Origin of the sequence: Luteibacter aegosomaticola, from assembly GCF_023078475.1 — a bacterium.
Taxonomy (GTDB): domain Bacteria; phylum Pseudomonadota; class Gammaproteobacteria; order Xanthomonadales; family Rhodanobacteraceae; genus Luteibacter; species Luteibacter aegosomaticola.
In genome coordinates this window covers 112,126-227,468 of sequence record NZ_CP095741.1, presented here as the reverse complement: position 1 = coordinate 227,468, position 115,343 = coordinate 112,126, and the positions used below count along the sequence as shown (strand labels likewise).

At 65.2% G+C, this 115,343-nt stretch carries 95 protein-coding genes and 3 pseudogenes (1 of these 98 running past the window's edge); 41 read left to right on the top strand and 57 right to left on the bottom strand.

Annotated features, from left to right (window positions below):
- Positions 1-37: the 5' end (the start) of a bestrophin-like domain gene (locus L2Y96_RS01000; protein ID WP_247331183.1), read on the bottom strand. The gene continues 731 nt to the left of window position 1, outside the view; the window shows 37 of its 768 coding nt (coding positions 1-37); its start codon is at positions 35-37; its stop codon lies beyond the left edge, outside the window.
- Positions 38-209: 172 nt separating this feature from the next.
- Between L2Y96_RS01000 and L2Y96_RS00995 the strand changes: the two genes are divergently transcribed.
- The 4 genes from L2Y96_RS00995 to L2Y96_RS00980 all read left to right on the top strand — a co-directional run bounded on the left by L2Y96_RS00995 (position 210) and on the right by L2Y96_RS00980 (position 5,532).
- Complete coding sequence (locus tag L2Y96_RS00995; protein ID WP_247331181.1) at positions 210-1,211, top strand: FecCD family ABC transporter permease; 1,002 nt, start codon at positions 210-212, stop codon at positions 1,209-1,211.
- Positions 1,212-1,216: 5 nt separating this feature from the next.
- Positions 1,217-1,993 (top strand): ABC transporter ATP-binding protein, encoded by a 777-nt coding sequence (locus L2Y96_RS00990; RefSeq protein ID WP_247337224.1) that lies wholly within the window; start codon positions 1,217-1,219, stop codon positions 1,991-1,993.
- Positions 1,990-2,859 (top strand): cobalamin-binding protein, encoded by an 870-nt coding sequence (locus L2Y96_RS00985; protein WP_247331180.1) that lies wholly within the window; start codon positions 1,990-1,992, stop codon positions 2,857-2,859. The genes L2Y96_RS00990 and L2Y96_RS00985 overlap by 4 nt, the downstream gene beginning before the upstream one ends.
- A gap of 69 nt (positions 2,860-2,928) precedes the next feature.
- Positions 2,929-5,532, top strand: a complete 2,604-nt coding sequence (locus L2Y96_RS00980) for a response regulator (RefSeq protein WP_247331178.1) — start codon at positions 2,929-2,931, stop codon at positions 5,530-5,532.
- Between the two features lie 3 nt (positions 5,533-5,535).
- Here the strand turns inward: L2Y96_RS00980 and L2Y96_RS00975 are convergent, their stop codons facing one another.
- Together L2Y96_RS00975 and L2Y96_RS00970 are read right to left on the bottom strand one after the other, a co-directional pair.
- A complete protein-coding gene (locus tag L2Y96_RS00975) occupies positions 5,536-6,381 on the bottom strand; it encodes a class I SAM-dependent methyltransferase (RefSeq protein ID WP_247331176.1) in 846 nt (281 codons plus the stop codon).
- Between the two features lie 10 nt (positions 6,382-6,391).
- Complete coding sequence (locus L2Y96_RS00970) at positions 6,392-8,302, bottom strand: LTA synthase family protein (RefSeq protein WP_247331175.1); 1,911 nt, start codon at positions 8,300-8,302, stop codon at positions 6,392-6,394.
- A 130-nt stretch (positions 8,303-8,432) separates the two neighbouring features.
- Here L2Y96_RS00970 and L2Y96_RS00965 point away from each other — a divergent pair, with 130 nt between their 5' ends.
- Positions 8,433-9,050, top strand: a complete 618-nt coding sequence (locus L2Y96_RS00965) for a YrbL family protein (protein WP_247331173.1) — start codon at positions 8,433-8,435, stop codon at positions 9,048-9,050.
- Positions 9,051-9,077: 27 nt separating this feature from the next.
- Here the strand turns inward: L2Y96_RS00965 and L2Y96_RS00960 are convergent, their stop codons facing one another.
- The gene (locus tag L2Y96_RS00960) at positions 9,078-10,772 is read right to left on the bottom strand and encodes an ArnT family glycosyltransferase (RefSeq protein ID WP_247331171.1); all 1,695 of its coding nucleotides are present in this window, start codon (positions 10,770-10,772) and stop codon (positions 9,078-9,080) included.
- Between the two features lie 257 nt (positions 10,773-11,029).
- Between L2Y96_RS00960 and L2Y96_RS00955 the strand changes: the two genes are divergently transcribed.
- The 3 genes from L2Y96_RS00955 to L2Y96_RS00945 are packed head-to-tail and all read left to right on the top strand — an operon-like array spanning position 11,030 to position 15,115.
- Positions 11,030-11,593 (top strand): RNA polymerase sigma factor, encoded by a 564-nt coding sequence (locus tag L2Y96_RS00955; protein ID WP_247331169.1) that lies wholly within the window; start codon positions 11,030-11,032, stop codon positions 11,591-11,593.
- Positions 11,590-12,609, top strand: a complete 1,020-nt coding sequence (locus L2Y96_RS00950) for a FecR family protein (RefSeq protein ID WP_247331167.1) — start codon at positions 11,590-11,592, stop codon at positions 12,607-12,609. Before L2Y96_RS00955 ends, L2Y96_RS00950 begins: the two co-directional genes overlap by 4 nt.
- 28 nt (positions 12,610-12,637) lie before the next feature.
- Complete coding sequence (locus tag L2Y96_RS00945; RefSeq protein WP_247331166.1) at positions 12,638-15,115, top strand: TonB-dependent siderophore receptor; 2,478 nt, start codon at positions 12,638-12,640, stop codon at positions 15,113-15,115.
- Here L2Y96_RS00945 and L2Y96_RS00940 read toward each other — a convergent pair.
- The 6 genes from L2Y96_RS00940 to cyoA all read right to left on the bottom strand — a co-directional run bounded on the left by L2Y96_RS00940 (position 15,103) and on the right by cyoA (position 20,972).
- Positions 15,103-16,026 carry a DUF535 family protein gene (locus L2Y96_RS00940; protein WP_247331165.1) on the bottom strand — a complete coding sequence of 308 codons (924 nt, stop codon included), beginning with the start codon at positions 16,024-16,026 and terminating at the stop codon, positions 15,103-15,105. The two genes, L2Y96_RS00945 and L2Y96_RS00940, sit on opposite strands and share 13 nt — an antisense overlap.
- A gap of 43 nt (positions 16,027-16,069) precedes the next feature.
- Entirely contained in the window at positions 16,070-16,843 is a 774-nt protein-coding gene (locus tag L2Y96_RS00935; protein WP_247331164.1) for an SURF1 family protein, read from the bottom strand.
- Positions 16,840-17,244, bottom strand: a complete 405-nt coding sequence (gene cyoD / locus L2Y96_RS00930) for a cytochrome o ubiquinol oxidase subunit IV (RefSeq protein WP_247331163.1) — start codon at positions 17,242-17,244, stop codon at positions 16,840-16,842. Before cyoD ends, L2Y96_RS00935 begins: the two co-directional genes overlap by 4 nt.
- Positions 17,241-17,867, bottom strand: a complete 627-nt coding sequence (cyoC, locus tag L2Y96_RS00925; protein ID WP_247337222.1) for a cytochrome o ubiquinol oxidase subunit III — start codon at positions 17,865-17,867, stop codon at positions 17,241-17,243. The genes cyoD and cyoC overlap by 4 nt, the downstream gene beginning before the upstream one ends.
- 1 nt (position 17,868) lies before the next feature.
- On the bottom strand, positions 17,869-19,842 hold the full coding sequence (gene cyoB / locus L2Y96_RS00920; protein WP_247337219.1) for a cytochrome o ubiquinol oxidase subunit I: 1,974 nt from the start codon (positions 19,840-19,842) through the stop codon (positions 17,869-17,871).
- Positions 19,843-19,907: 65 nt separating this feature from the next.
- The gene (gene cyoA, locus L2Y96_RS00915; protein ID WP_247331161.1) at positions 19,908-20,972 is read right to left on the bottom strand and encodes a ubiquinol oxidase subunit II; all 1,065 of its coding nucleotides are present in this window, start codon (positions 20,970-20,972) and stop codon (positions 19,908-19,910) included.
- 150 nt (positions 20,973-21,122) lie between these two features.
- Between cyoA and L2Y96_RS00910 the strand changes: the two genes are divergently transcribed.
- Positions 21,123-22,475, top strand: coding sequence for an MFS transporter (locus tag L2Y96_RS00910; protein ID WP_247331159.1), 1,353 nt, complete (start codon positions 21,123-21,125; stop codon positions 22,473-22,475).
- A gap of 66 nt (positions 22,476-22,541) precedes the next feature.
- Here L2Y96_RS00910 and L2Y96_RS00905 read toward each other — a convergent pair whose 3' ends face one another.
- The 19 genes and pseudogenes from L2Y96_RS00905 to hmpA all read right to left on the bottom strand — a co-directional run bounded on the left by L2Y96_RS00905 (position 22,542) and on the right by hmpA (position 43,891).
- Positions 22,542-23,528: an NAD-dependent epimerase/dehydratase family protein gene (locus L2Y96_RS00905; protein WP_247331157.1), complete on the bottom strand. Its 987-nt coding sequence runs from the start codon at positions 23,526-23,528 to the stop codon at positions 22,542-22,544.
- A 4-nt stretch (positions 23,529-23,532) separates the two neighbouring features.
- Positions 23,533-24,078, bottom strand: a complete 546-nt coding sequence (locus L2Y96_RS00900) for a DUF2058 domain-containing protein (RefSeq protein WP_247331155.1) — start codon at positions 24,076-24,078, stop codon at positions 23,533-23,535.
- 48 nt (positions 24,079-24,126) lie between these two features.
- Positions 24,127-25,098 carry a fimbrial protein gene (locus L2Y96_RS00895; protein ID WP_247331154.1) on the bottom strand — a complete coding sequence of 324 codons (972 nt, stop codon included), beginning with the start codon at positions 25,096-25,098 and terminating at the stop codon, positions 24,127-24,129.
- A 26-nt stretch (positions 25,099-25,124) separates the two neighbouring features.
- The gene (locus tag L2Y96_RS00890; RefSeq protein WP_247331152.1) at positions 25,125-26,117 is read right to left on the bottom strand and encodes a fimbrial protein; all 993 of its coding nucleotides are present in this window, start codon (positions 26,115-26,117) and stop codon (positions 25,125-25,127) included.
- A 32-nt stretch (positions 26,118-26,149) separates the two neighbouring features.
- A pseudogene (locus L2Y96_RS00885) lies at positions 26,150-26,593 on the bottom strand (lysozyme family protein); the annotation flags it as partial.
- On the bottom strand, positions 26,593-29,571 hold the full coding sequence (trbL, locus tag L2Y96_RS00880) for a P-type conjugative transfer protein TrbL (RefSeq protein ID WP_247331151.1): 2,979 nt from the start codon (positions 29,569-29,571) through the stop codon (positions 26,593-26,595). The gene trbL and the pseudogene L2Y96_RS00885, both read right to left, overlap by 1 nt.
- 55 nt (positions 29,572-29,626) lie before the next feature.
- Positions 29,627-30,472 (bottom strand): TrbJ/VirB5 family protein, encoded by an 846-nt coding sequence (locus tag L2Y96_RS00875; RefSeq protein WP_247331150.1) that lies wholly within the window; start codon positions 30,470-30,472, stop codon positions 29,627-29,629.
- Positions 30,473-30,521: 49 nt separating this feature from the next.
- A complete protein-coding gene (locus L2Y96_RS00870; RefSeq protein ID WP_247331148.1) occupies positions 30,522-31,766 on the bottom strand; it encodes a TrbI/VirB10 family protein in 1,245 nt (414 codons plus the stop codon).
- A 33-nt stretch (positions 31,767-31,799) separates the two neighbouring features.
- Positions 31,800-32,705 (bottom strand): P-type conjugative transfer protein TrbG, encoded by a 906-nt coding sequence (gene trbG / locus L2Y96_RS00865; RefSeq protein ID WP_247331146.1) that lies wholly within the window; start codon positions 32,703-32,705, stop codon positions 31,800-31,802.
- Between the two features lie 5 nt (positions 32,706-32,710).
- Positions 32,711-33,427, bottom strand: a complete 717-nt coding sequence (locus L2Y96_RS00860) for a VirB8/TrbF family protein (protein WP_247331144.1) — start codon at positions 33,425-33,427, stop codon at positions 32,711-32,713.
- A 3-nt stretch (positions 33,428-33,430) separates the two neighbouring features.
- Positions 33,431-35,962 (bottom strand): VirB4 family type IV secretion/conjugal transfer ATPase, encoded by a 2,532-nt coding sequence (locus L2Y96_RS00855; RefSeq protein WP_247331142.1) that lies wholly within the window; start codon positions 35,960-35,962, stop codon positions 33,431-33,433.
- On the bottom strand, positions 35,959-36,270 hold the full coding sequence (locus L2Y96_RS00850) for a conjugal transfer protein TrbD (protein ID WP_247331141.1): 312 nt from the start codon (positions 36,268-36,270) through the stop codon (positions 35,959-35,961). Before L2Y96_RS00850 ends, L2Y96_RS00855 begins: the two co-directional genes overlap by 4 nt.
- Positions 36,270-36,641, bottom strand: coding sequence for a TrbC/VirB2 family protein (locus L2Y96_RS00845; protein ID WP_247331139.1), 372 nt, complete (start codon positions 36,639-36,641; stop codon positions 36,270-36,272). Before L2Y96_RS00845 ends, L2Y96_RS00850 begins: the two co-directional genes overlap by 1 nt.
- A gap of 21 nt (positions 36,642-36,662) precedes the next feature.
- Positions 36,663-37,694: a P-type conjugative transfer ATPase TrbB gene (gene trbB, locus L2Y96_RS00840; RefSeq protein WP_425492498.1), complete on the bottom strand. Its 1,032-nt coding sequence runs from the start codon at positions 37,692-37,694 to the stop codon at positions 36,663-36,665.
- 46 nt (positions 37,695-37,740) lie between these two features.
- Entirely contained in the window at positions 37,741-40,365 is a 2,625-nt protein-coding gene (locus L2Y96_RS00835; RefSeq protein ID WP_247331137.1) for a fimbria/pilus outer membrane usher protein, read from the bottom strand.
- A gap of 51 nt (positions 40,366-40,416) precedes the next feature.
- A complete protein-coding gene (locus L2Y96_RS00830) occupies positions 40,417-41,142 on the bottom strand; it encodes a fimbrial biogenesis chaperone (RefSeq protein WP_247331135.1) in 726 nt (241 codons plus the stop codon).
- 51 nt (positions 41,143-41,193) lie between these two features.
- Complete coding sequence (locus tag L2Y96_RS00825) at positions 41,194-41,739, bottom strand: fimbrial protein (protein WP_247331133.1); 546 nt, start codon at positions 41,737-41,739, stop codon at positions 41,194-41,196.
- 228 nt (positions 41,740-41,967) lie between these two features.
- Entirely contained in the window at positions 41,968-42,549 is a 582-nt protein-coding gene (locus L2Y96_RS00820; RefSeq protein ID WP_247331131.1) for a TMEM175 family protein, read from the bottom strand.
- 136 nt (positions 42,550-42,685) lie between these two features.
- The gene (hmpA, locus tag L2Y96_RS00815; RefSeq protein ID WP_247331129.1) at positions 42,686-43,891 is read right to left on the bottom strand and encodes an NO-inducible flavohemoprotein; all 1,206 of its coding nucleotides are present in this window, start codon (positions 43,889-43,891) and stop codon (positions 42,686-42,688) included.
- A 130-nt stretch (positions 43,892-44,021) separates the two neighbouring features.
- Here hmpA and norR point away from each other — a divergent pair, with 130 nt between their 5' ends.
- Positions 44,022-45,566: a nitric oxide reductase transcriptional regulator NorR gene (norR, locus tag L2Y96_RS00810; RefSeq protein WP_247331127.1), complete on the top strand. Its 1,545-nt coding sequence runs from the start codon at positions 44,022-44,024 to the stop codon at positions 45,564-45,566.
- Here norR and L2Y96_RS00805 read toward each other — a convergent pair.
- Positions 45,563-46,957: a sugar porter family MFS transporter gene (locus L2Y96_RS00805; protein WP_247331125.1), complete on the bottom strand. Its 1,395-nt coding sequence runs from the start codon at positions 46,955-46,957 to the stop codon at positions 45,563-45,565. The two genes, norR and L2Y96_RS00805, sit on opposite strands and share 4 nt — an antisense overlap.
- A gap of 385 nt (positions 46,958-47,342) precedes the next feature.
- Here L2Y96_RS00805 and L2Y96_RS00800 point away from each other — a divergent pair, with 385 nt between their 5' ends.
- Positions 47,343-48,104: a helix-turn-helix domain-containing protein gene (locus L2Y96_RS00800; protein ID WP_247331124.1), complete on the top strand. Its 762-nt coding sequence runs from the start codon at positions 47,343-47,345 to the stop codon at positions 48,102-48,104.
- Here the strand turns inward: L2Y96_RS00800 and L2Y96_RS00795 are convergent.
- The 3 genes and pseudogenes from L2Y96_RS00795 to L2Y96_RS23010 form a co-directional block, all read right to left on the bottom strand.
- The gene (locus L2Y96_RS00795; protein WP_247331122.1) at positions 48,101-48,523 is read right to left on the bottom strand and encodes a VOC family protein; all 423 of its coding nucleotides are present in this window, start codon (positions 48,521-48,523) and stop codon (positions 48,101-48,103) included. The two genes, L2Y96_RS00800 and L2Y96_RS00795, sit on opposite strands and share 4 nt — an antisense overlap.
- A gap of 43 nt (positions 48,524-48,566) precedes the next feature.
- A pseudogene (locus L2Y96_RS23015) lies at positions 48,567-48,968 on the bottom strand (methyl-accepting chemotaxis protein); the annotation flags it as partial.
- 150 nt (positions 48,969-49,118) lie between these two features.
- A pseudogene (locus L2Y96_RS23010) lies at positions 49,119-49,820 on the bottom strand (PAS domain-containing protein); the annotation flags it as partial.
- Positions 49,821-50,201: 381 nt separating this feature from the next.
- Between L2Y96_RS23010 and L2Y96_RS00785 the strand changes: the two are divergent.
- From L2Y96_RS00785 to L2Y96_RS00765, 5 genes are all read left to right on the top strand, one after another.
- Entirely contained in the window at positions 50,202-51,242 is a 1,041-nt protein-coding gene (locus tag L2Y96_RS00785) for an HWE histidine kinase domain-containing protein (protein WP_247331118.1), read from the top strand.
- Positions 51,243-51,404: 162 nt separating this feature from the next.
- Positions 51,405-51,833: a YciI family protein gene (locus L2Y96_RS00780; protein WP_247331116.1), complete on the top strand. Its 429-nt coding sequence runs from the start codon at positions 51,405-51,407 to the stop codon at positions 51,831-51,833.
- A gap of 28 nt (positions 51,834-51,861) precedes the next feature.
- Complete coding sequence (locus tag L2Y96_RS00775) at positions 51,862-52,320, top strand: VOC family protein (RefSeq protein WP_247331114.1); 459 nt, start codon at positions 51,862-51,864, stop codon at positions 52,318-52,320.
- Positions 52,321-52,332: 12 nt separating this feature from the next.
- Complete coding sequence (locus tag L2Y96_RS00770) at positions 52,333-53,103, top strand: YciI family protein (protein ID WP_247331113.1); 771 nt, start codon at positions 52,333-52,335, stop codon at positions 53,101-53,103.
- A 51-nt stretch (positions 53,104-53,154) separates the two neighbouring features.
- Entirely contained in the window at positions 53,155-54,432 is a 1,278-nt protein-coding gene (locus tag L2Y96_RS00765; RefSeq protein WP_247331111.1) for an RNA polymerase sigma factor, read from the top strand.
- Here L2Y96_RS00765 and L2Y96_RS00760 read toward each other — a convergent pair.
- The 6 genes from L2Y96_RS00760 to modA all read right to left on the bottom strand — a co-directional run bounded on the left by L2Y96_RS00760 (position 54,422) and on the right by modA (position 59,154).
- The gene (locus L2Y96_RS00760; protein ID WP_247331109.1) at positions 54,422-54,898 is read right to left on the bottom strand and encodes a T6SS immunity protein Tdi1 domain-containing protein; all 477 of its coding nucleotides are present in this window, start codon (positions 54,896-54,898) and stop codon (positions 54,422-54,424) included. The two genes, L2Y96_RS00765 and L2Y96_RS00760, sit on opposite strands and share 11 nt — an antisense overlap.
- A 29-nt stretch (positions 54,899-54,927) precedes the next feature.
- Positions 54,928-56,061, bottom strand: a complete 1,134-nt coding sequence (locus tag L2Y96_RS00755; protein ID WP_247331107.1) for a serine hydrolase domain-containing protein — start codon at positions 56,059-56,061, stop codon at positions 54,928-54,930.
- Positions 56,058-57,002: a putative bifunctional lysylphosphatidylglycerol flippase/synthetase gene (locus tag L2Y96_RS00750; protein ID WP_247331106.1), complete on the bottom strand. Its 945-nt coding sequence runs from the start codon at positions 57,000-57,002 to the stop codon at positions 56,058-56,060. Before L2Y96_RS00750 ends, L2Y96_RS00755 begins: the two co-directional genes overlap by 4 nt.
- Before the next feature lie 61 nt (positions 57,003-57,063).
- Positions 57,064-57,729: an ABC transporter ATP-binding protein gene (locus L2Y96_RS00745; protein ID WP_247331104.1), complete on the bottom strand. Its 666-nt coding sequence runs from the start codon at positions 57,727-57,729 to the stop codon at positions 57,064-57,066.
- On the bottom strand, positions 57,726-58,400 hold the full coding sequence (modB, locus tag L2Y96_RS00740; RefSeq protein WP_247331102.1) for a molybdate ABC transporter permease subunit: 675 nt from the start codon (positions 58,398-58,400) through the stop codon (positions 57,726-57,728). Before modB ends, L2Y96_RS00745 begins: the two co-directional genes overlap by 4 nt.
- Positions 58,401-58,407: 7 nt before the next feature.
- A complete protein-coding gene (gene modA, locus L2Y96_RS00735; RefSeq protein ID WP_247331101.1) occupies positions 58,408-59,154 on the bottom strand; it encodes a molybdate ABC transporter substrate-binding protein in 747 nt (248 codons plus the stop codon).
- A 147-nt stretch (positions 59,155-59,301) separates the two neighbouring features.
- On the opposite strand from modA, the gene L2Y96_RS00730 reads away from it, so the two are divergent.
- The 5 genes from L2Y96_RS00730 (at position 59,302) to L2Y96_RS00710 (ending at position 66,137) form a co-directional block, all read left to right on the top strand.
- Positions 59,302-60,288: an HlyD family secretion protein gene (locus L2Y96_RS00730; RefSeq protein WP_247331100.1), complete on the top strand. Its 987-nt coding sequence runs from the start codon at positions 59,302-59,304 to the stop codon at positions 60,286-60,288.
- The gene (locus L2Y96_RS00725) at positions 60,285-61,712 is read left to right on the top strand and encodes an efflux transporter outer membrane subunit (RefSeq protein ID WP_247331098.1); all 1,428 of its coding nucleotides are present in this window, start codon (positions 60,285-60,287) and stop codon (positions 61,710-61,712) included. Before L2Y96_RS00730 ends, L2Y96_RS00725 begins: the two co-directional genes overlap by 4 nt.
- A complete protein-coding gene (locus L2Y96_RS00720) occupies positions 61,709-63,319 on the top strand; it encodes an MFS transporter (RefSeq protein ID WP_247331096.1) in 1,611 nt (536 codons plus the stop codon). Before L2Y96_RS00725 ends, L2Y96_RS00720 begins: the two co-directional genes overlap by 4 nt.
- Before the next feature lie 104 nt (positions 63,320-63,423).
- Positions 63,424-63,792: a DUF2946 family protein gene (locus L2Y96_RS00715; RefSeq protein WP_247331094.1), complete on the top strand. Its 369-nt coding sequence runs from the start codon at positions 63,424-63,426 to the stop codon at positions 63,790-63,792.
- Positions 63,793-63,839: 47 nt separating this feature from the next.
- Complete coding sequence (locus L2Y96_RS00710) at positions 63,840-66,137, top strand: TonB-dependent receptor (RefSeq protein ID WP_247331093.1); 2,298 nt, start codon at positions 63,840-63,842, stop codon at positions 66,135-66,137.
- Between the two features lie 4 nt (positions 66,138-66,141).
- Here the strand turns inward: L2Y96_RS00710 and lanKC are convergent, their stop codons facing one another.
- The 6 genes from lanKC to L2Y96_RS00685 all read right to left on the bottom strand — a co-directional run bounded on the left by lanKC (position 66,142) and on the right by L2Y96_RS00685 (position 75,144).
- Complete coding sequence (gene lanKC / locus L2Y96_RS00705) at positions 66,142-68,820, bottom strand: class III lanthionine synthetase LanKC (protein WP_247331091.1); 2,679 nt, start codon at positions 68,818-68,820, stop codon at positions 66,142-66,144.
- 112 nt (positions 68,821-68,932) lie between these two features.
- Entirely contained in the window at positions 68,933-69,061 is a 129-nt protein-coding gene (locus tag L2Y96_RS22875) for a hypothetical protein (RefSeq protein WP_256452196.1), read from the bottom strand.
- A gap of 204 nt (positions 69,062-69,265) precedes the next feature.
- On the bottom strand, positions 69,266-70,534 hold the full coding sequence (locus L2Y96_RS00700) for a sensor histidine kinase (RefSeq protein WP_247331089.1): 1,269 nt from the start codon (positions 70,532-70,534) through the stop codon (positions 69,266-69,268).
- Positions 70,535-70,620: 86 nt separating this feature from the next.
- Positions 70,621-71,991 carry a sigma-54-dependent transcriptional regulator gene (locus L2Y96_RS00695; protein WP_247331087.1) on the bottom strand — a complete coding sequence of 457 codons (1,371 nt, stop codon included), beginning with the start codon at positions 71,989-71,991 and terminating at the stop codon, positions 70,621-70,623.
- A gap of 10 nt (positions 71,992-72,001) precedes the next feature.
- Entirely contained in the window at positions 72,002-74,383 is a 2,382-nt protein-coding gene (locus L2Y96_RS00690; protein WP_247331085.1) for an FtsX-like permease family protein, read from the bottom strand.
- Positions 74,380-75,144, bottom strand: a complete 765-nt coding sequence (locus L2Y96_RS00685; protein WP_247331083.1) for an ABC transporter ATP-binding protein — start codon at positions 75,142-75,144, stop codon at positions 74,380-74,382. The genes L2Y96_RS00690 and L2Y96_RS00685 overlap by 4 nt, the downstream gene beginning before the upstream one ends.
- Positions 75,145-75,459: 315 nt before the next feature.
- Between L2Y96_RS00685 and L2Y96_RS00680 the strand changes: the two genes are divergently transcribed.
- The 7 genes from L2Y96_RS00680 (at position 75,460) to L2Y96_RS00650 (ending at position 87,083) form a co-directional block, all read left to right on the top strand.
- Positions 75,460-76,269: a BUD32 family EKC/KEOPS complex subunit gene (locus L2Y96_RS00680; protein WP_247331081.1), complete on the top strand. Its 810-nt coding sequence runs from the start codon at positions 75,460-75,462 to the stop codon at positions 76,267-76,269.
- A 54-nt stretch (positions 76,270-76,323) separates the two neighbouring features.
- Positions 76,324-78,483: a hybrid sensor histidine kinase/response regulator gene (locus L2Y96_RS00675; protein WP_247331079.1), complete on the top strand. Its 2,160-nt coding sequence runs from the start codon at positions 76,324-76,326 to the stop codon at positions 78,481-78,483.
- A 155-nt stretch (positions 78,484-78,638) separates the two neighbouring features.
- Complete coding sequence (locus L2Y96_RS00670) at positions 78,639-80,816, top strand: glycoside hydrolase family 3 N-terminal domain-containing protein (protein ID WP_247331078.1); 2,178 nt, start codon at positions 78,639-78,641, stop codon at positions 80,814-80,816.
- 126 nt (positions 80,817-80,942) lie between these two features.
- Complete coding sequence (locus tag L2Y96_RS00665; protein ID WP_247331076.1) at positions 80,943-82,688, top strand: alpha/beta fold hydrolase; 1,746 nt, start codon at positions 80,943-80,945, stop codon at positions 82,686-82,688.
- Positions 82,689-82,742: 54 nt separating this feature from the next.
- The gene (locus tag L2Y96_RS00660) at positions 82,743-83,519 is read left to right on the top strand and encodes a 3-hydroxybutyrate dehydrogenase (RefSeq protein ID WP_247331074.1); all 777 of its coding nucleotides are present in this window, start codon (positions 82,743-82,745) and stop codon (positions 83,517-83,519) included.
- 99 nt (positions 83,520-83,618) lie between these two features.
- Positions 83,619-85,364 carry an alpha/beta fold hydrolase gene (locus L2Y96_RS00655; RefSeq protein WP_247331072.1) on the top strand — a complete coding sequence of 582 codons (1,746 nt, stop codon included), beginning with the start codon at positions 83,619-83,621 and terminating at the stop codon, positions 85,362-85,364.
- A gap of 39 nt (positions 85,365-85,403) precedes the next feature.
- Positions 85,404-87,083 (top strand): alpha/beta fold hydrolase, encoded by a 1,680-nt coding sequence (locus L2Y96_RS00650; RefSeq protein WP_247331070.1) that lies wholly within the window; start codon positions 85,404-85,406, stop codon positions 87,081-87,083.
- Positions 87,084-87,145: 62 nt separating this feature from the next.
- On the opposite strand, the gene glnA is transcribed toward L2Y96_RS00650, so the two are convergent.
- Positions 87,146-88,558, bottom strand: a complete 1,413-nt coding sequence (gene glnA, locus L2Y96_RS00645; RefSeq protein WP_247331068.1) for a type I glutamate--ammonia ligase — start codon at positions 88,556-88,558, stop codon at positions 87,146-87,148.
- A gap of 233 nt (positions 88,559-88,791) precedes the next feature.
- Here glnA and L2Y96_RS00640 point away from each other — a divergent pair, with 233 nt between their 5' ends.
- The 6 genes from L2Y96_RS00640 to L2Y96_RS00615 all read left to right on the top strand — a co-directional run bounded on the left by L2Y96_RS00640 (position 88,792) and on the right by L2Y96_RS00615 (position 97,839).
- Positions 88,792-89,814 (top strand): HEAT repeat domain-containing protein, encoded by a 1,023-nt coding sequence (locus tag L2Y96_RS00640; RefSeq protein WP_247331067.1) that lies wholly within the window; start codon positions 88,792-88,794, stop codon positions 89,812-89,814.
- Positions 89,815-90,111: 297 nt separating this feature from the next.
- Positions 90,112-91,659, top strand: a complete 1,548-nt coding sequence (locus L2Y96_RS00635; protein ID WP_247331065.1) for a tetratricopeptide repeat protein — start codon at positions 90,112-90,114, stop codon at positions 91,657-91,659.
- 76 nt (positions 91,660-91,735) lie between these two features.
- Positions 91,736-93,556, top strand: coding sequence for a family 43 glycosylhydrolase (locus L2Y96_RS00630; protein WP_247331063.1), 1,821 nt, complete (start codon positions 91,736-91,738; stop codon positions 93,554-93,556).
- Positions 93,557-93,580: 24 nt separating this feature from the next.
- Positions 93,581-95,257, top strand: coding sequence for an acid phosphatase (gene acpA, locus L2Y96_RS00625; protein WP_247331061.1), 1,677 nt, complete (start codon positions 93,581-93,583; stop codon positions 95,255-95,257).
- A 201-nt stretch (positions 95,258-95,458) separates the two neighbouring features.
- On the top strand, positions 95,459-96,253 hold the full coding sequence (locus L2Y96_RS00620; protein ID WP_247331059.1) for an undecaprenyl-diphosphate phosphatase: 795 nt from the start codon (positions 95,459-95,461) through the stop codon (positions 96,251-96,253).
- A gap of 14 nt (positions 96,254-96,267) precedes the next feature.
- On the top strand, positions 96,268-97,839 hold the full coding sequence (locus tag L2Y96_RS00615; RefSeq protein ID WP_247331058.1) for a winged helix-turn-helix domain-containing protein: 1,572 nt from the start codon (positions 96,268-96,270) through the stop codon (positions 97,837-97,839).
- Between the two features lie 97 nt (positions 97,840-97,936).
- Here the strand turns inward: L2Y96_RS00615 and L2Y96_RS00610 are convergent, their stop codons facing one another.
- Positions 97,937-99,055 carry a serine hydrolase domain-containing protein gene (locus tag L2Y96_RS00610; RefSeq protein WP_425492496.1) on the bottom strand — a complete coding sequence of 373 codons (1,119 nt, stop codon included), beginning with the start codon at positions 99,053-99,055 and terminating at the stop codon, positions 97,937-97,939.
- Between the two features lie 90 nt (positions 99,056-99,145).
- Positions 99,146-100,129, bottom strand: coding sequence for a LysR family transcriptional regulator (locus L2Y96_RS00605; protein ID WP_247331056.1), 984 nt, complete (start codon positions 100,127-100,129; stop codon positions 99,146-99,148).
- Between the two features lie 198 nt (positions 100,130-100,327).
- Between L2Y96_RS00605 and L2Y96_RS00600 the strand changes: the two genes are divergently transcribed.
- The 5 genes from L2Y96_RS00600 (at position 100,328) to L2Y96_RS00580 (ending at position 107,963) form a co-directional block, all read left to right on the top strand.
- A complete protein-coding gene (locus tag L2Y96_RS00600) occupies positions 100,328-101,530 on the top strand; it encodes an efflux RND transporter periplasmic adaptor subunit (RefSeq protein ID WP_247331054.1) in 1,203 nt (400 codons plus the stop codon).
- Positions 101,531-101,538: 8 nt separating this feature from the next.
- Positions 101,539-104,727 carry an efflux RND transporter permease subunit gene (locus L2Y96_RS00595; protein ID WP_247331052.1) on the top strand — a complete coding sequence of 1,063 codons (3,189 nt, stop codon included), beginning with the start codon at positions 101,539-101,541 and terminating at the stop codon, positions 104,725-104,727.
- 3 nt (positions 104,728-104,730) lie between these two features.
- Positions 104,731-106,164 carry an efflux transporter outer membrane subunit gene (locus tag L2Y96_RS00590; protein WP_247331050.1) on the top strand — a complete coding sequence of 478 codons (1,434 nt, stop codon included), beginning with the start codon at positions 104,731-104,733 and terminating at the stop codon, positions 106,162-106,164.
- Positions 106,161-106,934 carry an SDR family NAD(P)-dependent oxidoreductase gene (locus L2Y96_RS00585; protein WP_247331048.1) on the top strand — a complete coding sequence of 258 codons (774 nt, stop codon included), beginning with the start codon at positions 106,161-106,163 and terminating at the stop codon, positions 106,932-106,934. Before L2Y96_RS00590 ends, L2Y96_RS00585 begins: the two co-directional genes overlap by 4 nt.
- A gap of 189 nt (positions 106,935-107,123) precedes the next feature.
- Positions 107,124-107,963: a class I SAM-dependent methyltransferase gene (locus L2Y96_RS00580; RefSeq protein WP_247331047.1), complete on the top strand. Its 840-nt coding sequence runs from the start codon at positions 107,124-107,126 to the stop codon at positions 107,961-107,963.
- Positions 107,964-108,057: 94 nt separating this feature from the next.
- On the opposite strand, the gene L2Y96_RS00575 is transcribed toward L2Y96_RS00580, so the two are convergent.
- The 9 genes from L2Y96_RS00575 to L2Y96_RS00535 form a co-directional block, all read right to left on the bottom strand.
- Positions 108,058-109,224, bottom strand: coding sequence for an AI-2E family transporter (locus L2Y96_RS00575; RefSeq protein WP_247331045.1), 1,167 nt, complete (start codon positions 109,222-109,224; stop codon positions 108,058-108,060).
- Positions 109,221-109,538, bottom strand: coding sequence for a hypothetical protein (locus L2Y96_RS00570; protein ID WP_247331043.1), 318 nt, complete (start codon positions 109,536-109,538; stop codon positions 109,221-109,223). Before L2Y96_RS00570 ends, L2Y96_RS00575 begins: the two co-directional genes overlap by 4 nt.
- Before the next feature lie 4 nt (positions 109,539-109,542).
- Complete coding sequence (locus L2Y96_RS00565; RefSeq protein WP_247331041.1) at positions 109,543-110,025, bottom strand: ABC transporter ATP-binding protein; 483 nt, start codon at positions 110,023-110,025, stop codon at positions 109,543-109,545.
- Between the two features lie 24 nt (positions 110,026-110,049).
- Positions 110,050-110,472: an ElaB/YgaM/YqjD family protein gene (locus tag L2Y96_RS00560; protein WP_247331039.1), complete on the bottom strand. Its 423-nt coding sequence runs from the start codon at positions 110,470-110,472 to the stop codon at positions 110,050-110,052.
- A 93-nt stretch (positions 110,473-110,565) separates the two neighbouring features.
- A complete protein-coding gene (locus L2Y96_RS00555) occupies positions 110,566-110,724 on the bottom strand; it encodes a DUF1328 domain-containing protein (protein ID WP_247331038.1) in 159 nt (52 codons plus the stop codon).
- Positions 110,725-110,838: 114 nt separating this feature from the next.
- Positions 110,839-111,489 (bottom strand): YbhB/YbcL family Raf kinase inhibitor-like protein, encoded by a 651-nt coding sequence (locus L2Y96_RS00550; RefSeq protein WP_247331036.1) that lies wholly within the window; start codon positions 111,487-111,489, stop codon positions 110,839-110,841.
- 52 nt (positions 111,490-111,541) lie between these two features.
- Complete coding sequence (locus L2Y96_RS00545; protein ID WP_247331034.1) at positions 111,542-112,543, bottom strand: YheT family hydrolase; 1,002 nt, start codon at positions 112,541-112,543, stop codon at positions 111,542-111,544.
- Complete coding sequence (locus tag L2Y96_RS00540) at positions 112,540-113,340, bottom strand: lysophospholipid acyltransferase family protein (RefSeq protein WP_247331033.1); 801 nt, start codon at positions 113,338-113,340, stop codon at positions 112,540-112,542. The genes L2Y96_RS00545 and L2Y96_RS00540 overlap by 4 nt, the downstream gene beginning before the upstream one ends.
- 63 nt (positions 113,341-113,403) lie before the next feature.
- Positions 113,404-113,886 (bottom strand): Lrp/AsnC family transcriptional regulator, encoded by a 483-nt coding sequence (locus L2Y96_RS00535; RefSeq protein ID WP_247331031.1) that lies wholly within the window; start codon positions 113,884-113,886, stop codon positions 113,404-113,406.
- Between the two features lie 138 nt (positions 113,887-114,024).
- Between L2Y96_RS00535 and phhA the strand changes: the two genes are divergently transcribed.
- Positions 114,025-114,912 (top strand): phenylalanine 4-monooxygenase, encoded by an 888-nt coding sequence (gene phhA / locus L2Y96_RS00530; RefSeq protein WP_247331029.1) that lies wholly within the window; start codon positions 114,025-114,027, stop codon positions 114,910-114,912.
- 34 nt (positions 114,913-114,946) lie between these two features.
- A complete protein-coding gene (locus L2Y96_RS00525) occupies positions 114,947-115,228 on the top strand; it encodes a hypothetical protein (protein WP_247331027.1) in 282 nt (93 codons plus the stop codon).
- Positions 115,229-115,343 lie beyond the last annotated feature (115 nt).

The following is a 115,343-nucleotide window of genomic DNA, read 5'->3' as shown; positions in this document are numbered from 1 at the left end:
GCAACAACACGCCCAGCGAAACCAGGATCGCGAACATCGGCGGCCCCCGCCCGACGCAGCCCGGGCCCATGGTGACCGCCCACGTGCCCGTTGGCTTTCGAAAAACTACGGTCCCTTGTGAAAGCGGGGCGGCGTCACTGGTATCCTGCTTAGCTGTCTGGCGGGAGCGTCACCGGGTGCGAAGCGCTGCAACAACGCGGGTTCCGCGGATGGCCACGTTCGGCGCTGCCCTCCGCCTTTGGGCAGCCCTGCTCGCGCTATCGACCCTGGTGGTCCTGGCCTCGGTGCTACTGGGCGGCGAAGGCTCCACGCTGGCGGCCTCCTGGGCCGGCCTCGCGAACAACGCCGATACGCCCATGCACGCCATCGTCCATGAGCTGCGGATCCCGCGCGCACTGGCGGCCTACGGCGTGGGCGGGCTCCTGGCGCTGTCCGGGTGCCTCATGCAGATCCTCGTCCGGAACCCGCTGGCCGACCCCTACACCCTGGGCCTCTCCGGTGGCGCCGCCGTCGGCGCGCTGGGAGCCATGCTGGCCGGCGCAGGCGCGGTAGCCACTGCGGGCGGCGCCGCCATCGGCGCACTGTTCGCATGCCTCGCCGTGTTCGTGCTGGCCCATCGCGACCTGATCTCGCGGCGCCGATCGGCCCATCGCGATGACGCCACCGACCTGATCCTGATTGGCGTGATGCTGGCTTCCGGCTTCGGCGCCATCGTCAGCATGATGCTGGTGCTCGCACCGGACCGTAATCTCCGCGGCATGCTGTTCTGGATGATGGGTGACCTGAGCGGCGTCGCCAGCCCGTGGCCGCCGCTTGCTTCGCTGCTGGCTGCCTTGTTGGTGGTTGCCCCGCTTGGCCGGCAGCTGAACCTGCTCGCCCGCGGCGAGGAATCGGCCAGCGCGCTCGGCGTCCGCCCCAACGCGGTGAAGTCCGCGATCTTCGCCATCGCTTCGCTCGCCACGGCGGTTGCCGTCACCACGGCAGGTACCATCGGCTTTGTTGGCCTTGTGGTGCCGCATGCGTTGCGCCGGGTCGTAGGCAACGACCAGCGCGTACTCATTCCGGCAAGCGCCCTGTGCGGCGGCATGCTGGTGGTGGTCGCCGACACCATCTCGCGCATCGTCGCGGACCCGATCCAACTGCCCGTGGGCGCGGTGATGGCGATCATCGGCGTACCCACCTTCCTCTTCCTGCTGGTGCGGCGCCGGTGAGTACCATGCTCGTCACCGAACGCCTGCGCCTCACGGTGCGCGATCGCCAGCTGGTCGATGCGCTCGACCTGCGCATCGAGCCTGGCCAGGTGTGGTGCGTGCTCGGTCCGAACGGTGCGGGCAAATCCACGCTGTTGCGAACACTCGCCGGACTGCGCGATGCGGATGGCGGGCGCGTGCTGCTCGATAACCGCGACGTTGCCGGCTGGAAGCCGCTCGAACTGGCCCGGCGGCGCGGCTTCCTCCCGCAGTCGGTGGTGGATGCCTTCAGCCTCACGGTCATCGAAGCGGTCACCGCCGCGCGGCACCCGCGCCTGCCCTTCTGGGCATGGGGCGATGAGGACCTGGGCACCGTCGGTGCAGCGCTGAGCCGCTTCGAGCTCGAGGGCCTCGCCGAGCGTGATATCACCACGTTGTCGGGCGGCGAGCGTCAGCGCGTCAACATCGCCGCGCTGTTCGCGCAGGAGGTGGATGTGATGTTGCTGGACGAACCGCTTTCATCACTGGATCTACACCACCAGATGAAGACGCTCCACGAACTGGTGCTCGCCGCACGCGCAGGCCATGCCGTGGTGTTCACCGTGCACGACATCAACCTAGCCATGCAGCATGCGACCCACGCCGTGCTTCTCGACGGCCACGGCGGCGCGCTCGCGGGCACGAAGGATGCCGTCATCACACCCGCCAACCTCACCGCCGCGTTTCATCACCCTATCCGCGGCGTCACCGTGGATGGCGAGGTGTTCTTCCGCGCGGCGCGCCTCACGGATACTCGCACATGATCCGTCGCCTTGCCCTGTTCGCCCTGCTGCTCACTGGAACCGCCAGCGCCACCGCGATCCACGTGGTCGACGACGCGGGACGCGATGTCACGCTGGCCCAGCCGGCGCATCGCATCGTCAGCCTCGCACCCAACATTACCGACACGCTCTATGCAGCGGGCGCGGGCAGCTTCGTCGTGGGTACCTCCCGTTTCAGCGAACACCCGGATGCCGCGCGGAAGATCCCGGTGGTGGGCGATGCCACCATGCTCGATCTCGAACGGATCGTGGGCCTACATCCCGACCTGATCATGGTCTGGAAAAGCGGCACGCCCGCTGCACAGGTGGAAAAGCTGGCTCGCCTTGGCATCCCCATCTACTACTCGGAAACGACGCGGCTGGCCGACATCCCGGCCGCAACGCGGCGCTTCGGCCAGCTGGCCGGCACGGAAGCGGCCGCTAACGCCAGTGCGCAGACGTTCACGCAGGCCCTCGATGGTCTGCGCACGGCGTTCGCTGGCAAGAAACGGGTGAAGGTGTTCTTCCAGGTGTGGGACCGCCCGCTGATGACGGTCGGCCGCGCCCAAATGATTTCGGATGCCCTGGATTTGTGCGGCGGCCAGAATATCTTCGACGACCTCACCCAGGCGGCGCCGACCGTGGGCCGCGAGGCCGTGCTGGCACGTCAGCCCGATGTCGTCATGACGGCAGGTGGCGAGGGCGATTCGCTTGCCGCGTGGAAGCAGGGCAACGCACTGGCGGCGGCACGGCATGGCAATGTTGTGGCGATCGATGCGCCCACCCTGGCGCTGCCCTCCCCGTCCATCCTTCCCAGCGTGCGCACGCTGTGCCTCGCGCTGGACGGGGCGCGCCAGCGCGTACCCTAGCCGGGGCCTTGCGGCTGTCATCACATTCGCCGTGGTTACACTCCGGTTGCTGCCACACCGGCCTTACCGATGACAGACGCTCCTTCGCAAGCGGTGAATAGCGACCTCGCCTGGCTCGACGGTGGTGGCGAGCTGGGCGCGCTTATTCGTGCCTTCGATTGGGAAGCCACGGGCCTCGGCGCCCTGCCTGGCTGGCCGCAGAGCCTGCGCACGGCCACGGGCATGTTGCTGCTATCCCCCGTCCCGATCGTGCTGCTCTGGGGCGAGAAGGGCATCATGATCTACAACGATGCCTATTCCGTCTTTGCTGGCGGCCGCCACCCGCAGCTTCTGGGTTCGGAAGTGCGCCAGGGCTGGGCGGAGATCGCGGACTTCAACGACAACGTCATGCGCGTGGGCCTCGCCGGAGGCACCCTGGCGTACAAGGACCAGAAGCTCACGCTCGAACGGCATGGCAAGCCCGAGCCGGTGTGGATGAACCTCGATTATTCGCCGGTGCTCGACGAGAGCGGGAGGGCCGGCGGGGTCATCGCCATCGTCGTGGAGACGACCGAGCGCGTGCGCGCGGAAGAACGCCTGCGCGAAAGTGAGAGCCGGTTCCGCGCCCTCGTCAACGCGACCTCGGATGTCGTTTACCAGATGGATCCCAGCTGGGTCCGCATGAACGCGCTCGATGGCCGCGGCTTCATCGCGGATACGACCGAGCCCTCGCCCGACTGGATGGCGGGCTACGTGCCTGCGGATGAGCAGCCGCGCGTACGCACCGCTATCGATGAAGCCGTACTCACCCAGGGCATCTTCGAAATCGAACACCGGGTAAAGCGCATCGATGGCTCCATCGGCTGGGTGCAGTCGCGCGCCGTACCCGTGATGAACGCCGAGGGAGCGATCATCGAATGGTTTGGCGCCGCCGCCGATATCAGTGTCCGTAAATCGGCGGAGCAAGCCTTGCGTGAAAATGAATCACGCTTGCGTTTCCTGGATACGTTGAACGAGCTGACGGCGCGCAGCACGGATGCCGATGAGATCCTGCGCATCAGCACACGTCTCGTCGGCGAGCATCTAGGCGTCGCGGTCTGCGCCTACGCCGACATGGATGCTGACGAAGATGGCATGACGATTCGCGGCGACTGGACGCTCCCCGGCTATGCCAGCATCGTGGGCCGCTATCGGCTTCGCGATTTCGGCCGTCTGGCCGTGGCGCGCCTGCGCGAAGGCAAGCCGCTGATCATCGAAGACAACGTGCGCGAGTTGCCCGCCGATGAATCGAGCGCATTCCAGGCGCTTGGCATCTCGGCCACCATCTGCATCCCGTTGATCAAGGGCGGCAAGCTCACCGCGCTCATGGCGATCCACGATGGCACGCCACGTGAGTGGCACCTGCGCGAGCTGGCCTTGCTCGATGAAGTGACGGAGCGCTCCTGGGCGCATATCGCGCGCGTACGCGCCGAAGCCGATGTACGCGAAGGAGAACGCCGCTTCCGCGAGGAGCTGGAGCAGCAGGTGATCGAGCGTTCGGCTGCCCTGGAACGCTCACAAGCACACATCCGCCAGACACAGAAAATGGAAGCACTCGGTAGCCTCACCGGTGGCATCGCACACGACTTCAACAACCTGCTCATGGCCGTGCAGGGCAGCCTGGAACTCCTTCGCGAGCGCATGCCGAAGGATCCGCTCCTGCTCCGCCTTGTCGACAACGCCCGTGCGGGCGCGGAGCGCGGCAGCTCGCTGACGCGCCGCATGCTGGCGTTCGCGCGCCGGCAGGATCTGAAGGCCGAGCGCGTCGACCTGCGTACGCTCGTCGATGGCATGACGGAGCTGATGCAGCGCTCGCTGGGCCCCACGGTGACGATCGAAACCCGCTTTACGCCCGGGCTTCCCGCGGTGGAGGCCGATGCCAACCAGCTCGAGTCGGCGCTGTTGAACCTGGCGGTGAACGCGCGTGACGCGATGGATGGTGTCGGCACCATCACGATCTCGACCGACGAAGCATGGGTGGGCAACGAAGATGAGCGCCTGTTACCCGGACACTACGTGCGACTTACGCTGGCCGATACCGGCGCCGGCATGGACGAGCACACGCTGAAGCGCGCCACCGAGCCGTTCTTCACGACGAAAGGCGTGGGCAAGGGCACGGGCCTCGGCTTGTCGATGGCGCATGGCCTTGCCGAACAGCTGGGCGGCATGCTCGTGTTGCGCAGCGTGCCGGATGAAGGCACCACCGCGGAGATCTGGCTACCCGCCATGGCTGCTGCCGCCTCGGCCAGTGCGCCGGAACCGACCACGCCTCTGCTGAAGCCGCGCTGCCCCGCCACGCGACGGCTAAGCATCATGATGGTCGATGATGACGACCTCGTCCGGGCGACGACGGTGGAGATGCTTGAGGATCTCGGCTACGACGTGGTCGCCGCGAGATCGGGCGCCGAAGCGCTTGGCCTCCTGGGCGAGCAGATGGTCGACCTGGTGGTGACGGACCACGCGATGCCGCACATGACCGGCGCGCAGCTCGCGATGGAGCTGCGCGAGCGGTGGCCGGCGCTGCCGGTGATCATGGCTACCGGGTATGCCGACCTTCCCGCTGGCGTGCAGCTGGAGCGTCCCCGCCTCGCCAAACCGTATTCCCAGGCCACGCTCGCGGATGCCATCGTCCGCGCGCTCCCTTGCGAGAACTAACGTTCAGGCCTTCGCCACGATGAGCCAGGCCGGCGCCCAGCTGTAATCATGCACGTGCGTGGTAGAGGCGACGCGGTAGCCCGCACGTGCCAGCTCCTCGTGCCACGCTGCCACCGGCTGCTCCCAGTTCGACGGTGTCGTAGCGCGAAGCTGGCCGAGCAGCATGGGCGCGAGGAAACCGCCTGCCACGAGCGCCGCTTCATCGCCGTACTCGCGCGCCGCGCGCTCGTAACGCTCTGCCAGCGAAGCAAAGCGCTGTTCCGCATTCGCGAACACCGGCACGTCGAACTCGACGATGGCCAGTCGCGTGACGTGTCGCCGCAACCGCTTCAACGCGGCGAGCCGATCCCCCGGGGGAATGGATTGCAACGCGAACGTCGACTGGGCGAGATCCCAACGCCGCTCCGGCGCCAGTTGGGTGAGAAACGCCTGCAACGTCAGTTGCCACGCCTTCCCCGCCGGCAGTCGCGGCCGTAGTGTGTCGAGCAAGCCACCGGAGGGTTCGATGACATCCACGGTGTTGGGCGCACGCCGGGTCTGGCCCAGTGCGGGCAACAGCGCCATGCCATCGCCCACGCCGATATCGAGCAGGCAACGCACGCCAAGCTGTTCGTAGAGTCTGGCGAGCGCGGCGCTCACGGCGGCGTACAGCGGCGGATTGCCGCCCGCGCGGATGAACACCTCGAACGCGTGCGGCCGATCATAGGCGCCACGCTCGTCCGTTTCCGCCACGGCATGCGCCAGCGCCACGGCCATCAACGACCCTTCATCCCGGGCCTTCGCCAGCCAAGCGCTTGCATCACCGTGGTCGGCGAGCGCGCGCAGGGCGTGGGCGAGCGCGGCGGTCATCGGCGGGCGCTCAGGGCTTCGCGTCATCCGCCTTGGGTGCAAGGCGGTAGCGCTGGTGGCTATACGCCCAGCTCGGCCACAACGCATGGGCAAGCACGAGCTTTTCCAGCTGCGGATCGACCTGCTCCGGATCCAGCTTCTCGCCATCCACCGTGTAGTGGTACTGCGTGGCCGGCTGGTTGGGACGCAGCACGACCAGCGTATCGCCCTTCAGGTAACCGTAGTTGTCGCCGTACTGCATGATCGCGCGGTCGGGATAACGCTGGGTAAGGTCGGCGCCCAGCATCGGGTGCTCACTGCTGATACCGATCAGCGACAGCAGCGTCGGTGCCAGGTCGATCTGGCTCACGATGTGCTCATCCTTCTTCACCGGCACGCCGGCACCGAGGATCAGGGCGGGAATGTGGAAGTGGCGGACCGGCACCAGGCTCGCGCCGAATACGCGCGCATCATGGTCAGCCACGATCAGGAACACGGTGTGATCCCAATAAGGCGACTGCTTCGCCTTGGCGAAGAACTGGCCGATCGACCAATCCGCATAGCGCACGGCGTTGGCGTTGCTCGCCGGATCGCCTTCGGCTTTGATGCGGCCTGCCGGGTACTCCCACGGCGTGTGGTTCGACACTGAGAACGCGACGGTCAGGGTGGGCTTGTCACCATCGTCCATCAGGCGCTCGTGCAGCTCCTTGAACATATCTTCGTCCGAGGCGCCCCACGAACCGATGAAGCCGGGCTTGGTCTTGAAGCTCGCGCTATCCACCACTTCGTTGAAGCCGTTGCCGAAGAAGAACGAGCGCATGTTGTCGAAGTGCGCCTCGCCACCGTAGAGGAAACGGGTGTGATAGCCGAACGTATCGAGCAGCGCACCGAGCGTGAAGAAATCACGCTGGCTACGCGGCAGCTTGAGCACTGCCTCGGCGGGGGTCGGCATGAAGCCGGTGGTGACGGCCTCGAGGCCACGCACACTGCGCGTCCCCGTCGCGTAGGTGCGCTCGAGCCACCAACCCTCGTTCGCCAGCTTGTCGAGTTCCGGGGTATAGCCCGCGCCACCCAGGCTGCCCACGAACTGCGCGCCCAGGCTCTCTTCCAGAATGATCACGAGGTTGAGCGGCTTGCCATCCTGGCGCGTGGCCACCTGCTTGTGCAGCGAGGGATACTCGGGGTCGAGCGGCGCGCCCGTCAGTCCTGCGGTTTCACGGACGATACTGTTCATCTCGTCATCGGGGAGCTTGCCGTACACCGCCGAAGCGGAGCGCTCGTTGCCCAGGGCCATCGCCGCATTAAGTACGTTGTAGAGCGAATTCAGCGGCAGCGTGTTCACCATGGCGTCGCTGGTGAACGCCACCTGCGATGCGTTGAGCGGACGATGCTGCAACGTGCCGCGGCCAGCAAGGAACAGCACGCAGAACACCAGCACCGTCGCCACGGGGCGGAGCCAGCCGCGCACGGCGTGCGCGTCGGGGCGGCGGGTAGGCAGCAGCTTGAAGCCGAGCCAGCCGATCAGGGCAAAGACGATCAGGCCCGCGCCAACGGAGAGCTTGTAGCCGTTCCACAGCATGGCCCCGACTTCGTGCGGGCTCGTGAGGTATTCGAAGTACAGGCGGTTGGGCCGTGTGTCGTACTCGATGATGAACTGCGGGGTCGATACTTCCAGCAGTACGTAAAGCAACCACCACAGGCGCAGCCACCATGCCGTGATCCGCGTAGGCCACGCGCGGTGCCCCAGCCACGGGGAAAGCAGCGCCGGCACGGCGATCACCATGGCCAGCAGGGAAAGATCGATGCGCCAGCCCCCCAGCAACACCGGCCACAGGCCGCCGCCATCGTGGACACGGGTCCATTGCCAGGCCGAGAAGCCCAGGCGGGCCAGGGTCAGGAAGACGAGGACAGCGGCGACGAAACGCCAGATAAGCTTGCGCACGAGGGTGGTCCGGGCTGGGCGCGGCGTGAACGCCACGCGATGACGGGCATGTTACAGCGCTCTCACTTTACACTGTGCGCTCTGTCAGCAACTTACCGCAGCCTTTCGGGGCCGCCCACGAGGACCCACGATGTTCAGACTGGCCGACGCCACGCCCATCGCCACCGGCCATGTCCGCGAGGTGTACCAGCACCCGGATGACGAGACCCTCCTCGTGAAGGTCATCTCCCATGCCTCCATCGAGACCCGCTGGAACCAGGCCCCGTGGTATCGGCGGATTGCCCGCAGCGGCCCGTACAAGGACTTCGTCCGCGAGTTCCGCGAGTACGTCACCAGCGTGTACGTAGGTGGCTACGAGACCTCGCCGATCGCGCGCGTCGTCGGCCTGGAGATGACCGACATCGGCCTGGGCCAGATCGTGGAGAAGGTACGTAAGCCCGACGGCGGGTTAGCGCCCACGCTGCACGACTGGGTGAAGGCCGAGGGATTCACCGAACGCACTCGCACGGAGATGGAGGCGTTCTACGCGCGCCTGCTCAGCCATGACACCATCGCCGCCGACCTGCATGCCTGGAACGTGGTCTACGGCGAAGATTCCCGTGGCGGCCCGCGCCTGGTCATGATCGATGGCTTCGGCGAGAAGAACATCATCCCGCACCAATCGATGAGCCGCTCGCACAATGCTTCGCGCATGAAAAGAAAATACGACCGCATGCTGAAGCGCACGATCGCCGAAGCGCCGCGATGAACGGCCGGCTCTTGTAGGAGCGTGCTCCTACAAGGCCTTGGTGATCGCGGGGGTGCAGGCGGGATCGGTGGCGTCCGCAGGCAGCAGCACGAAATGCACGCGGTTGGCGGTGCCCATCGGGCGCACCTTATCGGTGATCACGCAGTTATCCAGCGCATCATCGTTGGCGAAGATGAAGCGATGGGCGGGATCCGCCGCCTGCCATGCGCGCGCGTCTGCCAGTTGCAACGCGGCCTCGCGCGCGAAACCAAACTCGACCACGGGACGCTTCGCCTGAAGAAGGTTCTCTTCGCGCCAGGCGACCAGCGCCATCTGCCCATCCGGCCCAATCGCCTCATCCGCAGCCGCCATGACAGCGCGCGTGGATTCGTTCGCGTTGAGCAGGGGATACGTGCCCAAGGGCCAGATAACCCAGCCCAAGGCCATACCGGCGAGCAACGCGGCCACGCCACGCCGCGGCCGGCAGACCAGAGCCGCCAGGAGAAATCCCGCACCCACGGCGATCACCCATACCCAAAGCGCCTCGCCATGACCCGCGAGCTGGTAGCCCTTGGCGATACGCTGCGCGGCCTTCGGCGCACCCGTCAGCGCCCATACACCGGCCGCGGTGAAGACGACACCGCAAGCCACCGTGATCCAGAAGGCCAACCTCGGCAGCCATCGCGTCTTCACGAGGTCCACCACGTACGGGGCCATCGCGAGCGCCAGCATCGGCAGCATCGGCAGGATGTAGATCTCGCGCTTGCCACGCGGAATCGAGAAGAACACCAGCACCAACACACACCACGCCAGCGGAATCCACACGCGAGGTTCGCGCATGCGCAAAGCGTCGCGCCAGCGCGGCACCAGCACAGGAATCAGCAGCCACGTGGGCAACCATCCGCTCACGATCACCACGAGGAAGAACCAGGGGGCTTCCTCGTGCTGCCATGAATTGGCGTAGCGCTCGGCCGTCTGCCGGAACAGGATGTCGTTGACGTACGCCAGGTACGTCGTGCCCTGATGGCTATACGCCGTGGCGAGCATCGGCACCAGCCAGAGCGAGATCGCGAACAGGAATGCGACCGCGCCAGCGGCCCAGCGCCAGCCGTCGCCTTGCGTGCGCAGGACATCAGGCCAGGCACGTGCACGGCACACCACATAGGGCACCAGCATCAGCAGTGCGATAACCCCCACGCCCTTCGTGATCACGCCCAGACCGGCGGCGAAGCAGCCCAGCCAGTACATGCGCCAGTTCGGCCCGCGCAGGCAATGCAGCAGGATCCCCGTGTTGCCGAGGGTGATCCAGAACAGGTTCAGTGGATCGATCTGCGCATGCCGGATGACGTCCACGAAGGGCATGCTCATCAGCACGATCGACGCGGCAAACAAGCCCGTGCGCGCATCCCACAGACGCCGGCCCAGGTACCACGTGAGCGCCAGCGTACCCAGGCCCGAGAAGAGCGACGTGAGCAGGAAGGCGCCGCGCCAGCCGCCGGTGAGCCACATCCATGCGGCCTCGGTCCACATCAGCATCGGCGGCTTGTCGGAGTAGAGCTCCATGCCGCGATGAGGGAACAGCCACTGGCCGGATTCGAGCATCTGCTTCGCCACAAGGGCGAAGCGCGGCTCATCCGGTGGCCAGGGGTCGCGCAGACCGATGCCGGCAGCGAGCACCACGAAGGCAATGAGCATGAACCAGGCGAAGGAACGCCACGCAGTTCGGTCGTCGGTGGAGGGCATGCAGCGGCCGGACATAGGGGAGTGGTGATCGTAGCTCAGGCGGATGTCTACGCTCTTACAAAAACCTTATGAAATCCTGCGGATACGAGGGATTTACGTTCGAAAACCTATTCGATGGACTGGCCCTTCCTGCGGACCCATTTCAATTTTTCGAGGCTGGGACGTCTAGGGGTTTCGCCGGTGCGGATACCGGCGTGCGTCCCTGCCCGTACGCACGTCGGTTCCGCACCGTGCGACCCTATATCCGGAACACCCCCATGAACGCGGTACCCCGAACGATGGATCCCACCGAGGCGACTGGCGCGCCACGCGGACGGCGGGCCGACCAGGTCGTCGCCCTCTTCCGTGAACACAATGCAGCCCTGGTCGCGTTCCTGCGCGCCCGGCTGAATTCGCTCGCCGATGCCCAGGAGGTCGCCCAGGAGGTGTACCTCAAACTGCTTTCGCTGGACGATGCCACGAAGATCGACTCGCCCCGGGCCTTCCTGTTCCGCGCGGCCGCCAACATGGCCGTCGACCGCCTGCGCATGCGCAACGTGCGCGCCGCGGCCCCGGTAGACCCTGATCACGATGACTGGCACGTCACGCCCATCCCCGAGCAGCACGCCGCTGCCCTGCAACAGTGGCGCGGTATCCGCGAGGCCCTGGACGAGCTGCCGCCGAAGACCAGCCGGGCGTTTGTCATGCATGTCATCGATGGCCGCGATTTCGCCGCCGTCGCCAAAGAAATGAACCTGAGCGAGCGCATGGTGCGCTACCACGTCGGCCATGCCCTGGCGCATTGCCGTGACCGCCGTGACCGAGCGGAGACCCTTCCATGAGCGCTGTGACCTTCGCCCCCGCCCACTCGATCGAACACGCGGCCGCCGAATGGTGGGCCCGCCTGCGCGATCCCACCCTGCCGGAACAGGCCCTGGGCCAGTGGACCGCCTGGCTGGAAGCCGACCCGCGCCATGCCGCCGCCTTCGAGCGTGCCTGCGCCCTGGCGGAAGACGCGGCCGCCCTGCGCGGCGACCAGCGTGCTGACCTGATCGCGCGCTTTGCGCCACCCGCCAGCGCTCCCCGCCGCGCCCCGTCGCGCCGCTTCCTGGCGCTGGCGGCCGGGCTGGCCGCCGTGGTGGTCCTGGGCGGCGGCCTTTTGCTGGCTTACCGGCATGGGCCGGACGCCCCGCGTGCCTACGCCAGTGAACGTGCCGGCCACCGCGATATCGACCTCCCCGATGGCTCCAGCATCGAGCTCGGCGGCGCAACCTCGATCACGGCCCACTATGGGCACGATATCCGCGCCATCGACCTCGATGCCGGCGAAGCCTTCTTCCGTGTGGCCCATGCCGAGCGCCCGTTCGTGGTGACCGCGGGTCCGCTGCGGATTCGCGACCTGGGCACCGCGTTCAACGTACGCCGCACGGGCGATCGCGTGACGGTTGCCGTCACCGAGGGCCGCGTGCGGGTCTCCCCCTCCGCCGACGATAGCGACGGCGGCACCGTGGAGCTGGGTGCGGGGCGCGAAGTCTCGTTCGACCCTGAGACCCAGGCCATGCGAATCCTCGATATCGATCCCGCCGTAGCCACGGCGTGGCGCGAGAACCGGCTGGAGTTCGTGAACGAGCCGCTGGCTTCGGTGTTGGACAATGTGAACCGCTACAGCAAGCGACCCATCCGGATGGACGATCCCGTACTTTCACGGCTGACGTTTACCGGTACGGTCCAGGTCGATACCATCGACAGTTGGGTGGCGGCCCTGCCGCGCGTATTCCCTGTCCGGGTCGATACGTATGCCGATCACCTTCAACTGACGCGACAGACATCCATGGCGCGGGGCCCGACGCCGCGCTGACCCATTCGTAGTCCTGGGGCCGCAGGTCTTGCAGCACACCGTTCGCGGGCGCCGGCGCGTAACCACCGGCGCGCTCGCGCTTGCGTTGGCGCTCGCGCTGCACCCTGCGATGGCGGGTGAAGGCTCGCCGGCGGGCGAAGGGAGCTCCGTGCTCCCGTTCGCCATCGCGCCACAACCCATGGCCACTGCCCTGCTCGCGTGGGGCAAGCAATCCCGCGTGCAGGTACTCACCGCCTCGGGCGCCATCGCCAACTGGCGCTCCGGCGGTGCGAGCGGCCTGCTCACACCCGACGCCGCGCTGGACGAACTGCTGGAAGGCACCGACCTCGAGCGCGAATCGTATGACGCGCACACCGTGGTCGTCCGTCAAAAGCAACAACCCAACAATGCGGTGCCCGCACCGGCGGATGCCGCGACCGCGTTTGACCCGCACGCGGTGACCCCGCTGGCCACCGTCGATGTGCGCGGTATCCTGGCGGACGACGGCTTCAAGGCCGATACCTCGCGCACCGCGACGCGCACGGAAACCAATCTCAGCGACGTGCCGCAATCGATCAGCGTGGTGACGCGCGAGGTCATCGCGTCGCAGCAGGCGGTAAGCATCGGTGATGTCGCACGCTATGTCGCCGGCGTGCAATACGTCGATGGCTACGGTGGATCGCCGTTGTTCCTGATCCGCGGTTTCGATGCGGGCAACGGCATGACGGACGGCATGCCCAACGGCATCGCGCGCACCGACGATCTTCCGCCGCTGATCGGTATCGAACGCGTTGAAGTATTGCGTGGTCCCGAGGCCATTCTTGGCGACGCGTCGCAGAACAACAATTTCGGCGGATCGATCAACGTCGTGATGAAGCGCCCGCAGGCCGACACCGTGCGCACGCTGACCTGGTCGGCAGGCGAATACGATGGCGCGCGCCTCGGCCTGGACCTGGCCGGCAAGGCCTCGAGCGATGGTGCGTGGACCTACCGCCTCGTTGCGGCCGGACAGGCGGCGGAGCGTACGCCACAAGGCAATGGCCACGGCCGTGGCGCCTACCTTGCCCCGTCGTTAGCGTGGCAGGGCACGAATACCCGCGTCATGGGCGGCCTGGAATATGTCGATAACCGCGTGCCCGGTCCGGAGCACACCGTGCTGCTCGGCGCATCGCTGTCCACGGCATCGCCGTACCACGACCTGCCAGATACGCCCGACGAATACTCCACGTACCGTACGACCCGAGCCGTGTTCGAGATCGACCACGACTTCGGCAACGACTGGACCTTCCACAGCCAGGGCCAGTACGTGCGCCAGCGCAGCGACGGCCGCAACTGGTCGTACGTGGCCGGTGGCTTCGGCGGGTTCCTCACGCCGGTAGCGCGCACCTTTCGCTACAAGGGCAGCTACTGGACGTGGCAGAACGATTTGCGCACCACGTTCGATGCGGGGTCCACGGCACACACCGTGTTGCTCGGCTTCGACGTCGCACGCACGCATGCCGGCGACAGCGGCGGTGGCAGCACCGTGGAGACGCTCGAATCCAGCGACACCGATCGCGACCGCGATGCGCAGATCGTCACCACGCCGATCGCGTTCAACCTCGCGACCGGCGCGCGCATGTCGGGCAAGTTCAACACGCTCGTCGCGCCCGTAACGACGGTGCAAAACCTGGGCGGATCGTGGCAGACCAATGCCGGCCTTTATCTGCAGGACCAGATTACGATCGGTGAGCGCTGGAACGTGCTCGCCGCGATACGTCGCACGACGTACCAGCTGGATACGCACTGGGAAGATGGCTTGCCGCGCCGGCAACGGAAATCGCGCTGGGTACCGAAGCTTGGCGTCGTGTACAAGCTCGCACCCACGGTATCGATCTACGCCGACACCGCCGTCGGATTCCAGCCGGACCCGCTGCTCGGCAGGGATGGCCAGCCCCTGCCCGCGGTGACCTCGCGCCAGGTGGAGCTGGGTGGCAAGTTCGATCTGTTCGACCAGCGTGCGCGCCTGACCGCCGCGATCTATCGCATCCACGTCGATCACAGCATCGACCTGGTCTCGCCCGAGCCCCCGTACTTTGCGACACCCGGGCCAGGGCAGACCAATCGTGGCCTGGAGCTGGAGTTCAGCGGGAACATCGCACCCGGCGTCGATGTGCTCGCCAGCCTGACGGAAGCGCGCATCCATAACCAGGACGACACGCGCCCCACCGGCACGCCGCGGCACCAGGCGGCTGTATGGGCGAGCTACCGGTTCGGCCAGGGGCCGGTGCAGCCCTGGGGCATCGCCGCCGGTGTGCTGGCCCGTAGCCGCAGCCTCGGCAAGACGAGCGCCGACGGCCAGTACTTCGGCATTCCGGGCCAGGCCAGCGTGGAAACCAACCTGACGCGCTACGGCGAGCACTGGCGGGTCACGCTGGGGGTGAAGAACGTCTTCGCCCGCACGCTCTACGCGGTGAACTTCGACGACACCTTCGTACCGATCCGCCAGGGCCGTACGGTGCTGCTCACCGGCTCCTACGATTTCTGAAACGGCTTCAGCACGACTTCGCATGCCTCGCGGCGGAATGCATCGCGCGCCAGGCGACCGGTCGGCAAGCCTTGTACGGGCACCTCGTAGCAACCATCCGTTCCTGCCACGCCGCCATGGCGGCGCCAGAAACGATCGTATGCCGCGATCGTGATGCCGGCGCGTCGATCCTGGGGATGATGCGCCGCAGCCACGCCGCGGATGCGTTCAATGCCGTAATACGTCGCCAGCGCACGCACCAGGGCGAGCAGAAGCTCGCGGGGATGCAGGCCACCGCTGGCACGCGTGAAACCCGAGATCGCGGCGCGGCCCAGGTAGGCCCACGATCCGTGCATGGCGCCGACCAGGATGCCTTCGATACCGGCAAAGGTAAGCGCACAGGAGGAGATGACCTCCTTCTCCGCATTGAGCAGGAAAAGACCGAGCTCCCCGCACTGCGCATGCTCAGGGGCACGGGCATGCACGTACGCGACCTGGCCATCGCCGAGGGGGAGCGTGGCCAGGCGCACGTCATGGCCCTTCAGCAGGCGTAGGCGGAGCCGCTCGGGAAACTCGCGCGAAACAAAGCGGTAGTGCGATTCGATAATCCGGGCCCGGTCGGCCAGGTCGAAACGGCGGGAAATGTAGTGCGGCTGCGCGCGCTCGTAGAGCGCCGGATTCAATTCGGCGGCGGCGCGGATCTCACGCGAACGCCCGACCAGCCTTAGCCACGCCGCCTGGCGGGGCAGCTCCCGGAGCGTGCGCCACAGGTAGCGTGCACGGCTTTCGGTCAGGGGCGAGCGGCGGCGCAAGGCGCTGCGGCGACGGAAATGCTCGATCACCAGGCGCAGGCCACCCATGTCGGGGGCCGGGGGCGACCAGCCAAGCGGCAGGTCGTGGAGCGTACGGCTGGGGGTGATACGAGGCTGCATCCCCTAAAGACGTGCCAGCCCCCGGAAATTGAAATGCGCCGGCTTAGCGGCGCTTGCGCTCATCCCGCCAGACCACCAAGGCACCCACCAGGGTGAGGAGGGCCAGGGCATACCAGGTCAGGGCGTACTGCATATGGTTATCGGGGAAAGCGATCACCGTCAGCCCCCCCACCGGGGCGTCGCTGCCGTCGGTACGGCCTGGGGCCGAGGCGGCATCCGCGTCCACGAAGTACGGCGCGGCATCCGTCTCGCCGCCCGCCTGGTTGATCGCCGCAACGTCGCGCGAGAACCAGCGGCCACCGGCCGGGTCGTTCTTCTGCAGGAACGCGCCCTTGGGCTCAGTGATGCGCAGCAAACCGGTCACCGTCGTGTGGCCTGCCGGCCCGGTCGCGCAGTTGGCCTTGCCATCGCACCAGGAAGGGGTCACGAAGCCGCGGTTCACCAGTACCACCTCGCCGTTATCCCGGCGCAGCGGCGTCATGAGCCACGAGCCGAGACCCAGCTCGGTGCTGGCACGCACGCGGACACTCTTGTCGGTGAGGAACGTGCCGGCAAGCTTCACGCGGCGGTATTCATCGCTCTCGGCCGTTACCTGCGGCCACTGGCCACGGCCCGGGGCATCCACCGGCGGTGCGTGGACGCGGGCGTCGACGCGCGCGATCAGCTCGTGCTTCCACGCACGGCGGTGCACCTGCCAGGTGCCCAGCGCCACGAAGGCAGCGAAGACCAGCACGCCGAACAAGGCGAGCAGGCCCAGAACGAAGACGCCGCGCGGAGGGCGCGGCGTTTCGTTAGTGCTTGGTGCGGATGCGCTCAAGGCAGGTTCTTCACCTGCTGGCTCATGTCATGCGACATGCCCGGCATCATGTTGGCATTCATGTGGAACATGACCCAGATCGAACCCGACAGGGTGATAACCACAAGGACCAGCGTAAAGATCAGCGCCAGCATGTTCCAGCCACCCTGCGACTTCGTATCCATGTGCAGGAAGTAGATCATGTGCACCACGATCTGGATGGCGGCGAAGGCCAGGAGCACCACGGAGATCGTACGGGTGTCCGGGATGACCTTGCCCATCACCAGCCAGAACGGGATGGCGGTAAGCACCACGGCGAGGAAGAAGCCGAGGAGATAACCACCGAGGGTGCTGTGGCTGACGACTTCGTCGTCGTGGTGGTCGTGATCGTGGTGATCGTGCGATTCAGCGTGCGCGCTCACGGCAGCACTCCCATCAGGTAGACAAAGGTGAACACACCGATCCAGACCACGTCCAGGAAGTGCCAGAACATGGAGAGGCACATGATGCGACGCTTGTTGGCGGCGGTGAGGCCGAACCGGCCGACCTGCACCAGCAGGGTGATCAGCCACACGATACCGAAGGTAACGTGCAGGCCGTGGGTGCCCACCAGGGTGAAGAACGACGACAGGAACGCGCTGCGCTGCGGGCCGGCACCTTCATGGATCAGGTGCGCGAACTCGTACATTTCGATGCCGAGGAACGCGAGGCCGAACAAGCCGGTGATGATGAGCCAGGCCATCATCGTGCCGCGGCGGTTCTTCTGCATCTCCAGCACGGCAAAGCCGTAGGTGATCGAAGACAGCAGCAGCATGGTGGTGTTGAGCGCCACCAGCGGCAGTTCAAACAGATCCGCACCCGAGGGGCCGCCGGCGTAGCTGCGGCCCAGCACGCCGTACACGGCGAACAGGCAGGCGAAGATCAGGCAGTCACTCATCAGGTAGATCCAGAACCCGAGCAGGGTTCCGTTCTCCGGATGGTGGTCCTTGGTCATCCAGAACTGGGTCTGGTTTTCCGCGACAGCCGCGGACGGGGTGGCATGCATATCAGACATGGGCGGCAAGCTCTTCCGTACGGGCGGTCTCGGTACGCTCCACCACGTCAGCGGGGATGTAGTAGTCGCGCTTGTAGTTGAAGGTATGCGTGATGGCGCTCACCAGGATGCCAAGGAACGCCAGGCCAGCGATCAGGAACATGTGCCAGATCATCGCGAAGCCGAACACGAAGGCGAAGCCAGCGATGATGACGCCTGCCGCGGTGTTCTTCGGCATGTGGATCGGCAGGTAGCCTTCCGTGCGACGGGTGGCGTTGCGCTCCTTCATATCCCACCAGGCGTCCGCTTCGTGGATCACCGGGGTGAACGCGAAGTTGTATTCCGGCGGCGGCGACGAGGTGGCCCACTCGAGGGTACGGCCGTGCCACGGATCACCCGTGACGTCGCGCAGCTTGTCCTTGTTCTTGATGCTGACGTAGATCTGCATCAGGAACGAACCGATGCCCAGGGCGATGAGGCCCGCGCCGACGGCGGCGATCTGGAACCAGATCTGCAGCGACGGATCTTCGAAGTGGTTCATGCGGCGGGTGACGCCCATGAAGCCCAGCACGTACAGCGGCATGAAGGCGACGTAGAAGCCCACCAGCCAGAACCAGAAGGAGCACTTGCCCCAGAACGGATCGAGGCGGAAGCCAAAGGCCTTCGGGAACCAGTAGTTGATACCGGCGAACAGGCCGAACACGACGCCGCCGATGATCACGTTATGGAAGTGCGCGATCAGGAACAGGCTGTTGTGCAGCAGGAAGTCGGCCGGCGGCACCGCCAGCATCACGCCGGTCATGCCACCGATCACGAAGGTGACCATGAAGCCCACGGTCCAGAGCATCGGCACGTCGAACTGGATGCGGCCACGGTACATCGTGAACAGCCAGTTGAAGATCTTCGCACCGGTCGGGATCGAGATGATCATCGTGGTGATGCCGAAGAACGAGTTGACGCTCGCACCCGAACCCATGGTGAAGAAGTGGTGCAGCCACACCAGGTACGACAGCACGGTGATCACGACGGTGGCGTACACCATCGAGGCGTAACCGAACAGGCGCTTCTGGCTGAAGGTGGAAACCACTTCGGAGAACACGCCGAACACCGGCAGCACCAGGATGTAGACCTCGGGGTGGCCCCAGATCCAGATCAGGTTCACGTACATCATGGCGTTGCCGCCAAAGTCGTTCGTGAAGAAGTTGGTACCGGCGTAACGATCCAGCGCCAGCAGCACCAGCACGGCCGTGAGGACCGGGAAGGCAGCGACGATCAGGACGTTGGTGCAGAGCGAGGTCCAGGTGAAGACAGGCATCTTCATCATGGTCATGCCCGGCGCGCGCATCTTCACGATGGTCGCGATCAGGTTGATACCGGACAAGGTCGTTCCTACGCCGGCCACCTGTAGCGACCATATGTAGTAATCGACACCGACATCAGGGCTCTGCGCCAGGCCGGACAGCGGCGGGTAGGCCAGCCAGCCGGTACGGGCGAATTCGCCGACGAACAGCGAAGCCATCACCAGCAAGCCACCAGCGACCGTCATCCAGAAGCTGAAGTTGTTGAGGAACGGAAAGGCCACGTCGCGCGCGCCGATCTGCAGCGGCACCACGTAGTTCATCAGGCCCGTCACCAGCGGCATCGCCACGAAGAAGATCATGATCACGCCGTGGGCAGTGAAGATCTGGTCGTAGTGGTGGGGTGGCAGGAAGCCGGGATTGCCGTTGAAGGCAATGGCCTGCTGGGCACGCATCATGAGGGCATCCGCGAAGCCGCGGAGCAGCATCACGATACCCAGCACCATGTACATGATGCCGATCTTCTTGTGATCGATGCTGGTGAACCACTCTTTCCAGAGGTAGCCCCACAGCTTGTACTTGGTGAGGATCGCCAGCAGGGCGATACCGCCCACCGCCACGCCCGCGAAGGTCGCGAGGAGGATGGGCTCGTGGTACGGGATAGCCTCAATGGTGAGGCGTCCGAAGATCAGTTTGGCTAGATCGGGCGTATTCATACCGGACTCGGCAAGCTTAAATCGATGGGGGCGACCGCTTAGAGCGGGCGTCCGGCGGGCGTCATGGCTTCACCAGTGGCGCCGCGAGCGGCGCACAGGGCGCCCACGTAGCGGCGGCCATCATCGGCCAGGCCAAGGCGGTTGCGGGTGCTGGCATCCAGCGAGGTCACGTTGTACGTGCCCACGATGCCCTGCCCGCCGGCCTTGTCCAGCGCCATCATGTCGCCGGTGCACATGCGGTTGGCCTCGACACAACGGTTGAGGATGCGCTCGTAGAGGTCCTCGGCCACGGTGCCGAAGTAATGGACCGGCTCGCGCTCGCTGGGCTGCTCGAGCTTCAGGTAGTCGTCGCGCTGGAGGGTGTCGCCGCTGGCCTTGGCCTTGGCAACCCACGCGTCGAAATCACCCTGCGGCAGGCTGTGGAAGCGGAAGCGCATATCCGAGAAGCCCGCACCGCTGTAGTTGGCCGAGATGCCCTCGAAATCGCCGGTCTTGTTCATCACGGCGTTGAGCTTGGTCTCCATGCCGGGCATGGCGTAGATCATGCCGGCCATGCTGGGGACGAAGAAGGCATTCATCACGTTCGAAGCCGTGATGCGGAATTCGATCGGGCGATCGACCGGGGCCGCCATCTCGTTCACGGTAGCGATGCCCTGCTCCGGATAGATGAACAACCACTTCCAGTCCAGCGCCACGACATCGACCACCAGCGGCTTGGTGCCGGCGGCGACCTTGCGGGTGGCGTCGATCTGGTCAAGCGGACGGTACGGGTCCAGCTTGTGGGTGCTGGTCCAGGTGATGGCACCCAGCGCGATGATGATCATCAGCGGGGCCGACCAGACGATCAGCTCGAGGACCGTGGAATGGTTCCAGTCCGGGTCGTAGTCTTTCTCGGCGGCCTTGCTACCCGCGCGGTACTTCCACGCGAACAACAGGATGAGGAAGATGACCGGGATGATGATGATCAACATCAGCACCACGGAGATGAAGATCAGATCCCGCTGCTGCCGGGCAATATCACCGGAAGGGGAGAAAAGAACGGCGTCACAGCCTGACAAAAGCAGGGCCAGGGCGGGGATCAGCAATCCGCGCAACATCTTCATGGACATTCGCATGGTGGGAGCTACCGTGGGGACACGAAAAAGTACGCCGATTTTCACGTCAGGACCATAGGACACTTTGTCCCATGGGATGCAAGCCAAGCGCCCCAGCCGGGGGTATGCTGTAGCCACGCACAGGAAGGGAGTTGTTCGATGTCGAGCATTTCACACGTCCCTCACACCGCTGCCGAGGTCGCCGAAGGCGACGTCCGCCGGCAGCACCAGGCCAGCCATGCGCCAGTCGCCCCCAACGAGATCGCCGTGGGCGTGGTTATCGGCCGAGCCTCTGAATACTTTGACTTTTTTACCTACGGCATCGCCTCGGTGCTGGTCTTCCCGACCGTCTTCTTTCCCTTCCTGAACCAGGTCGACGGCATCCTGCTGGCCTTTACGATCTTCTCGTTCGCCTTCGTGGCCCGGCCCTTTGGCACCACGCTCTTCATGGCGATCCAGCGTAATTTCGGCCGGAGCACCAAGCTGACCGCCTCGCTGTTCCTGCTGGGCACCTCCACGGTGTGCATCGCCTTCCTCCCGGCGAACCACAACAACGGCTACACGGTTATCTTCATCCTGGGGCTGCTCCGGTTCTTGCAGGGCATTGCGCTGGGCGGGTCCTGGGACGGCCTGCCCTCGCTGCTGGCCCTTAATGCGCCGAAGAACCGCCGCGGGTGGTTCGCCATGCTCGGCCAGTTGGGCGCCCCGATCGGCTTCCTGATCGCCGGCTCGATCTTCCTCTTCCTTAATTCGCAGCTCTCCCACGCCGATTTCATGGACTGGGGCTGGCGCTATCCGTTCTTCGTGGCCTTCGCGATCAACGTGGTGGCCCTGTTCGCCCGCCTGCGCCTGGTGGTCACCGAGGAGTACACCCAGGCCCTTGAGGAATCCGTGCTCGAGCCGATCGGCACGATCGACCTTGTACATGCCCAGGGTTACAACCTCTTTATCGGTGCCTTTGCCGCCCTGGCCAGCTATGCCCTGTTCCACCTGGTGACAGTGTTCCCGCTCAGCTGGATCGCGATCACGCGCTCGCAGGACATCAATAACGTCCTGATCGTGCAACTGATTGGTGCGCTCGTGGCGATCCTTGCCACGGTGGCCTCGGGCGTCATCGCCGATAAGGTGGGCCGCCGCAACACGCTGGGCACCATGGCGGTGCTCATCGGCGTGTTCGCCGTGGCCACGCCGTTCCTGCTCAACGGCGGCCGCCTGGCACAGGATGCCTTCCTGGTCATCGGCTTTGCCCTGCTCGGCCTCTCGTACGGCCAGGCCGCCGGCACGGTCACCGCCAACTTCGAGAAGCGCTTCCGCTACACCGGCGCGGCCCTGACCACCGACTTCGCCTGGCTGATCGGCGCGGCCTTTGCCCCGCTGGTGGCCCTGGGCCTGTCGCAGCGGTTCGGCCTGGTGGCGGTCAGCGCCTACCTGCTCTCGGGCGTGGTCTGCACCCTGCTGGCCTTGCGCATCAATAAGTCGCTGGAGGCGCCGCGGCCCAAGGCTACGGTGTAACTCACTGATCGAAAAAGGCCCCCGCTTCTGGCGGGGGCCTTTTTTATGCCTGCGGGACCGGCTCCCTTACGGACTAACCGGGTACGGGCCGTGCTCGAACACTTCGTCGTGGTAGCCCTTGGCGCCGATGGCCAGGGCCATGGGGCTGCGGAACTCTTCACCCCGGCGCAAGCACTCCAGCACGAAGGCGAAATCACGGCGGGGCTGCCAGCCGAGGTCGCGGACCGCCCTGTTGCTGTCATAGACGCGGTCCAACGAGGGAAGGAGCTTCCAGCCCTTGTCCTTATATAGAGGCTCCGCATCCGGGAAGAGACGGCGCACCACGGCCGGGGCGTCCACCCGGAGTGCCGCGACGTCATCGCGCGTGAACGGTGGGGGCGCGGAAACGATATAGCGGCCGAAGCCGAGCCCCGGCGCCTTCTCGAGGGCCAGCAGGTGGGCACTGACGATGTCTTCTATATCGGCCCGGCGATAGAGGAGTTCGTTCGCCTGCATGTTTTGCGTGCTGTATTCGGCACGGACACCGGCGTTGTCGTCATCTTCAGGGAAGAAGCGCGACGTTCGAAGCACGATCACCGGCAGGCGATCCTTGCGCGCCACGAGCTCGCACATGCCTTCCGCAGCGATCTTGGTGGCGCCGTAGATGTTCTTCGGGATCGGGGCCACGTCTTCATCGATCCATGCCGCCGGCTCGCTGGGCGCCGGTGACAACGCCGCGCCGAACGCGCTGGTGGTGCTGGTGAAGACGAAGGCCTTCACGCCGTGAGCTACCGCTGCCTCTAGCAGGGCCACGGTACCGGCCACATTCGTGTCGACGAACTGCCGCTTGCTGTGGGTGGCCACATGCGGCTTGTGCAGGGTGGCGCTGTGGATCACGCCGGTCACGCCCGCCATCGCCTCGCGGACGAACGCTTCGTCCGCGATGGACCCGACGTGGTCGGTGAAAGCGGAGGGCTTGATGTCGACGCCCCGGACATCCCGCCCTTGCGCCCGTAGCTGGCGAACCAGCGCCTCGCCGAGGTGGCCTGCGCTGCCCGTGACAAGAAGGGTCATGCCTTCACCACATCAGGTCGTCGGGCACGGCGAACTGCTTGTAGAACTCCGCGTCGTCATCCTCGCTCGGCGGCGGGTCGCCTTCCTTGCGGCCATGGTCAAGGGCAATCAGGTCGGGCGCGCGGGCGTGGATCTTGTCGGCCGCGATGCGGGGGATCAGCTCGAACCCTTCACCGTGGCGGACGATAGCCAGCGTACCCGCTGCGAGCTGGGCGCGCTGGGCATCGGTGACCAGCACGCTGGTGATGCGCTCGCCATCATTGAAGCGGTACGGCGTATCGCCATCCCGCTTCACCTTCACCAGGTCCACGATCTGGCGGACCTGGGCGCGGATCTCCTTCGCCTTCGCCTCGGCGTTGCGCTCGGCCGCCAGGGCGCGATCGCGCTCCGCCCGCTCCGCCTGGAGCTGGCGGGCATCCACCTTATCCTCGGCCGGAGCCACCGGTGCCTTGCCCTGGCGCTGTTTGGCCTGGTCGCGGACGATCTTGGCGGCCTTGTCCTTTTTGACGAGGCCGGCTTTGAGGAGTTGTTCCTGGAGGGGGTTGCGCATGGTCGGGGTCCGGCGATGGTGCTTTGGTGACCTGTGATCATAGCGCTGTCAGCGGTACTGCACCTCCACACGGATCCCGCGAGTGAAGTCGCCGGCGCCTACGGGACCGTCCGTTTCGCGAAGGCGCACGGCAAACTCGTAGCGATCACCCGTGCCTTTCGCGTTTAGGGTCCTCGGCGTGCCCGGCCAGAACGTTGCGTGGTCCGGCCCCGCGATTTCCAGTGCCACATGCTCGGGGCCATTAGGCAACGTAAACAGGTTTTCGAACGCCGGCACGGCATCCCCGCGTTCACCGAAGGTCACGTTGGCAAACAGGCCCTCGGGGTCACTACATTTCTGCACCCGCAGGTAGAACGGCGTCCATGCGCTCGCCCTATCCGGGTTATCGAACTGTGACGTCGTATACGTGGGCAACCTGACCATTTGATTGAGATCATCAGCGACCAGTTCGCAAGCGGGTCGATTAAGTGTCAGTTCGTACACCATCATTGAACGGAAACGAATGAAACCGCCATCGGGCGCTTCGACATCGGTTGACGCGACAGGGCCGGCGTCCACCGGACCAAAGTGCACCGGATCAGCCGTGCGTACGAGCTCGTAGTACAGCGCATCGCCGTCGCCACGGACGATCTCACCGGGCGTCATCTCACGACGAAAGTCGTGCGGGAAGGTTCGTTCAATCGCGCCATTCTGCTCCGTGAAGGCCAGGCGCACACCCACCCCAGCCCTCTCTCCATTGATCGTCAGCGAGCGTAGCTCGTCCGAACCCTCCGTCATCCACCGGCCACGGAACTGCGTGCTGCCTGCGTCGCACCGCAGGAGCTCAACACCTTCGCCGTAAGTCGTGCTCTTTCGCAAGACCTCACCCGGCGGATCCTCGCTGCTCACGGTCAGGAAAGCAGACTGGCTTATCTGGAAATTGGCATGGTTGACAAGGTGGCAGCCTGCCACCGCAGGAAAGGACCATCCACAGCCGAACACGGAACAGGCCAACAAGGGGTAGCGCGCACGTACGTTCATCCAGACTCCTTGGCTCGACGAGCCTATCAACGGAATTCGACGTCCACCTTCACCGGACGCGTAAATACACCTGCTTCGACCGTGTTCCGGGTTTCACGCATGCGCACATAGAAATCGAAGCGCTCACCCGTGGCGAGTGCCTGCATATCGACGGGCTTAGCGGGTGCGATGTTCTGCTTGTCCTTGTTGGCGAGTTCCAGGCCAACATTGCGTGGACCACTCAGTGAAAAGAGCTCGGGCTTTGCGCTATCAGCGTCGCCGGCCACACCGAAAGTGAACCGGGCAATCATGCCCTTCGGGTCGCTGCAATCGGCCACGGCGATATGGAACGGCTCCCACGACGTTGCGCGGTCCGCATTCGCAAATGCTGATGTGCTGATGGGTGTGAGCTTGACGGTCTGGGTGAGGTCAGCCGGCACGAGACTGCAGCTCGCACGAGCGAACACGATGTTTGTCGTCGATACATGACGTAACGGCGCCGTCTTTGTGCCATCGGGCTGGTACGTCCACTGCTGGGCAATCGTTCGGTGATCTACTTTGCCGAAGGTAATGGGGCCGGGCATGCGAACGATCTCTACGCCCATGCTGACATCGTTGACACGGATGGGATCGCCCAAGGCAAATCTCCGCGTATAGCGGTGCGGAAAGGGGAACGTCCGGGCATCGGCGCGCTCTTCTATCCGCAGGCGCACGCCAAACCCCGATGCCGCACCACCTACGGTCAGCGGCACAAGGTCATCGGACACCGGTACGGTATAGCCGCCCTCGAATGTCGCCGTCCCAGCCATGCAGGATCCGAGGACATCGCCCTTGCCGTTCGCTGAGTAGTCACGAACCACTTCACCTGCGGGAATGGCTTCACTAACGATGATGCTTCCGGGTGGATCGATCTCGTAGTAACCGTTGTACGAATGGTAACAGCCGTTATCAGCCGCGAATGCGGAGCCCGCAGGCGCTGCCAGGAGTGCAAACACGAAAAGGCGGCGCTGGTGCCCGCGCGCCATTGGAGAGGAAATCATGGGGTCGCTCCATGCGAGGTGATACCCACGACAACAGCGTCATGGGTGGGGAAATGGGCGTCGAGCCACTCACTCCACCGCACGGCACGACGGAGAAGGTCGGCACGGTAAGTTGCGTTGAAGCGTGGCGTACGTGAGTGATAGTTCGAAACGCGCGTCCAGACGTCACCTTTATCGCGCGAAAGATGCCCGCGAATGCGCCACGCGGCCAGGCGATAGGGGTAGCAGCCGGGAGCGGCGACGTGAGCAGCGGTGATACCAAAGCGGTTGAGCTCTCGCAGGTAGGCGGTGTTGAACTGGAGAGCACCGACGTCGTAGCTTCCGTTGTCATTGCGCACCCATTGGCCGGGCTTGCCCGCCTCCTTCTCGGCCACCGCAAGCAGGATGTTTGCGGGAACGTCGTACGCGAGTGCTGCGCCCAGCGCGCAAGAGACAAGCTCCTGCTTGGCCGGCGGTATGTCAGGAAGGACATCCATCAGACTGGATCACCCTCCTCTGGCTTGCACGCAGAAGATGTATCGTCGCCCTCCGGTGCCTCGATGCCAACGTTCGGCATCGCTTCCGTAGGCCGCGAACCGGCCAGCTCGTTCCTGCGACTGCGCTTCCGGCGCGGCATTTCGGGCGATGATTCCTCGAGCCTCGCCGGCTCATCCGAGCGAGGCTCGGCCAGCGCATGTGATGTCGCGTCGACGGTTTCTGTACCCAACACCGGCTCGTCACGTCCCGTAGCGAGTGCGTTCTTTCGCTGCTTCTTCGTGAGTTGCGCCGGCGCTTCCACGCCCGACTCATCGCGAAGGAGAGCGCTTGTGCGCGATTCTGTGGATGTCAGACCTTCGACCGTCGCCTCATCATGATCGGGCGTCGCCTTACCATGTTGCACGGAAGCTGGCGTCCCGTGATCCACCTCACTCGCCACATTCGCGACATTCGCCTGCGTAGCATCAGGCACGCCACGCTTGCCCTCCACAGCGGCTTGGCCAGTCTCCGCGCCTTGGTATGACGGCTCCGTCGCATGGATCGCATCCGAGGCGACCGCGGCGTTCGGTGCTGCCATAGACACCACATCGTGCGCGACAGGCACTGAACCTGCATCGGATACGCGGGAAGCATGCTCTGCGTCACCATCGAATGCCGGGGCGGCGTGATCGGTCACAGCATCGGATTTCGACGCAACATGCCTCGCACTCGCACCCGCATCGCGCACCGCCGAGGCATCCTCCGTCCCCGCATCAGGTACCGACTCGGCGTGAACGGCGGCCGGCACCGGTTGGTCGCTCACCGTAACGGGCGCACTCGCTTGGTGTTTCCGCGGAAGTACTGCCTGCGTATCACCGAAAACCTCATCGCGCGATAGTGCGCTCGCACGCGATTTGCCGGACGGCATAGCCTCGACCGACGGCATACCCTCGACCGGCGCCTCACTATGACCGACCTCCGTCAGGCCGTCACGGAGGGCAGCTCGCGTACCGTGGTTCACCTCACCCGACACGTTCGACTGCATGGCACCAGGGTCACCGCGCTTGTCCTCCCCGGTGGTGTGGCCGGGATCGACACGGGTATGTGTTACTTCCGCCGCACGGAGCGCATCGGAAGCGACCACCGTGTCTGGATGCGCCATCGATGCGACTCCACTCGCGACGGGCTCCACACCAGCATCGAACACCACCGCAGCATGCTCCGTTCCCACTTCGGGCGGCGCGGCATGCACGGCATCCAACAGCGGTCCTTTGCCTGTTGCCGAGGGGTCATTCGTGCGGGTCTTCCGCGGTACAGGTGTATTGCCGCCCGTCTCATCGTGTAGGAGCGCGCTTGCGCGCGATTCTCCCGAGGCCAGGGAACCGACCGACGCGTCGCTACCGTGCTCAGGACTTATCAGGCCAGCACCCATGCCACCGACAGCCCCCCCATGGCTCTCCGTCACCGTCGGGCGTCGACCGGCCGCAACGGTGTCATCGGGAGCCGGCGTGATACCCGTCGATACGATATCTCCGCCACCCTGAGAGCCGCGCTCGGCGCCCGAGGCAGCGCCACGAGCCACTCCGCTTGCCTGCGCAGGCGGCGCGGACGGCGCGGACGGCGCGGACGGCGCGCTCGCAATCTCATCGTGCACGTCACTGACGTTACGATCGTCGCCATCGACACGCGCATCTACGCCGCGCCCCTGCTTGGCCCGAATCGCCGCCTTCTCGATTTCGTCTGCGTAGTCGGGGCCCGTATGCGGGTGGGGATCGCTAACAGCGTCGCCACGGTGCTGCTTACTCCGCGCCTGGGCTCCCGCCTGGGTGGCGCTGTCGAACCCTTCACCCACCGGTGTCGCATTTGCGGTGGCGCGTCCAAATGCCGTGCCGTTGCGGTGCGGGTCGGCCTGACGGGGCACGCCGAACGGATCACTGCCCGACCCGACGTGAAACGGATCGGTGGCAGCGCCGCCCCGGCTAACGGCCGCCATGACCGCATCAGCGCCGGCCGAAGCACCGCCGCCGCCCTGAGGCCCCCGATGAAACGCACTGGAGATCGCGCTACCACCTGACGCAAAGGCCGTGCCTGCCGCGGCAGCGACGCCGGTGAATAGCCCCAGGGAGGAACCGGTCACCAGCGTATACATGAGCTGGGGAATCCGGATGCCCAGCACCAACATGAGAATTGAAACCGCGAGCACGAGGCCGAGGTAGGTGTATTCCGATAGATCGTTCGGCCCGAGGGCATTCCCAGGCCCTATCTCCACAAGCACGGCCACCCCGACCGCGCCGATGATCGTCAGCGTCAGGATGGCGATGCCTAGCGCGACGACATGCTTGTAGTAGCTAATAGCGATCGGGCTGGTCCACCGGGACCCACCAAATCCGAGCAGGAAGATCCCCGCATAAGAGAGGATCCAGGCCATGGTCATGACGAGAAGGAACTGGGCCGCCAGGCAGGACAGGAGTGCCAACACGATCGTCGCCAGCGCGATACCGACAATCTGGTCTGCCTGCTCGCCCTGCGAGACGTCGTCAACCGTTCGGTAGAACACCGTGAGCCCATGTGCCAGGAGGCTATCGGCATTCTGCTTCATCGTGGACTCGCCAGCAGGACCCGTGGGCAGCTGGAAGAACGTGTCGATGATCATGCGGACAAAGCCATCGCCCCAACCTGATTCACTCGCGTTCATGAGCAACCAGAAGAAGATTCCGGTAACGACCATGAACCGGATGAGCTCCATCAACATCTCGCCGATATCCTGGCGCACCACGTGCATACCCATCGTCCAGACAAGGCTGATGGTGGCAAGAGACCAGAAGAGCGTACTCGCCGCATCAACCATCCCCTCGCGCAGGCCAAAGTTCCTGAACGCGTCGAAGATGTGCGTAACCATAGTCTGGTCGTCAGGCGCGGCGTGGGCCACGCCGGTGGCGCACAGGAGGATCGCTGCGATAGCGATACGGCGGGTACAGGGATGTGCAATAGACGGCATGAGTTATCGATACAGATGAACGGTTGATGCGACGGCTGCCCCCGTCGCAGCTAGCTCAAGGCGCAGCGGTCAGGGGACGCGAGGTCGATACGGCTTTGCCGAGGCCTCGACGCATTTTCTTTGCGACGGCGATGGCGCGGGCGTCCTTATCGGCCGCCACCTGCGCCTCGGCCGCGCGCTGCGCCTCGGTGACCAGAAGAGAGTTGCGGAGCTTCATGGTCTGGTTAATCTGGGAAATGGCCAGGGCGTTCGCGACCTGAAGCTGGTGGCCATGCCCTTTTGCCTTGAGGCTCGCCGTGCGGGCATCATTAAGTGCGTCCGCCTCATCCTTCATACCGGCGCGCTCCAACTCAACAGACTCAACGAGCATATCGTTCGCTGCTTTTCGGGCTCGTGATCCTTCGAATATCTCCCGAGGCGTGTGGTCGTCAGCACCCAACTGACCCGCATACGCCGTCGCGTCCTTGAAATTGTCTTTGTACTTCGAGACGTCGCTTCCATGGATCGCCGAAAGGCTCTTATCCAGAGCCTCGGGAATGGGAATGATCACATCGCTCCCCTTGTTGATGATCCACGTAAAATCGGCATCGATCTCGAAGTTGAGGTTCGTGATCCGGTTGATTTCCTTCGTGGACTTATCGATGTTCTTTGTCGACTTATCGATGTTCTTCGTATTGTCCTGGATGCGTACCGAGTTATCGGTGATATTCCTTGCGTAGTAGTTGATGGATCCTTCCGTCTCCCTTGTCAGAGTCTTGTTGATCATCGTCAGCTGAACGTTCTGCGCCACATTAGACGCGAAGTTAAGCAGATCGAAGACGGGCGTTACGGCCTGCGCCTTACCGACAAACAGTGCGGAAATGCAGACAGTGGCGGCCGATCGCTTATTTCTCTTCTTCATATGTCTTCCATGTTGGTGGGTTGCACGTGGTTCGCCCTCTGGGGGGACGTCAGTAATCGAATGCGCGATACGGATGCTCGAATGCGAGATCCTTCACCGCCATCACGTTGAATCGGTATCCGGGCCTGATCTTGAGCGTCGGCGCGACATTCATGTTTTTCTCGATCATCTTCGTCGCGACCTGGCCAAGGCTGTTGGCGAGGTTTTCATTGAACTGTGCAGCATTCGAAGAGCCGAAGGGGTCGTTATTGGGCGTGACTCGCGATGAGGTAAGGCCCGAAGTAATCCCCGACATGAGGATCGCCGACCCAAACAGGCGGATGTAATGCCTGTCCACCTGATCGTTAAAGCCCGCGTAGCCGGCGGCGTCCACGCCCTCCATCGAGCCGATATCGAGCGCCTTGCCATCCGGGAACACGATGCGCTGCCATGCAACCAGTACTCGCGATTGCCCATAGACGATGCGATTGGTGTACCGGCCGATCAGGCGAGAGCCCTGCGGAACCAGCCGATGCTTTCCCGTCGGCGTATCGAATACGTCCTGGCTCACCTGAGCAACGATCTGCCCGGGTAGCTCGGAGTTGATGCCAGAGATCATGGTGGCGGGAATGACCGAGCCCGCCCGCACCTCGTAGCGTGTCCGCGGGTTCTGCAGTTCCATGTTCAGCGACCACCGGTCATCACCCTCGTTCGCCTTGTGCTTCTTGCCAAACTGCGCGTAGTCGCCTTCGGCGTGGACAGGCACGCGCTCATCGCGATCATTCCCGGTAACGGCAGGCTCCTGCTTCGATTCATCTCTCGATGTGGCCGAGCCCGCCGGCGCGACCGGCGCAGCGCGAGAGACGCCTGTTCGCGCGGTCATCGCGGTCTGGAAGAGCTTCATTCTTTCAGCCGAGCGCGGATCGTCAGCCGACGACGCATGCGGCTCGCCTCGGGAGACGCCGTCGGGCAACGGCGGATCATCGAGCCTCCCGGGTCGCGCCACCGCGAACGAGGGTACGTCATCAGGGTCTTCGATGATGCCACTCACCGCGGCATTCGCGAGCATGTGGTCCAGCGCCTGGTTGCTCTCCGAGAGAGGAGCCACGACTTCGACCACGTCTTTCGGCTTGCCGCGCTGCGCCGCCACCATCGCGACGAGGATCACGAAGATCACGACGACACCACCGATGATCATCAGTGGCATATTGTTCACGCGACGGACACCGGTTGGTGCATCGCTGCCCGGCAGTGGCTTGTCCCCCGTATCGAGGATGGACGCCACGCCGTCGGCGGACTCTCTGCTCTTATCCATGGTGACTACTCGCGGTGCAGCCAGGACGCGCCTTCATCGCTTCCTCTCGATGGTGACCTTGCGCTGCGCGATACCAACACCTGTCACCAGAACAGCCTTGTCGAACAGGGTGTCGACGACGTACCGACCGTCCTGGAGGCGATAGTTCACCATCACCTCATCGTCCTTCTTGAAAACACTGCCGCTCGCACGCACGACGAGCAACGTTGGCGCCTCTCCCTGATGGAACGTATCGGGCATCTCGATGATGGTTTTTGTGCCGTCGTTGTAGACGCGCGATGGCTTGAACGGCGCATTTCCTCGCAGCCTGTACCCGAAATCGAGCTTGCCGAGGTATTCCTCGGACCGTGCGGCTTCCGGCTTGCGCGCATGCTCGGCGGCCGCCTTCTTCTTCAAGTCCGCCCATTTCGCATCGACCGCGTCAGGATACGAGAACGCAATGCGTGGCATGTATTCCGTGCGATGCGATCGCAAGCGTAAATGGTACGTACGGCGATCCGTCGTCACCATCAGTGATGTCTCGAGACCGACATCCAGCGGCTTGATGACAAGGTGCTGGATGGCAGCCTCGCCCGCGCCCGAGAGCGCCGGTTCAACCAGCCAGCGAACGGCATCACCAAGATTCACCGAACTGACCTGTTCGCCAGGCTGAAGCTCGACATCGCACACCTGCATCACGGCACAGACAATGCTCGGCTGCGACTGGCCGAAGAGGAACCGGATGGTTCCGTCAGGCCCCGGGACGGGTTTAACCGAAGCCGACGTGCTCGCGATCCACTGCCGTGAGATATCGAGGCCGGCCTTTTCCTGCGCCGTAAGCTTGGGGTTCTGCGCGCCATTGAAGTAGTCATTGGCGAGCTGCGTATCGGATTGAGCGATCGCCATGCCTGGGGAGAGCACGGCGACAAGGGATAGTAGGAATGCTTTGGGGGAATTCATGGGACTTAGAACTGCTTCGACCAGGAGTAGTCGGTGATGTAGATGCCGAGGGGATTGAGGCGCAGCTGCTCCTCATCGGAATCGGGAGGAAGGCCACGGGCGTCGATATTGAGAAGGGCACGCATGCGGTAGGGCTTGCCCACCACCTCGCCCTTGCGGGTGCGCTGGGTTTCAATCCAGTCAACCTGCCAGGTGACCGCCGTCTGCGGAATCGCCGAGACGATCTCGATGTTCACGACGGTCTTCTCCGCGCGCTTGAACGGATTGGTGTCCGGGTTGCCATTGAGGTACGACGTCATTTTCCGGGTCGCTGCGCTACCGGACTGCATGAGCGCGTACACCTTGAAGATCGCGCGCCGCTGCATGGAGACGTCAGGCGACACCACGCGTGCATTGCTGATGAACTCGGCAGCCGAGGCACGGATAACGCGCTGATCGACCTTGGTGGCCTGCGATGCAGGCGCCACCGCCATGGCCTCGCCGAGCTTGTTCACTTCGACCACGTAAGGAACGAACTTGGACTGGCTGCCGATATAGACCACGCCGCCGACGGCAGCGAGGGCGATCAGCAGGCTGATCAGCGCCGTGGCCTGCCAGAGCGTACGCGAGGCGATAAGGCTCCCCACGTGCGAATTCCAGGTACGGCGTGCGTTGAGATAGGGGTGGGGAAGCCCCGATGGGGGCTTGGTGGGTTTACCCGCCCTCTTGTTCTTTCGGTTCATGGATCAGACTCCGTAATCAGCCAGCCGCAGGCCTTTCAGCTGCAGCCACTCGTGCACCCATGCATCGCCATGGCGGTGCTCGAGCGTGCGGATCGTTGCGATGGATTCCTTGTCGGTGCTGCCAATGAAAGCCAGCGCGAGCGGACCGAGGGCCAGGTCGTACAACCGGCGGCCCTTGTCAGATACGTAGTAGTAGTGGCGCTTCTGTACGGCGGTCGCGAGGATCTCGATCTGCCGGGTATTCAGGCCCATGCGGCGATAGAGCGCCGCCGCGTCGTCATCCCGGGCGAACGGGTTCGGAAGGAAGATCTTGGTGGCCGTGGACTCCACGATCACGTCGAGGATCCCGCTGTTCGCCGCATCGGAAAGGCTCTGCGTGGCCATCACGACCAGACAGTTCGCCTTACGCAACACCTTCAGCCATTCGCGGATCTTGGCGCGGAACACCGGGTGGCCGAGCATCAGCCACGCTTCGTCCAGGATGATTGCCGCAGGCTGGCCCTTCAGCGATGTTTCGATACGCCGGAACAGATACAGCAGCACCGGCAGCACGAAGCGATCACCGAGATTCAGCAGATCCTCAATCTCGAACACCGCGAAGTCGGAGAGCCGCAGGCCATCCACGCTCGCATCCAGCAGATGGCCCATGGCGCCGTCCACCGTATAGACCTTCAGGGCCTCGCGGATCGACTCGTCCTGGATCATCAGGACAAACTCGGACAACGTCGTTGCCCCGGAGGCGTGCATCGAGATGATGGCGTTCGCGATCTCGTTGCGCTGCGCTGGCGTGGTCTGCACACCGTTCAACGCCAGCATGGCGTCGATCCATTCCAGCGCCCACGCCCGGTCCGCCTTGCTCTCGAGGAACTGCAGTGGGCAGAACGATAGCGTGTCGTCATCGCCGCCCACGTCGAAGTGCAGGCCACCGCAGGCCTTGGCCAGCGGGTAGAGCGAACGGCCCTTGTCGAAGCAGTACAGGGACATCCCCGGGTACCGACGCATCTGCGCCGCCAGGAGGCCGAGGTGGGTCGACTTACCGGCGCCGGTGGGGCCAAAGATGAAGGTATGCCCGAGGTCGTTGACGTGCAGGTTTAGCCGGAACGGTGTCGCCCCCTGGGTGACGCACTGCATGAGCGGCGGCGAATGCGGCGGATACATCGGGCACGGCGCCTCCGGCTGGCCGGTCCAGATCGTGGAGCTCGGCAACAGGTCGGCCAGGTTGAGCGTGTTCAGCTGTGGGCGGCGTACGTTCTCCACACCGTGGCCGGGGAAGCTGCCGAGCAGCGCGTCCATCGTATTGATGGTCTCGATGCGAGCGGCGAACCCGCGCGCATTGATCGCCTTCTCGATCTGGCGCACCGAGCGATCCAGCCGCGACCGGTCCTCGTCCGAGACGACGACCACGCTGGTGTAGAAGCCCTGGGCCACCATGCCGCTGTTGATCTCTGCGATGGCCGCTTCCGCGTCATGCATCATCGACAGGGCGTCGTAGTTCACCGAACCCGAATTGGTCTGGAAGATCTGGTCGAAGAAGCCACGCACCTTCTGGCGCCACTTCTTCCGGAACTTCTCCATCTCCCGCAACGCTTCATGGGGGTCCATGAAGATGAAGCGGTTCGACCAGCGGTACTCGCTGGGGAGCTCGGCCAACGACGCGAGGATCCCGGGGTACGACTCCAGCGGGAAGCCCTCGATGGCCACCACCTGCACGAACCGGCGGCCGATGCGCGGCGCGACGCCCGCCCAGATTTCCTGGCCGCCCACCAGCGCATCGATGTAGACCGGGTTGTCCGGCAGCGCGATGGGATGGTCCAGGCCCGTGACACAGAACTGCAGCCAGCGCAGGAGGTCGTCATGCGTCTCCTTACGGCCCTCCTCCGTCACGACGCGCTGGCCACGCAGGCGAGTCATGCGGAACACGCTCGACAGGCGGCCCTCGAACGCACGGCATTCGCGCTGGAAATCACCGATCAACGCCGTCGTCCGCTCGGTCTTTCCCGCGACCTCGGAATCGTCGTCGAACATCAATTCGACAAACTTCCGCTGGGCGATCTGCGGCGGGAACCAGGTGAGCGTCATCACGAGGTAGCCCTCGTACGTCGTGCCCATGCTCTGGAACAGCCGGCGTCGCTCCTCGTCGATCGCGTTTGAGACGGGATCGGCGAAGTGCGAACGGGACTTTTCCGCGTACTCGCTTGCCGGACGGCGCACGGCGTCCACGTGCACCATCCAGCCGTTGCCCAGGCGCGAGAGCGCCTGGTTCACGCGAGCCGACGCGTTCTCACGCTGCTCATCGGTGCTGCTTGCGGCGTCATCTCCCTCGTAGACCCACGCAGCCATGAACGCGCCGTTCTTGCACACCACCACGCCGTCGTCCACGACGGCGGCGTAGTTGAGTAGATCGGCGACACCCTGGCCGTGGGGACGGCGGAAGTCGAGCTTGGGCTCGGCGTCGAGGCGACGGATTTTGACCAACAGGAGGGCGATAAGGATGGCGACCACGGCCGCCATCCCCGCGATGAGCGAAGCCATCATCGGTATTGCTTCTCCTCGGCGGGTCCGTTGTTACGGAAGGGCGTCGACCGCGGCGCGTAGTAGCTCTTGTACCGGCGCTGTCGCAGGTACACAAAGCGCATCGCAGGATCGGACTTCGCCATCAAACGCAGGACGTAGAGACCCCCGAACCACATCAAGGTGCCGAATACGGCAGCCTTGATCTCATGGGCCGAGAAGACGAGTGCTCCCGCGAGTACGCCCGAGAACATAACCAGCTCACGGTCACCGCCCAGGACGAGGTTTGTTCGGTTCCCTGCGCGACGAATGGGTATCGTTCTGATCGCCATTATCTTGCGGACGGGCTAAGCGTGACCGACGACATGGAGTGCGTTTTACCGAATGAGTTCGTACCGCCAAGGAGCTCAACGACGCTTGCCGCCTGAACAATCACCGCAACGACGAGGACGATGAATACTAAGGTTCGCATGAACCCTGATATCTCCCCGCCGAAGACCAACATCGCACCACACGCGACGATGCCAACTAGTGAGATGGCGAACGGCACAGGTCCCGTGAGCGATGTATATAGCGTTCCCAGGCCCTCTTCATATGGCAGTTTGTCGGGCGCAGCGAATGCCAGCGCAGGTACGAGCAATAGGAGCAACGTCGCCAGGCGAAGTATGCTGACGGTTGTACGGCGAGAGAATGCGGAAAACATACCAACTGTTCCTTCGTAGCTTCAAAGATTACGCAGCACATAACGCCCATCCTCGTACCCCTCAACGGCGACGATTTCCTGGACGCGACGGCCGCTGGGGGTGCGCGAGATATGGACGAGCAGATGAACGGATTCTCCGATCAAGGGCTCGATAGGCCGCGGCGCGTCGCGGTGCATGCTGATGAGCATCGCCAGGCGGGAAAGCCCGGCGCGTGCGTCGTTGGCGTGGAGCGTGGCGGCTCCGCCTTCGTGGCCGGTGTTCCAGGCCATAAGCAGATCGAGCGCTTCCGGGCCACGCACTTCGCCGACAAGGATCCGGTCGGGGCGCATGCGCAGCGTGGTGCGTAGAAGCTGGGTCATGCTGACCTCGAACGAGGTTCGGTACTGCACGAAGTTCTCAGCAGCGCACTGGATCTCCCCGGTATCCTCGATGATGAACACGCGCTCGCGGTCATCCAGCGCCACCATCTCGCGGATGATGGCGTTGATGAGTGTCGTCTTGCCCGAGCCCGTGCCACCGATGACGAGGATGTTGCGGTGGCGACGAATCGCGTCCAGCAGAACATCTCGTTGCCCGGCGGTCATCATTCCGCCCGACACGTAGTCGTCCAGGCCGAAGATGGCGACGGCTTTCTTGCGTAGCGCGAAAGTGGGCCCGCTCACGATCGGCGGAAGCTGCGCGGCGAACCGCGAACCATCCAGCGGAAACTCCGATTCGAGCACGGGGTTCGCGCGGGTGATCTCCTTGCCGTAGTAGCCGGCCGTCGTCTTGATCACCGCTTCCGACTGGCTCGGCCGCATGGTGCCAATGCAGCGCATGCCCTCGCCCAACCGCTCCTGCCAGAGGCGATTGTCCGCGTTGAGCATGATTTCGACCGTCTTCGGATCGTTGAAGGCATCCATAAAGGTGTCGCCGAGGTCGCGCAGAAGCTTCTCCCGCGCGCGCTCCCTGACGATGGCGGTGACGCCACCGTGTTGTACTTGTTCCATGACGTGCTGCTGTATTGCCTTCGCCAGCCAGGCCTCCGAGGTCCCGGCTTGCGTGTTCTTCATCGGGGCCGTCTCCGCGACCCATGCTTTTGTCCGTGTGTGTCGTGGCTTAAGCGGCCTTTTGCATGACTGGCGACCCGGCTGCTTCGCAGCCAGCACGGACGGCACGGTGCAGGCCATGCATGACGGCGCCATCCAGCGACTCGGGCACGGCAATGACGCACCTGTCGCGCGTGCCTTCGCCCCATTGGACGGTAAGCCTCGATCCGGCGAGCGCACCGCGCGCGAAGATCTTGCTCGCTTGCCCGACGACGCCCACGGCCTGGCCCGCTTCATCGAGCACTGAAGCACCGAATGGCAACGGTGAGCCGTCGGCCCTTGTCGCGTGGATAAGCAGGGATTGCGCAACCGTCGTGCGGTACTCAAGCAGGGCCATGGCACCCGCCCGCGGCACGGACGTTTCTGTGGTGCTTGCCAGTTCCACGTCGTGGGAGGCGCCGCGCGGGTCGATCGATACCGCGTTGAGCTGGTAGGGCATGAGGCCGCGGACCACTGCATTTCCGCGACGATCCAGACGAACACCCTGCGCGCTTTCCACTCGCGAGCCCGCCGCACCTGGCGCGTGGATAATGGCGTTCGTCTCACCCAACTCCTGCGAGAAGGTGACGCCGTGCGCGTGCGCCACGACCGACCCGTTCGCGGTCAGCGAAAACTGGCTGGAACCAGCGCTCGTACGGCCGGCGCCGAGTCTGTAGCTGCCCGGCTGCCCACGCCACGCGAGGCTCGCGCTGCCACTGCTCACGGCATGATCGTCACGCGCCGTCCGGTTCGCCGAGAGCGTGTAGTTCAGGTCGTTATCACGATCAAACGAACCGTTTAGCACGGCATTGGCGGCATGCCCCGCCGACGTTCCGCGGTTGAACGTTGTGCTCAGGTTAGGCGCTCGCCGACTGGTGCCCAGCGGGATCGAGAGCGATAGGTAAACCGTGGTGTCCGAAATGCGGCGTGTCTGCCCGCTAGCACGCGTAACGTCGCCGAGCCGCGAGCGTTGGACGGAAACGTTATACGTGGCCGAGCGCACGCTGTTGCCATAGCCGACGGCGTAGTCGAGGGATCGGCCGCGACCGTGCCAGTAGTCCACCAAAGCGCCCGTGAGCTGAAACTGGCCACCCGCGAGAGGTTGGGTGAAGTTGGCATCCAGCCGGCTACGAGCGCCGCCCACGGGGTCACCGCCGATACCCAGCCTCGCACGTTCGCGTACGCGGGCAGCGTCGACAATGCCGAGATAATCCCGCGTTGAGAATCGATATGCCGCGACACCGAAGGTCGTGCCGGTAGAGGTGAGCGTACGCGCATAACGCAACCGGGTGCTTACGCCACGGCGCACGCCCTGTGCGCGAAACGCGGCGCGGGAACCCGTGACGTCCAGCGACACCGCGCCGATCGGCAGGTTGACACCGGCGCCGACAAGACCCGACCAATAGCTGTTCGATGCGCTCGTGCCTACGTATAGCGTCGTATTAGCGGTGACACCACGCTGCGCCGTGGCCTGAAAGACGAAGGGCGTGCGCGCCAGGGAGTCGTCGGCGACCTGACCGGCCGAAATCGCAAAGCGGCTCGTGCCTTCACGCAACATCTGAGGCACTGATGTAAACGGCACCACGGTGGTGCGGGTGCGGCCGTCAGCCTCCGTGACGACGACCTCGAGATCACTGCCATAGCCCGTGGGATACAGATCGGTGATCTCGAAGGCGCCAGGCGCCACCGTCGTGCTGTGGATGACATAGCCGTTCTGGCGAACGGTGACCTGCGCGTTGCTCTCCGCAATGCCGCGGATGACCGGGGCATAGCCGCGCTGTGATGCAGGAAGCATGCGCGGATCGCTCGCGATGGCGGCGCCGCGAAAACGCACACTTTCAAGGATATCGCCGCTCGTATAGGCCTCGCCCAGGGTCAGTTGGGCCTTAGCGTCGGTGAGATCATGTTGTGCGTAACTTTGCGTGTTTTGCCACCGGTGACGGCCGCCACCCAGGTTGAAGCTTCCGACATGCCGGAGCCGCCACCCACCCAGGTTGGCACCCGCACGCAGGCCTACGTACGTCGACGTGGTGCGGCGGCCGTCGCTTCCCCGCAAGTGATAGGTGTTGGCGTTGTAATTGAGCATCCCTGCGCTCACGCCCTCGCTCCACAGCTCAGGACTGACATAGCCGCGCGCCAGCGAGGCCATCAACACCTGCGGCATCGTGATACGCAGGAGCTGCTCACCCTCGTCGAAGTCGATGGTGGCACCGGGAATGTAAGCTCCGAGCTGTCCGCAGACAGGAGCCTCGCCCAACGTCTTATAAGCCGGGTCTGCGAAAGTCCGTTCCGCAAGCTTCTCTCTATCCAGGCCAAGCTGTACCAGCAAAGCACCGTCCAGGCAGGGCTGTGCACTCGCACTTTCGGCGACCGGCTTGAAATGGATGTCCCGATGCCCAGGCAGCTGGCGACCATTGACCTCAAGTGCGACGCGATAGGTGCCAGCGAGCACCACGTTGCCCCGCTCAAAGCGAGAGAGGTCCACCGAGGTACCGGTGTGGAGGAAATCGCTGCTAAAGGTGGCCTGCGGGTTCGGGTCGGCGAGCGGATCTACCGCTGCCGCCGCAGCAGGTGAGGCCAGCGCCAGCGCAAGCGCCAGTGGACCTGGCGCCGAATGCTTTTTGCGCCGTGCGCGTTGGGTCCTTGCCTGATTCATACTGCAGAGCGCGTCCGCGCATCCTTTACAAAGGGAAATGAAATAACGGGATCAGGGCGTCGTTTTGCCGTGGTGCTCGACGAAGCCGCCGTAGTCATTGATGGTTCGGTAGCGAATGGTTGCCGCCCCATCGCGCACGGTCGCATCTCCCAACGGCACCGCGATGCTTGAGCGCGGTCCAATGGAGAAGGGCTCGAGTTCTACCTCTTCGCCGCCCGCCGCTGCCTTGATCTCATTGACGGCTACATGGAACGCGCTCTCGTTGCGAACCATCAGGGCGCCTTTTTCATCGCGCGACCATGCAAGTGACTCTGCCGCCTTCTCTGGCGAGCCCTGCAATCCGACGGGCCGGTAAAAGAGCTTCAGCCGATAGCGGAAGGCGAGCTGCATGGCGCTGGTTTTTTCTTCGCGTGCCTTCGGCGGCACTTCCAGAATGTTCACCCAGAACAGCGACTCGATGTCCTGTGGGAGCTCACCTTCGGTGAACGCGAGGCGATACGTCTGTGCCTTCCCTGTCTCAATCCGGGAGATGGGTGGGGTCAGGTTGAAGGGAACGTTCACGGCGTCTGGCGTGGCTGAAGCGTCACCGTCGTCGATCCATGCCTGGCTGAGCACGGGCGTTTTGCCGGTGTTAGAGACTTTGATGGAGATTTCCTTCGCATCCGCCGGGTAGACATAGCGGGTTGCGTTCATAACGACGCTGGCAGATGACGGCATGGCCATGGAGAGCGCAAGCGCGCCCGTGCACGCCCGCACGGCGTGAAGCAATCGGTTCATCTCAAATCCTGGGAAGACGACCGCCGGAGCTCCGGCGGTCGAAAGAAGCCCTTAAGCCTCGAAGCGGACCGTGTAGGTCACCTTGCCATTGGCAGAGCCTGCGGCCACGGGGCCGGTACGCTCATAGCCAACGTAGTGGACGATCGTGGCGCGATTGTCGGCACCAACGGTTTTCTTCACCCATTTCTGGTTCGACACGATATCGATCGGCTGCTCATCTTCGTTGAAGAGGCGGATCATGACGCCGTCAGCCGAACCGGAAATGGCCTCGAGCTTCACGAGGCCCGTGGACGGATCTACCAGGGCGCCGGGCTCAAAGTTGGCGTACACCTTGGTTCCTTCCAGGCACTCGGAATTACCACCGACGAAAATGCGGAAACCCACCTTCGTCGGCACGTCACCGACGGCCTTGAAGTCGCCAGCATTCACACCGCCGAGGTCTACGGTGAAGTCCGGGCCGCCCGTACCGTTACCGTCGATGTCGCAGGTAACCGAGGTAATCGAACCGGTGAACGTGATGGTGCCGGTTTCAGCAAACGCCGCCGGAGCAGCCAGACCCGCGATCAGCAGGGCAGAAGAAATAATCTTGAGGTTCATCCAATCAACCTTTCTCTTTAAGTTACGTAGTCAACGGCCCACCATGGACCGCCGGCCTGGGGTGACACGGGTCACCCCGCGCGACACGCAGCCGGGCCCGTCTACGCGAGCGCTGGAGAAAGTTTGTCGGATTACCCCTACAAAGTTATATGGAAGATTCCTCAAAAATCCGAGTTTTTGTGGAGGAATTCGGCGGAGGCGAGAAACACGATCCGCGTCAGAAAATACTCAGCCTTCATTCGCCGCGGTGGCCTGGCGTCGACGCATACCGCCGCGCGCAAACCAGGCCACGACGAGTGGCATGAGCATCAGCGGAATATTGCTCGGCCCCGGCATGATGAAAGCCAATGCGAATGAAACCGTCGCCATCAGGGGTAAAGCGAGCGACCTGCGGCGCATGGCCAGTACATCCGCCAGGGGTACGTCCTCACGCAGGAAGGGCGCACGCAATGCCGTACGGAACAGGCGCCATTGCAGCACCCCCGCAATAAAGAGATTCAGCGAATAAAACATTTCGGGAATACGCTCCGTAGGGTGCGTACTCATCAATGCCGAGGAAAACGGCATAAAGGCGACGGACATAAGCAGCGCCAGGTTGCGCCACACAATGGCCGGGTCGAATCGTTGCAGCATGCCAAACACACGGTGATGGGCGGCCCATAAGGCGCCCACCACGACAAAGCTGAGTACGAAGCCCAGGAAGTGCGGCGTCAGGTGGGCCAGTGCCTGCATCCATGCCGCATCGTCCCTGCCCTCCGGCTCAGGCACATGGATCTCGATAACCAGCAAGGTAATGGCGATGGCGAACACCGCGTCCGAAAAGAACGTCAGGCGTTCGAGTTGCTGCTCCTGCCCATGTGACATGCCGGCTCCCCTTCCCGTGGCGTGAAGCGCCGATCATCACCTTGCCGGTGGGGCCGAGGCAACCACCGGCAAGGCACGGCGCTCAGTCGAGCGACGCGGCGGGTCCGAAGAACTCGTATTTCGCCCGCTCATCGGGCACGCCGAGCTCGCGTAGCGCCCGGCGCACGCCTTGCATGAACGGCTTGGGTCCGAGGAAGTAGGCGTCCATCCCATCGGCCGCCGGTAGCCAGGCCGCGAGCAGGTCGCGATCGATGAAGCCCGTGGCGTGGGGTTCGGGATCGCCGGCGCGCGGTGCCTCGTAGCAGTAGTAGCGCTTCAGGTTGGGATGGCGGGCGGCGAGGTCGTCGATCAGGTCGCGGAAAGCGTGCGCCCCGCCATGCCGTGCGGCATGGATGAAATGGATGGGACGCCGCGTCGCCAGGGCCTGTTCCAGCATGGCGAGTGTCGGCGTGATGCCGACGCCACCGCTGATCAACACGACATCGCGCTCGCTTTCTTCAAGGACGAAGTGCCCCGCTGGCGGGAACAGCTCGAGCGTGTCGCCCGCTTGCAGTCGCTCGTGCAGGAAACCAGACACGGCGCCACCGGGGTGCCGCTTCACACTGATCCGGTAGCTACGCCCATCCGCAGCCGCCGAGAGGGAATAGTTGCGGCGCATGTCCTGCCCATCCACCACCACGCGCAGGCCGATGTACTGGCCGGGTGCATGCGCGTAGACCGGGCCGCCATCAACGGGGATAAAGCGAAACGAGGTGATCTCATCGCTCTCTCGCGTTTTCTCCGCCAGGCGGAAGGCTCGCCCGTCGCGCCAGCCACCGGGAGCGACGGCTTGCGCGTCGTAGATGGTCTCCTCGGCGCCAGCAAGGATATCGGCGAGCTGCCCGTACGCGGCGGCCCATGCGTCGATGACCGCATCCGTGGCGATGTCGGCGCCGAGCACCTCACGGATCGCACGCAGCAGGCAGCGCCCGACGATCGGGTAATGCTCGCGTCGGATGCGCAGCGAGACGTGTTTGTTGACGATCATGTTGACGAGGCCACCAAGGGCTTCGAGCTGATCGATGTGCTTTGCATACATGAGCACGCCGTTCGCGAGGGCGCGCGGCTGGTCACCCGTCAGCTGGTTGGCCTGGTTGAAGTACGGGCGTACCTCGGGGTTCTCATCGAGCAGGATCCCGTAGAAGTGCGTCGTGAGCGCCTCGCCGCCCGCCTCGAGCAGGGGCACGGTCGCCCGGATGATGGCCTTGTGTTCGGTGGAAAGCATGGTGGGACCTTCTTGGCGTGTCATGGAAGATGCCCCTTGCTATCCACGATGCGTGCCACGCCGGTGCGGCGTTTTGGATCAATACCTTGCAAGCCATGAGGGTCATAATGACTCCCACTAGCGCCGGGTCACTTCGACTGGCCACGGAGTCAGAATGACCGCCACGCCCTTGCTTGCCTCGCTTCTTCCGCTCGTTGACGACCTTTCGCGCGAACTCCCGGAGGCCGAGCGCTTCCGCCGCCTCCTCGGGGCGTTACGTGAACTGGTGCCTTGCGACGCAAGCGCACTCCTCCGGCTGGAAGGGCCGGAGCTCGTCCCTCTGGCGGTGGATGGCCTGAGCCTCGACACCCTGGGCCGGCGTTTCCGCGTCGCGGACCACCCGCGCTTCGCCGCCCTGCTCGCGAGCGACGGGCCCACGCTTTTTCCAGCGGATAGCCCGCTGCCCGATCCCTACGATGGCCTCGTCACCGCGGAGCCGCACCTCGACGTGCACGACTGCATGGGGTGCCCACTGAACGTCGACGGGCAGCCATGGGGGCTGGTGACGCTCGACGCGCTCGACACGGGCCGCTTCGGCGAGGCCGATCTCGACACGCTCCGCGCGTTCGCCAGCCTTGCCGGCGCTACCGTCGCGGCGAGCGACCGCATGCGTGGCCTGGAACGTGCCGCCGAGCGCGAACATGCGCGCGCCGAAGGTTTTCGACTCGCCGCGGGCCAGGCCCCCGCCCGCCGCCTCACCGGATTGAGCCCGGCCTTCCGTCGCCTCGAAAGCGATATCGCCACGGTGGCGCACAGCGACCTGACCGTATTGATACGCGGTGAAACCGGCACCGGTAAGGAATTGGTGGCCCAGGCGATCCATGCGGCATCGGCCCGCGCCGACCGGCCACTGATCGCCGTGAACTGTGCCGCCTTACCGGAACAGCTGCTGGAGAGTGAATTGTTTGGCCACGTGCGCGGCGCATTCTCGGGCGCCACCGTGGATCGCCGCGGCAAGTTCGAACTGGCCGACCACGGCACGCTATTTCTCGACGAAGTGGCTGACCTTTCGCTGGGTGCACAGGCGGCCTTGTTGCGCGTCATGCAGAGCGGCCAACTGCAGCGCGTCGGCTCCGATCGCGAGCATCACGTGGATGTACGCATCATCGCTGCAAGCAACCGCGACCTTGCCGATGAGGTGCGGGCCGGCCGTTGCCGCGCCGACTTTTACCATCGCCTCAGCGTCTTCCCGCTCGTGGTGCCCGCGTTGCGCGAGCGTGGCCAGGATGTGCTGCTACTCGCAGGCGGCTTCCTTGAAGAGAATCGTCGGCGCCTGGGGCTCACGGGGATCCGCCTTTCCAACGAAGCACAGGCGCTGCTGCCAGGCTGGACGTGGCCGGGCAATGTCCGCGAGCTGGAGCACACGCTGGGCCGTGCGTGCCTCAAGGCGTTCGCGCGGTCAGGGCATGCAAGGGTGCTGGTCATCGAACGCGACGATCTGGATCTCGCGCCGGTAGCGGCCGCGCCAGCGACGGTTGCGACGGCAGCCCCACGCGACGTGGACGCCTTGCCGCTTCGCACCGCCATGGCGCTCTACGAACGCCAACGCATCGAAGAAGCCCTGGCGCAACACGGCGGCAACTGGGCCGCCGCCGCGCGTGCGCTGGGCATGGACCGGGCGAACCTTCGACGTTCGGCCGCCCGGCTGGGCCTGGCTTAGCGGCCGATCTTGCGCAGCGCCTTACCGCTCATGAGGTTGCGCTCGATCTGCTCGAGCGTGATGCCCTTCGTTTCCGGCACGAGCCAGAACGTGAACACGATGAAGACGGCATTGAGCGCGGCGTAGAGCCAGAAGGTCTGCGCGTTACCAATGCCTGCCATGAGGCTAAGGAAGCTCACGCCCACCACGAAGTTGGTGCCCCAGTTGGTGAACGTGGAAGCGGCGATACCGAAATCACGGCCCTTCAGCGGCTGCACTTCCGAGCACAGGGTCCAGATGAGCGGCCCCGCCGACATCGCGAAACCCACGATGAAGAACAGCAGCATGCCCACGGTGAACAGCTGCTCGCCGCGGCCATGGATGCCCAGGCCCATCATGGTGCCGACGACACCCAGGCCAACGGCCATCATGGCGAAGCCGGCAAAGAGGATCGGCTTGCGGCCAAGACGGTCGACGAGGGCGAAGGCGATGAGCGTAGCAAGCACGTTGGTGAGGCCCACGGCGGCCGTGAACCACATCTGCGCCTGCGTGTCGTAACCCATCTCCTGGAAGATGCGCGGTGCGTAATACATCACCACGTTCATACCCGTGAACTGCTGCATGGCCTGCAGGAGCATGCCCAGGCCGACCGAGCGGCGGAAATTCGGGTTCTCGCGGAACATGCTCCAGCCGTGTTGTTTCGTCTTGAGCTGTTCTTCGATGTCGGCGATCTCCTTCTCTACCACGCGCTCATCGCCACGCAGTTTTGCCAGCACCACCTGGGCATCCTGCTTGCGCCCGCGCAGCAGCAGCCAGCGCGGGCTATCGGGCAGGAAGAACAGGCCGACGAGGAACAGCGCGCCCGGCACCGCGATGATGCCGAGCATCCAGCGCCAGTTACCCGTGCTGCTGAAGGCGGTATCGGAGAGAAAGGCCAGAAGGATGCCGGTCGTGATCATCAACTGGTACGTGGAAATCATGGCGCCACGGATACGCTCCGGCGCCACTTCGGCGAGATAGAGCGGCGCGGTGAACGTCGCGACACCAATAGCCAGGCCGAGCACTACACGCGCGGCGACCAGGCTCTCGGCACTCCAGGCCATGGCGCAGAACAGCGAGCCGGCAATGAAGAGCACGGCGCCCAGCATGAGGGAGCGCTTACGGCCGAGCGTGGCGGACATCCAGCCGGCGCCCAGTGCGCCAGCGGCCGCGCCGAGGGTCATGCTGCTGACCACCCACTCGATCGTGCGGTCGGTGGCACCAAAGTCTTTCTGGATGAACTGCTGGGCGCCCGAAATGACGCCGATATCCAGGCCAAACATCAGGCCGGCGAGGGCGGCCAGGATACATGTGGCCACGATGGCCGCCTTGGGATGGGCGGCGGCGACCTGTTGTTTTACGGCGACATCCATGAGCTTACCTGCGGGAATGAAGGGGATTCCTGCATTGGATGCCGTGGCATGTATGCGCCCTGTCGCGTGTGTGTCGGCCCGCCGTGACGCCCCGCCTGCGAAGCCAACTAAGCATATACGGCAAAATGAAAGGCGCGAGGACCGCAGTTTCCACGGCAAAGTTGATGTAACGCAGGTTTCGTGGCCACTCTGGCGCCCCGCAAGCGAATCGCAGGTGCCGCTGCGACAGCCTTGGCGCAGGGTATGAGCACGCGGAGGCGCGAATTCGCCGATCACCACCGAAAAGCGCATTTGTCGCCAAGCGCTTTGCGCCATCCGCTGTGGTAGCGTCGGTCTGTTATTGCTTGCGTTTCCTTACCATCCGCTTACTTCTTCGTACGCCGCCTTGAGTTACCAGCCAGCCACCCACCATAGCGAAGACCCCACCCTGACGACGCGCGACGCCGCGCGGCTGCTCGGCATATCTGTCAGCACGGCCCAGAAGTGGATCGAAAGTGGTGCCCTGGCCTCCTGGAAAACCCCTGGCGGCCACCGGCGCATGCGCCGGAGCGCGGTTATCGCCCTGCTCGAAGAGCGGACGGCCCTGGCGGCGGATCCCCTGCATGCCATGTCGCCGGAGTTCCGCCCCGAGCGAGCACCGAACTACCCGGTACCCGAGGACGAGGCGGCACGCCTGCGTGCGGTGGGCCGTACTGGCCTGATCGATACCCCTCCGGAACCGGCGTTCGACAGGATCACCTGGCTGGCCAGCCTGATCGCGGGCGCACCGGTTTCCATGATTACCCTGCTGACCTCGCGTCGGCAGTGGTTCAAATCGCGCCGTGGCACGAGCATGGCCGAGACCCCGCGCGAGTGGGCATTCTGCGGCCACGCCATCCTGGGCGACGAGATCATGACCGTCGAGGATGCCCGCAAGGACGTCCGTTTCCGCGACAACCCGCTCGTTACGGGGCACGAACACATCGTGTTTTACGCGGGCTGCCCCCTGCGCACCCCCGATGGCCATGCGCTGGGCACCCTGTGCGTCATCGATAGCGCGCCGCGCCAGCTCGACGCTACCCAGAAAGAAGGCCTGCGCGCCCTGGCGGATATCGCCGAGGACGAGATCCGCCTGTACATGGCTGAGCACGGCCGCCGCTGGACCTAACCCGGCGTGGCCCAGGGGTCGTAGCTGCCGAAGTACCAGAGCCGCCCTTCCAGGTCGCGGGCTGAGTAGCCGGCGCCGCCGTACGGCTTTTCTTCGTACTCATCAATGATGGTCGCGCCGTTGGCCCTGGCGTGGTCGTAGTGGGCCTTCAGGTCCTCGACCACGACGTAGGGGCATTGGGTCTCCCGGCCGCCGATCTGGTCGGGCTGGACGATATGCTCGGCGAAGCCCTCGTCGGTCCGCACGGAGCCGAGCATGATCATGCCGTCGCCGAAGGTCAGCTGGGCGTGCATGACGATGCTGGGGTCGGTTTCGTCGGCGTAGACCGCGTGTTCGCGGAAGCCGAAGACGTCGCATAGAAAGCGGATGGCCGCGTGCGCGTCGCGGTAGCGCAGGCCGGGGATCACGGTGCTGGGCATGGCGGGACTCCCTTTGGGGGAGCCCTACGATACCGCGTAACCGTCAGGCCAGTTCGGCTACCGCGCGGCGGACCGTGTCGATACCGCCGGCCTGGGTATTCGTGGCCTGGGCGACATCCGAGACGCGGTCCAGCAGGGTGGTGACCGAGCCAAGGATATTGCGCATGGCTTCGCCCGCTTCACCGCTGCGCTCGCTGCCTTCGCGCACGCGCTCCAGGGTGTTTTCGATCAGGGCACGGATATCGCGGGCGGAATGGGCGCTACGCTGCGAGAGCAGGCGTACCTCCTGGGCAACCACCGCGAAGCCCTTGCCGTGCACGCCGGAGCGGGCGGCCTCGATCGACGCGTTGAGCGCCAGGATATTGGTCTGGAAGGCGATCGCATCGATCAGGCTGACGATCTCGGCGATATCGCGCGCACCGTCCTGGATCGCGCCCATCGTGGCGATGACCGCGTCGACCATGGCGCCGCCATCGGCCGCCGAGCGGCTCGCGGCGTTGGCCAGCGCGTTGGTGGCGCGAGCCTGCTCGGCGATGGCCGGCACCGTATCGGCCAGCTCGGTCAGCGAGGCATGCAACGTACGCGTGGCACGGGTCTGTGCCGTGACATCGGTGGCGTACTTCACCACCTTGAACGGCCGGCCAGCCATGTCGAAGATCGGGTTATAGCTGCCCTGGATCCAGACTTCGCGTCCGCGGCGGTCCACCCGGTGGTACAGACCCGAATCGTATTCGCCGCGGCCCAGTTTTTCCCAGAACGAGAGGTAATCCGGGCTTTCGCGTTCCTCGCGGGCCACGAACATGCAATGGTGCCGGCCGACCACCTCCTCGCGCTCGTACCCCATGGTGGCGAGGAAGTTGTCATTGGCTTCCAGGATGTGCCCGTCGAGGGTGAAGCTGATCACGGCCTGCGCCTTGTCGATGGCGGCCAGGCGGCCCTCCATGTCGGCGCTGCGCAGGCGCTGCTCGGTCACGTCCGTGGCGAACTTCACCACCCGCACCGGGTGGCCGCCGCGGTCCAGGACGGGGTTATAGCTGGCCTGGATCCACACCTCGCGGCCACCGGCACCCAGCCGGCGGTACATGCCCACGTCCGGCTGGCCCGAACCCAGGCGCTTCCAGAACTCGGCGTAGGTCGAACTCTCCGCCTCCGCCGGGTCGACGAACAGCCGATGGTGCTTGCCGACGATCTCGGCCAGCGTGTAGCCCATGGCATCAAGGAAGTTCTGGTTGGCCGTAAGGATCGTGCCGTCCAGGGCGAACTCGATCACGGCCTGGGTCCGGTTGAGCGCGTCCATCTTGCAACGCACGCCTGACCGGCCCCCGCCGATGAACGCACGAAGCCCTGTAAATAGGTTGGTTGCCATAACGATCGCGCTCCCCTGGTTAACCCTCAGGCGCTACTTATCGTCGCGGCGCGACCCGCCCTGAATGGGCGCTGCCGAAATTACCCATAAGTTTCGTGAATTTTCTTTCACGGGAATACGTAAATTCTGAAAAAGCGCTTGTGCTTCCCGTCCCGTGACAGGGCGCACGGCGCGGCGCTCGGCCGCCCCCGCGTCGGGGCAAAAGCGCTATCGTCAAAGAAAGGTCAACGCGCGACGGATCGTGCGGACCCCCATGGATGTCGCGCGCCGAGGGATCAGGAGGCGGCGTGCGGGCAGCGACGGTGTCATGCGATGAGTGAGCACGCTACGGGTCCGTACGAACGGGCCATCGCCACCTCGGACCGCGAGTTTCGCGAACTGGCCGACTTCGCGCCGGTGATGATCTGGCGCGCAGGCGTGGACAAGCTCTGCGACTGGTTCAACAAGCCGTGGCTCGACTACACCGGGCGCCGCATGGAAGAAGAAGTAGGCAACGGGTGGGCCGAAGGGGTCCACCCCGAAGACCTGGAGCGCTGCCTGGCCACTTACGTGGGCGCCTTTGATGCCCGCGAGCCTTTCTCCATGGAGTACCGCCTGCGCCGCCGCGATGGCGAGTACTGCTGGCTGCTGGATAACGGGGCGCCGTTCTACCGCGACGGGCACTTCGCCGGCTACTTCGGCAGTTGCATCGATGTCACCGCACACCGAGACGCGCAACGCGCCCAGCGCATCCTGATCAACGAGCTGAACCACCGGGTGAAGAACACGCTGGCGGTCGTCCAGGCCATGGCGATCCAGAGCTTTCGCGAGGAGCGGCCGGCCGAACAGTCGCTGGCCCTGTTCGAAAGCCGCCTGCGCGCCCTGGCCGGCGCACACGACCTGCTGGTGGCGCGCGGCTGGGAACAGGTGGCGCTTCGCGGCGTGGTGGAGGCTACGATCGCGCCGCATGATCCGGACGGCGACCGCGTGAGCCTGGACGGGCCGCCGTTGATGCTCCCGCCCGAATCGGCGGTCTCGGTCGCCATGGCGCTGCACGAGTTACTGACGAATGCGACCAAGTACGGTGCCCTTTCCGTCCCCCGCGGGACGATCCGCCTTGATTGGCGCTACGTGCCCGAGCGGCACACGGTGCGGCTGGAGTGGAAGGAGTCCGGTGGTCCCCTCGTCGAGCCACCTGGGCAACGCGGCTTCGGTACCCGCTTCATCGAACGCGTCCTCGCCGCGCAGGCAGGAGGCACCGCCGCGGTGACCTTTGCCGAAGATGGCGTGCATTGCTTCTTCGAGGCCGAAGCACGATCCAGTACGAGCCCGCTCTGGGGGCGGGCGGGCACCACCCCGCTCACGACGGTTTAGCTGCCCCAGGCCATCCCGTCGCTCAATCCTTGAGAATCCGCTGCGGCATGCTGTCTGCCCGCCGCGCGAGATTTTTTCCGCCCGGCTGTCGATCGGGGCGGACGCCACTCGACGTCACCATGAAGGCCAGGAATGTCCCGGCCCACGGCAAGGAGTAGGCACATGCGATGCATGGTCATGGTTCGCGCAAACGCGGTATCCGAATCCGGCGCGATGCCCAGCGAAGCGCTACTGACGGCGATGGGGCATTTCAACGAGGAACTGGTGCGGGCCGGCGTGTTGCTCGCCGCCGAGGGCCTGCACCCCAGCGCCAAAGGCGCACGCATCCGCTTTACGGGCGACCGCCGCGAGGTGATCGATGGCCCCTTCGCGGAAGCCCGTGAGCTGGTTGCCGGCTTCTGGCTGATCCAGGTGCGCTCCTTCGACGAGGCCATCGAGTGGATGAAGCGCTGCCCCAATCCCTTTGAGGAAGGAACCTCCGAAATCGAGATCCGCCAGGTCTTCGAAGCCGACGACTTTGGAACCGAGTTCACCCCGGAAGCTCGTGCGCAGGAAGAACGCCAGCGCGCCGAGATCGCCAACCGCCTGTAAACCCACCACCGTCACAAGGATTACCGACATGAAGATCACGCCCTACCTGCACTTCAAGGACAACTGCGAAGAAGCATTCAAGTTCTATGAGGCCGCGCTCGGCGGAAAGATCGTGATGGTGAGCCGGTTCAAGGATGCCCCGCCGCCGCCCGAAGGCGCGGGTAACAACGACGGCTGCGTTGAACCCATGGATATGTCCGGCATGGGCGAGAAGATCATGCACATCCGCCTCGTGGTGGGGGACTCGATACTGATGGGCTCGGACACGCCCCCCGTCTTCGAGCACAAGGGCAAGGTCGAGGGCTGCACCATCGCCCTGGGCTTTGATACCGGTGCGGAAGCCGAGAAAGTCTTCGCCGCGCTGGCGAAGCGTGGCAAGGTCACCATGCCCGTCGCGGAAACGTTCTGGGCCGAGCGCTTCGGCATGCTCGATGACGAGTTTGGCGTGTCGTGGATGGTGAATGGTGGCGAGAAGACCGGCCCCTGAGAGGAGCGACCCATGCGATTCCTGATCGTCCGCAAAGCAGATGCCGATAGCGAAGCCGGCGCGCCCGTGACCCAGGCGCTCGTCGATGCGATGGCCGACTATTGCGATCCGCTCGCCGCCGAAGGCCGCTTCCACGCGGGCGAAGGCCTGAAGCCCAGCAGCGAGGGTGTGCGGGTGAGCTTCCGCGCAGGCCGTACGCCGGTCGTGGTGGATGGCCCGTTCGCCGAGGCCAGGGAGCTCGTGGCCGGCTTCAGCATCATCGAAGCCGAGTCGATGGACGCCGCCGTGGATTGGGTCAAGGGCTGGCCCGTCGAGGATGCGAACGGCAACGCCGAGATCGAGATCCGGCCCGTCGGCTGCCCGGGCGGCCTCACGAACTTCGGCGATCCCGCCGAGGATGAGTCGGACCGGCCGCGCTACATGGTGATGCTGAAGGCCAACGCCCGCAGTGAAACCGACTGGAACCCGGGCCCCGAGATCCTCGGGCGCATGGCCGAGGCGAACCGCGCCGGCCATGAGGCGGGCTTCCTCATCGCTGGTAACGGCTTGTCGTCGAGCCGCCATGCCAGGCGCGTCCGTTTCAACAAGGGCCAGGCGCAGGTGTTCGATGGGCCGTTCGCCGAGATCAAGGAAATGGTCGCCGGCTTCTGGGTGCTCCGTGTCGATACCCTCGAGGACGTCATCGCGTGGACGCGGACCTATCCGTTCCCCGATGGCGACGAGGCACGGCTGGAGATCCGCCCGCTGTACAGCATGAAGGAGTTACTCGCGCCGCTGGCCTGATGCGGCAGCGCGGCTTGCCTGCCATGGCGGCGGATGGTGTCATCCGTCGCCATGACCGACGCCACCCATCGCGCCATCGATGCGATCTGGAAGATCGAATCCCCCCGCCTCATCGCGACGATCGCGCGCATGGTGCGCGACCTCGACCTGGCCGAAGAACTGGCCCAGGATGCGCTCGTCTCGGCCCTGGAGCAGTGGCCGCGCGACGGCGTGCCGCGCAACCCCGGCGCCTGGCTCACCCAGGCGGCGAAGCACCGGGCGGTGGACCGCATCCGCCGTGAACGCATGGCGGGGCGCAAGCTCGAGGCACTTGGCCAGGACATGGAGGGCCTGCTTGAAAGCCACGACGATGCGCTGATCGATGCGCTGGATGACGACATCGGCGATGACATGCTGCGGCTCATCTTCACGGCGTGCCACCCTGCCCTTTCCGTCGAGGCGCAAGTCGCGCTCACGCTGCGGCTGCTGGGCGGGCTAGCCACCGACGAGATCGCCCGCGCCTTCCTGGTGCCCGAGGCCACCGTGGCTCAGCGCATCGTGCGGGCGAAACGAACACTGGCCGGCGAAACCGTCGTCTACGAAGTACCGCGTGGCGACGCGCTTCGCGAGCGCCTCGCGGCCGTGCTGCGCGTCGTCTACCTGATCTTTAACGAAGGATACGCGGCAACGGCAGGCGATGACTGGATGCGCCCCGGGTTGTGCGATGAGGCCTTGCGCTTGGGACGTATCCTTGCGGAGCTCATGCCGCGCGAGCCCGAAGTGCACGGGCTCGTCGCACTGATGGAAATCCAGGCATCACGTACGGGTGCGCGCATCACGCCCGACGGCGATCCCATCCTGCTGATGGACCAGGATCGTAGCCGCTGGGATCGGCTACTCATTACGCGTGGCCTGCATGCGCTCGAACGCGCGGAAAAACTCGGCGGCGCGCAGGGCCCTTACGCTTTACAGGCGGCGATAGCAGCGTGCCATGCACGTGCACCGCGTGGCGACGAGACCGACTGGCAGCGCATCGTCTCGCTCTATGCGGCGCTCGTCGAAGTGGTGCCATCGCCGGTCGTCGAACTCAACCGCGCCGTCGCCGTGTCCATGGCCGAAGGACCTGCCGCGGCGCTCGGCATCGTGGAATCACTAGCCGACGAGCCCGCGCTAAAGGACTACCACCTGCTGCCCAGCGTCCACGGCGACCTGCTCTTCCGCCTCGGCCGGCTCGAAGCCGCGCGCGATGCGTTCCTGCAAGCGGCCAGCATGGCGCGCAACGAGCGCGAAAAAGCGCTACTCGAAGCCCGCGCCAAAGCCTGCGCGACCAGCTCGGGGTTCAGTGCGTGATATCGATGTTGACGTTCGTGCCGTCGGGCACGTCTGCCAGCTGCTGGAGTACCGAACCCGTGAGCTCGAAGTGCTCACGCGCCGGCACCGGGTTGAAGTTCTCAACGATGTATTCGCCTTCGGCGAATACCGGCAGCGTGACGTAGGTGTAGCACTCGCCTTCCGCGCACACCTTGCCCGCTTCGATCAACGCCTCGATCAACGGCGGCAGCAGCCATTCATCGGCAATCTCTTCGCGGAGCTGTTGATTGAAGCCTTCGACATCGTCCGCCACGCGTTCGACTTCGCCGGTGCCGGTGTTCAACCAGAACACGCCGCCTTCGTCCGCCTCATAGAACATATCGCCCAGGGCGGTGAACAGGAGTGGCGTGAAGGCATCGCCGATGCGCCATTGCCAGGACGCCGCGAGCGCGTCGATCGCTTCCTTGTCCGGCTTGCAGGTGAGTTCGTTCCAGGTAATAGGCATGGGGGAGAGCCTGGGGTGGGGGGATGCCCTTAGTGTAACCCCCGCACCACCGCACGGACGAAATCGTTTCGCGCCCGGGCCTGTGCGTCATCCGTGGCTACGGGCCAGGCGGCCAGCTGCGCGATCACCAGGTGCCGCGCGGGGTCGACATACAGGAGCTGACCGAAAATGCCGATGCCCGCGAACGCGCCGTCATCCCACGTCCACCACTGGTAGCCATAACCTCGGCCGGGTACGCCGATGTCCGCATGTCTTTTCGTGGCATCGGCCAGCCAGCCGTCGGCCAGTACGGCATGCCCATCCGCGACGCCACCATCGAGCAGGAACTGGCCCAACCGTGCGTAATCACCTAGCGTGGCGGATACACCCGAGCCACCGGCTTCGGTGCCGTCCACATCGTCCTTCAGCCACAGCGCATCGCTTGCCATGCCGTACGGCTTCCAGATCTTCTCGGAGAGATAGGCGGCGAGCGTCTTGCCAGTAGCGCGGTTGACGAGGATGCCGATGAGGTCGGTCTCGCCTGTCTTGTAGACCCAGCGTTCGCCCGGCGCGAATTCGCGGGGAAGTGGCGCCATGTAGGTGACGAGCAAGGGTTGCCCGGGCACGCGGCGGCCCTCGTACATCTGCGCCACATCCGAATGCGGATCGCTGTAATCCTCGTTCCAGCGCACGCCCGACGTCATGCTGAGCAGCTGGCGTACGGTCACGTCGCGGTATGCGCCCGCGGCGAGTTCGGGGATGTAGCGCGTGACCTTGTCATCCAGCGAATGGATCGCGCCATCGCGCAGCGCCGCGCCCACCAGGGTCGAGGTAAACGACTTGGCGACGGAGAATGAGGTCCAGCGCGTATGCGCATCGGCACCCAGGCCGTATCGCTCAAGGCGAACCTTGCCATCCTGCAGCACCATGATGCCTGCGACGTGGTGAGCCGCCATGTACGCATCGAGTGTCGTGCCGTCCTCAAAAGCTGGCACGAGGGGCGCGCCAGCAGGGAGCGGGTGAGCGGTGCCATGCCTGACGATATTGCTGGCGTACTGCGTCTCCATCGCGCGGAAGTTCGCTTCGCGATGGGGCTGATCCCAGAACAGCACATCGGTGCGGCGCGCATGCGGCGTGGCGCAGCCGGCGAGCAGTGTGGCCGCCAGGAGAGCGAGGTACTTCATGCCATCTTCCTTGCGCGGCGACGGATTTCAAAACTACCCAGCGCGATCGATGCCAACAGGAAAGGGCCGAAGCCATAGATGACGCGGTACGCGAGCAGCGCGGCGAGCACCTGCGCACGCTGTTCCTGCGGGAAGGCTGCGAGCGTCAACGCCTCGAACGCACCGATGCCACCGGGTGTGTTGCTGAGGATGCCTGCGAGCACGGCGCCCACGTAAATAGGCGCGAACTCGAGGAAACTTCCGGCGATCTCCGGCGGCAGCAGCAGGTACATGGTAAGGATGGCGCCCACCATCTCAATGATGCCGAGGACAATCTGTGCCGCAGCGGAGCGCGCGGAAGGCACTGGCGTCGTGAATTTCCAAACCTTGAGCTCATCGTGCTTGCCGGCCAGCCATCGCAGTAACGCCACGAAGGCGACGACGAGAGCCACACCAAGCCAGCGTCCCCACCCATTGGCGACGGAGGGCTCGACGACCAGCGCGATGCAGGTGACCGCGGCGAACCCCATACCCACGGCAAAACCAACGAGGCCCACCACCCGGGCGACATCCGCGGCGCGCACGCCCTGGGTCGAAAGGATACGGTAGCGCAATGCGGTGCCGGTGATGGCGTGGAAGCCGAGCGCATTGCAGATCGCGTGCGTGGTGGCCCCGGAGAAGATCTTCATCTTCATCGGCACCTTGTGCGGCACCACCGTCTCGACAGCAAAGACATCATAGGCGGTGAGACACGCCCAGCTGACAAGCGCCGCACCGATCGAACCGATGACATGCCAGCGAGGAATACGGGTGAGCGCATCGCGCACATCGTGCCAGGCCATCTTCGCGATGTAGCGGTGCAACAGGAAGGCGGCCGCGCCCACGATCGCCAGCGTGACGCCGTATTTCAGCGCACGGATGGCTAGGGTCTTGCCCTTGGGGGGCGGGCTCGGCTCGTTCAATGGAACATCCACGCGGAAACGCTGGCTGCCGATGATAGCCGACCGGCCCCGGCCACGGCGCTCATGCCACGACGCGGCCGTCGCGAAGCTCGATGGTATGGCCTTGCAGCGCATCGACATCGGCCGGGTCGTGCGTGATGACCAGCAACGGCATATCCAGCCGCTGCTGCAAGGCCAGCAGTTCCATCCGCATGCGCCCGCGCAATGCCGGGTCCAGCGCGGCGAACGGCTCATCCAGGAGCACGAGGCGTGGCTCAGCGACCAGGGCTCGGGCCAGGGCGACCCGCTGGCGCTGGCCGCCGGAGATACGCGCGGGATAACTGTCGGCCATGCCGCCCAGTTCGAACAGCTCGAGCAACCGCGCCACGCGCGGATCGCGCCCGCGTTTCGAGGGATTGAGCCAGCCGCGCGCAAGGGGGAAGGCGATGTTCTGCGCGACCGTGAGGTGCGGGAACAACGCGTAGTCCTGGAATACGTAGGCGACGCTACGATCGCGAGGCGGGAGGACAATGCCACCGGCCGAGTCATACAACGTGTGGCCATCCACGCGGACGTGGCCGACATCGGGCACCAATAGCCCGGCCACGGCCCGCAGGGTCAGGCTTTTACCGGCCCCGGAGGGGCCGAACAACACGATGCGTCGCGCGTCCGACGCGAAGGTGATGTCCAGGTCGAAGTGCCGTTCGTCGTCACGCAACGCCTTGCGGATGGATACGTCCACGCTCATGGGCGGCTCCGGCGCAGCTGATCGGGTGCCAGCCAGCCGGCCAGCAACAGGGCGACCACGCAGGTCACCGACGTCACCACGACCATGATGGCGGCGCCGCGGTCATCGCCGGCCTGTACCGCCGCGTAGATCGCCACGGATAGGGTCTGCGTACGGCCTGGCAGATTGCCGGCGATCATCAGTGTCGCGCCGAACTCACCCATGGCGCGCGCGAAAGCGAGCAACGCGCCCGCCGTGATCCCGCGTGCGGCAAGAGGCAGCGACACACGGAAAAACACCGCGGCTTCGCGCAAGCCCAGCACGCGTGCCGCGCTTTCCAGCTGCGGGTCCACCGCTTCGAATGCCGCCCGTGCAGCCTTCTGGACCAAGGGGAAGGCCACCAGGGTCGAAGCCACCACGGCGCCCTGCCAGGTGAAGACCAGTTCGATACCGAGGTGATCCAGCCATGCGCCGAAGATGCCGCGGCGACCGAGCAGGACGAGAAGGTAGTAGCCCAGCACCGTCGGCGGCAGTACCAGCGGCAAGGTCAGGATGGCATCGACCACCTCGCGCGCGTGCGAGCGCCAGCGCGATAGCCCGAACGCCACCGCCACGCCTAGCACAAGGTTTATCCCGGTCGCCCAGAGGGCGACCTTCAGGGTTAGCAGCAGGGGAACCCAGAGCGCATCCACGCGACGCTTACGGGGCCTCGAAGCCGAAGCCCGCCAGGATCTTGCGGCCCTCGGCCGATTGCACGTACGCCTCGAAGGCCGCCGCTTCGGTCGCCTGCTTCGAGCCAGCAACGATCGCCATGGGATAAGTGATGGGTTTCGGGGTGGGCACGACCGCCACCACCTTCACCTTGTCCTTGCTGATCGCGGCGTCCGTAGCGAAGACGAAACCCGCCTCCACCTCGCCACGCGCGACGTAATCGAGACTCTGCCGGACGTTCTGCGCCAGCACGCCCTTGGCCGACACAGCGGGCCAAAGCCCCTGCTGCTCCAGTGCAGCCTGGGTATACCGGCCCACGGGGACGGACGCCGGGTCGCCGTACGCCACCCGTTTCACGCTGGCGGCCTTCAGATCGGCCGGCCCGCGGATGGCGGCCGTGCTGTCGTGCGGCACCACGAGTACCAAGCGGTTGGATGCGAAATCCTGGCGCGTCGCCGGATTGATCGCCTTAGCCGCGACGGCCTTGTCCATCGCGGTCTGGTCGGCCGAGGCGAAGACATCCGCCGGCGCGCCGCTCGCGATCTGCCGGAGCAGCACATCCGACGCCGCGAAGTTGAGTACCACGTGCGTGCCGGGGTGCTTTGCCTCATAGGCCTTGCCCACGGCCTGGAACGCATCCGTCAGGCTGGAGGCCGCGGATACCACCAGATCGGCCGCGGAGGCGGCGGAAGCGCCAGTTAAGAGAAACAGCGCGACGAGTGGACGAAAGCGCATGGCAGGGTTTTCCGGCAAGGGCATCGGCAAGGACTATACGCGGGGCGCACAAGGCGCGGGAACTGCTGCGCTGCACGGACAAGGATCTCCAAGCCAGCACCCTCGGCCGGTGGCAGCGTGGCCGGATCGAACAAGGGTATGGCCCCCATGAAACTCGCGTTGCGCATCATCGGCGCCATCCTGGTCCTGGGCACGCTCGCCGTGCTGCTTTTCGCATGGCTGGATCGCACCGAAACCACCACCGATGCATACGTGACCGGCCGTATCCATCCCGTGGCACCCCGCGTGACGGGTACGGTCACCGCGTTGTACGTCGACGACAACCAGCATGTGAAGGCCGGTGATGTCCTGCTGCAACTGGATACGCGCGATTTCGACGTGCGCGTGGAGCAGGCACGGGCGGATATCGACCGCGCACAAGGTCAGGTGGCCAGCGCGCAGGCGCAGATCGCCGAAGCGGAGGCCGCGATCGTCGCGTCGGATGCCAGCGTACGCAAAACGGGGTTCGACCTGACCCGTGCGAGCGAGCTGGTCAACGAAACGCCACGCGGCATTTCGAAACAGGAATACGACGCGGCCCGCGCGGCGTCCGATTCGGCGAAGGCGAACAAGACCAGCGCGGAGGCGCGCAAGGTCGCGGCGGCGGCCGCGCTTGCCTCGGCGAAGGCCCAGGTCGCCACGGGCGAGGCGTCACTGCACGATGCCCAGCTGGCCTATGGCTATACCAAGGTGATCGCGCCCGTCAGTGGCTACGTGGGCCGGCGCACGGTGGAAGTGGGCGCACGGGTAACGGCAGGACAGACCTTGCTTTCGATCGTCTCGGATGAAGTCTGGGTCGTCGCCAATTTCAAGGAAACCCAGCTGCACGGCATGAAGCGCGGCACCGAGGCACGCATGACCGTGGACGCGCTATCGGGCATCACCTTCACGGGGCACGTGGATAGCATCGCACCCGCCTCCGGCTCGCAGTTCGCACTGCTCCCGCCGGATAACGCGACAGGCAACTTCACCAAGGTGGTCCAGCGCGTGCCGGTGAAGATCTTGTTCAGCGACGACGACCTGCGCCACTACCGTGAACGCCTGCCGCCCGGACTGTCGACCATCGTCAAGATCCGCGCGGGAGATACGAAGTGAAGCACCGGCGCCTTGCGCTACTGCTCGGCGCCACGGTGCTCGCCGGTTGCGTGCAGGGGCCGGACTACCAGCGCCCTGCTCGCCCGGCACCCGCGGCGTGGGAACACCCGGCCAACGAAGGCACAGTATTGCCGGATCGTTGGTGGGCCCTGTTTGGCGACGACGAACTCGGCCAGCACGTCGATGCGACCCTCGCGGCGAACCAGGATCTCGCGGGCGCACTGGCCCGTTACGACCAGGCACGTGCGTTGCTGGGCGTCGCGCGCGCCGATGAGTTCCCCCAGGTGTCGCTCGACCCGGCCTACCTGCGGGGACGTACCTCGGGCACCGTGTCCAATGCGCTACCTGCGCTGGAAACCACGCTCTACCGCGTACCGGTCGATGTCGCGTACGAAGTGGACCTATGGGGTCGCGTCCGCCGCAGCGTCGAGGCCGCCCAGGCCGATGTCGAATCCGGCGCCGACAGCGTGGCCACGCTGCGTCTCAGCCTCGCCGCCGCGACCGCTTCAACGTATCTAAGTCTGCGCAGCGCCGATCGCGATATCGACGTACTGGTCCGTACCGTCAGCCTGCGCGACGATGCACTGAAGCTCGCCGACCGCCGCGCGCATGCCGGCGTCGTCAGCGATCTCGATGTGTTGCGTGCCCGCGCGGACCTCGCGCAGACCCGCGCCGACCTGGCGGATGCGCATCGGCGGCGCGATAACCTTGAGCATGCATTGGCCGTGCTCGAGGCACGTGACGCACCGGATTTCCATGTGGCGCCGAAGCCCTGGACGCCTACGCTGCCCGCCATCCCTGCGGGCTTGCCATCCACCCTGCTCACCCGACGGCCCGATGTGGCCAGCGACGAGCAAGCCCTGGCTGCCGCCAGCGCGCGCATCGGCGTCGCCCGCACCGCGTTTTTCCCGTCCGTGCAGCTCACCGCATCCGCGGGCTTCGCCAGCAACGATGCAGGCGATCTCACGGCACGCGATAGCCGTCTTTGGGGTATCGGCCCCTCCATCCACCTGCCGATCTTCGAAGGAGGCCGCAACCGGGCACGTCTTGAAGCTGCGGAAGCTGCCTACCGGGGTGCCTACGCGCATTGGCGGCAGGATGGCATCGTGGCGTTTCGCGAAGTGCAGGATGCCTTGAGCGACGGTGCGTGGCTGCAGGAGGAAGGCACGGCGCTTGCTGCCACCGTGGAAGCGGCGACAGCCGCGGCAAAGGTCTCGCGTTCGCGCTACGACCGTGGCCTGGCGGGCTATTTCGAAGTCGTGGACTCCGAACGCCAGGCGCTGGCGAGCCAGCGCGCGGTCATCCAGAACGACCAGCAGCGCCTGCTCGCCGCGATCTCGCTGGTGAAGGCCCTGGGCGGTGGCTGGAAGGAAGGTGACCCGGTGCCCCGCCAGCCCGATGCCAGCGCCTCGGTGTCACGTTGAACGCCGTCGCCGTGCCCAGTACACCGACGCCCGCCACGGCACCGCTGCCCTGGCTGGGTATCGTCGCGGTGCTGCTGGGCGCTATCGCCACCACGCTCACGTCCCGCCTCACCTCCATCGGCCTTGCCGACGTACGCGGCGCGGTCAGCGCAGGGTTCGATGAAGGCGCATGGATCTCGACGGCCTTCTCCGCCGCGCAGATGTTCATCGGCCCACTCGCCATCTTCCTCGGCCGCGCATTCAGCCCGCGGCGCGTCCTGCTCGTCGGGTGCGTGGTGTACGGGTTAGCGGAATTCGCCATCCCGTTCGCACCGGACCTGCGCGGCCTGGTCGTCCTACAGGTGATCGCCGGCCTCGGCTCCGGCACGTTCATCCCGCTCACGGCCTCGTTCATCCTGCTCGGGTTGCCACGCAAGCTCTGGCCCTGGGGCCTCGCGGCGTACGCGATGAACATCATCCTTGGCCTCAACGTCGCCAGCTCGCTCGAGGGCTGGTATGTCGAGCATGCGCGCTGGGACTGGATCTTCTGGCAGAACACGGTGGTCGCGATCCCGATGTTCTTCCTGTACTGGTTTGGCCTGCGTCATATTCCGATCGACAAGGAGTACCTGCGCGGCGGCGATTTCCGCGGCATGTTCGTCGGTGCGATCGGCTTCACCCTCGTGTTCATCGCACTGGATCAGGGCGATCGCCTCGACTGGTTCAATTCAACGTTCGTGGTGGGTGTACTGGCCGCGGGCCTGATCGCCATCGGCCTGTTTCTCCTGCACGAGACCACGTTGCCCGCGCCTAGCGTGGACTTTGGCCTGCTCGTGCGCCGCAACGTGTTCTTCTGCATCCTGCTGATCACCGCAACGCGCTTCCTCGTCACCTCGAGTAACACCCTGGTCGCCAACTTCCTCATCCAGGTGAGGGGGCTCCGGCCACTCGAGGTCGGCAATGCGTTGCTCTGGGTCGCGCTGCCCCAGCTCATTATTGCGCCCACGGTGGCGTGGCTACTCAACCGGGTCGATGCACGCTTTGCCATCGGGCTCGGCTTTTCCATCGCAACTGCCGGCTTTCTGCTCGCCACCGGCATCACCTCCGAATGGGCCGAGGGTGATTTCAAGGTCGCGCTCTTGCTGCAGGCGATCGGGGAGACACTCGAACTCACCGCGGTGATTTATTTTTTCGCCCACCACATCGGGCCGACCGATGGCATCACCTTCGGCGCGCTCATCCAGACGGCACGCCTTTTTGGTGGTGAGCTCGGCACATCGCTGTTGATCTCGTTCACCCGCAAGGCCGAGCAATACCATTCCAACCTGATTGGCCAGCACGTGCAGGCGGGCGCGCCGCTTACCGACGCGCGCATCGGCACCTATGCCGATGCCGTCGGTGCGTTGACCCAGGGCGCCGGCAGCGCGGAGGCGCGCGGCGCTGGCCTGGTGGCCGCGGCGGTCCGCGGGCAGGCGTATACGCTTTCCATCCTCGACGGGTTCCTGCTGGCGAGCTGCATTGGCACGCTGGCGGTCCTCATCGTGCTGTGCCTGCGCGAGCCGCCGGGAGTGGCCACGCCGCCGGCGGTGCCTCCCCTCCCCGATCCCGCGGCGGCCCGGCGCGCTTAGGCGGTCCCGTCGGCCAGGGGTGACACCGTGCCGCATACCCTTCACGGCGGCCCGTGCCATTATGTCTGGACCCGGGTCCGGGGTTGCTATCAAGGGGACGCATCATGCGTCGTGGAGCGGCCAAGCTGCGTTGGTTAGGGTGGATGGCGATCGTCGCCGTCTGGCTCTCCGCGCTTGCCCCCACGGTCTCCCGGGTCACGGCCTGGAACCTCCCCGATCTTGGCGCCTGGTGCGAACCTGTCGATGCCCACCACGGTGGCGCGGGTGCCCAGGGCCACGGGGATGGCGATGCCGCCTGTGGTTACTGCACCCTTTTCGCCCACCACCCCGGCCTGGCCGGGACGACGCTCGTGGCCGGTGTGCCACGGCTGGTGGTTGCGACCGATGCCCCGGTACCGTCAGGCCGCGCCTTCGTTCCCCGCGCGTCCTTCTACACCCACCCACGAGGTCCGCCGGTCGCCGCGCACGCCTGATCGCCAACGATCCCGCTGTACGCCAACGACCTACGGACCCTTACGCCATGCCTTTCCTTGCCACCGAGGGACGCGCACTCGCGCGTGCCATCGCCTGCGCAATCGGCGCCGGCGCGTGCGCCGCGCACGCCGCCGATACGCCCGACCTGCCGCCGCCCACCACCAACCTGCACGAAGTACGCGTCTCCGCCACCAGCCACGGCACGGCCGTGGATCCCGACATGCCTTCGGCGGTAGAGACCATCACTCCCGCGAAACTCGAGCGGCTGAACATCGTGAACACCGAGGACGCGCTGAAGTACCTGCCCGCCTTCGGTATCCGCAAACGCTTCATCGGCGATGAGAACGCGACCTTCTCCGTGCGCGGCACCAGCAACCAGCAAAGTGCGCGTGGCCTGGTGTACCTCGACGGCATGCTTCTTTCGAACCTGCTGGACAACAACTGGTCGACCCCGCCGCGCTGGTCGATGGCGTTTGCGGAGAACCTCGCGCGCATCGACGTCATCTACGGCGCTTATTCGGCGTTGTATCCGGGCAACAGTATCGGTGCGACTGTGGTCATGACGACGCGCATGCCCGAGAAACTCGAGGTCACCGGCGATGTGCAGGCGTTCACCCAGCACGTGCACACCTATGGGGTGAATCGCGACTTCGGCGGCAGCAAGCAAACCGCGACCATCGGAGACCGCAGCGGCCGCTTCGCCTTCCTGATCGGCGTTTCGCACTTGCAGTCGAATGGGCAACCGCTGGTCTACGCGGTGCAGAACCGTTCTGCGACGCCGGGGACGAACCGCCCGGCGACCGGTGCCATCAACGACACGGGTGCGACAGGGCTGCCGCGCGAAGTGCTCGGCATCAATTCAGAGGGCCAGGAAGCGACGAGCCAGGATGAAGCGCACGCACGCTTTACCTACGATCTGACGCCCGACCTGACCGCCGCCGCGACGCTAGGCTACTGGAAACAGGACATGTCGCATCGCACCGAGACCTTCCTGCGCGACGCGAGCGGCAACCCGGTCTGGTCCGGACCGGTCAGCATCGATGGCCGCCAATACACCTTGCCCGCGAACTTCTTCGCGCCGGGCACGCGGCAAAGCCGCAACTACCTTTATGGGCTCACCCTGGGCACCCATCGCGCCACGGGGTGGAACGTCGAAGGGAGCGTGTCGTACTTCGATATGGACAAGAACCGCGACCGCACGGCGAGCGCGGTGACCTACGACGGTCCCGGCGTGCTCGTCGCCAGCGACGGAAGCCGTTGGCGCACGCTCGATCTCCGCGCCAGCCACACCCCGGATACCACGGGGCCAAACACCCACACGGTGAGCTTCGGTTACCACTTCGACGGCTACCGTCTGGATAACGGTACGTATGCGCTGTCCAACTGGCGGCGCGGCGATGCTGGCACGCAGACGGCAGCGAACGGTGGCAGCACGCAAACCCAGGCGCTGTACGTGCAGGATGCATGGCAGCTCGATGAGCGCTGGCGGCTTACCACCGGTGCGCGTTACGAGCAGTGGCGCGCCTTCAACGGTGCCCGGGCCACGGCAAGCGCAAACACCGGGTATCCCGAGCGCAAGGAGACGCACACATCGCCGAAAGTATCGCTCGCGTATGCCGCGTCCGACGCACTCACGCTGAGGCTTTCTGGCGCACGCGCGTACCGCTTTCCCACGGTGAGCGAGCTGTTCCAGGGCACCTTCAACGGCATCAGCCTCGTTAACAGCAACCCCAACCTCAAGCCGGAGAATGACCTGTCGAGGGAGCTTTCCACGGAGTGGTACCGGGAAAACAGTGTCACCCGCTTTACCGTGTATCGCAGCGACACGCGCAACGCGCTCTTCAGCCAGACCGATACCACCGTGTTCCCCAACGTGACCAACGTGCAGAACGTGGACCTGGTGCGGACACGTGGTGCCGAGGCGAGCTACGACGGGGAGGGTGTGTTCGTGCCATGGCTGGATCTCTCCGCCAATGCCGCCTACACGCAGGCCACGACGGTGCGCAACCACCGCAACCCCGCGTCGGAGGGCAAGCAGTTCTACCGGATCCCGCGCTGGCGGGCCAACGTCGTCGGCACGGTCCACCCCCGCGAAGATCTTGCCCTCACGCTGGCCGGCCGCTATTCCGGTCGCCAGTACAACACGCTCGACCACAGCGATATCGACCCGGATACGTTTGGTGGGGCAAGCAAGTTCCTGACCTTCGACGCGAAAGCGGCCTGGACCCTTAATGATCACGTCGAACTGAGCGTTGGCGTGGATAACCTCACCAATCGTCGCTACTACGTGTACTACCCCTATCCATCACGCACCTGGATGATGGAAGCGAAGTTCCGCCTGTAGTCACTTACGCCGCCACGCAACGCACTTGCGTGGCGGTCGAAAGCGCTTCATCGAGCATGAACGAGGCACGGCCGCCGCGAGCAAGGCGGTCGAGGAATGCACCGACACCGGCGCTGCCCGTGGCGAGGTCGCAGCTGACACGCACGAGTTCGGCACCTGGCACGGCCAGGGCGTCACCACGCACCAGCAGGAAGGGCTCGATGCCGCACGCGATGCGCTGTGCCTGTTCGCGGTATAGCTCAGCACGTTCGGGCAGGAAGGTGGCGAGATCGAGCAGCGTATCGCCGATGCCTGCCAGCCCATCGAACAGGCCGGGGCGGACGGCGTGGCGACGGAACAGGTCGCGCTCCGCCGCGATGATCGCATGGGCATAGCGCCCGTCCTGCGTGCACGCATACATGCGGGCGGCCACGGCGAGCAAACCTGCGGTGCCTTCTTGCACGTAGGGCAGCACCGTATGCGAGCCGACCCATGCGGGCAGCGATGGTGTTCCGTCCATGCCCGGCACCATGTGGCCCAGATCAAACTCGAGTGCCGCGCGCGCCGCCGCGAGATACTCGCTTTCGCCCGTGGCGAGATGCAGATGGAGCAGGAACAGGGCAATGCCACTGGCGCCGTTGGCCAGACCGAGCGGCTGCCGGGGTCCAACGGGCCAGCACAACCCATCCTGGCTGGCGACCGCATGCGCCAGCAGCCAGGTGCCTGCGAAAACGGCCTCTTCAAGGAACGCGCCTTCGCCAGTGGAATGCCAGGCCTTGAGCCTTGCAAGGCCCCACCCCGCGACACCGTCGTCGCGCCCAGGCGCGTCGTGGATCGCTTCCTCCAGCGGCGTTGCATGCAGCAAGGCCCGCGCGACGCCGGTTTCACCCGCGTCGAACAGCACCCATGCGATGCCCGCATCGCCGCCCATCAGCCCGCTGCCTCGCTCATTCCCCGCACGCACGCCGGTACATAGCCATGGCAGCAGGTTCGATGGCGGCGCCCGCCTGCTTCGCTGGTACGCATGGAGGATGCCGGCCGCGCCGTGCGCGACACCGTACGGGTGCGATTCGAATACTTCCGGGCCGGCCGGCACGAACCGATCCGCGCGCGGCGACCCGGCGTGGCGTTCGATGTACGCGAACACACGTGAGGCGATGCCGGGCGACGGCATGGGCGGGCGCAAGCTATGCGCCACCGGCGTCGCGTCTCGCTGCATCCCCGCGACGGCCACACGCAGGGTCGCCATCACGTCGATCGGGTCGGGGCGCAAACCCGGGATCGGATGCATGAGCGCGCGTACGGCGTCGGCATACGCACGGGGATAGCCCATGTCCTCGACAAACTGGTCGAGGAAGCGCTGCAGCGCCGCCGGATCGAGCGCAAACAAGGCATTGACGGGCGCGCACGCTGCAAACAGATTGGCGCCAAAGGCGTAGCGGTCGGCAGCGATCGCCTCGGCATGGGTGTCACGCGACGCAAGCGCGGGTGCGAAGCCCGGGGTCCAGGCATCCGCCACGCGGTCGAGGCCATCTTCAACCGCAGTCTCAAGATCGACCAGGCGCACGCTTCCGGAGGGTTCGACCATGATGTTGTGAAATGAAAGGTCACCCACCGAGATATTCGCGCCGTGGATGCGCTGCAGCGTCGTAGCCAGATTGCCGAACACATGGCATACGGCATCGAAGAAATTCGCGACATCCGCGCATGACGCGGCGGTACGCAGCGCCGGATAGCGTCGCCCCAACCACAGCCGCAGCGTGTCGCCTTCGAGCATGTCTTGCACGAGGAAGCTGTGCTCCCACTCGCGAAAGTAGGCAATCGGGCGCGGCGCCACGGCCAGGTGTTCCAACCGGCGGAGAAGGCGGAACTCCTTGCGCAGGCTGGCTGTCGCTGCTTCGGCGGCAGCGATGTAGGGACGCGCTTCCTTGATCACCACGCGGCGGCCCTCGTACAGGTCGTCAGCGATATAGATCCCGCCAGCCGCGGAAAATGTCAGCGCCCTGAGTGGGCGAAAGCGGCCGCCGCCGAGCAGCGGTGCCTGGCCTCCCGCCACGGCGGGATCCTCGCCCAGGGGGTCAGCTAGCCAATCGGGTACGCGATAGCGCGGCTCGCGATCATCAGGCTCAACGCTGCCATCGGGCCGGTGCAAGAGCCAATGCCGACGGCCGCTGGCATCGATGCGATACGCGCTGAGTATGCCGCCGTAGCGGTAAGACACGATAGGACAACTCGGGTGGCGGCGATCGGTGAGCACATGCGGCCCGGCGTATCCACCCAGCACGTCGGCGAGATCGTCGAGCAGTTGGCGAAACAGGCGCAGGTTACCGGGGTAGACGGTAATGAACTTCCCCGAGCCGCCACGTGGCCAGCGCTTGCCGTTGATCGCGCCTAGCAGGCGCAGGTCGCCAGCGAACTTGAAAGCCACGCGGTTGCTGATGAGCATGGCGGTAGTGATCGCAAGAACGATCCTGGCGGTATCCACCACGGAGGAAACATGGATCTTCCAGCCCTGCGCCGGCAACTGGGCTTCCGCCGGTTGCGCGTGTAACCAGACACCGGAGCGATGCAGGGTCCAGTCGGCCGGCAGCTGCTCGCGAACCACGTTTTCCAGTTCGTTCGGGTCGATGCGATGCCGGGCGAAGGGCTCAAAGTATTCGCGGTCGACCGCGGTATACGCCCATAGCTGCTGGTAGCGCTCCATGCCGTCTCCCTTCATCGTTCAGCACCAAACCCCGGCTATCCCTGGCGACCCGGACGTCGCCAGGGATAGCCTTCGCTCCCGTTTACCTTCCCCGAACGTGGACGGCGTACACCTAACCCTCGCCCACGTCGGCCAGGCCGGCGATGCAGCCCGCGCCGCTGTATGAACTGCCCACTTGAGTCTCAATACCGGGGGCGGTGGTCTCGACCTCAAGGGTCTGGAGCAAGAGGATGATGTGCATCGTGGGTCTCCAAGATCGGTTCGCGCACCGCGCCGGAAGTGCGGGTGCGGGGCGAATCTAGGTCGGGGCACGTCGGGCGGACAATCCACCCATGGCACGTCAGGCCCTCAAGAATGACGTCTGCACTCATTTTTCACGCCGTGCGTCCGGTTTCGGTCATGCGAGGTGTCCGGAACCGGACAACGCTGTCCGGTTCCGGACGCGTCAGTCGGGCAGGCGTAACCGGACCGTCGCGACCGCGCCGCGCGTGCCGTCTGCGCGATCGGCAAGGCCCACGCTGCCGCCATGGGCCTCGACGATCAGCCGCGCCAGGCTCAACCCGATACCCGACCCTTCGGGCTTGGTCGTAAAGAACGGCACGAAAAGAGAGTCGGTAAGCGGCAAACCGATGCCCTCGTCCGTGATGAGCACCCACGCTTCACCGCCGCGCGCGTACCAGTTCAGCTGGACGCCACCGCCCGTCAGAAGCGCGGACTCCGCGGCGTTGCGAAGAAGGTTGACGAATACCTGGCCCAACTGGTCCTCGTCCCCTTCCACCCATAGCGCGGTGTCGCCCTCGTGCACGACGCGAACGCGCTGTTCCAGCCGTGCGATCCGTCCCAGCGCAAGGTCGAGCCTGAAAGGTTCGATGGTAAGTGGCGGCAACCGCGCGAGCTTGCCGTAGCCGCCGACGAAGCGGGCTAACGAACCGGAACGTCGCGCGATCGCTTCCAACCCGGCTTGCAGCTCGTGTTGCGGGATGTCCGGGCCATGGCGTGCGAGAAGCGAAGAGAGCGTCTCGGCAAGCGAGCCGATGGGCGTGAGCGAATTGTTCAATTCGTGGCTCAACACACGGATGAGCCGCTGCCAGGCGCGGTGTTCTTCCTCACTCAATGCCGCGCTCAGGTCATGCAGCATCAGCAGGCTGTGCTCGCGGCCGGCGCTATACCAGCTGGCGCGCCGCACGGCCCATCGCCCGTTGGCTGCAGGAAAGCAGTGCGTCAGGATGCTGCCGTCAGGTGCCGCCAGCGCTTCGGCGAAGCCCCACTCCGCCGGATCGCTTCCCACGACGGACCGACGCTCGGCACCGACCAACCGCCTGGCGGCCGGGTTAATCAGGCGAATCGCACCGCGGTCATCGGTGACGAGCACCGCGCTGTGCAAAGCGACGAGCGTCTTGCCAAGGAAGCGTGATGCCTCGGTGCGCGCACGGCGGCCGCGGCGTAACTCGTCGGAAAGTTCGTTAACACCGGCGATAAGGCCCTGCAGGGGATCGTGGCCGGGGCGCACGTGGCCGCGCAGACCGTAATCACCTTCACGCAGGGCACCAAGCAGGTCGAATGCCGTGCGCAACGACGCCAGGACGCGACGCCCACCGATCCACCCCACGAGTAGCGATCCGACAACACCTGCGGCGAGTAACGTTGCGCGCACCAGCGGCGGCTCGACGGGCCCGATCGCGAGCGCCAGTGCCGCGGCGGCCAGCGGGGCCATGAAACCCAACCCCCAGAGCGCCACACCGGCAGCGGGCGATGGCCCGAGCGGCGGCGGCAATGGCGGGACAGGCGTGCGCGCTCCGTTCATTCGATACGCTCTGCGGGATCTTTCGGCCGTCGCTTGTCCAGGCGGCGGTAGAGTGCCTGACGCGAGATGCCCAGCGCGTCGGCCGCACGTTGCAGGTTGTTGTCGTTGCGCTCCAGCGCCTGGGTGATCAGCAGGTGCTCGGCCTCAGGCAGGGTGAGGCAATCGAGCACCAGGGGAGCGTCGCCCTGGCTGCGGAGGGATAACGCCTCCGCGTCGATCTCCGTGCCCAGCGTCGTGAGCACGGCGCGCTCCACCGCGTGCTCGAGTTCCCTGATGTTTCCAGGCCAGGCGTAAGCACGCATCGCGCGCTCGGCGGAAGGCGCCAGACGCACGGCTTCGCGTCCCAGCCGGCGGCATTCCCGCAACAGGAAATGACGGGCGAGCGGGATGATGTCCTCAGCGCGCTCGCGTAGCGCGGGCAGGCGCACCTGCATCGCGTTCAGCCGGTAAAGCAGGTCGAGCCGGAAACGGTTGGCGCGGGCAGCCGCGTCAAGGTCGGCGTTGGTCGTGGAAATGACGCGGACGTTGACCCGGCGCGTCTGCCCCGAACCCATGCGCTCGAGTTCGCCTTCCTCCAGCACCCGCAATAGCTTGGCCTGCTGGAACACGGGGATGGTCGATACCTCTTCGAGGACGATGCTGCCCTGGTGGGCCAGCTCGAACCGGCCCGGGCGCACGCCCGACTCGTCGCCGAACAATTCATCGGCAAAGCGGGACTCGGGCAAGCTACCCATGTCGATGCGCACCAGGGGATACGCACTGCGTTTCGAACGTACATGGATATCCCGCGCCAGCAACGATTTGCCCGTACCGTTTTCTCCGAGCAAGAGGACATTGGCGTCGGCCCGGGCGATGCGTTCGATCAGATCCAGCACCCGGCGCATCGCCGATGACTCCGTCGCGCAGATGGCCCCTGGACCTTCGCGATGTAACGAGGTCTCCGCGCGTAGCCGCCGGTTTTCCTCCTGCGCATCGTAGAGGCGCACCTGGCTCCACACGGTGCTGAGCAGGCGCGGGCTCTTCCATGGCTTTTCGATGAAATCAGCGGCACCCTGGCGTATCGCCTGCACGGCCAGATCGATGGTGCTCCATGCGGTCATCACCACCACGGGCATGGCAGGTGCGAGATCGCGCAACCGCGACACCAGCTCGAGACCCTCGTGGCCGGATGTCGTATCCGCCGAGTAGTTCAGATCGACCATGGCGCACGACAGCACCTGTCGCGCCGCCACCTGGCAGGCCGATGACGGCGACGCAGCTTCGATGACCTCAAGGCCCTCGCTGCGCAAGAGCATGCACAGTGCAAGACGAACATCCGCGTGATCGTCGACAACCAGGACGGGGGCGTGCAGCGACGGGGTGTTCATCAAAATAACCTCATGGATTGCGCAGCACGAGCCATGGCGGCGTCGTGGCCGAGCGCACGGCCGGCGGGAACACCACCGCGCTGGTAATGACTAGCATGGCCACCGCGACGATCAACGCGGCGGTGGGGTCAAGGCGAATGCCAGGTGTCAGGCCCAGTGGAGGCCAGCGGCTCAAGGCAAACGACGCGGCCAGCCCAAGCGCGACCCCGACCAGGGCGCGTGCGATGCCGCGCGCAAGGCACATCCCGAGGAGGTCGCCCGGGGTTGCGCCCAAGGCGGCGCATAGCGCCAGGTCACGGCGTCGCGATGCCACCTCCACGCGTTGCGCCGAGTAGAGGCCCACCAGGCCCAGGCCAAGGCCTACCGCCGCGAATAGTCCTGCAAGCCAGGTATCGCGATCCATCGCGGAGCGTGAGTCACGCCATATCCGTGATAGCGTTCGTGCCCGCTCCAGGACCAGCCAGGGTGCAACCATCCGCACCGCGTCATCCGGATCGATGCCCATGACCGCCGCATCGTCCGCCGCGCGGAACACCAGGTAGTACGACAGCAGGCTACGAAACGCTGCGAACTCGGTACTGGGAAGTTGCGCGAAGGGAACGATGGCCCACGGATGCAGGGGCGCGGAAGGACCCGCGTCGCGCGTATCGGCGACGATCCCGACGATACGAAGGTCGCGGTTACCAAGGCTGCGCGACATGGTGTGCACCGTGCCGCCCAGTGCCGCACCCGGAATAGCCGCGAGGAACGCTTCGTTGACGACGACGACGCCTGGCGCGCCGGGCGTATCCATGGTGGAAAGGTCTCGACCCGCGATGAGGCGCATCCCCAGCGCGGCCCGCGCACCCGGCGTCTGCATCACCAGCTGGGCTTCGACGGGACGGGCCTCGTAACCCGCAAAAGACACCTGGAAATGCGTGCCCACGGGTAACTGGGTCGTGACGCCCGCGCCGAGCACGCCCGAAAGCGCAAGCGATTGCCGCTCGATCGACAGCATGGCATCGGCAACCAGCGCCGCCGTACTGAAGTGCCCTGGATCCGGGCGGAACCGCGCAGCCGTGGCGTGTGTGAGATCGAAGCCTGGCGCGACATCGTCGGTCCGCCAGGCCTGAAGCAGGCGGACGACGCAAAGCGATAGCAACACGGTCGCCAGCACGAGTTGGAACTGGACGAGCGCAACACGGATGCCGCCCGCCGTGAGCCGTACCGAATGCGACGGGCCGCCGCCGACGTAGTCGCGAAGCATGGCATCGCCGTGCTCGTGCAAGGTGCCGCCGATCGCGGCAAGGACCACGACCGCGACGGCCATGACGGCGCTGGCGACATACACACGCCAGCCGATCGCGAGTTCGCCGGCGCTTATACGCCAGGAGTCGGGGATATAGCTGTCGCTGGCGACGACCAGTGCATGGCCCAACACGCATCCCGCAGCGAGCCCAGCCATGCCGATCAGCATGGCCTCGGTCGCGATCGTGGCCCATGCCCCCCAAAACCCGGCACCCAGCGCCCTGCGCAACGCCGTTTCCTGGCCCCGCCCGAGAGCTCTTGCGAGCATCAGGTTGGCCAGGTTCCCGCATGCCGTCGCCAACACGAGGACGGCACAGCCCAGGAAGAACCATAACGTGGGCGCGCTGGCCTCCGTTAGCGCTTGCTCGAGCGGCGTCATGCCGAAGCGCTCCCTGTCGTTGCTGACAGCGCCTGGGATGGCGGCCCGCATGGCGGCGACGAAGCCATCCGCGCTCGCACCCGGCATCAGCCGCGCTACCGCGAAATCGTTCGGCACGCTCGCAGCCGCACCCGGCACGGCTCGCAAAGGCAGCAGGACGTCCACGTCATCGAGCAACCGGTACGTGGCCGGCAGCACCCCGGCGACGGGAAGGATCCGGCCATCCACCATGATGACGCGGCCTTCGACGGAGGGCGCCGCGGCGTACCATGTGTTCCACAGCCGCCATGAAACGAGCGCCCCATCGCGGCCAGCATGCTCGAGCGCGAGGCTTCCTAGTGCCGGTACCACGCCGAGGGTCGGAAGGAAGCCCGCATCGACCCGCTGCACGGCCAGTAACCCGGCATGGCCACCGCTGCGCACGCTGGCACGCTCGATACTCCGTGCACGCCCACGCGAAAGCACGCCCGCGGGCAGGCCTATGGCGTCGTACAACCGGGCGGAAAGGCTTCGCGGCGACGACGGGCGTACGATCTCGCCATACAGGACCAGCTCGCCAGGCCGCCTGAAGGCAGGAGGAGTGAGTAGCAGTGCGTCGACCAGGGCAAACGTGGCGAAAAAAATCCCAACCGCGAGCGCGAGGGTTGCCGAAGCGAGGATGAAGAAACCAGGCCGGCGGAACATGGCCTGCGCCCCACGCCGCGCGGCAGCAAGCGGCGTGCTCACGGGAAGATCTCCATGGTCCGCCGCTCATCAAGGCCGCACTCCGCCTCGCGCTGGAGCTGCCAGAACGTGGCTTCGTCCACCACGCGCCCATCCAGCAGGCGCACGGTGCGATCGGCCGCCGCGCTGAAGCGATCATCATGGGTCACCATGCAGATGGTGGCGCCCGCGGCGTGCAGGCGGCTGAGCAGCGCCATCACCGTTTCGCCGTTCCGGAGGTCGAGGTTGCCCGTGGGCTCGTCGGCCAGCAGGATCGCCGGTTCGCCAACGACGGCACGCGCCACGGCGACGCGCTGTTGCTGGCCGCCGGAAAGCTGGTTGGGATAGTGGCGCATGCGATGGGCCATCCCGACGCTGGCCAACGCCGCAGCAGCACGCTCGGTGCGCTCACGGCGCCCCACGTCGCGGCGAAAGGCCAGCGGTAGCGCTACGTTTTCCACCACCGTCATATCGGCGATGAGGTTGAAGGCCTGGAACACAAAACCGACGTGCGCATTGCGCAAGGCGGCGCGGCGGCTACGCCCCGCCCCGGCCAGCGGTTCGCCCAGAAAACGCAAATCGCCATGGGTAGGCACGTCCAGCAAGCCCATGAGTGAAAGCAAGGTCGTCTTGCCGCACCCCGAGGGCCCGCCGATAGCCACGAACTCCCCCTTGCCGATGGCCAGGTGGATATCGGTCAAGGCGTGGTTCTCGATAGCACCGGCCAGGAAGACTTTCCCAACGCCATGCATCTCGATGACCGGCGGGCTCGTAGGCGAACGCATGCGCAACCTCGGGGCGGCACTACCCCCAACATAGGATGTGTCGATGCGGTGCGTATAGCGCGCAAACGGCTCGCATGCACTCTTGCCGAATCGGCTCAGAAGATGCCGATTAATCCCCGATCCTTAACGGAATCCTTACGAGACGCAAAGGACATACCGACGGATGGGTCGAATTCCTGTACCGCAAAGCTTACAATTAGCTTAGGAGGAGGGGGAAACGCGGTGCTAACTGACCGCAATGGTTTCCTTGGCGTGACGTGGGTGCCGAAGCGCGGGGGCGCCGGGTCCGCACGCCACGCACGGAGTTTGCTTCTCATGGTTCAACGATTTTCCCTCGGCGGCAGCACCGCCTGGCTCAAGCGCTACGAAGCGGATGGCTGGCTGAGGCCTGCCCTGGTACGCCTGTGGAACAGGCTGGCCACGCGCCTCGATCTGCACGCCCTGCGCTCCCCTCCCCGTCATGCCGGCGAGGCGGCCAAGCAGGTGGAGTCGCGCCGTATCGAGGCGCTGCGCGCGTGCGGCGCACCGGTGCCACGCATCCTGGGCGAAGGCCCGCGCAGCCTGATCCTCAGCGATATGGGTCCGACCCTCGCCCATCGCCTGAAGCGCCTGCCGAGCGCGAACGACGCCGACATCCTGGTGCGCCAGACAGCCCACGCGATCGGCGAGCTGCACCGCCACGGCGGCTACCTCGGCCAGGCCTTCGCCCGCAATATCACCGTGGGCGACCACGGCGTGGGCTTCATCGATTTCGAGGAAGATCCCAGCGAGATCATGTCGCTGCCGCAGGCACAGGCGCGCGACTGGATCATGTTCACCACGGGTATCAGCCGGTACTACGTCGGCCGCATGGACGTGCTTTCCGAACTGATCCGTGAAGAGGCTGACGGGGCCGCGCCGCAAGTGGCGCTCGAAGTCCACCGCATCGCCCGCAAGCTCTCGTTCCTTGAGCGCGCAGGCCGCTTGTTCGGGCGCAAGCTGGGTCACATGGGTGCCGCCGTCGGCGTCATCCGCAAGGGCTTTGCCGCCGTGGCCGTCGCGGCACTGATGGTGGATGTCCTTAGCGACGGCGATTGCGACATGCTCAACGTCGTGGTCGACGCGGTACGCCACGTCGCGACGTAAGCGCACCCTGCGGGTTAACATCGCGGCTTCGCCCTTGTTCCGCAGGCCCGCTGCATGAGCGCACCGCCGCCCGAATTCCCGTGGTTCCTACCCCGCGACAGCGACATGGCTCGACGGGTCCACGGGTTTGACTGGGGCAATACGTCGCTGGGCCCTCTCGATGGCTGGCGACCAGCGTTATGCCATGCCCTCGCGGCCCTCATGCGATCGCCCGCGCCGATGGGTCTTTTCCACGGCCGTGAAGGCATCCTGCTCTACAACGACGCATACAAAGCGATCGCCGGCCTTCGTCATCCGCAGGTGTTTGGCCAACCTGTCCTTGCTGCATGGCCTGAAGTCGCCGACTTCAACCGGCATGTCCTGGATACCGTGTTTGCTGGCGGCGCGTTGTCGTTCCACGATGTGCACGTCGTCTTGAACCGTAGCGATGCGCCGCAGGACGCATGGCTGCATATCGACTTCAGCCCGCTTGTCGACGACACCGCCACGGTAGCGGGCGTGATGTTCGTCATTACCGACACCACCGCGCGCAAAGAAGCCGAAGCCACCCTCGCCAGTGAGGCGGCAACCCTGCAGGATCGCGTAAACCAACGCACCGCGGAGCTGTTGCGTACGCAGGATGCGTTGCGCCAGAGCCAGAAGATGGAGGCCATCGGGAACCTCACGGGTGGCGTGGCACACGACTTCAATAACCTCCTGCAGGTCATCAGCGGCAATCTGCAGCTATTGGCGGAAGACGTGCACGGCAGCGAACGTGGCGAACGCCGCGTACGTAACGCCATGGCGGGTGTGGCACGCGGTTCGAAGCTCGCCACGCAGCTACTTGCGTTTGGCAGGCGCCAGCCGCTCGCACCCAAGGTCGTCAACGTGGGGCGCTTCGTGCGCAACATGGATGATCTTCTGCGCCGCACGCTCGGCGAGGGGATCGAAGTGGAAACGGTCGTTGCCGGCGGCCTTTGGAATACGCTGATCGACCCGGGCAACGTGGAGAACGCGCTGCTGAACCTCGCGCTCAATGCGCGCGACGCTATGGATGGGCAGGGCAGGCTCACGATCGAAGCGGGTAACGCATACCTCGATGCCAGTTATGTCGACACGCTCGATGATGTCGCCGCGGGCCAGTACGTGTTGCTTGCCGTCACTGACACGGGCCATGGTATCGATGCGCAGACGATGGACAAGGTATTCGAACCGTTCTTCACCACGAAGCCCGAAGGGCGCGGAACGGGGCTCGGGCTGTCGATGGTGTATGGCTTCGTGAAGCAATCGGGCGGACACATCAAGCTCTATAGCGAACCGGGCCACGGCACCACCGTCAAGCTATACCTCCCACGGACCACGCAGTCGGAAGACATCATCGTCGACGTCGACACGGGCCCGCTCACCGGGGGCAGCGAGACCATCCTTGTCGCCGAAGATGACGAAGCCGTGCGCGACACGGTGGTGGCCATGCTCGCTGACCTCGGCTACCGCGTACTCAAGGCGCGCGATGCGCCAAGCGCCCTGTCGATCATCGACAGCGGCATCCCCATCGACCTGCTGTTCACCGATGTGGTCATGCCTGGGGCCCTGAAGAGCCCCGAACTCGCCCGCAAAGCGCGCGAACGGCTGCCGGGGATCTCCGTGCTTTTCACCTCGGGGTATACCGAGAATTCCATCGTGCACGGCGGCCGCCTCGATGAAGGCGTCGAACTGCTGAGCAAGCCGTACAGTCGCGAGACGCTCGCCCGCAAGCTGCGCCAGATGCTTTCCGGCCATGCCCGGCGCCAGGATGGCGGCCCGGCCACGGTGGCCCCTCCACCTGCAAACTCACCACCCGCCATACGCGTCGTGCGTGTCCTGGTAGTGGAAGATGACTGGCTCGTCCGTACCACGGTGGCCGAAATGCTCCAGCTGCGAGGTCACGAGGTATTCGAGGCGGCTGACGCCGCGCGCGCCCTCGAGGTGCTTGCCGAGCAGCCGGTCGATGTACTCGTCAGTGATGTCAGCTTGCCCGGCATGTCCGGCGTCGAACTGGTCGCCGAGGCGCGTGCGCGGCACCCCGGCCTCGCTGCGGTGTACGCCACGGGCCATGCCCATGCCGATGGCGTGCAGCCGGACGCCCGCACACTGGTATTGGTGAAACCGTATGGCTCCGAAGCCCTCAACCAGGCACTGGCGCGCTTGTTTCCGCCGCCGGGCGTGGGGCGGCCCGCCACCGCCCCGGGCCCCTGACGTGACCTCATTCACATCTGTGAAGTCTTTGGGCGCCAAGGGCGTAATCGTTTACACGTAACGCCATTTACGTGCCCACGGCGGCGGCAGTTGCCAGTATCCTTCCCCGCCGTGGCCCCTCACGCGCCGCACGCCATTCCCCGCAAGGCAAGCCCATGACCCGCAATACCCGCATCGAAGACCTGATCGCCCGCATGACCGTGGAGGAAAAGGTTGGCCAGCTCGGCATCTTCGCCGATGCCGTCCGCCCGTTCGCACCGGATATCAACCCGGAAGCCAATGCCCGCGGCGCCGCCGAAGTGCTTGAGCAGGTGCGCGAAGGCCGTATCGGTGCGTTGTTCAACGGCGTGGGCGCCGCGGAAGGGCGTGAGGCACAGCGCGTGGCGGTGGAAGAAAGCCGGCTCGGCATCCCGTTGATCTTCGGCTCCGATGTCATCCACGGCATGCGCACGGTGTTCCCGATTCCGCTTGGCGAGGCATCCACCTTCGAACCGGACCTCGCCGAACGTACCGCGCGCGCCACGGCCGTCGAAGCAACGGCCGCCGGTATCCACTGGACCTTCGCTCCCGCCGTCGATATCGCGCGCGACCAGCGCTGGGGCCGCGTCGCCGAAGGCGCTGGCGAAGACGTGGTGCTCGGCGCGGCGTTTGCCGCCGCTCGCGTCCGCGGCTTCCAGGGCGCTGACCTGAAGGCAGACGACGCACTGCTCGCGACGCCCAAGCACTTCGCTGCGTATGGCGCCGTGATGGGCGGCATGGAATACAACCAGGTCGACATCGCACCGCAGACGTTGCGCGATGTGCACCTGCCGCCGTTCAAGGCCGCGATCGATGCGGGCGCCATCACCCTGATGAGCGCTTTCAACGATATCAATGGCGTGCCTGCCTCGGCCAATCGCGAGCTCATGACCGATATCCTGCGTGGCGAGTGGGGCTTCAAGGGTTTTGTCGTATCCGACTACACCGCGGATATGGAGCTGATCGCCCACGGCTTCGCCGAAGATGAGCGCGATGCGTCGCGCCTTGCGTTCCTGGCCGGCGTGGACATGAGCATGCAGAGTGGCTTTTACGCCGCAAGCCTGCCCGACCTGGTCGCCAAGGGCGACGTGCCCGTGGATGTGCTCGACGAAGGCGTGCGACGCGTCCTGAGCGTGAAGGACGCCATCGGCCTGTTCGATAACCCGTACCGTTCGCTGGATCCCGCAGCGGAAGCCGATACGTCGAAAAACGCCGAGCACGCGGAACTCGCGCGTGAAGCCGCACGCCGCTCGATCGTCATGCTGAAGAACGACGGCGTGCTGCCATTGAAAAAGAGCGGCCAGAAGATTGCGCTCATCGGCCCGTTCGGCGCCGATGTGGATAACCTCGAAGGTTGCTGGACCTTGTTCGGCGACAAGCAACGCCATGTCGCCATCGACACCGGCCTGCGCGGCGCGCTGGCCGATGCGTCGGCTTTTGAAGTGGTCGCTGGCAGCGGCTTCGAAGAAGCGATCGATGGTGGTATCGAAGCCGCCGTGGCCGCAGCGAAGCGCGCCGACGTGGTGCTGCTCGCGATCGGCGAGCCGCAGAACTATTCCGGCGAGGCGCAGGCGCGTACACAGATCATCGTCCCTCCTGCACAGCAGGCGCTCGCTGAAGCCATCGCGGCGACGGGGACGCCCATCGTCGTGCTATTGAAGAACGGGCGCGCGTTGGCGCTGACGGGCGCGGTGCGCGATGCCAGCGCTATCCTCGTCACGTGGTTCCTCGGCAGCCAGACCGGTCCCGCGATTGCCGATGTCGTCTTCGGCGATTACAACCCCGCGGGCCGCCTGCCGGTCAGCTTCCCGCAGGACAGCGGCCAGCAGCCGTACTTCTATAACCACCCGCGTACGGGCCGCCCGGAGCTTGCCGATCAGCCCCCGGCATTCAAGTCGCGATACCGCGAAGTGACCTTCGATGCGCTTTATCCGTTCGGCCATGGCCTGAGCTACACCACGTTCGGCTACACCAAGCCCGTGGTCCCGGCGCAGGTTGGCTGGAGCGAAACCATTGTCGTCACCGCCACGGTCGCCAACACGGGCAGTGTCGCTGGCGAAGAAGTCGTGCAGCTCTACGTCCACGATCGCGTCGCCAGCCGCGTGCGGCCCGTGCGTGAGCTGAAGGCGTTCCGCAAGATCCTTCTTGCGGCGGGTGCCTCGGAAGAGGTGTCGTTCGAGCTCGAGCGGGCGGACCTCGCCTTCACCCATCGCGATGGCCGCACCTTCGAAGCAGAACCGGGCACGTTCGATGTGTGGATTGCCGGCTCGTCCACGCAGGGCGAAGCAGCCTCCTTCGTACTGAAAGCCCCCTGATCAGCTCGCGTGTCAGGCTTACCTGACACGTAGAGAGGGTGATTGCGGACAGCTGGCCGGCGCGAATACCGACGGCCAGCGCGTCTGCAACGGGTTAGCTTTGTCGTCCCCGATCAAGGACGATCCATGAAGCCACCCCTCCTCGCCGCCTGCCTGCTGGGCGCCGCGCTCGCCCATGCGTCGGCAGCTTTCGCCGCACGCCCTCTGTCCTTCCCTGTCGCTCCCATTCAATGGGCCGCCTGCGGCGCAGACACGTTCGCAGATAGCGAAGCGGACGTTGCCAAGGTCAAGAAGGCACTTGGCCAACGCCTGGGCGATCGCCTGCAATGTGCTCGCATGCACGTGCCGCTGGACCACTACCACCCCGAAGGCCCGCGCATGACGGTCGGGCTCATTCGCGCCAGGGCGCTGGACACCCCAAAGCGCGAAGGCGCCTATTTCTTCCATATTGGTGGCCCGGGCGGCAATCCGGGTGACTTCATCATCGCGGCTGCGTCGAAATGGTCGCTGGCCGATAGCACGCACGCGGTGACGGGCTGGCAGCGCAAGGTCGCGGAGCGTTTCGATCTCGTCGCGGTGATCCCTCGTGGGCTGGAGGGTGGCGATAGTTTCCAGTGCCGGGGCATCGACAGCATCGAGTCACCACCCGATGCCCTGTCCGACTGGGCCGCCACCAGCGAGGCCGCACGCGATATCGCCGAGAACTGCGCGGCCAACCCCGCCGCGCGATGGATTGGCACCGAGCAACACGTGTTCGACCTGGAGCAGGCACGGCTCGCCATGGGCGAAAGCAAGCTGCATTTTGTCGGGTATTCCTACGGCGGCATGGCCGGGGCCTGGTATCGCGCCATGTTTCCCGCTACGGCAGGCCGCATGCTGCTTGATTCGAGCATCGATTTCACTGCCAGCATCGATGACGCCGACCTCGCCACGCTGGGGGAACGGCAGCGCGAGTTCCAGCGCCGCGCACTACGCCCCCTGCTCGCAAAGCCCGCGCTTTATGGGGTCACGGGCGATGAAGCTGATGTATTGCGCGATATCCACGCCATGCCAGCCCGCGCGCGCAATGCGTGGTTGCCGCTCGTACAAAGCGCCGCTTCGCTCAAGGCCACGCTGGTCCTTGGTAGCTGGCTGGCGGAGCAGAACTGGATGACCGAAAGTGAAATGCACGCCCGGCTGGCAAACACACGATTCAGCGCCGACGCCCCTACGGAGGCCCGGGTTCGCCGGCGAGCGGAGGCGCTCATAGGCACCTACTTCGGCAACGACGCCGACGTGATCGAAGCGCTGGACGCAGCCGAACCCGACGCGGAAGTCGTGCATGGCAACGCCTGGTACAACCGACGCCTCGGAACGAGGGAATCCGTCTTCCTTGCCACCCGGTGCAACGACAATCCATGGGAGGGCACCGACACCCACTGGCGCAATGTCATGCGGGAACGCAGTGCCACCTTCCCCGCGGCACGGCAAGGCGTTGAGTTCTTTTCGCTGGTTTGCACGCGTTGGTCCGCCCGCACATCACAGCGGCCTTCGCTGGAACCCATCCACCATACTTCGCCCTTCCTTCTTATCCATGCTGAACACGATGTGCGTACACCGCTCGATGGCGCCGCGCGCATTCTCGACCGATACCCTGGTGCTCGCCTTGTCGTGGCAAAGGGCGTATCCGGCCACGCCATCCTTGCAACGTCGCACACGCCATGCGTGGAATCCGCCGCAGGGCATTACCTGCTTACGGGGCAGGTACCGGAAGCCAGACTCAGCTCCTGCGCTTATGTGAAGCGCCCGCGCAGGGCACGGCACGAAGACCACCATCCGCGGGTTCCCACGGACGCCGACGAACTGATGGAACGCGCACTGCAGTCTGGTTGAGGCTGCATCGCGAAGCGCATACTGCTCGCTGGTCAGTTTTCGTGGAGCAGTTCGATGAACGATCTCAAGGGCAAGGTCGCGCTGGTAACCGGCGCGGCCAGCGGCATAGGCCATGCCATCGCGGCGGCGTATGCGGCCGCGGGGGCACGGGTCGCCGTGGCGGATATTGCCGCTGACAAGGCCGAGGCCGCGGCACAGGTGATGGGCAACGGCGCCATCGGGCTTGCCATGGACGTCACGGACGAAGCGCAGGTCGAGGACGGCTTCGCGCGCACCGCGCGGGAGCTCGGGCCCGTCGATATCCTGGTGAGCAACGCCGGTATCCAGATCATCGCACCTGTCGTCGATCTCGCCTTCGCCGACTGGAAACGCATGCTGGCCATCCACATGGACGGCGCGTTCCTTACCTCACGCGCCGCCATGCGCCAGATGATTGCCGCCGGGCGTGGCGGCTCCATCATCCTCATGGGCTCCGCGCATTCCCATGTGGCATCGAAGTTCAAGGCGCCTTACGTCGCGGCGAAGCATGGCTTGCTTGGCCTCGCACGCACCCTCGCCAAGGAGGGCGCAGCGAACCGCATCCGGGCCAACGTCATCTGCCCCGGTTTCGTACGTACTCCCCTGGTAGAGAAGCAGATTCCGGAACAGGCGAAGGAACTTGGTATCAGCGAAGAGGACGTCGTCCGTAACGTCATGCTGCGCGACACCGTCGATGGCGAGTTCACCACCTTGCAGGACATCGCCGATACGGCACTGTTCCTCGCCGGATTCGGCTCGAATGCACTCACGGGCCAGTCGCTGCTTGTGAGTCACGGCTGGCACATGCAGTAGTTCGGCATAGGCGTACATGCCGTGTCGGCGAACGCTGATATGGCACGCGAGTTGGCCTGCGTAACGTGAGGTTCCCTATCTACAAAGGAACCTCGCTTCATGTCCATGCTTCGTCACTTCGTTACCACTGCGGGTGCTATCAGCGCCGCCGTCATCGCTGCACCCCTGGCCGCGAGCCGTACGGATGCCTTCGCGACGCCCGAGATGCAACCGCAAACGATCACGTGGACGTCCTGCCATACGGGCAACGTCGCCCTTCTCGCCTCCGAGCTGGGCGACCGGTTGCGTTGTGGCACGCTCACCGCTCCGCTTGATCACCACCGCCCTGAAACGGGAAATATCACACTGTCGGTGGTGCGGATTGCCGTAGCCGATAGTACGAAGCGGCAGGGGGCGCTCTTCGTCAATCCCGGCGGCCCCGGCGGCGATGCAGGCGAGTTCGCGGGCATGCTGGCCGCCTTCTGGCTTGATGCACCCGCCGCCGACCCTGTGCACGGCGACAAGCGGCGCATCCTTGATCAATTCGACATCGTCGCGGTCATTCCACGCGGCATGCCAGGCAGCACGCCGCTGGTGTGCCAGGTCAATCTTCCGCGCACCGACTTCATCATGACCGATCGCAGCGAGCAGAACGTGGCTGCCTGGGATCTGGTCGGGCGACGCCTCAGCGAAGGGTGCCGTGCCGATCCGCGCTATCCCTTCATCTCGACCGAGCAGACCGTCTACGACCATGAGCTGGTCCGGCGTTCGCTGGGCGAACCCGTGTTCAACTTCTATGGCGTCTCGTATGGCACGTGGCTGGGTGCCTGGTACGGTGCGACCTATCCAGCGAAGGTCGGCCGCATGGTGCTGGATTCGCCGATGGACTTTACCGCCACCTTCGAAGAGAACCATCTCGCGGCGGGGCCTGCACTACAGGAAGTCTTCGATCGGCGCGTTGCCCGGCCCGCGGCGGCGGACCCGGCGCGTTATGGGCTCGGTGCCAGCGAGACAGCGGTGCGCGATGTCCTCCGCCAGCTCGTACCACGGGTGCATGAGGCCTGGGTGCGCCGGTTCGACGCTCCCGAAGATCTGATGGCCGCAAAGACCGCCTCCGATTGGCTACGTGCCGACCCGTCGCTCGACAAGGCGGGGATGAGCGCCGGCATCGACGCCTGGGTGTACAGCGAGGACTCCGCCCTGAATCGCCGCGCACGTGCAGCCGCGCGCGCCGCCCTGGATCGGATCTTCGCTCCCTCTGGCGCGGAAGCAGGCCGTTTGTCTGCCCGTTCGGCCATGATCACCACGGTGCCCTGCAACGATACCGTCGCCACGGCCGATGCGGGCCAGTGGCAGGACGTCATCGCGCGGCAAGCACGTGATTACCCCGCACGGAGCAGCGCCGGCCTGATGAATCCCTGCGTGTTCTCCCATGGCCCCAATGCGGTGAAGCCGCCTGTCGATCGGCTAGCCCGGGCGGGACGTATCCTCATCCTCGCATCGGAATTCGACACCATTACGCCGATTGCCGGCGCCGTTCGCATGATCAACGCATTGCCGAACGCGAAGATGCTTGTCCTGCGTGGTGGATCGGATCACATGCTGTTCGCCATGACCGAGCAGGCCTGCATCGAGCGGTCCACGGCGCGCTTCCTCGTCGATGGCCGCACACCCACGTCTCAGCTCACCGAATGCCTGGTCGATGTGGATCCCGCCCGTCCTGCGCCAGACGCGCCGACGGGAGGCACCGCCGCATGGCAGGCGCGGCGCGCGCAACTTCGCGAGATCGCCGGCGGCGATGCGTTAGCTGCCTTGTTCTCACCATTGGCGGTGCGCTCGGGTGACACCGCGGATGCGAGCGAGTAAGCCCGCTCATTGCGGCCTTCTTCTATCAAGGACGACACCATGCCATCGCGACATACGCTTGCGCGTCACGCGCTCATCCTCGCACTATTTGTTTTCGCCGTCGTTTGCCCTCGCCCCGCCTCGGCTACGATCTCCTGGGGCCTTTGTCCAGAGAGTTGGGTACGCACACCGTCTGGCGCGTTGGGGCAGCGCCTGCAATGTGGCACGCTGCTCGCGCCGTTCGATCACCTCTTGCCTGACGGGCGCAACGTTCACGTGGGCGTCGTACGTGTCCAGGCGGCTCACGCCGACGAACGGGAAGGCGCCATCTTCTTCAACAAGGGCGGCCCCGGCGGCCATCCCGGCCGGCTTCTGCGTTCCATGGCGGAGGGCTGGACCGGCATGGACATCAACGATCCCGACGATGGCGACAAGCGCCGTCTCGCGGAGCGGTTCGATCTGATCGCCGTAATCCCCCGTGGCCTCGACGGCAGCGAGCCCATCCGCTGTGTTAGCGGGCTGCCGCCACGCCACGCGTTTCTTCCCACCGATCAGAGCGATGCCAACTGGGCGCAGGCGGTCGATGACGCCCAGGCCGTGGCCGACGCATGCTTGTCTCCCGCCTTTCCGAGCGTGCGCTACGTGAATACCGAACAGCATGTGCACGACATGGATGCCGTGCGGCGAGCCTTGGGCGATGAGCGCCTGAATTTCTATGGCATCTCTTACGGAGGCCGTGTGGGCGCGTGGTACGCCGCTACCTACCCGGCGCATACCGGCAGGCTCCTGCTCGATTCCAGCATGGATTTCACCCATGACTACCGGACGGCACTTCGCCTTTCGCAGGTCGCGCGACAACGTGAGTTCGACGATGACGTGCTGGCACCGCTCCTGCGCGAACCTTCGCGGTTCGGTCTTGGCTCATCGGCGGATGACGTCGCCGTTGCGGTCGAACAGATTCCGGCACGGGCACGCGCCGCGTGGACGGGGTGGCTGGATTCGACACCCCGGCTTGCCGCCGCCTTACACGTCGCCGGATGGCTGGAACGCTCAGCCCCTGCGGATCTCACGGCGATGAGCCGACTCATCCGCCGTGCCCGCTTCAGCACGGAGCCTATCCTGGACTCGCGTATTCGCTGGGAGGCGACGCAGCTATCGAGCATTCTCTACACACCGCCCCAGGCCGGTGCGAGTTATGGCCTGGGTCCTGAGGGCGACTCGGTACGAATCATCACGGCGTGTAACGATGCGCCGTGGGGACGCGACGACGCGACCATTCGTGAAAGCCTGCGTCAGTACGCATCGCGTTTCATCCATTTCAACGGTAGCGAGATCCTTGAAGAACTGACCTGCACGCACTGGGGTGGGCACAGTGCACGCCAGCCCGATCTCTCGATACTGGCCAACGCGCCTCCTTTCCTATTGATCCAGTCCGAGAAGGACACCTCGACCCCGTTAGCCGGAGGCAGCTTCATCCTCGATGCTTTCCCCAACGCACGCATGCTTCTCGTCCGCGAATCGAAGCAGCACGGCATCTTCAATTTCACGACCTCCGGTTGCATCGAGCGTACGGCGGCGACTTACTTGCTGAGCGGCGCGTTACCTGAATCCCGGTCGCGGGTATTCGCCTGCGGCGATGCCAATGAAAATCCCGCGGAAGCGCTACCCGGCACGCCGCGTCCGCCGACAGCACCTGTGGCCGTTGACGAGCCTCCGCTACAGGAACACGACGAATTCTGAGCCGAAAGCAAAAAAGAGGGGAGCCGAAGCTCCCCTCCTATTCCTCACCCCGAGGAATGCGATCAGATCGCGTAGTACATCTGGAACTCGAGCGGGTGGGTGCTCGCGCGGTAGCGGGTCACTTCCTGCATCTTAAGCGCGATGTAGCCGTCGATGAAGTCATCGGTGAACACACCGCCGGCCTTCAGGAAGTCGCGATCCTTGTCGAGCGCGGCGAGCGCTTCGTCGAGGCTGGCGCACACCTGCGGGATGTTCTTCTCTTCTTCGGGCGGCAGATCGTACAGATCCTTGTCGGCCGGTGCACCCGGGTCGATCTTGTTCAGGATGCCGTCGAGGCCAGCCATCATCAGCACGGTGAAGGTCAGGTAGCCCGACTGCATCGGATCCGGGAAGCGGATTTCGATGCGGCGGCCCTTCGGGCTGGCCACGTACGGGATACGGCACGACGCCGAACGGTTACGCGCCGAGTAGGCGAGCATCACCGGCGCTTCGAAGCCCGGGACCAGGCGCTTGTAGCTGTTGGTGGTGGAGTTGGCGAACGCGTTGATGGCCTTGGCGTGCTTGAAGATGCCGCCGATGTACCACAGCGCCGTCTGCGACAGGCCGCCGTAGAGGTCGCCTGCGAAGAGGTTCTCGCCGTTCTTCGACAGCGACTGGTGCACGTGCATGCCCGAGCCGTTATCGCCAACGATCGGCTTCGGCATGAAGGTGACCGTCTTGCCCGCCTGGTGGGCGACGTTCTTGATGACGTACTTCATCGTCATCAGTTCGTCGGCCTTCTTCACCAGCGTGTTGAAGCGGGTGCCGATTTCGCACTGGCCCGCGTTCGCGACTTCGTGGTGGTGCACTTCGACGACCTGGCCGAGCGACTCGAGGACCTTGCACATATCGGCGCGCAGATCGCCCAGGCTATCGACCGGGCTCACCGGGAAATAGCCGCCCTTCACGCCCGGACGGTGGCCGGTGTTGGTGCCGTCGTACTTGTAGCGCGACGACCAGGCGGCTTCTTCCGAGTTGATCTCGTAGAAGACGCGGCCCATGTCGTTCTGCCAGCGGATCGAATCGAAGATGAAGAACTCCGGCTCCGGGCCGAAGAACGCGGTATCCGCGATGCCGGTGGACTTCAGGAAGGCTTCGCCGCGCTTGGCGATCGAGCGCGGGTCGCGGCCGTAGGCCTGCATGGTGCTCGGCTCGAGCACGTCGCAATGCAGGATCAGCTGCTTGTGCGCGCTGAACGGATCGAGGTGGGCGGTATCCGGGTCCGGCATCAGCACCATGTCGGACTCGTTGATGCCCTTCCAGCCGGGGATCGACGAGCCATCGAACATCTTGCCGTCTTCAAAGGTGCCTTCGTCGATCTGGTGGGACGGGAAGGTCACGTGGTGGTGCTTGCCGAGCATGTCGGCGAAGCGCAGGTCGACGAACTCGATTTCCTCGTCCTGGATCAGGTTCAGCACTTTCGAAGCGGCGGACATGGGCAAACCTCGGTATTAGGTATGTGGGCGCAGGGCTTATAGCAATCGCTATGCCAGCGGCTCCGGAGCGACGGACCGGCCTGGAACAAGCCCCGGCATCATAGAACGCCTAAATGACACGTGCAGGGTTGCACCATATCGGTGCATTCGACCGCACGATGCACCATATCGGCTGCGCTGAAGGGCGACGGCAAGGGCTATGCTGCGGCCATTCTCCGACTCAATGGCTCGTCATGGATGACCTATCGGCTTGGCGCCGCCAACTCACCCAGCCACTCATTCTCGCCGCCTGCCTCGTAAGCCTGACGGCAAGCGCCCAGACGCTACCGCCCATCGATATAGGCGGTGCCCCCGAACCACCCGTTGACATCGCGTCGCTCGTCGCACACTTACGCAGCCCGTCGACCGACCCGATCGACGACTACCCCAGCGAACTTTTCGAACTGGCCGCTTTAGGGCCGGCAGCAGGCCCCGAGGCTGGCGAAACAGTCACCGCCCTGCTCGCTAGTCCTCGCCCTTACCTCCGGGCCATGGCGGCGGCGGCGCTAGGCTTCATGCAGTACGCACCCGCGCGTAAGCGACTACAAGAAGCGCTCTCGGATGAAACGGATGCGGCCACCAGCGCTTATGCGGCGATGTCCCTTGGCCGCCTTGGAGACCGTGCCGCGCTGCCCGCGTTGCGCGAGGCGGCGCGATCCTACTGGTATCCACCGGTTCGGAAGGTCGCGAGCAAGGCGATCGACCAGATCGAGACGCATGCGCCACTAGCGCCATTCGTACGCACGGATTGGATTTTCCCTGGTTCGTTGTACTACGCAACGGGCTGCCCGACGACAGAGCGCCCCATGGTGCCGACCACCCTGACCGTCGAAGGCGGCCGCTTGTACGGTATCGACAACGGCGAATTCGGCGGCGGCTTGTTCTTCGATGACGGCCACGGCGGTGTGCAGAAGATCGGCGAAATGAACGTCCAGGGGATCGCGACCCTGGGCAGCCATATCGTGGCGGTGACCGGGCTGGCCCACATGGGCTGGGTGCGCGGCGATGTCTACCGAGTCGAACGCAACGCTTCGGGCCGGTGGCAGGCTATCCAGTGGCGTCATCTTCCTTACGCACCGTACGGGGCCGTCGCCGAACCCGGGCGGCTTCGCATCGTCTTGCCCCGTGCAGATATCCTGCTATCGGGCGATGGGAAGTTTTCGATGGCGACCTGTCCTGATACGCATCACGGCGAGTGGCGCCAGCGAGTGGGCTAGACGCGCGCCATGGGCGCCACGGCCAACGCCGGCTCGCCGGCGATCGGCGGCGCGGGCTTTTTGGGGCCGGACGCGCAGCCCGCCGTGGCGAGCTCTCGTGTCATCGACATTTCCCCTGTAGGACCATCATGGGCTTGGCCGCAGGATTCGTCAGGCGGAGAGCCACTGTAAATAGGTCAAACAGGCATCCGGTAAGGCATCTGCCGAAGCGCCGTCAGGATGCGGGATCTGTGTCACGGCACGAGAGCCGCTCGCGTATATGATGGCTGCCGGGGACAGATCCCACAGGGGAAGCACATGGATGTACGGACTACCTGCCCGGCGAACCGTCGCCGCGGCTTGATCGGGTTAGCTGCGGGCATGCTGGCATGGGGCTGGGTGGTAGTCGCTACGGCGGCACCCGCTACGGCACCGCCCGCCGATCTCGATGCCTTCTTCAAACAGGTCCGGGAAGCGTCCGCGCTCACCGCCCCCTTGCAGCGCTGCCTGCACATGCCCGATCCCCCGGGCTCCCACTGGCACCCGGAAGCCGTTCGCGAGTACTGCGCGTACAAGTTCCCTGATGTCATGACCCGGGCGACCTTCGCCCATCTGATCGATGACGGTAAGGCGGCCGAGGTCGACCGGGCCTTCGCGAAATACCTCGATGCCCAACGGCGCGACCCCAAGGGAGTGAGCCGTCTCGACGGCGCCTACGCCAACCTGGGACTCCGCGATGCGAGCGCGGAATCGCGCCGGCTCATCGATGCGTGGCGCAGGCAACGCCCCGATAGCGCTTTCGCCGTCGCAGCCAGCGGCATGCAGTGGTACGCCGCGGCAAAGCAGGGCCGCGGCATGGCGTCGAATCGGGAGACCAGCGCCGACCAGATGCAGACCATGGAAACATTCGGCGCCATGGCGCGGGATGATCTGAACAAGGCTGCCGCGATGAAGCCGGCCTTCGCAACGCCGTACAGCGACCAGCTCGGCCTGGCGATGTACACCGGTGATGACCAAGGCGCGGCCGATGCACTGACCCAGGGGTTTGCGCTGGCGCCCGATGACCTCTCGCTATGGCTATCCAAGGCAGCGTTCAGCGCCGAGAAATGGGGCGGTAGCGATGCACAGGTTGCCCAGATTGGCCAAGACGCCGAAGCGCGCACCGCCAAGCACCCGCTCATGTGGGTCGTCGTGGGGCGGTCGCATATCACCCTGGCAACCCATGCCCAGTTGCAGCCCCCGGCCGATGGTCGATTCCTGGCCGTCGTCGATGAAGTCGCGCCACCGTTCGATCTGGGCACGCTTGCCGCCATGGCAGCGACGGCGAAGAAGAACGATGAGGCGCTTGTACTCGCGGTGGAGGCCTTGCGCTTCGACGATGGGAATATCTTTGCGCTGAACGCACTTGCCGATGCCGCGTACAAGACACCCCAGGCCCCGTGGGCGGCCGACATGCTTCGGCGCGGTGCCGCACGGCACCCCGACGCGATGGACAACGTGCGGCTGGCAGGCATGCAGCTCGTCTATCTGGGCGGGACCTTCGCCGAAGCCACGTCCCTGCTCGAGTCCGCGCTGGCACACGACCCGAAGGACAAGGGTGTCATGCTGCGGCTAGCCGAGTACGCGCTTCGCGCACACGATCACTATGAAGATGCGAAGAGGCTAGCGAGTAGGGTCATCGAACTGTACCCCGACACGCCACGTGCCTACGTCATCCTCATCCGTGCACAGATCGGTACGAACGATGCCGGACGCATCGCAACGATCCACTACTTCCTTGACCATTACGGCAACGACTCGACGTACGCGGAGTTCACCAGGCAGATGCGTGATTACCTGGCGGGTCAGGAAGGCCGGCCCGGCTAACCCAGGCCGGCCACGAGCCAAGCGTAACGCGGTTTACGCTGGCACGATCGGAACCTTGTCGGCCCAGGGGATACCCATGACGCGCCCAGCCCTCCTGCTAGCGGCCATTGGCCTGGCCCCTGTCGCAGCACACGCCACCCAGCACACCTACGCCAACCCGGTCGACATCGACTACCGCTACGCGTGGGAAGTGATGAACGACGGCGTGTCATTCCGGACCGGTGCGGATCCCGCGATCGTCCGCTATGGCGATGCGTACTACCTGTTCCAGACCATGGCCGACGGCTACTGGATGTCGAAGGATCTGCTGCACTGGGATTTCGTCAAGCCGGATCACTGGCCACTCGACGGCAACGTCGCGCCAGCGACGCTCGTGGCCGATGGCAAACTATTCCTGATGCAATCGGCGTTCGCACCGAAGCCGCTCATGGTGTCGACCGATCCCGCGCATGGAAAATGGACCTTCTGGACGCACCAGCTACCGCCCGTACCGGGCGCGACGCGGTACGACCCCGCCGGCAAGCTCGAAGTACGCGGCCCGCTGCCGCCCGGCCCCTGGGATCCCGACCTGTTCCGCGATGACGATGGGAAGGTTTACCTCTACTGGGGCTCATCTGAGACCTACCCGCTTTACGGTGCACAACTCGATATGCGCCTTGATTCCACCGAAGGCGAAGGCAAGCGCCTGGCCTTCGCGACGCAACCACAGGCACTCCTGCATCTGGATCCCGCAAACCACGGCTGGGAACGCTTCGGCCCCGACCACACGATGGGCGACAAGCCCGCGTACATCGAAGGCTCGTGGATGAACAAGCACGGTGGCCGTTACTACCTGCAGTACGGCGCACCCGGTACTGAGTACAACGTGTATGGCACCGGCGTGTATGTGGCGGACAAACCACTCGGCCCCTTCACCTATGCACCGTACAACCCCGTCGGGTACAAGCCCGGTGGCTTCGCGACAGGCGCGGGGCACGGCTCCACATTCGACGATGCGTTCGGTAACGCCTGGAACACCGGCACCACATGGCTGGGCGTGAACCAGACCTTTGAACGACGCATCGTCATGTTCCCTGCGGGCTGGCATGCCGATGGCGAGATGTGGGTCGATACACGCTTCGGCGATTTTCCCCAGCGCATGCCCGATCACGCGTTGCGCGAGGGCGAAAGCACATTCACGGGCTGGATGTTGCTCTCCTATCGCAAGAGCGCTGTCGCATCATCCGCATTGCCTGACCACCCCGCCTCCATGCTGACGGACGAAAACCCGCGCACGTTCTGGGTCGCGAATACGAACCACCCCGGCGAGAGCATCACCATCGATCTTAAGGAGGCGCCGACCGTGCGCGCTGTCCAGATCAACTATGCCGACTACCAATCCGATCGCTACGGCGATGCACCGGATCTCGTCACGCAATTCGTCCTCGAAGGGTCTGTCGATGGCACGCACTGGTCCACGATCGCCGATCTTTCCGCTTCCGATCGCGACCGACCGAACGCTTATGTCGAACTCGTGACACCGATGCACCTTCGCTATATCCGCTACGTACACAAGCACGTCGGAGCGAAGCATCTTGCGATCTCGGATATCCGCGTGTTCGGCAATGCGGATGGCTCGGCGCCCAAGGCGCCCAGCGGCCTGACCGTCGTGCGTGGCGCCGATCCTCGCGAGGCGGCCATCGCATGGAAGCCCGTGCCAGGCGCCGTGGGCTACAACGTCCGCTGGGGCCTGGCAGCGGATCGCCTGCATGCCACCTACCAGCGGTTTGCCGATCAGCCCACATCGTTTACCCTGAGAAGCTTGAACAGGGGCGTCCGCTATGTCGTAGCGGTCGAAGCTTTTGATGAGCGCGGCGTCTCCGAACTTTCTCAAATCGTGGAGCTTCCCCCTCGATAGCTCCACGCCCCACGGTTCGAAGCGATGACCAAGAAGCACGACAACGACACGCCTGATACCGGGCGCCGCCGCCTCCTTGGCGGCATGGCTACGACGGGCGCGATGCTTGCGCTCGGTGGCGCGGCCGAGGCCGCGACGGCTGCCGCGCCCAAACCGGGTGCACCCGCGCCCACCGGCGCGGCGCTGGATGCCCTGCTCGAGAAGCACATCCACAACGTCGTGGTGATCTACGCCGAGAACCGCAGCTTCAACAACCTGTTCGGCAATTTCCCCGGCCTGCTCGATCCGTTGAAGGATGTGCCGCCCGAGCGCTATATCCAGCGTGATCGCGATGGCACCGTGCTGAAGACGCTGCCGAAGATCTGGGGCGGCCTCGTACCGCACGAGCAGACCGTGGATCACCGCACCTACAAGATCGCCGAAGATGCGATCACTGGCCTGCCGAATGCACCGTGGGAATTGCACACGGGCGATGGCACACCGCTACCGCACGGCGTGGTCACGCGCGATCTTGTCCACGCGTTCTACAACAACCAGCTGCAGATCAACGGCGGCAAGAACGATGGCTTCGTGGCATGGGGCGATAACGGCGCCCTCACCATGGGCCACTACGCCAACACGCCCGTGAACCTGCGCCTTTGGCGCCTGGCCGAGCAGTTCACCCTGTGCGATCGCTTTTTCATGGGTGCGTTCGGTGGTTCGTTCCTCAACCACCAGTACCTCGTGGCCGCGCAGCCGCCGTTCTACCCGGACGCGGACAAGAGCCCGTCGCAGTTCGGCATCGCGGTGACCGAGAGCGGCAGCGCTACCGACTACCGTCTGAAGATGGACGAGAAGTCGCCGAAGAGCGCGATGGAGGGCAAGCCCAAGTTTGCCCACCACAACCAGCTCACGCCCGATTTTTATGCGGTGAACACGATGGGCCCGCCGTATTCGCCGGGCTTCAACGTGGATCGCAAGAACCCGCTGCTGGCCGATGCGACGAGCGCGAACACGCTGGTCCCGCAGAAGCACAAGCACATCGGCGACGTGCTCTCGGCGAAGAACGTCGATTGGGCGTGGTACGGCGGCGGCTTCCAGGCGGCCCTGGATGGCAAGGGCGATAGCGATGACGGCACCTTCCCGTCGACGCCGAACTTCCAGGCCCACCACCAGCCGCTGAACTACTTCGAGACGCTGGCTCCCGGCACCGACGCACGCGCGAAGCACCTGCGCGACGGCGGTCTGGGCGAATCGCCGAAGACCAATAAGTTTCTGGCGGACGCGAAGGCCGGCAAGCTACCCGCCGTCGCGTACTACAAGCCGCAGGGCGACCTGAACATGCACGCCGGCTATTCGGACGTGGAAGCCGGTGATCGCCACATCAGCAGCATCGTCCACCAGCTGCAGCAGGGCCCGCAATGGAAGAACATGCTGGTCATCATCACCTTTGATGAAAACGGCGGCTGGTGGGATCACGTCGCGCCGCCGAAGGGCGATCGCTGGGGCCCGGGCACGCGTATTCCCGCGCTGGTCGTCTCGCCCTTCGCGAAGAAGGGTCATGTCGAACACACGATGTACGACACCGGCTCGATCTCGCGCTTCCTCACCCGTCGCTTCAAGCTCGAAAAGCTGGCCGGCCTGCAGATGCGCGACGACGCGACGGTGAAGGCCGGCGGGCCGGCCCCGGGCGACCTGACCGAAACCCTGACGTTCACCTGACGGCACGCCGGGGGATAGCGGCGGCGCGGGCCGGGCCTGGCGCCGCGGCCGGTCGTCGTGAAAGTTTTTGCGAATGGGTGGGGCGCGACGGCCCGCCCGTGACGCGGTCGAAGGTATCGGCGCCCCGAGGGGGCGCGGCATGACGGCAGTCATGTAGGTCGGGCTAAGCTATGCCGCCGTCCCATCTGGAATCCAAGCCACGTGAACGACCTGATCAGCGCCATCCTCCTCGGTATCGTCGAAGGAATCACCGAATTCCTCCCCATCTCGAGCACCGGCCACCTGCTCATCGCCGAACGCTGGCTAGGCGCACGCTCCGATCTCTTCAACGTAGCCATCCAGGCCGGCGCGATCCTCGCGGTCACCTTCATCTACTGGCGCACGCTGTGGAGCTTCGTGCAGAACTGGCGCCGCCCGGAGACGCGCGATTACATCGCCAAACTCGCGGTCGCCTTCCTGATTACCGCCGTGCTCGGCCTCATCGCGACCAAGATGGGCTTCAAGCTGCCTGAGACGATCACGCCGATCGCGTGGGCGCTCATCATCGGCGGCATCTGGATGATCGCGGCGGAGCAGATCGCTTCGAAGCGGCCCGACCGCACGGCGATTACCTGGCGCGTGGCTATCCTTGTCGGCCTCGCACAGATGGTGGCCGGCATCTTCCCGGGCACCTCGCGCTCGGCGTCCACCATCTTCATCGCCATGCTTGCCGGTACGAGCAACCGCGCCGCGGCCACCGAGTTCGCCTTCCTGGTCGGCATCCCCACCATGTACGCCGCCACCGGCTACGAGTTACTGAAGACCTTCCAGCATGGCGGCGCGGCCGGCGAAGACTGGACCGGCCTGGCCGTGGCATTCGTGGTTTCCACGATCGTGGCTTTCGTCGCGGTGAAGTGGCTCCTCGGCTATATCCGCTCGCATAAGTTCACGCCGTTCGCGATCTACCGCATCGTGCTGGGCATCGCGTTGCTGCTGTTCCTCCCCGCGGGCGTCTGAGCCAGGCTAGCCGCGTGGCCCGCTATCGCCTTCTCGACCTGCGTATCGACCTCGACCACCAGACGGTCGAACGCGCCGGCACGCGGCTGGAGGTGGCGGGCCTCAGCTTCCGCTTGCTCGCCTGCCTGATCGAGCACGGCGATCACGTCGTGACCTTCGACGAGTTGATTGCCGCCGTGTGGGCTCCCGCGGTGGTGAATGAGGAGACGGTTACCCAGCGCGTGCGGCTGCTTCGCCAGGCACTGGGCGACGATGCGCGCGCGCCCCGCTATATACGTACCGTGCGCAGCCGGGGTTACCAGCTGGGTGCGCCCGTCATCCCTGATCTGGTCGAGCCCGGCCGGCGGCGCCTGGCGCTATGGCCTGCACTGGCAGCGGTCAGCGTGCTCGCGGTGACCGCGCTCGGCGCCAGCTTTCTTGCGCGTGAAGAGAAGCCCGTTACAAGCGCCGAGCAGGAGATCCTCGATCGCGCACAGTGGTATGCACGCATAGGCCAGCGCGATAACAACGAACGTGCGCTCGCGCTGTATGACCGGGCCTTGCATGAAGCGCCCGACGACGTCGATGCCCTGGTGGGTGCCAGCCGCACGCGCGCCGCGCGTACCTGCCTGTACAACGGCAGCACCGATGACGCCCGCGACGCGTTGCGCATCGCAAGCCGCGCGGTGTCGGTCGGCTCGGACAATCCGCGCGCCTGGTCGGCTCTCGGCTACGCGCGCGATTGCCTCGGCGATATCGGCGGCGCCATCGCCGCGTACGAAGCCGCCGTTCGGCTCGATCCCGATGATGACGCCACGCGTTCCTCGGCGGCGTATCTCTACCAGGAGCAAGGGCGGCTGGCGGATGCCATGCGTGCCAACCTCGATATGCGCGGCGATCCCGGCCGCGTGCGCTATCGCGAAGTACAGCTTGCCCGCGAGTACGAGTTGCTCGGCTTCGTGACGCAGGCGGGACAGCGTTACAAGCGGATCTTCGAACTGGCCCCGGACAACGTGTTCGGCAACCTCGGCTGGCCTGCGTACCTGTTCGCGCACGGTCGCTTCGATGAAGCGCGCGCGGCGGTGGCCGAAGCCCGCCAGCGTGATACGGCGCGGCCCGAGCTTGCCCAGCTCGATGGCGAGCTCGCGTTGCGGCGTGGTGACCACGCCGCCGCGGCCAACGCCTTTGCCGAAGCCCACGCCTTGCGGCCGGATGCCTCATTGCCCGGCACGCTGGTGCTCCTCCATGCCAGCCAGCCGCTCACGGGCGATGCGCTTGCCCAGCGCATCGCGGATACACGCAAAGCGCTCGTCGATAACCCATGGCCGGCCAGCCGGTTCGAACTGGTCTGGCTGATGGAAGCCGCGGGCGACCACCGTGGCGCCATCGCCGCGCTGGAAGAAGCCGTGGCGATGGGCTGGCGTGATACGGGTTACCTGCGTGCTTCGCCGCTGTTCGCAACGATCGCCGCCGACCCGGGGTTCCAGGACGTGATCGATAGCATCGACCGGCGCACGCGCGCCGAGCGCGAGCGTGTGCTCGATGCATCGTGGTGCCCATCCGACCTGCCCTGCCACGAACCCCAAAAGCGCGACCCACCCCTGTAGGAGCCCACCCTGTGGGCGACATCTTTCGCGATAACGCCGCAGGCCCTGTGGCTCTTTCGCGAACGGCGTCGCCCACAGGGTGGGCTCCTACGGGTGGTCAGGGTTTGGGCAGGGCCTTGAGCACGATGTCGCGGAACAGACCCTGCGACTGAGGGTGCGCGAAGCGCTCGTTGTACGCCTGGCTGGTGATGACGGCCACGACGCCACGCGAGGGCACCACGAATACGTAGTTACCGCCGTTGCCGCTCATCGCCCACACCGGCGTATCGACGCCATCGATCGCGAAGTGGAAACGCCACCACAGGTATCCGTACTCCGCTTCTTCGCGGGCCTGGGCATGCGGCGAGAGCATCGCTTTCACCCACGCGGCGGGCAGCACCTGCTTGCCCTTCCATGCGCCGCCGTCGAGCGCCAGCTCGCCGAACTTCGCCAGGTCGCGCGAACGGTAACGGGTACCCCCGCCACCCATGCCGATTCCCTCGCTGGAGACGTTCCAGTGGGACTCGGTGATGCCTAGGGGTTGTTCAAGCGCATCGCGCGCGAACGTAGCGAGCGGCTCTTTTACCGCACGCTCAACAGCCGCGCCCGCGACGAAGGCACCGGCCGTGCAGTACGAGAACGTACGCCCATAGGGCGAATCGGCTGGCCGCTGCACCCACGGCGCGTAGCCACGCACCGGCAGGTTCAACGCGAAGCCCAGCCAGCGCTCGGACACGTACATCCGCTCCTCATTCCCGGTGGAGAACTGATTGTCGTCGTCGCACTCCCAGATCGAGCTCATCGTGAGCAGGTCTTCCAGGGTGATCCCGGCGCGCCGCGGGTCGGGCTTCTCCAGCTTCATTTCCGGGAAGAAGGCGTACACGGGGGCGTGGACGTCCTTGATGGCACCGCGCGCGATCGCGGCGCCGACCAACATGGCGGTGAGGCTCTTCGTCGCCGAACGGACGTCGTTCAGCGCCTCGGCCGAGCCCCCGTTGAAATAGCCCTCGTAGACCAGCCGGCCATGGTCGGCCACGACCACGCTGGTGATCTTCTTATAGGTACCGTCGGCCATCTTCGCCGGCAGGCTATCCAGTAGCGCCGTGTCCCAGCCGAGGGTGGCGGCGCTGGCGGTGGGCCAGCCATCGGGGCCGGGTTTAGGTGGCGCGTAGGCGGCGGCCCACGCCGCAGGCGCAGTCAGGGCAAGGATGAGGCAGGCAAGGCGGTGGCGCAGCATGGTGAGGGCTCCGTGTCATGGAGCCCCCAGTCCAACGCCAGGCCTGATGAAATGCCTGAAATCCGAATGAAGATTTATGAAGCGAGGGCCTCAGGCCACCGCGGCCATGGCCGGCAGCGCCTTCTTGCGCGCCGCTTCGAGCTCGGCCTGCTGCATTTCGACCAGGCGGCACTGCGGGTCGCTGGTGCGCTGGAACAGCTCGCTGGTCCACTCGATGAAGGCCTGCACGCGGGCCGAGAGGTGGCGCTTCTGCGGGTAGACGATCCACAGGTTGGAGCCGGTCGAGATCGTGTCGGTCATGATGATCTCGAGCAGGCCCTTCTGCAGGGCGCAGGCGGCCAGGCAGTGGGGGGCCTGGATGATGCCGAGCCCAGCGATCGCCGCCTGGATCACCGACTCACCGTCGTTGATCATCATGTGCGCATCGACATCCACCGACACGCGGCCGCTCGGGGAGTCGAACTGCCACTGGTAGGGCTTGCCGGTGTTCGGGTGGACGAAGTTCACCGTACGGTGGGTCTTCAGGTCCTCGATCGAGCTGGGCATGCCATGCCGGGCGAGATACGCCGGGGAGGCACAGAGCACATTGCTGAAGTGGCCGATCTTGCGCGCGATGAGGCTGGAATCGGCCAGCTCGCCCATGCGGATCGCGCAATCGAAGCCTTCCTCATTCAGATCGAAGGGGAAGTCGCACATGGTCAGTTCGAGGCGGATATCCGGGTAACGGGCCTCGAATTCCGCCAGGTTCGGGATCAACGCGGCCCGGCCCACGGCTGACGACGCGGCCACGCGCAACTTGCCCGCCGGCTTGGTCTTGGCGTAGCCCAGAGCCTCCGTGGCCTCGGTGAGATCCGCCAGAATCTCCTTGCAACGCGCGTAGAACGCGCCGCCATCGTCGGTCAAACGCAACGAACGCGTCGAACGGAAGAACAGCCGCGCACCCAGGCTTTCTTCCAGCCGGGAGATGGCGCGACTTACCCCCGAGGGGGTCATTTCCAGGTGCGTGGCGGCAGCGGAAAAGCTCTTCGCTTCGACCACCCGGACAAACACGCTGATAGCGGAAAAGTCTTCCATCGCCGACTCCGGTTTCGATTGATTCGTGACTGAGCGTCACAGCCGGAATGATTGTAGACCCATTTTTCGCTTGACGCGCAAGACCTAGGTTACGCCTCCTGAGACGGACCGGCTTGACCTCAACCAACGTTGAGGTTGGATCCTGCGCCGCCCCGAACCCTTTCGGCTCCCCTACACACACTCATCGGACCCCCCTCCATGAAGAAGAAAATCCTGTTCGGTTCGTCCGCCCTGGCCGTCGCCATCGCGTCCGCCGTCTGGCTGGGCTCGCCCACCAGCACCCACGCCGCGGAACCGGCCCACGCCATGCCCACCCCCGAGGTGACCGTGGCCCAGGTCCTGCTCCGCCCGGTCAGCGACAGCAATACCTTCACCGGCCGGATCCAGGCCGTGGATACGATCCAGATCCGCCCGCGCGTCAGCGGCTACGTGGATTCGGTGCACTTCCGCGAAGGCGCCGTGGTGAAGAAGGGCGACCTGCTCTTCACCATCGACCCGCGCCCGTACCGCGCCGAGAGCGACCGCCTCGCCGCGAACCTGGCCCAGGCCAAGGCTGAAGCGAAGAACGCCGACGCCAACGCCGCCCGCGGCAGCAAGCTCGTCGCACAGCACGCCGTCTCGCAGGAAGAGGCCGATCGCCTCGACACCGCCGCTGCCAGCGCCAAGGCACAGGTCGCGTCGGTGCAGGCCGCGCTCGACAACGCCCGTCTCAATCTCTCGTTCACCGAGGTGCGCGCCCCGGTCGATGGCAAGGTCAGCAACGCGCAGATCACCGCTGGCAACCTCGTCACCCCGACCGATACCCTCACCAGCGTCGTCACCACCGACCCGATGTACGTGTACTTCGACGTCGATGAGCAGAGCTTCCTCAAGCTCGACCGCCTGCGCCGCCAGAACGGCCACGCGCCGGAAGTCGACATGGGCCTCGCTGACGAACAGGGCTACCCGCACATCGGCAAGATCGATTTCGTCGACAACCAGGTGAAGGCCGGTGCTGGCACGATCCGCCTCCGCGCCGTGTTCCCGAACGCCGATGGCGCGTTCACCGCTGGCCTCTTCGCCCGCGTCGAACTGCGTAGCGGCGAAGCCCAGCCGCGTGCGCTCATCGACGACAAGGCCGTCGGCACCGACCTCGGCAACAAGTTCGTCTACGTCGTCGGCAAGGACAAGAAGGTGGAATACCGCCGCGTGTCCACCGGTGCGCTGGTCGACGGCTTGCGTGTCGTCGATAGCGGCCTGAATGCCGAAGACATCGTGATCGTGAACGGCCTGCAGCACGTGCGCCCCGGCGTGGAAGTGAACGCCAAGCGCGTGGCCATGGCCTCCCTGGTACCCGATAGCGCGCGCAACGTCGCCAGCCGCCCGGCCGGTGTCGATAGCGTCGCGCAGGCGAAGGACTGATTCCTCCCATGAAAATCGCTCAATTCTTCGTAGAACGCCCGATCCTTGCGGGCGTGCTATCGGTGCTCTTCCTGATCGCGGGTAGTATCGCCGTGTTCAAGCTACCGATCAGCGAATACCCCGAAGTGGTGCCGCCCACCGTCGTGGTGAAGGCGACCTACCCCGGCGCCAACCCCAAGACCATCGCCGAAACCGTTGCCACGCCGCTGGAAGAACAGATCAACGGCGTGGAAGGCATGCTCTACACCTCCTCGCAGTCGACCAGCGATGGCGCGATGACGCTCACCGTCACCTTCGCGCTCGGCACCGACCTGGATAACGCCCAGGTGCAGGTGCAGAACCGCGTGGCGCAGGCGCAGCCGCGTCTGCCGGAGGAAGTGCAGCGCCTCGGCGTGACGACGACCAAGAGCTCGCCCGACCTGACCATGGTCGTGCATCTCACGTCGCCGGATAACCGCTACGACATGCTCTACCTGTCGAACTATGCACGCACGCACATCAAGGACCAGCTCGCCCGCCTGGATGGCGTCGGTGACGTGCAGCTGTTCGGCGCTGGTGAGTACAGCATGCGCATCTGGATGAACCCGGAGCAGCTGGCCATCCGCAACCTCACCACCGGTGACGTGGTGAATGCGATCCGCGAGCAGAACATCGAAGTCGCGGCCGGTGCGCTGAACGCGCCCCCGGGCCCCAACAGCAACGCGTTCCAGGTGAACATCAACACGCGCGGCCGCCTGATCACGGAAGATGACTTCTCCAACATCATCGTTCGCAGCGATGGCGCATCTGTCACCCACCTGCGCGATGTCGCGCGCGTGGAACTCGGTTCGAACAACTACGCGCTGCGCAGCCTCCTGAACAATAAGGAAGCCGTCGCGATCCCCATCTTCCAGCGCCCGGGTTCGAACGCGATCGCGATCTCGGACGAAGTGCGTGCCGAGATGGCTACGCTGAAGAAGGAATTCCCGCAGGGCGTCGATTACTCGATCGTCTACGATCCCACCGTGTTCGTGCGCGGTTCGATCGAAGCGGTGGTGCATACGCTGTTTGAAGCGATCATCCTGGTCGTGCTCGTCGTGATCCTGTTCCTGCAGACGTGGCGCGCCTCGATCATCCCGCTCGTCGCGGTGCCGGTCTCGCTGATCGGTACGTTCGCGATCATGTACGTCGCGGGCTTCTCGCTGAACGCGCTCTCCCTGTTCGGCCTGGTGCTCGCCATCGGTATCGTCGTGGACGATGCGATCGTGGTGGTGGAAAACGTCGAGCGACACATCGAGCACGGGCTCGATCCGAAGATGGCCACGCGCCAGGCGATGACCGAAGTGACCGGCCCGATCGTGGCCACGGCCCTCGTGCTTTGCGCCGTGTTCGTGCCGGCTGCTTTCATCAGCGGCCTCACTGGCCAGTTCTATCGCCAGTTCGCCCTGACCATCGCCATCTCGACGGTGATCTCGGCGTTCAACTCGCTCACGCTTTCCCCAGCACTGGCCGCGATCCTGCTGAAGGGCCGCGACGAGCCGAAGGACAAGCTCACCGTGTGGATGGATCGCAGCCTCGGCTGGCTGTTCCGTCCGTTCAACCGCACGTTCGAAAAAGCGGCTGACGGTTACGTCGGTGGCGTGAAGAAGATCCTGCGCTTCTCGGCCGTGGTGCTGGTGCTGTACGCCGGCCTCGTGAGCCTGGGTGTGCTCGGCTTCGCCAAGACCCCGACCGGCTTCGTGCCGACCCAGGATAAGCAGTACCTGGTGTCGTTCGCGCAGCTGCCGGATGCCGCTTCGCTCGACCGTACCGAAGGCGTGATCCGCCGCATGGGTGATATCGCGCTGAAGGATCCGGGCGTCGAAAGCGCCGTGCAGTTCCCGGGCCTGTCGATCAATGGCTTCACCAACAGCACCAATGCCGGCATCGTGTTCGTCACGCTCAAGCCGTTCGAAGAGCGCCGTTCGAAGGACCTCTCGGCGGAAGCGATCGCTGCCCGCCTCAACGGCCAGTTCGCTTCGATCCAGGATGCGTACATCGCGATCTTCCCGCCCCCGCCGGTGAATGGCCTGGGCACGATCGGTGGTTTCCGCATGCAGATCGAAGACCGTGGCGACATGGGCTTCGAGGAGCTTTACAAGCAGACCCAGGGCATCATCGCGCAGAGCCAGAAGACGCCTGAACTTGCCCACCTGTTCACCAGCTACCAGGTGAGCGTGCCGCAGTACGACGCGGATATCGATCGCGAGAAGGCGAAGTCGGAAGGTATCGATCTGGGCGATGTGTTCCAGACGATGGCCGCCTACCTCGGCTCGCTCTACGTGAACGACTTCAACCGCTTCGGTCGCACCTATCAGGTCAACGTTTCCGCCGAGCCGGGCTTCCGCCACGAGCCGTCGGATGTGGCCAACCTGAAGACGCGTAACGCGGCGGGCGATCTCGTGCCGCTGGGTTCGTTCCTCACCGTGCGCCAGAGCAACGGCCCGGATCGCGTGCAGCACTACAACGGTTACCCCACCGCCGAGATCAACGGTGGCGCGGCACCGGGCTTCAGCACGGGCCAGGCCCAGGCCGCCATGGAGAAGCTTGTCCAGGCCAACCTGCCGAACGGCATGACCTACGAGTGGACCGAGCTGACGTACCAGCAGATCCTGGCCGGCAACACCGCCGTGCTGGTGTTCCCGCTGTCGGTGCTGCTCGTGTTCCTGGTGCTGGCTTCGCTGTATGAAAGCCTGAGCCTGCCGCTGGCCGTGATCCTGATCGTGCCGATGGTGCTGCTGTCCGCGATCACCGGTGTGATCCTGACCGGCGGCGACAACAACATCTTCACCCAGATCGGCCTGATCGTGCTGGTGGGCCTGGCGTGCAAGAACGCGATCCTGATCGTCGAGTTTGCCCGCGAGGCCGAAATCGAAGGCATGAACCGCGTGGATGCCGTGCTTGAAGCAGCCCGCCTACGTCTTCGCCCGATCCTGATGACCTCGTTCGCCTTCATCATGGGCGTGGTGCCGCTGGTGACCTCGCATGGCGCCGGCGCGGAAATGCGCCATGCCATGGGCGTGGCGGTGTTCGCCGGCATGCTGGGCGTCACCTTCTTCGGCCTGATCTTTACCCCGCTCTTCTATGTGCTGATCCGCGCGTGGAACGAACGCTCCGAGGCGAAGCGTGCCGCTCGCCGTGAGCGCCGCCTTCTTGAACACGCGGCTCGTGAGGTCTGATCCATGAAAACCATGATTCGTACCACGGCCCTGTTCGCCGCCCTCGTCCTCGCCGGTTGCGCGAGCGTGGGCCCGAACTACCACGCGCCGAAGGAAGCCCCGGTCACGCTGCAGGGCGTCGATGCCTCGCAGCAGACCACGGCCAACTTCCAGGCGCAGTGGTGGAAGCAGTTCGGTGACCCGACGCTGGATAGCCTTATCCAGCGCGCGGCCACCAACGCGCCCGACCTCAAGATCGCCCTGGCCCGGCTGGGCCAGGCCCGTGCGGCACTGGGCACGGCGAAGTCGCAGCAGATCCCGGATATCAACACCGGTGTGTCGTACACCCGTAGCCGCGAACAGCAGCCAGGCTTCACCGACCAGCGCGTGACCACCACGGCGTACCAGGCGGGCTTCGATGCCGCCTGGGAGCTGGATCTGTTCGGCGGTATCCGCCGCTCGGTCGAAGCGGCGCGTGCGGATGCCGACGCTGGCGAGGCATCGGTGCAGGATGCGCAGGTCTCGCTGTTCGCCGAAGTGGCGCGCAACTACTTTGACCTGCGCGGTACCCAGCTGCGGATCGATGTCGCGAAGCGCGACATCGCCAACCAGCAGGATTCGCTGAAGGTGATCCAGGCGCGTGTCGATGTCGGTACCGGCGCCGAGCAGGACCTGGCCAGCGCGAAGGCGCGCCTGGCTTCGGTGGAAGCGCAGTTGCCGGTACTGGAAACCCAGGCCTCCGCCGATCAGTTCCGCATCGCGGTGCTGCTCGGTGCTCGCCCGGGTGAGCTCGACATCGATCTTTCCCCGGCGACGTTCAAGCCGATCGATGTCAGCCTCGCCATCGGTGGTGCCGACGACGTGCTGCAGCGCCGCCCGGATATCCGTATCGCCGAGCGCGAGCTCGCCGCGGCGAATGCCCGCATCGGCGTCGCCAAGGCTGATTGGTTCCCGCATATCTCGCTGGGTGGTTTTATCGGCTTCCTTGCCGGTCGCAGCAACGATTTCGGTGGCGCGGATTCGCGTGCGTTCTCGCTCGCGCCGAGCATCTCGTGGCAGGGTCTGAACGTGCAGCGTGTCGCTTCGGGCGTGAAGGGTGCGAAGGCCCGCGCCGAAGAGGCCCGCGCGAACTACGATCGCACGGTGCTTACCGCGCTGGAAGATGTGGATAACTCGCTGGTGGGCTTCAACCAGCAGCGTGAGCGCGTCGAGAAGCTGCTCGTGCAGGCGAAGGAAAGCCGCCGCGCCGCTGAGTTGGCGAAGCTTCGCTACGACGCGGGCCGCACCGATTACCTGGAACTGCTGGACGCGGAGCGCACCCAGCTCTCGGCCGAGGACCAGCTGGCCGAGGCGGAAGCTGCGATCAATGTGCGCGCCGTGCAGCTGTACAAGGCACTCGGCGGCGGCTGGGAAGCCTGTGGCAACACCGCCTGTAGCGAGGTTGCAAAGGTGCCATGAGCAGCGCGAAGGTTCACCGCCTGCCTGTGCGGGCCAAACGGCCTTCGACCCTTGCGATGGATCCGCCGCTCAGCCAGCGCATCGCGCTGGTGAGCGGCGCGAGCCGTGGCATCGGGCTGGAAGTATCCAAGCAGCTCGCCGCGCTGGGCATCACCGTGTTCATGGGTATGCGCGAGCCGTCGAAGGGCGACAAAGCCCTGAAGGCCGTGCGTGAGCTGGGTGGCGATGCGTATTCGCTGAAGCTTGATGTGACGAAGCCGCGGGATATCAACGCGGCTGTCGCGCATATCGACGGCAAGTTCGGCCGGCTCGATATCCTGATCAACAATGCGGGTGGGTACTTCGATCACGCCGGCAAGGCGGCCGATGGCGATCTGGAGAATATTCGCGGCGCGCTGGATGTGAATCTGCTTGGCGCGTGGTCGCTGACCGCGGCCGCACTCCCGATCATGCGGCGGCACGGCTACGGCCGCATCGTGAACATCTCCAGCGAGTGCGCGGTTCACGCCATGTGTGGCGAAAAGGCACCGGCGTACCGGATCTCGAAGGCGGCGCTCAACGCGTACACGCAGGTCGTCGCCCGGGAGACCCAGGGCAGCGGGATCCTGATCAACGCCGTCTGCCCCGGCTGGACCGCCACCGACCTCGGCGGCGCAGGTGGCCGTCCCGTTGCTGAAAGCGCCGAAGGCGTGGTCTGGGCCGCCCTGGTCAACGAACACGAAGCCGGCACCGGCGACTTCTACCGCGACCGCGCGCGCATCGCCTGGTAACGATCTCACGGCGCAACGATTGTAGGAGCCCACCCTGTGGGCGACATCTTTTGCGGAAGAGCCACAGACCCTGTGGCGGCTGTACGAAAGGCGTCGCCCACAGGGTGGGCTCCTACGGGTTCCTTGAATGATGTCGCCCACAGGGTGGGCTCCTACAACCGTTGTGGCGCTTCCAGGCACTCACGCTGCATGAGCGTGATGCCGGCACCGGCGCGCGGCCTGCTGGGTGATACCGCCGCGCGCGATTACAGCGAGAAGCTCCGCCGCTTCAATGCGTTCGCGGCCCCCGAGCTGCGCGAGGCGATCGCCAGCCTCGGCCTGGAACCGGGCATGCGCGTGCTCGATGCCGGCTGCGGTACCGGTGAGGCACTTGCGTGGCTCGGTGATGAAGTGGGGGCCATGGGCACGGTGGTCGGCATGGACCTGGCGCTGGCCCATGTCGTCGCGGCCAGCCATGCGGGCGATGCCCTACAGGCCGATCTTTCGGCGCCCCCGTTCATGGGCGAAGCGTTCGATGCGATCTGGTCGGTCAACGTCGTCAACCACCTCCGCTCGCCCCTGGATGGCATCCGTACGCTTGCCGGGCTTCTACGCCCGGGCGGGCGCATGGCGCTCGGCCAGAGCTCGTTCCTGCCGGACATGTGCTTCGCGTGGGATGCGCGGCTGGAGCGTGTGGTGAACGAAGCGGTGCGCGCGTACTACCGCGATAAGTACGCGGTCGACGAGCGCGGGCTCAGCGCAGTGCGTGCAAATGTGGGGCTGCTACGCGAAGCGGGATTTCAGCATGTCACCGCGCACACATTCGCGATCGATCGCATTTCGCCGGTGGATGCTGATGCAGAGCGTTACATCGCCGAAACGCTGTTCCGCGATTCGTGGGGTGCGCGACTGGCGCCGTACCTGGGTGCCGACGACTACGAAGCGCTTATGGATCTCTGCGACCCGGCAAGCCCGAGGTTTGCCCTCGCCCGCCCCGATTTCCACTTCCTGCAAACCTTCACCCTTGTGACGGGCCGAACGCCCGTGTAGGAGCGTGCTTTCACGCGATCCGCCGGCAGGCGGCACGACTTAGAAGGACTGAGGCAAGCACATCGCGCGCAAGCGCGCTCCTACGATAGCGGGGTCAGCGGGAGATGATGTGCGCGAACCACTCCCAGCCGCGGAGCTTCGCAGTGATGAGCTTGACGCAGGTGAGCATGGGCACGGCGAGGATCGCGCCCGGGATGCCCCAGATCCAGCCCCATAGCAGCAGCCACAGCAGGATCGCGACGGGCGACAACCGCGAGCGCCGACCCTGCAGCATCGGCGTGATCATGTTGCCTTCCACCGCGGTGATACCCGCGAACGTGGCGGCAGGCAGCAACGCAGGGCCGAGTTCCTGGAAGTGCAACGCACCGACGACCGCGAGCACGGTGGTGGTACTGATCGCGCCCACGTACGGAATGAAGTTCGCGACGGTCGCGAAACAACCCCACAACAGCGGATCCGGCACGCCATACAGATAGAGCATGCCTGCGGTGACCAAGCCGAGCGTCACGTTGATGGCTGCGGTAAGCAGCAGGTAGCTGGAGACCTCGACCTGGATGCTTCGGACAATGCTTACCGTATGTCGCTTGTACGCAAACGTTGGCGAGATCTCGACAGCGCGACGGAGGATCTCGTCGCCATACACCAGGAAGAAGAACACGAGCAGCGCGACGGTAAGAACGCTCGCGATGATCTTCGGCGCGGTGGCAACGATATCCCACGCGGTAAAGGCAAACGTATTCGGTTGCTGCGTATTGCGCACCACCGCACCGCCGACCAGCGTCTGCGTGGCGCGGCTTGCCGCCTCGATCTGCTGGGTCATCGGCTTGATCTTCGGCGCGAACGCGCGCATCGCCGAGGGTGCTTCATGGAACCAGTTAAGTGCCGGCGTCGATAGCGTGCCGACGGCCGTGACCAGACCCGCGCCGAGCAGCAGCATGACCACCACGGCCGCGAGCCAGCGCGGAATACGCCAGCGGCCCGCCGCGGCAACAATCGGGTTCAGCGCCAGGCCAATGAAGCCCGCCAGCACCAGCGGCACCAGCAACGATTTGGAGATGGCGACCGTGTAGAGCAGCGTCAGCAGGATCAGGCCCGTGAGCCCGATACGGATGGCGCGCAGGTGGCGCGAGATGCGCCGGGTACTACGGCCACTGCCAGGTTTGCGCCGCGATGGCGCGGCAAGCGTGGACACGGCGACGCCGGGAGCCACGGTGGAAACGGGCGGTGCAGGTGCAGGTAGGGGGTTCGGTGACTCGTTCACGGTATCTCGTCGGCGGCGTCGGCCGCGTCGCTGGCCATCTCGCCCAGGAAGCTGCCGGCAGCGATGGACACGATCTTGCCGACGATATCGGCCGTGCCCCCCGCTACGAGGTTGCTTACGCCCGGCACGCCGAGCGGGTTCACCTTCACGCTGCTGAGGAGGAAACCGGACCCGGCGGCGAGGCCGAGCACGGTCAGTGGATGTTCGTAGCCACGGGCGATCAGCGCGGCGGCTGGCTCGACGGTTTCAGCACGCGCGGCCGCCACGCGGGCGCGTGCCTCGGTCACTTTGGCCATGCTGCTGAAGATACCCATCGACTCAACCCTTTTCGCGAAGTTCGCCCTCGGCCTTGCCCTGCGCCGCTGCCTGCTTCGCCAGGGTGGCGAGTTCGGCACGGGTGGCCGGCAGGGTAAGCCAGCGCATGCCGTGGCGGAAGACCAGGATGGCCAGGAGCAACAAAATCACCTGAAGACCGGCCAGGGCGGCCAACGCCCAGGCCCATGAACCGAACCATTGCGCCAGGCCCCAGCCGGCCAGCGCCAGCAAGGTGAAACCAAGCCCCACCGCGAAGGTGATCGCGGCCAGGCCCATGAACAGCATCATGACGATGCCGCTGCGGGCGAGGCCGATCTCGGCAGCGGCAAGGGCGAGCTGGGCGCCAAAGAGGTGCTTCAGCCCGCGGCCGAGCCGGCGCACGTCATCGATCCAGGCCGGCATGGCGAACGCAGGCCCCTTCGGCGCCTCGTCACCGGGTGCCGCGTCGTCCGCCGCGGTCTGCCCCGGGGTTCCGTCATCCAGCATGCATCATCCCCCGGGCGTAGCCCATCAATTACGCAGGATACGGCCCGCGAGCCAGCCGGCGGCAACCGCCAGTGCGATCGACTGTACCGGCTTCTCGCGCACGTAATCGCGGGCGACGTCCAGCCAGTCGTTGGCCTTGTCCACGGCGTCGTCATAGGCCTCCTTGCTACGCAGCTTGGCCTCTTCGGCCTTCTCAGCGGCACGGGTGGCGCCATGGGCGGCGCGGTCGGTGGCGTTATGCAGACCCGACTCGACACGATCGGCCGCGCGATCCACGGCATCCTTCGTGCGGTCGGTGGCGCGGTCCACGGCGTCGCGGGTGCGGTCCACCGCGTCGGTGGTCGCCTGCTTCACCCGCTCGGCGCGCTCTTCAATGCGTGCGGCGGCCGACACGGTATTCGCGGCGGCGTTGGCGACGTTGGCGACGTGGTCGTCGGGCTTGGTCATGGCGGTCTCCGTGGTCGGATGGGGGTGATGAGGTTAGGGGGCGGCGGGTGACGTGGAGGTCATCGTGGCAGGTTATCGCGCGCGAGCGCGCTCCTACACACTACGGCCGCGGAAGAACGAAATAATGGCCAGGATCAGGAAGATGATGAACAGGATCTTCGCGATGCCGGCGGCCGTGCCAGCGATCCCACCGAAGCCGAAAATGGCCGCGATGATGGCGATGACAAGGAAAACCAGGGCGTAGTGCAGCATGGTGGGGCCTCCCGTGTGGTGCGCGAGCCCATTTAGGCTCGCGCGCCGCGCATGCTGCGTGAAGTGCTGGGCGGAAACGTGGCGATTCGTTCAGCCGCCCCGTTCACCTGGCCATCACGCCTTCACTTTGGGGTTCAGCGAGTAGGTGCTGGTGATCACGGCCTCGTCGACGACATGGCCCTTGATCACATCGCGCAGCTCCTCGAGGTTGAAGCCGTTTTCGAGCGGCACCGTCGCCACGTCCAGCGCGTACACGTGATAGTGGTAGTGATGCACGATGGAGTCGTTCCACGGCGGGCACGGGCCGTCATAGCCATGGTAATGGCCTTCCATATCGGGATCGCCCTTGAACCAGCCGGTGTAGCTGTTCAGGCCCTGCACCGAGCCCGGCGGGCCGACCAGGTCGTCCTTGATCTTGCCGTTGCCTTTGCCGCGGGGAACGATGCCCTCGCCGCAAGCGCCTTCAGCCAGTTCGCGGCACTCAAGCGGGATATTGGCCATGAGCCAATGCACGAACTCCACGCGCGGCAGGTTGCGCGGCACTTCGCGGCCTTCGACGTTGACGTCGTCGGGCTTCGACGGCACGTCGGTGTCGATCACGGCGATGACGAACGAGCGGGCCTTGTCCGAGACCTCGGTCCAGGCCAGGTGCGGCGTGGCGTTGCCGCCGGGCTTCAGCCGTTCCGGCGCCGGGGCCGGGCCCATGAAGGCGTTCTGTTCCGGGACGGGCTTGCCGTGCTCGATGCTGTTGCTCTTGAGTCGCATGCTGCTCTCCTGAAATACGCGCCAGCGTGGCACCGCCCGTGCGAAGGCGAGGTCAGCGGGCGATCGCGTTGAATCGTGCGGCGATGTAATCGTCGGTGAAGCTGGTCATGCCGAAGTCGCGGATAAACCCGCAATGGCCGCCGTAGCGCGCGATATCAAGCTCCACGTTGGCCGGCAGGTCGAGCTGGTCGAACGCAGCCACGGGGATGACCGGGTCATCGCGCGAGGTGAGGATGGTGGCCGGGATATGCAGGGCCTTCAGGCGGTCGCCCGCGATGGAGTAGCCATCGAGGTAGGCCTCGAGCGAACCGAAGTCCGTATGGCGCAGCACCAGCGACCGGGTGAGATCGCGCATGTTCTGGTTGAGCTCGGCCAGCTCGAAATACGTTTCCTGCGGGAACGCCTGCTGCTTCTGGCGGAGCGAGCGGCGCCACTTGCGCATGAAGTACGCCTGGTAGATCCACGGCGCGTCGCTTTCCAACGAGAACAGGCCCTCGGCCGGGTCGATGATCGGGCAGATCGCCAGCACGTAATCCAGCGGCATGGCCTCGCGCGTGGCCAGCATGGCCGCGCGCAGCGCGAAGTTACCGCCGAGGGAGAAGCCGGCCAGACCGGTGACCTTCGCCGGGAACAGGCGGCAGATCTCGCCCAGGGCGATCACCACCTCATCGATGCGGCACGAGTGGAACAGCGCTTCGTTGAGGCCGTGGCTGTCGCCGTGGTCGCGGAAATTCAGGCGGAAGATATCCCAGCCGTCTTCCAGCAGGCGGCTGCCGGTCTGCAGCACATAAGTTGAATCGACGCTGCCTTCCCAGCCATGGAACAGGATGGCCAGGCCGCGCGATTCGTTGCCGGTCGTCTGCGCGGTGTAGCGGCCACTCAGGCGGTCGCCGTGGCCCACATCCACCAGCACTTCGCGCGCGTCTTCCTGCACCCGGTGCGCCCGCTTGGGCAGCAGCTGGCGGCGGATACCGCTGGACGACAGCATCGTCTGGATATGACCGCTGCGTAGCGGCCATGGCGGATGGAAATCGGCCCCCCGTGGCAGGCTCATGCCGGTGTGTCGGTATCCAGCGCCAGCGCGATGCGCTCACGGGCCGTTTCGGCCATGCGCCGGCGGCCATCGGCAGAGGTGGCCACGGGTTCAAGGAAGTGCACTTCCACGTCCAGCGGCGGGTCGCCGAGCAAACGCAGGAAGTTGCCCATGAAGCTTTCGTGCTCGCGGAAGCCGGCGTCGACGACACGGCGGCCGTGGCGGGCAAAACGCAGGGCCACCGGCTGCACCGGCACCTCGGCGTCGAGCGCGGCCTGGAAGATGCGGGCATGGAAGACCCGGAGCACACCGTTATGGCCGGTACCGCCTTCCGGGAACACGGCGACGGCGCGGCCTTCGCGCAGGCGTTCGACCATCACGGCCATGACGGAGGCCAGCGAGTGGTTATTGCCGCGACGGTGGAAGATGGTGCCACCACGGGCGGCCATCCAGCCGACGAGCGGCCAGCGCGCGATTTCGGCCTTGGCCACGAAACAGGCGGCGCGCTGCGAATGGAGCAGCACGATATCCAGCCACGAGGTGTGGTTGGCCACGAACAGGACAGGGTCGTGCAGCGCGTTGCCGTAGCGGTGCACCGTAAAGCCGAAGATCTTCAGCTGGAGGTTCGACCACAGGCGGATACTGCGGTGGGCGAAGGGCTCACGGCCGTTCTTCATGACCCCGCCGCGCCAGCTCAGGATGAAGGCGCAGATGACGATGGCGAACACGATGTTCGCCAGAAGCAGGGGCACGCGCCACAGGTAGCGCAACGGGCGCATGCGGTCGCGAGGGGCAGGATTGGCGGTGGCAGCTTCCATGGAGCGCACAAGATTAACGACGCGGCGACCCCGCCGCTAGAGCGATCTTAATTTCTTCTTAAATCACGCTGGCTTGGCATTGCCGAGCGGCAAGGCAGTGCTCGCTTTCACCGTACGCAGGACGAAGCTCGTATTCACGTCGGCGACGCCGGCCGCATTGAGCAGGCGGTCCAGCAGGAAGGCCGAGAAGCCGTCGAGATCGGCCACGTACACCTGGAGCAGGTAGTCCATGTCGCCGGTGAGGGCATGGCAGGCCACGACCTCGTCCCAGTCGGCCACCGTGGCCGAGAAGGCGGCGACCGCCTCGCTTTCATGCCGGGATAGCTGCACGCGGACGAAGGCCTGCAAGCCCAGGCCGATGGCCCGCGGCTCCAGCCGGGCGCCATAGCCCGCGATGATCCCGTCGCCCTCGAGACGCTGCACCCGGCGCAGGCACGCCGACGGTGAAAGGTTCACCTCGGTGGCCAGCTCGGCATTGCTGATGCGGCCGTTCGCCTGGAGGGTGGCCAGGATGCGCAGATCGGTGCGATCGAGGTTGCCTTGCATGAAAATTCCGCCATAACGATCTAATACGCAACATGATTGCACTATTTAGGTCTGCGCGTGCAACAACACAAGCCTCTTGCGCCAGATTGCGCCTATGCTGTTGTCCTACCCACCGCAACTGCCCCAAGGAGGCCCGCCATGGACAATCCCCGTCGCGTCGAACACCAACAGACCGACCGCGGATACGTGCCCGTCTACGCGACCGGCATCGTGGAGCAGCCGTGGGCCAGCTATTCGAAGACGGACCACGAGGTGTGGGACACCTTGTACAAGCGCCAGCGCGAGCTGCTGCCGTCCTACGCCTGCAAGGAATTCCTGGAAGGCGTGGAACGCTTCGGCTTCGGCGAGGGCGGCATTCCCCGTTTCGATGACCTGAACAAGGTGCTGGGCGAAGCGACCGGCTGGCAGATCGTGGCCGTGGAAGGCCTGCTGCCCGATGAAGTCTTCTTTGACCACCTGGCCAACCGCCGCTTCCCGGTGAGCTGGTGGATCCGCCGCCCCGACCAGCTCGATTACCTCTCCGAGCCGGACCTGTTCCACGACCTCTTCGGCCACGTGCCGCTGCTGCTCAACCCAGTCTTCGCCGACTACATGGAGGCTTACGGCAAGGGCGGCATGAAGGCATACGCGATCGGCCCCGAGGCGCTGATGAACCTCACGCGCCTGTACTGGTACACCGTGGAGTTCGGCCTGATCAACACGCCGGAAGGCATGCGTATCTATGGCGCGGGCATCGTCAGCTCCAAGGGCGAGTCCATTTACTCCATCGATTCGCCGGCCCCCAACCGGATCGGCTTCGGCCTCGAGCGGGTCATGAACACGAAGTACCGGATCGATACGTTCCAGCAAACCTACTTCGTGATCGACAGCTTCGATCAGCTGTTCGATGCCACCCGCCCGGATTTCACCCCGATCTACGAGAAGCTTTCGCATGGCAACGCGGTCGCCGCGGCAGCGGTGCTGGCCGACGACAAGGTGTTCCAGCGCGGGACCCGCGAAGGCTTCGCTTCCGGCGAAGACAACTGAAACTCAACGGCGGCCTAACGAACGGATCTCTACGATGGAACCATCCAAGGTCGAACAGGGTGGATCCGTCGTGGTTGTCTTCGATATTCCGTTTGAGTCGGTAGGGCCAGGTCTCTGGTTGTTGCAGAAGAACGAAGCCGAATACGGTGAGTTCTGCTCCCGCGATGACGCCCTCGAGTGTGCGTTCACCGAGGCTCGCCGCATCGAAGCGGCTCGGGCCGATTCCGATATCGTCCTGAACATTGAAGGCAACGATGGCGTATGGCGTGCGTTCGACACGTCCATCCGTCCGTACGCGGGCCGTCTGCGCGCGTAAGCCAGACAGGCACGGCAGAAAGCACAACGGGTCGGCGAAAGCCGGCCCGTTATTTTTTTGTTCGAAATTTTTCTTTGGGCAAAATAAAACCCCGGCAGCCAGGGGAGGAGCTGCC

Excerpts from the sequence above, each read along its gene's own strand:
- L2Y96_RS00995 (WP_247331181.1), top strand. The coding sequence starts at position 210 with ATGGCCACGTTCGGCGCTGCCCTCCGCCTTTGGGCAGCCCTGCTCGCG.
- L2Y96_RS00990 (WP_247337224.1), top strand. The coding sequence starts at position 1,217 with ATGCTCGTCACCGAACGCCTGCGCCTCACGGTGCGCGATCGCCAGCTG.
- L2Y96_RS00985 (WP_247331180.1), top strand. The coding sequence starts at position 1,990 with ATGATCCGTCGCCTTGCCCTGTTCGCCCTGCTGCTCACTGGAACCGCC.
- L2Y96_RS00980 (WP_247331178.1), top strand. The coding sequence starts at position 2,929 with ATGACAGACGCTCCTTCGCAAGCGGTGAATAGCGACCTCGCCTGGCTC.
- L2Y96_RS00975 (WP_247331176.1), bottom strand. The coding sequence starts at position 6,381 with ATGACCGCCGCGCTCGCCCACGCCCTGCGCGCGCTCGCCGACCACGGT.
- L2Y96_RS00965 (WP_247331173.1), top strand. The coding sequence starts at position 8,433 with ATGTTCAGACTGGCCGACGCCACGCCCATCGCCACCGGCCATGTCCGC.
- L2Y96_RS00960 (WP_247331171.1), bottom strand. The coding sequence starts at position 10,772 with ATGCCCTCCACCGACGACCGAACTGCGTGGCGTTCCTTCGCCTGGTTC.
- L2Y96_RS00955 (WP_247331169.1), top strand. The coding sequence starts at position 11,030 with ATGAACGCGGTACCCCGAACGATGGATCCCACCGAGGCGACTGGCGCG.
- L2Y96_RS00950 (WP_247331167.1), top strand. The coding sequence starts at position 11,590 with ATGAGCGCTGTGACCTTCGCCCCCGCCCACTCGATCGAACACGCGGCC.
- L2Y96_RS00940 (WP_247331165.1), bottom strand. The coding sequence starts at position 16,026 with ATGCAGCCTCGTATCACCCCCAGCCGTACGCTCCACGACCTGCCGCTT.
- cyoC (WP_247337222.1), bottom strand. The coding sequence starts at position 17,867 with ATGCATGCCACCCCGTCCGCGGCTGTCGCGGAAAACCAGACCCAGTTC.
- cyoA (WP_247331161.1), bottom strand. The coding sequence starts at position 20,972 with ATGAAGATGTTGCGCGGATTGCTGATCCCCGCCCTGGCCCTGCTTTTG.
- L2Y96_RS00910 (WP_247331159.1), top strand. The coding sequence starts at position 21,123 with ATGTCGAGCATTTCACACGTCCCTCACACCGCTGCCGAGGTCGCCGAA.
- L2Y96_RS00905 (WP_247331157.1), bottom strand. The coding sequence starts at position 23,528 with ATGACCCTTCTTGTCACGGGCAGCGCAGGCCACCTCGGCGAGGCGCTG.
- L2Y96_RS00900 (WP_247331155.1), bottom strand. The coding sequence starts at position 24,078 with ATGCGCAACCCCCTCCAGGAACAACTCCTCAAAGCCGGCCTCGTCAAA.
- L2Y96_RS00895 (WP_247331154.1), bottom strand. The coding sequence starts at position 25,098 with ATGAACGTACGTGCGCGCTACCCCTTGTTGGCCTGTTCCGTGTTCGGC.
- L2Y96_RS00890 (WP_247331152.1), bottom strand. The coding sequence starts at position 26,117 with ATGATTTCCTCTCCAATGGCGCGCGGGCACCAGCGCCGCCTTTTCGTG.
- trbL (WP_247331151.1), bottom strand. The coding sequence starts at position 29,571 with ATGCCGTCTATTGCACATCCCTGTACCCGCCGTATCGCTATCGCAGCG.
- L2Y96_RS00875 (WP_247331150.1), bottom strand. The coding sequence starts at position 30,472 with ATGAAGAAGAGAAATAAGCGATCGGCCGCCACTGTCTGCATTTCCGCA.
- L2Y96_RS00870 (WP_247331148.1), bottom strand. The coding sequence starts at position 31,766 with ATGGATAAGAGCAGAGAGTCCGCCGACGGCGTGGCGTCCATCCTCGAT.
- trbG (WP_247331146.1), bottom strand. The coding sequence starts at position 32,705 with ATGAATTCCCCCAAAGCATTCCTACTATCCCTTGTCGCCGTGCTCTCC.
- L2Y96_RS00860 (WP_247331144.1), bottom strand. The coding sequence starts at position 33,427 with ATGAACCGAAAGAACAAGAGGGCGGGTAAACCCACCAAGCCCCCATCG.
- L2Y96_RS00855 (WP_247331142.1), bottom strand. The coding sequence starts at position 35,962 with ATGATGGCTTCGCTCATCGCGGGGATGGCGGCCGTGGTCGCCATCCTT.
- L2Y96_RS00850 (WP_247331141.1), bottom strand. The coding sequence starts at position 36,270 with ATGGCGATCAGAACGATACCCATTCGTCGCGCAGGGAACCGAACAAAC.
- L2Y96_RS00845 (WP_247331139.1), bottom strand. The coding sequence starts at position 36,641 with ATGTTTTCCGCATTCTCTCGCCGTACAACCGTCAGCATACTTCGCCTG.
- trbB (WP_425492498.1), bottom strand. The coding sequence starts at position 37,694 with ATGAAGAACACGCAAGCCGGGACCTCGGAGGCCTGGCTGGCGAAGGCA.
- L2Y96_RS00835 (WP_247331137.1), bottom strand. The coding sequence starts at position 40,365 with ATGAATCAGGCAAGGACCCAACGCGCACGGCGCAAAAAGCATTCGGCG.
- L2Y96_RS00830 (WP_247331135.1), bottom strand. The coding sequence starts at position 41,142 with ATGAACCGATTGCTTCACGCCGTGCGGGCGTGCACGGGCGCGCTTGCG.
- L2Y96_RS00825 (WP_247331133.1), bottom strand. The coding sequence starts at position 41,739 with ATGAACCTCAAGATTATTTCTTCTGCCCTGCTGATCGCGGGTCTGGCT.
- hmpA (WP_247331129.1), bottom strand. The coding sequence starts at position 43,891 with ATGACACGCCAAGAAGGTCCCACCATGCTTTCCACCGAACACAAGGCC.
- norR (WP_247331127.1), top strand. The coding sequence starts at position 44,022 with ATGACCGCCACGCCCTTGCTTGCCTCGCTTCTTCCGCTCGTTGACGAC.
- L2Y96_RS00805 (WP_247331125.1), bottom strand. The coding sequence starts at position 46,957 with ATGGATGTCGCCGTAAAACAACAGGTCGCCGCCGCCCATCCCAAGGCG.
- L2Y96_RS00795 (WP_247331122.1), bottom strand. The coding sequence starts at position 48,523 with ATGCCCAGCACCGTGATCCCCGGCCTGCGCTACCGCGACGCGCACGCG.
- L2Y96_RS00785 (WP_247331118.1), top strand. The coding sequence starts at position 50,202 with ATGAGTGAGCACGCTACGGGTCCGTACGAACGGGCCATCGCCACCTCG.
- L2Y96_RS00780 (WP_247331116.1), top strand. The coding sequence starts at position 51,405 with ATGCGATGCATGGTCATGGTTCGCGCAAACGCGGTATCCGAATCCGGC.
- L2Y96_RS00775 (WP_247331114.1), top strand. The coding sequence starts at position 51,862 with ATGAAGATCACGCCCTACCTGCACTTCAAGGACAACTGCGAAGAAGCA.
- L2Y96_RS00770 (WP_247331113.1), top strand. The coding sequence starts at position 52,333 with ATGCGATTCCTGATCGTCCGCAAAGCAGATGCCGATAGCGAAGCCGGC.
- L2Y96_RS00765 (WP_247331111.1), top strand. The coding sequence starts at position 53,155 with ATGACCGACGCCACCCATCGCGCCATCGATGCGATCTGGAAGATCGAA.
- L2Y96_RS00760 (WP_247331109.1), bottom strand. The coding sequence starts at position 54,898 with ATGCCTATTACCTGGAACGAACTCACCTGCAAGCCGGACAAGGAAGCG.
- L2Y96_RS00755 (WP_247331107.1), bottom strand. The coding sequence starts at position 56,061 with ATGAAGTACCTCGCTCTCCTGGCGGCCACACTGCTCGCCGGCTGCGCC.
- L2Y96_RS00745 (WP_247331104.1), bottom strand. The coding sequence starts at position 57,729 with ATGAGCGTGGACGTATCCATCCGCAAGGCGTTGCGTGACGACGAACGG.
- modA (WP_247331101.1), bottom strand. The coding sequence starts at position 59,154 with ATGCGCTTTCGTCCACTCGTCGCGCTGTTTCTCTTAACTGGCGCTTCC.
- L2Y96_RS00730 (WP_247331100.1), top strand. The coding sequence starts at position 59,302 with ATGAAACTCGCGTTGCGCATCATCGGCGCCATCCTGGTCCTGGGCACG.
- L2Y96_RS00715 (WP_247331094.1), top strand. The coding sequence starts at position 63,424 with ATGCGTCGTGGAGCGGCCAAGCTGCGTTGGTTAGGGTGGATGGCGATC.
- L2Y96_RS00710 (WP_247331093.1), top strand. The coding sequence starts at position 63,840 with ATGCCTTTCCTTGCCACCGAGGGACGCGCACTCGCGCGTGCCATCGCC.
- lanKC (WP_247331091.1), bottom strand. The coding sequence starts at position 68,820 with ATGGAGCGCTACCAGCAGCTATGGGCGTATACCGCGGTCGACCGCGAA.
- L2Y96_RS22875 (WP_256452196.1), bottom strand. The coding sequence starts at position 69,061 with ATGCACATCATCCTCTTGCTCCAGACCCTTGAGGTCGAGACCACCGCC.
- L2Y96_RS00700 (WP_247331089.1), bottom strand. The coding sequence starts at position 70,534 with ATGGCCCCGCTGGCCGCCGCGGCACTGGCGCTCGCGATCGGGCCCGTC.
- L2Y96_RS00695 (WP_247331087.1), bottom strand. The coding sequence starts at position 71,991 with ATGAACACCCCGTCGCTGCACGCCCCCGTCCTGGTTGTCGACGATCAC.
- L2Y96_RS00685 (WP_247331083.1), bottom strand. The coding sequence starts at position 75,144 with ATGCGTTCGCCTACGAGCCCGCCGGTCATCGAGATGCATGGCGTTGGG.
- L2Y96_RS00680 (WP_247331081.1), top strand. The coding sequence starts at position 75,460 with ATGGTTCAACGATTTTCCCTCGGCGGCAGCACCGCCTGGCTCAAGCGC.
- L2Y96_RS00675 (WP_247331079.1), top strand. The coding sequence starts at position 76,324 with ATGAGCGCACCGCCGCCCGAATTCCCGTGGTTCCTACCCCGCGACAGC.
- L2Y96_RS00670 (WP_247331078.1), top strand. The coding sequence starts at position 78,639 with ATGACCCGCAATACCCGCATCGAAGACCTGATCGCCCGCATGACCGTG.
- L2Y96_RS00665 (WP_247331076.1), top strand. The coding sequence starts at position 80,943 with ATGAAGCCACCCCTCCTCGCCGCCTGCCTGCTGGGCGCCGCGCTCGCC.
- L2Y96_RS00660 (WP_247331074.1), top strand. The coding sequence starts at position 82,743 with ATGAACGATCTCAAGGGCAAGGTCGCGCTGGTAACCGGCGCGGCCAGC.
- L2Y96_RS00655 (WP_247331072.1), top strand. The coding sequence starts at position 83,619 with ATGTCCATGCTTCGTCACTTCGTTACCACTGCGGGTGCTATCAGCGCC.
- L2Y96_RS00650 (WP_247331070.1), top strand. The coding sequence starts at position 85,404 with ATGCCATCGCGACATACGCTTGCGCGTCACGCGCTCATCCTCGCACTA.
- glnA (WP_247331068.1), bottom strand. The coding sequence starts at position 88,558 with ATGTCCGCCGCTTCGAAAGTGCTGAACCTGATCCAGGACGAGGAAATC.
- L2Y96_RS00640 (WP_247331067.1), top strand. The coding sequence starts at position 88,792 with ATGGATGACCTATCGGCTTGGCGCCGCCAACTCACCCAGCCACTCATT.
- L2Y96_RS00635 (WP_247331065.1), top strand. The coding sequence starts at position 90,112 with ATGGATGTACGGACTACCTGCCCGGCGAACCGTCGCCGCGGCTTGATC.
- L2Y96_RS00630 (WP_247331063.1), top strand. The coding sequence starts at position 91,736 with ATGACGCGCCCAGCCCTCCTGCTAGCGGCCATTGGCCTGGCCCCTGTC.
- acpA (WP_247331061.1), top strand. The coding sequence starts at position 93,581 with ATGACCAAGAAGCACGACAACGACACGCCTGATACCGGGCGCCGCCGC.
- L2Y96_RS00610 (WP_425492496.1), bottom strand. The coding sequence starts at position 99,055 with ATGCTGCGCCACCGCCTTGCCTGCCTCATCCTTGCCCTGACTGCGCCT.
- L2Y96_RS00605 (WP_247331056.1), bottom strand. The coding sequence starts at position 100,129 with ATGGAAGACTTTTCCGCTATCAGCGTGTTTGTCCGGGTGGTCGAAGCG.
- L2Y96_RS00600 (WP_247331054.1), top strand. The coding sequence starts at position 100,328 with ATGAAGAAGAAAATCCTGTTCGGTTCGTCCGCCCTGGCCGTCGCCATC.
- L2Y96_RS00595 (WP_247331052.1), top strand. The coding sequence starts at position 101,539 with ATGAAAATCGCTCAATTCTTCGTAGAACGCCCGATCCTTGCGGGCGTG.
- L2Y96_RS00590 (WP_247331050.1), top strand. The coding sequence starts at position 104,731 with ATGAAAACCATGATTCGTACCACGGCCCTGTTCGCCGCCCTCGTCCTC.
- L2Y96_RS00585 (WP_247331048.1), top strand. The coding sequence starts at position 106,161 with ATGAGCAGCGCGAAGGTTCACCGCCTGCCTGTGCGGGCCAAACGGCCT.
- L2Y96_RS00580 (WP_247331047.1), top strand. The coding sequence starts at position 107,124 with ATGAGCGTGATGCCGGCACCGGCGCGCGGCCTGCTGGGTGATACCGCC.
- L2Y96_RS00570 (WP_247331043.1), bottom strand. The coding sequence starts at position 109,538 with ATGGGTATCTTCAGCAGCATGGCCAAAGTGACCGAGGCACGCGCCCGC.
- L2Y96_RS00565 (WP_247331041.1), bottom strand. The coding sequence starts at position 110,025 with ATGCTGGATGACGGAACCCCGGGGCAGACCGCGGCGGACGACGCGGCA.
- L2Y96_RS00560 (WP_247331039.1), bottom strand. The coding sequence starts at position 110,472 with ATGACCAAGCCCGACGACCACGTCGCCAACGTCGCCAACGCCGCCGCG.
- L2Y96_RS00555 (WP_247331038.1), bottom strand. The coding sequence starts at position 110,724 with ATGCTGCACTACGCCCTGGTTTTCCTTGTCATCGCCATCATCGCGGCC.
- L2Y96_RS00550 (WP_247331036.1), bottom strand. The coding sequence starts at position 111,489 with ATGCGACTCAAGAGCAACAGCATCGAGCACGGCAAGCCCGTCCCGGAA.
- L2Y96_RS00545 (WP_247331034.1), bottom strand. The coding sequence starts at position 112,543 with ATGAGCCTGCCACGGGGGGCCGATTTCCATCCGCCATGGCCGCTACGC.
- L2Y96_RS00540 (WP_247331033.1), bottom strand. The coding sequence starts at position 113,340 with ATGGAAGCTGCCACCGCCAATCCTGCCCCTCGCGACCGCATGCGCCCG.
- L2Y96_RS00535 (WP_247331031.1), bottom strand. The coding sequence starts at position 113,886 with ATGCAAGGCAACCTCGATCGCACCGATCTGCGCATCCTGGCCACCCTC.
- phhA (WP_247331029.1), top strand. The coding sequence starts at position 114,025 with ATGGACAATCCCCGTCGCGTCGAACACCAACAGACCGACCGCGGATAC.
- L2Y96_RS00525 (WP_247331027.1), top strand. The coding sequence starts at position 114,947 with ATGGAACCATCCAAGGTCGAACAGGGTGGATCCGTCGTGGTTGTCTTC.